The 112,936-nt window shown below is 72.4% G+C and carries 107 protein-coding genes, 2 tRNA genes and 1 pseudogene (2 of these 110 cut by a window edge); 64 read left to right on the top strand and 46 right to left on the bottom strand.

Annotated features, from left to right (window positions below; translation table 11 throughout):
* Both ABIH81_RS08425 and ABIH81_RS08420 read right to left on the bottom strand, forming a co-directional pair.
* Positions 1-1,099, bottom strand: partial view of a transglycosylase domain-containing protein gene (locus ABIH81_RS08425; protein WP_349879779.1) — the beginning only. It extends 1,730 nt beyond the left edge of the window; only the first 1,099 of its 2,829 coding nucleotides appear in the window; it begins with the start codon at positions 1,097-1,099; the stop codon falls past the left edge of the window.
* A gap of 194 nt (positions 1,100-1,293) precedes the next feature.
* On the bottom strand, positions 1,294-1,740 hold the full coding sequence (locus tag ABIH81_RS08420; RefSeq protein WP_013289362.1) for a DUF5318 domain-containing protein: 447 nt from the start codon (positions 1,738-1,740) through the stop codon (positions 1,294-1,296).
* 174 nt (positions 1,741-1,914) lie between these two features.
* Here ABIH81_RS08420 and ABIH81_RS08415 point away from each other — a divergent pair, with 174 nt between their 5' ends.
* A complete protein-coding gene (locus tag ABIH81_RS08415) occupies positions 1,915-2,553 on the top strand; it encodes a PadR family transcriptional regulator (RefSeq protein WP_349879778.1) in 639 nt (212 codons plus the stop codon).
* A 23-nt stretch (positions 2,554-2,576) separates the two neighbouring features.
* The gene (locus tag ABIH81_RS08410) at positions 2,577-3,656 is read left to right on the top strand and encodes an inositol-3-phosphate synthase (RefSeq protein ID WP_128138742.1); all 1,080 of its coding nucleotides are present in this window, start codon (positions 2,577-2,579) and stop codon (positions 3,654-3,656) included.
* A gap of 66 nt (positions 3,657-3,722) precedes the next feature.
* Here ABIH81_RS08410 and ABIH81_RS08405 read toward each other — a convergent pair whose 3' ends face one another.
* Positions 3,723-4,202, bottom strand: a complete 480-nt coding sequence (locus tag ABIH81_RS08405) for a methylated-DNA--[protein]-cysteine S-methyltransferase (protein ID WP_349879777.1) — start codon at positions 4,200-4,202, stop codon at positions 3,723-3,725.
* 53 nt (positions 4,203-4,255) lie between these two features.
* On the opposite strand from ABIH81_RS08405, the gene ABIH81_RS08400 reads away from it, so the two are divergent.
* The 4 genes from ABIH81_RS08400 to ABIH81_RS08385 are packed head-to-tail and all read left to right on the top strand — an operon-like array spanning position 4,256 to position 7,985.
* Positions 4,256-4,780: a SigE family RNA polymerase sigma factor gene (locus tag ABIH81_RS08400; protein WP_349879776.1), complete on the top strand. Its 525-nt coding sequence runs from the start codon at positions 4,256-4,258 to the stop codon at positions 4,778-4,780.
* A complete protein-coding gene (locus ABIH81_RS08395; protein ID WP_349879775.1) occupies positions 4,777-5,877 on the top strand; it encodes a hypothetical protein in 1,101 nt (366 codons plus the stop codon). The genes ABIH81_RS08400 and ABIH81_RS08395 overlap by 4 nt, the downstream gene beginning before the upstream one ends.
* Before the next feature lie 31 nt (positions 5,878-5,908).
* Positions 5,909-6,451, top strand: coding sequence for a hypothetical protein (locus ABIH81_RS08390; RefSeq protein ID WP_349879774.1), 543 nt, complete (start codon positions 5,909-5,911; stop codon positions 6,449-6,451).
* A 25-nt stretch (positions 6,452-6,476) separates the two neighbouring features.
* A complete protein-coding gene (locus ABIH81_RS08385; protein WP_349879773.1) occupies positions 6,477-7,985 on the top strand; it encodes an SPFH domain-containing protein in 1,509 nt (502 codons plus the stop codon).
* 57 nt (positions 7,986-8,042) lie between these two features.
* Here the strand turns inward: ABIH81_RS08385 and ABIH81_RS08380 are convergent, their stop codons facing one another.
* Positions 8,043-10,079, bottom strand: a complete 2,037-nt coding sequence (locus ABIH81_RS08380) for a S8 family serine peptidase (protein ID WP_349879772.1) — start codon at positions 10,077-10,079, stop codon at positions 8,043-8,045.
* A 178-nt stretch (positions 10,080-10,257) separates the two neighbouring features.
* Entirely contained in the window at positions 10,258-11,718 is a 1,461-nt protein-coding gene (locus tag ABIH81_RS08375; RefSeq protein ID WP_349879771.1) for a CCA tRNA nucleotidyltransferase, read from the bottom strand.
* Between the two features lie 132 nt (positions 11,719-11,850).
* Between ABIH81_RS08375 and murJ the strand changes: the two genes are divergently transcribed.
* From murJ to ABIH81_RS08340, 7 genes are all read left to right on the top strand, one after another.
* Positions 11,851-13,599, top strand: a complete 1,749-nt coding sequence (gene murJ, locus ABIH81_RS08370) for a murein biosynthesis integral membrane protein MurJ (protein ID WP_349879770.1) — start codon at positions 11,851-11,853, stop codon at positions 13,597-13,599.
* A gap of 410 nt (positions 13,600-14,009) precedes the next feature.
* Entirely contained in the window at positions 14,010-15,617 is a 1,608-nt protein-coding gene (locus ABIH81_RS08365; protein ID WP_349879769.1) for a protein kinase family protein, read from the top strand.
* Positions 15,618-15,660: 43 nt separating this feature from the next.
* Complete coding sequence (gene sigM / locus ABIH81_RS08360) at positions 15,661-16,365, top strand: RNA polymerase sigma factor SigM (RefSeq protein WP_349879768.1); 705 nt, start codon at positions 15,661-15,663, stop codon at positions 16,363-16,365.
* Positions 16,362-17,300, top strand: coding sequence for a hypothetical protein (locus ABIH81_RS08355; RefSeq protein ID WP_349879767.1), 939 nt, complete (start codon positions 16,362-16,364; stop codon positions 17,298-17,300). The genes sigM and ABIH81_RS08355 overlap by 4 nt, the downstream gene beginning before the upstream one ends.
* Before the next feature lie 177 nt (positions 17,301-17,477).
* Positions 17,478-18,431 carry a thioredoxin-disulfide reductase gene (trxB, locus tag ABIH81_RS08350; protein ID WP_349879766.1) on the top strand — a complete coding sequence of 318 codons (954 nt, stop codon included), beginning with the start codon at positions 17,478-17,480 and terminating at the stop codon, positions 18,429-18,431.
* A gap of 38 nt (positions 18,432-18,469) precedes the next feature.
* The gene (gene trxA, locus ABIH81_RS08345) at positions 18,470-18,793 is read left to right on the top strand and encodes a thioredoxin (protein WP_013289375.1); all 324 of its coding nucleotides are present in this window, start codon (positions 18,470-18,472) and stop codon (positions 18,791-18,793) included.
* A 162-nt stretch (positions 18,794-18,955) separates the two neighbouring features.
* Positions 18,956-20,116: an N-acetylmuramoyl-L-alanine amidase gene (locus ABIH81_RS08340; RefSeq protein WP_349879765.1), complete on the top strand. Its 1,161-nt coding sequence runs from the start codon at positions 18,956-18,958 to the stop codon at positions 20,114-20,116.
* A gap of 8 nt (positions 20,117-20,124) precedes the next feature.
* On the opposite strand, the gene ABIH81_RS08335 is transcribed toward ABIH81_RS08340, so the two are convergent.
* Positions 20,125-20,790, bottom strand: a complete 666-nt coding sequence (locus ABIH81_RS08335) for a hypothetical protein (RefSeq protein ID WP_043327687.1) — start codon at positions 20,788-20,790, stop codon at positions 20,125-20,127.
* A 282-nt stretch (positions 20,791-21,072) separates the two neighbouring features.
* On the opposite strand from ABIH81_RS08335, the gene ABIH81_RS08330 reads away from it, so the two are divergent.
* Both ABIH81_RS08330 and ABIH81_RS08325 read left to right on the top strand, forming a co-directional pair.
* Complete coding sequence (locus ABIH81_RS08330; protein WP_349879764.1) at positions 21,073-22,386, top strand: PLP-dependent aminotransferase family protein; 1,314 nt, start codon at positions 21,073-21,075, stop codon at positions 22,384-22,386.
* Between the two features lie 7 nt (positions 22,387-22,393).
* On the top strand, positions 22,394-23,389 hold the full coding sequence (locus tag ABIH81_RS08325) for a D-alanine--D-alanine ligase (protein ID WP_349879763.1): 996 nt from the start codon (positions 22,394-22,396) through the stop codon (positions 23,387-23,389).
* A gap of 2 nt (positions 23,390-23,391) precedes the next feature.
* Here ABIH81_RS08325 and ABIH81_RS08320 read toward each other — a convergent pair whose 3' ends face one another.
* The 9 genes from ABIH81_RS08320 to rpmH form a co-directional block, all read right to left on the bottom strand.
* Positions 23,392-24,279, bottom strand: coding sequence for a hypothetical protein (locus ABIH81_RS08320; protein ID WP_349879762.1), 888 nt, complete (start codon positions 24,277-24,279; stop codon positions 23,392-23,394).
* Between the two features lie 1,593 nt (positions 24,280-25,872).
* Positions 25,873-26,913, bottom strand: coding sequence for a ParB/RepB/Spo0J family partition protein (locus ABIH81_RS08315; RefSeq protein ID WP_349879761.1), 1,041 nt, complete (start codon positions 26,911-26,913; stop codon positions 25,873-25,875).
* 27 nt (positions 26,914-26,940) lie between these two features.
* Positions 26,941-28,278, bottom strand: coding sequence for an AAA family ATPase (locus ABIH81_RS08310; protein WP_349879760.1), 1,338 nt, complete (start codon positions 28,276-28,278; stop codon positions 26,941-26,943).
* Between the two features lie 246 nt (positions 28,279-28,524).
* Positions 28,525-29,277 (bottom strand): 16S rRNA (guanine(527)-N(7))-methyltransferase RsmG, encoded by a 753-nt coding sequence (rsmG, locus tag ABIH81_RS08305; RefSeq protein ID WP_349881042.1) that lies wholly within the window; start codon positions 29,275-29,277, stop codon positions 28,525-28,527.
* A 341-nt stretch (positions 29,278-29,618) separates the two neighbouring features.
* The gene (locus tag ABIH81_RS08300) at positions 29,619-30,209 is read right to left on the bottom strand and encodes a R3H domain-containing nucleic acid-binding protein (protein ID WP_349879759.1); all 591 of its coding nucleotides are present in this window, start codon (positions 30,207-30,209) and stop codon (positions 29,619-29,621) included.
* A 207-nt stretch (positions 30,210-30,416) separates the two neighbouring features.
* Complete coding sequence (gene yidC / locus ABIH81_RS08295; protein WP_349879758.1) at positions 30,417-31,418, bottom strand: membrane protein insertase YidC; 1,002 nt, start codon at positions 31,416-31,418, stop codon at positions 30,417-30,419.
* Positions 31,419-31,658 carry a membrane protein insertion efficiency factor YidD gene (yidD, locus tag ABIH81_RS08290; protein WP_013477538.1) on the bottom strand — a complete coding sequence of 80 codons (240 nt, stop codon included), beginning with the start codon at positions 31,656-31,658 and terminating at the stop codon, positions 31,419-31,421.
* A 44-nt stretch (positions 31,659-31,702) separates the two neighbouring features.
* Positions 31,703-32,116 (bottom strand): ribonuclease P protein component, encoded by a 414-nt coding sequence (rnpA, locus tag ABIH81_RS08285; RefSeq protein WP_349879757.1) that lies wholly within the window; start codon positions 32,114-32,116, stop codon positions 31,703-31,705.
* Positions 32,117-32,150: 34 nt separating this feature from the next.
* The gene (rpmH, locus tag ABIH81_RS08280; RefSeq protein WP_013289388.1) at positions 32,151-32,288 is read right to left on the bottom strand and encodes a 50S ribosomal protein L34; all 138 of its coding nucleotides are present in this window, start codon (positions 32,286-32,288) and stop codon (positions 32,151-32,153) included.
* A 577-nt stretch (positions 32,289-32,865) separates the two neighbouring features.
* On the opposite strand from rpmH, the gene dnaA reads away from it, so the two are divergent.
* The 5 genes from dnaA to ABIH81_RS08255 all read left to right on the top strand — a co-directional run bounded on the left by dnaA (position 32,866) and on the right by ABIH81_RS08255 (position 40,178).
* Positions 32,866-34,764 carry a chromosomal replication initiator protein DnaA gene (gene dnaA / locus ABIH81_RS08275; protein WP_349879756.1) on the top strand — a complete coding sequence of 633 codons (1,899 nt, stop codon included), beginning with the start codon at positions 32,866-32,868 and terminating at the stop codon, positions 34,762-34,764.
* Positions 34,765-36,386: 1,622 nt separating this feature from the next.
* Positions 36,387-37,520: a DNA polymerase III subunit beta gene (dnaN, locus tag ABIH81_RS08270; RefSeq protein WP_349879755.1), complete on the top strand. Its 1,134-nt coding sequence runs from the start codon at positions 36,387-36,389 to the stop codon at positions 37,518-37,520.
* 40 nt (positions 37,521-37,560) lie between these two features.
* On the top strand, positions 37,561-38,433 hold the full coding sequence (gene gnd, locus ABIH81_RS08265) for a phosphogluconate dehydrogenase (NAD(+)-dependent, decarboxylating) (protein ID WP_349879754.1): 873 nt from the start codon (positions 37,561-37,563) through the stop codon (positions 38,431-38,433).
* 16 nt (positions 38,434-38,449) lie between these two features.
* Complete coding sequence (gene recF / locus ABIH81_RS08260) at positions 38,450-39,583, top strand: DNA replication/repair protein RecF (RefSeq protein WP_349879753.1); 1,134 nt, start codon at positions 38,450-38,452, stop codon at positions 39,581-39,583.
* Entirely contained in the window at positions 39,573-40,178 is a 606-nt protein-coding gene (locus ABIH81_RS08255; protein ID WP_349879752.1) for a DciA family protein, read from the top strand. The genes recF and ABIH81_RS08255 overlap by 11 nt, the downstream gene beginning before the upstream one ends.
* On the opposite strand, the gene ABIH81_RS08250 is transcribed toward ABIH81_RS08255, so the two are convergent.
* The gene (locus ABIH81_RS08250; protein WP_013283216.1) at positions 40,169-40,408 is read right to left on the bottom strand and encodes a hypothetical protein; all 240 of its coding nucleotides are present in this window, start codon (positions 40,406-40,408) and stop codon (positions 40,169-40,171) included. The two genes, ABIH81_RS08255 and ABIH81_RS08250, sit on opposite strands and share 10 nt — an antisense overlap.
* 80 nt (positions 40,409-40,488) lie before the next feature.
* On the opposite strand from ABIH81_RS08250, the gene ABIH81_RS08245 reads away from it, so the two are divergent.
* Positions 40,489-40,977: a MarR family transcriptional regulator gene (locus ABIH81_RS08245; protein ID WP_349879751.1), complete on the top strand. Its 489-nt coding sequence runs from the start codon at positions 40,489-40,491 to the stop codon at positions 40,975-40,977.
* Here ABIH81_RS08245 and ABIH81_RS08240 read toward each other — a convergent pair.
* Positions 40,962-41,516, bottom strand: coding sequence for a hypothetical protein (locus ABIH81_RS08240; RefSeq protein ID WP_120572509.1), 555 nt, complete (start codon positions 41,514-41,516; stop codon positions 40,962-40,964). The genes ABIH81_RS08245 and ABIH81_RS08240 overlap by 16 nt on opposite strands.
* A 546-nt stretch (positions 41,517-42,062) precedes the next feature.
* Here ABIH81_RS08240 and gyrB point away from each other — a divergent pair.
* The 6 genes from gyrB (at position 42,063) to ABIH81_RS08210 (ending at position 49,325) form a co-directional block, all read left to right on the top strand.
* Entirely contained in the window at positions 42,063-44,009 is a 1,947-nt protein-coding gene (gyrB, locus tag ABIH81_RS08235) for a DNA topoisomerase (ATP-hydrolyzing) subunit B (protein ID WP_151013228.1), read from the top strand.
* 236 nt (positions 44,010-44,245) lie between these two features.
* Positions 44,246-47,920 (top strand): intein-containing DNA gyrase subunit A, encoded by a 3,675-nt coding sequence (gyrA, locus tag ABIH81_RS08230; protein ID WP_349881041.1) that lies wholly within the window; start codon positions 44,246-44,248, stop codon positions 47,918-47,920.
* A gap of 3 nt (positions 47,921-47,923) precedes the next feature.
* Positions 47,924-48,850, top strand: a complete 927-nt coding sequence (locus ABIH81_RS08225; protein WP_349879750.1) for a DUF3566 domain-containing protein — start codon at positions 47,924-47,926, stop codon at positions 48,848-48,850.
* A 143-nt stretch (positions 48,851-48,993) separates the two neighbouring features.
* Positions 48,994-49,067 (top strand) — tRNA-Ile (locus ABIH81_RS08220).
* Positions 49,068-49,110: 43 nt separating this feature from the next.
* The gene (locus ABIH81_RS08215; protein ID WP_013283222.1) at positions 49,111-49,239 is read left to right on the top strand and encodes a DLW-39 family protein; all 129 of its coding nucleotides are present in this window, start codon (positions 49,111-49,113) and stop codon (positions 49,237-49,239) included.
* A gap of 10 nt (positions 49,240-49,249) precedes the next feature.
* Positions 49,250-49,325, top strand: a tRNA-Ala gene (locus ABIH81_RS08210).
* Positions 49,326-49,380: 55 nt separating this feature from the next.
* Here ABIH81_RS08210 and ABIH81_RS08205 read toward each other — a convergent pair.
* Both ABIH81_RS08205 and ABIH81_RS08200 read right to left on the bottom strand, forming a co-directional pair.
* Positions 49,381-49,509, bottom strand: a complete 129-nt coding sequence (locus ABIH81_RS08205; RefSeq protein WP_349879749.1) for a hypothetical protein — start codon at positions 49,507-49,509, stop codon at positions 49,381-49,383.
* A gap of 630 nt (positions 49,510-50,139) precedes the next feature.
* A complete protein-coding gene (locus ABIH81_RS08200) occupies positions 50,140-50,355 on the bottom strand; it encodes a hypothetical protein (RefSeq protein ID WP_349879748.1) in 216 nt (71 codons plus the stop codon).
* Positions 50,356-50,846: 491 nt separating this feature from the next.
* Between ABIH81_RS08200 and ABIH81_RS08195 the strand changes: the two genes are divergently transcribed.
* Together ABIH81_RS08195 and ABIH81_RS08190 are read left to right on the top strand one after the other, a co-directional pair.
* Complete coding sequence (locus tag ABIH81_RS08195) at positions 50,847-51,347, top strand: SigE family RNA polymerase sigma factor (protein WP_349879747.1); 501 nt, start codon at positions 50,847-50,849, stop codon at positions 51,345-51,347.
* Entirely contained in the window at positions 51,347-52,393 is a 1,047-nt protein-coding gene (locus ABIH81_RS08190) for a hypothetical protein (RefSeq protein ID WP_349879746.1), read from the top strand. Before ABIH81_RS08195 ends, ABIH81_RS08190 begins: the two co-directional genes overlap by 1 nt.
* Positions 52,394-52,537: 144 nt before the next feature.
* Here the strand turns inward: ABIH81_RS08190 and ABIH81_RS08185 are convergent, their stop codons facing one another.
* The 4 genes and pseudogenes from ABIH81_RS08185 to ABIH81_RS08170 form a co-directional block, all read right to left on the bottom strand.
* Positions 52,538-52,762: a hypothetical protein gene (locus ABIH81_RS08185; protein ID WP_349879745.1), complete on the bottom strand. Its 225-nt coding sequence runs from the start codon at positions 52,760-52,762 to the stop codon at positions 52,538-52,540.
* 237 nt (positions 52,763-52,999) lie between these two features.
* A complete protein-coding gene (locus ABIH81_RS08180) occupies positions 53,000-53,746 on the bottom strand; it encodes an aquaporin (protein WP_349879744.1) in 747 nt (248 codons plus the stop codon).
* 9 nt (positions 53,747-53,755) lie between these two features.
* Complete coding sequence (locus ABIH81_RS08175; protein ID WP_349879743.1) at positions 53,756-54,223, bottom strand: NUDIX hydrolase; 468 nt, start codon at positions 54,221-54,223, stop codon at positions 53,756-53,758.
* Between the two features lie 68 nt (positions 54,224-54,291).
* Positions 54,292-54,462: pseudogene (locus ABIH81_RS08170) on the bottom strand (LPXTG cell wall anchor domain-containing protein); the annotation flags it as partial.
* Positions 54,463-54,485: 23 nt separating this feature from the next.
* Here ABIH81_RS08170 and ABIH81_RS08165 point away from each other — a divergent pair.
* Positions 54,486-55,070, top strand: coding sequence for an ALF repeat-containing protein (locus tag ABIH81_RS08165; RefSeq protein ID WP_349879742.1), 585 nt, complete (start codon positions 54,486-54,488; stop codon positions 55,068-55,070).
* Here the strand turns inward: ABIH81_RS08165 and ABIH81_RS08160 are convergent.
* Positions 55,067-55,606, bottom strand: a complete 540-nt coding sequence (locus ABIH81_RS08160) for an AAA family ATPase (RefSeq protein ID WP_349879741.1) — start codon at positions 55,604-55,606, stop codon at positions 55,067-55,069. The genes ABIH81_RS08165 and ABIH81_RS08160 overlap by 4 nt on opposite strands.
* 53 nt (positions 55,607-55,659) lie before the next feature.
* Here ABIH81_RS08160 and ABIH81_RS08155 point away from each other — a divergent pair, with 53 nt between their 5' ends.
* The 3 genes from ABIH81_RS08155 to ABIH81_RS08145 are packed head-to-tail and all read left to right on the top strand — an operon-like array spanning position 55,660 to position 56,907.
* A complete protein-coding gene (locus ABIH81_RS08155) occupies positions 55,660-55,965 on the top strand; it encodes a metalloregulator ArsR/SmtB family transcription factor (RefSeq protein ID WP_216931354.1) in 306 nt (101 codons plus the stop codon).
* Positions 55,962-56,348 carry a VOC family protein gene (locus ABIH81_RS08150; RefSeq protein WP_349879740.1) on the top strand — a complete coding sequence of 129 codons (387 nt, stop codon included), beginning with the start codon at positions 55,962-55,964 and terminating at the stop codon, positions 56,346-56,348. Before ABIH81_RS08155 ends, ABIH81_RS08150 begins: the two co-directional genes overlap by 4 nt.
* 10 nt (positions 56,349-56,358) lie before the next feature.
* Positions 56,359-56,907: a hypothetical protein gene (locus ABIH81_RS08145; protein ID WP_349879739.1), complete on the top strand. Its 549-nt coding sequence runs from the start codon at positions 56,359-56,361 to the stop codon at positions 56,905-56,907.
* Positions 56,908-56,941: 34 nt separating this feature from the next.
* Here ABIH81_RS08145 and ABIH81_RS08140 read toward each other — a convergent pair whose 3' ends face one another.
* Positions 56,942-57,532: a dienelactone hydrolase family protein gene (locus tag ABIH81_RS08140; RefSeq protein WP_349879738.1), complete on the bottom strand. Its 591-nt coding sequence runs from the start codon at positions 57,530-57,532 to the stop codon at positions 56,942-56,944.
* Between the two features lie 65 nt (positions 57,533-57,597).
* Here ABIH81_RS08140 and ABIH81_RS08135 point away from each other — a divergent pair, with 65 nt between their 5' ends.
* Complete coding sequence (locus ABIH81_RS08135) at positions 57,598-58,188, top strand: helix-turn-helix domain-containing protein (RefSeq protein WP_349879737.1); 591 nt, start codon at positions 57,598-57,600, stop codon at positions 58,186-58,188.
* Positions 58,189-58,278: 90 nt separating this feature from the next.
* The gene (locus tag ABIH81_RS08130) at positions 58,279-59,226 is read left to right on the top strand and encodes an L-threonylcarbamoyladenylate synthase (RefSeq protein ID WP_349881040.1); all 948 of its coding nucleotides are present in this window, start codon (positions 58,279-58,281) and stop codon (positions 59,224-59,226) included.
* Positions 59,227-59,261: 35 nt separating this feature from the next.
* Here ABIH81_RS08130 and ABIH81_RS08125 read toward each other — a convergent pair whose 3' ends face one another.
* The gene (locus ABIH81_RS08125; RefSeq protein WP_349879736.1) at positions 59,262-63,773 is read right to left on the bottom strand and encodes an HAD-IC family P-type ATPase; all 4,512 of its coding nucleotides are present in this window, start codon (positions 63,771-63,773) and stop codon (positions 59,262-59,264) included.
* A gap of 160 nt (positions 63,774-63,933) precedes the next feature.
* Here ABIH81_RS08125 and ABIH81_RS08120 point away from each other — a divergent pair, with 160 nt between their 5' ends.
* The 4 genes from ABIH81_RS08120 (at position 63,934) to ABIH81_RS08105 (ending at position 67,198) form a co-directional block, all read left to right on the top strand.
* Positions 63,934-65,313 (top strand): MFS transporter, encoded by a 1,380-nt coding sequence (locus ABIH81_RS08120; protein WP_349879735.1) that lies wholly within the window; start codon positions 63,934-63,936, stop codon positions 65,311-65,313.
* Between the two features lie 263 nt (positions 65,314-65,576).
* On the top strand, positions 65,577-66,356 hold the full coding sequence (locus ABIH81_RS08115) for an NAD(P)H-binding protein (protein ID WP_349879734.1): 780 nt from the start codon (positions 65,577-65,579) through the stop codon (positions 66,354-66,356).
* A 36-nt stretch (positions 66,357-66,392) separates the two neighbouring features.
* Positions 66,393-66,590 carry a hypothetical protein gene (locus ABIH81_RS08110; protein ID WP_349879733.1) on the top strand — a complete coding sequence of 66 codons (198 nt, stop codon included), beginning with the start codon at positions 66,393-66,395 and terminating at the stop codon, positions 66,588-66,590.
* 59 nt (positions 66,591-66,649) lie between these two features.
* Entirely contained in the window at positions 66,650-67,198 is a 549-nt protein-coding gene (locus ABIH81_RS08105; RefSeq protein WP_349881039.1) for a YbaK/EbsC family protein, read from the top strand.
* Positions 67,199-67,234: 36 nt separating this feature from the next.
* Here ABIH81_RS08105 and ABIH81_RS08100 read toward each other — a convergent pair whose 3' ends face one another.
* The 4 genes from ABIH81_RS08100 to ABIH81_RS08085 form a co-directional block, all read right to left on the bottom strand.
* Positions 67,235-67,867 carry a DsbA family oxidoreductase gene (locus ABIH81_RS08100; RefSeq protein ID WP_349879732.1) on the bottom strand — a complete coding sequence of 211 codons (633 nt, stop codon included), beginning with the start codon at positions 67,865-67,867 and terminating at the stop codon, positions 67,235-67,237.
* A 20-nt stretch (positions 67,868-67,887) separates the two neighbouring features.
* Positions 67,888-68,313, bottom strand: a complete 426-nt coding sequence (locus ABIH81_RS08095) for a SufE family protein (RefSeq protein ID WP_013283255.1) — start codon at positions 68,311-68,313, stop codon at positions 67,888-67,890.
* Positions 68,314-68,391: 78 nt separating this feature from the next.
* Positions 68,392-68,811, bottom strand: coding sequence for a CBS domain-containing protein (locus tag ABIH81_RS08090; protein WP_349879731.1), 420 nt, complete (start codon positions 68,809-68,811; stop codon positions 68,392-68,394).
* Positions 68,812-68,865: 54 nt separating this feature from the next.
* Positions 68,866-70,635, bottom strand: coding sequence for a proline--tRNA ligase (locus ABIH81_RS08085; protein ID WP_349879730.1), 1,770 nt, complete (start codon positions 70,633-70,635; stop codon positions 68,866-68,868).
* Between the two features lie 95 nt (positions 70,636-70,730).
* On the opposite strand from ABIH81_RS08085, the gene ABIH81_RS08080 reads away from it, so the two are divergent.
* Positions 70,731-71,105 (top strand): VOC family protein, encoded by a 375-nt coding sequence (locus tag ABIH81_RS08080; protein ID WP_349879729.1) that lies wholly within the window; start codon positions 70,731-70,733, stop codon positions 71,103-71,105.
* A gap of 24 nt (positions 71,106-71,129) precedes the next feature.
* Here ABIH81_RS08080 and ABIH81_RS08075 read toward each other — a convergent pair whose 3' ends face one another.
* Genes ABIH81_RS08075 through ABIH81_RS08060 form a run of 4 tightly spaced genes read right to left on the bottom strand, consistent with a single transcriptional unit; the run spans position 71,130 to position 73,427 of the window.
* Positions 71,130-71,894 carry an ABC transporter permease gene (locus ABIH81_RS08075; protein ID WP_349879728.1) on the bottom strand — a complete coding sequence of 255 codons (765 nt, stop codon included), beginning with the start codon at positions 71,892-71,894 and terminating at the stop codon, positions 71,130-71,132.
* Positions 71,891-72,703, bottom strand: coding sequence for an ATP-binding cassette domain-containing protein (locus tag ABIH81_RS08070; protein WP_349879727.1), 813 nt, complete (start codon positions 72,701-72,703; stop codon positions 71,891-71,893). Before ABIH81_RS08070 ends, ABIH81_RS08075 begins: the two co-directional genes overlap by 4 nt.
* Complete coding sequence (locus ABIH81_RS08065) at positions 72,700-73,077, bottom strand: DUF1048 domain-containing protein (protein ID WP_349879726.1); 378 nt, start codon at positions 73,075-73,077, stop codon at positions 72,700-72,702. The genes ABIH81_RS08070 and ABIH81_RS08065 overlap by 4 nt, the downstream gene beginning before the upstream one ends.
* 2 nt (positions 73,078-73,079) lie before the next feature.
* A complete protein-coding gene (locus ABIH81_RS08060) occupies positions 73,080-73,427 on the bottom strand; it encodes a PadR family transcriptional regulator (RefSeq protein WP_349879725.1) in 348 nt (115 codons plus the stop codon).
* A 121-nt stretch (positions 73,428-73,548) separates the two neighbouring features.
* Between ABIH81_RS08060 and ABIH81_RS08055 the strand changes: the two genes are divergently transcribed.
* Complete coding sequence (locus tag ABIH81_RS08055) at positions 73,549-74,316, top strand: class I SAM-dependent methyltransferase (protein WP_349879724.1); 768 nt, start codon at positions 73,549-73,551, stop codon at positions 74,314-74,316.
* Here ABIH81_RS08055 and ABIH81_RS08050 read toward each other — a convergent pair.
* On the bottom strand, positions 74,291-74,485 hold the full coding sequence (locus ABIH81_RS08050; protein WP_349879723.1) for a DUF397 domain-containing protein: 195 nt from the start codon (positions 74,483-74,485) through the stop codon (positions 74,291-74,293). The two genes, ABIH81_RS08055 and ABIH81_RS08050, sit on opposite strands and share 26 nt — an antisense overlap.
* The gene (locus ABIH81_RS08045) at positions 74,476-75,279 is read right to left on the bottom strand and encodes a DUF5753 domain-containing protein (protein ID WP_349879722.1); all 804 of its coding nucleotides are present in this window, start codon (positions 75,277-75,279) and stop codon (positions 74,476-74,478) included. Before ABIH81_RS08045 ends, ABIH81_RS08050 begins: the two co-directional genes overlap by 10 nt.
* Positions 75,280-75,374: 95 nt before the next feature.
* Between ABIH81_RS08045 and ABIH81_RS08040 the strand changes: the two genes are divergently transcribed.
* From ABIH81_RS08040 to ABIH81_RS08030, 3 genes are read left to right on the top strand one after another with little or no spacing between them, the layout of a single operon-like run.
* Positions 75,375-75,710 (top strand): hypothetical protein, encoded by a 336-nt coding sequence (locus tag ABIH81_RS08040; RefSeq protein WP_349879721.1) that lies wholly within the window; start codon positions 75,375-75,377, stop codon positions 75,708-75,710.
* On the top strand, positions 75,707-76,258 hold the full coding sequence (locus tag ABIH81_RS08035) for a putative immunity protein (RefSeq protein WP_349879720.1): 552 nt from the start codon (positions 75,707-75,709) through the stop codon (positions 76,256-76,258). The genes ABIH81_RS08040 and ABIH81_RS08035 overlap by 4 nt, the downstream gene beginning before the upstream one ends.
* Positions 76,255-76,770, top strand: coding sequence for a putative immunity protein (locus ABIH81_RS08030; RefSeq protein ID WP_349879719.1), 516 nt, complete (start codon positions 76,255-76,257; stop codon positions 76,768-76,770). Before ABIH81_RS08035 ends, ABIH81_RS08030 begins: the two co-directional genes overlap by 4 nt.
* Positions 76,771-76,785: 15 nt before the next feature.
* On the opposite strand, the gene ABIH81_RS08025 is transcribed toward ABIH81_RS08030, so the two are convergent.
* The gene (locus ABIH81_RS08025; RefSeq protein WP_349879718.1) at positions 76,786-78,198 is read right to left on the bottom strand and encodes a PQQ-binding-like beta-propeller repeat protein; all 1,413 of its coding nucleotides are present in this window, start codon (positions 78,196-78,198) and stop codon (positions 76,786-76,788) included.
* Positions 78,199-78,217: 19 nt separating this feature from the next.
* Positions 78,218-79,702 carry a hypothetical protein gene (locus ABIH81_RS08020; protein ID WP_349879717.1) on the bottom strand — a complete coding sequence of 495 codons (1,485 nt, stop codon included), beginning with the start codon at positions 79,700-79,702 and terminating at the stop codon, positions 78,218-78,220.
* A 254-nt stretch (positions 79,703-79,956) separates the two neighbouring features.
* Between ABIH81_RS08020 and ABIH81_RS08015 the strand changes: the two genes are divergently transcribed.
* The 4 genes from ABIH81_RS08015 (at position 79,957) to ABIH81_RS08000 (ending at position 85,260) form a co-directional block, all read left to right on the top strand.
* Entirely contained in the window at positions 79,957-80,727 is a 771-nt protein-coding gene (locus tag ABIH81_RS08015; RefSeq protein ID WP_349879716.1) for an SGNH/GDSL hydrolase family protein, read from the top strand.
* A gap of 2 nt (positions 80,728-80,729) precedes the next feature.
* Positions 80,730-81,176 (top strand): hypothetical protein, encoded by a 447-nt coding sequence (locus ABIH81_RS08010; protein ID WP_349879715.1) that lies wholly within the window; start codon positions 80,730-80,732, stop codon positions 81,174-81,176.
* Between the two features lie 158 nt (positions 81,177-81,334).
* Complete coding sequence (locus ABIH81_RS08005) at positions 81,335-84,268, top strand: hypothetical protein (RefSeq protein ID WP_349879714.1); 2,934 nt, start codon at positions 81,335-81,337, stop codon at positions 84,266-84,268.
* 89 nt (positions 84,269-84,357) lie between these two features.
* The gene (locus tag ABIH81_RS08000; protein WP_349879713.1) at positions 84,358-85,260 is read left to right on the top strand and encodes a sulfurtransferase; all 903 of its coding nucleotides are present in this window, start codon (positions 84,358-84,360) and stop codon (positions 85,258-85,260) included.
* 72 nt (positions 85,261-85,332) lie between these two features.
* Here ABIH81_RS08000 and ABIH81_RS07995 read toward each other — a convergent pair whose 3' ends face one another.
* Genes ABIH81_RS07995 through ABIH81_RS07985 form a run of 3 tightly spaced genes read right to left on the bottom strand, consistent with a single transcriptional unit; the run spans position 85,333 to position 87,672 of the window.
* Complete coding sequence (locus ABIH81_RS07995) at positions 85,333-86,529, bottom strand: hypothetical protein (RefSeq protein ID WP_349879712.1); 1,197 nt, start codon at positions 86,527-86,529, stop codon at positions 85,333-85,335.
* The gene (locus tag ABIH81_RS07990; protein ID WP_349879711.1) at positions 86,526-87,056 is read right to left on the bottom strand and encodes a SigE family RNA polymerase sigma factor; all 531 of its coding nucleotides are present in this window, start codon (positions 87,054-87,056) and stop codon (positions 86,526-86,528) included. The genes ABIH81_RS07995 and ABIH81_RS07990 overlap by 4 nt, the downstream gene beginning before the upstream one ends.
* A 16-nt stretch (positions 87,057-87,072) precedes the next feature.
* Positions 87,073-87,672, bottom strand: a complete 600-nt coding sequence (locus ABIH81_RS07985) for a TetR family transcriptional regulator (RefSeq protein ID WP_349879710.1) — start codon at positions 87,670-87,672, stop codon at positions 87,073-87,075.
* A 91-nt stretch (positions 87,673-87,763) separates the two neighbouring features.
* On the opposite strand from ABIH81_RS07985, the gene ABIH81_RS07980 reads away from it, so the two are divergent.
* Positions 87,764-88,909: an FAD-dependent monooxygenase gene (locus ABIH81_RS07980; protein WP_349879709.1), complete on the top strand. Its 1,146-nt coding sequence runs from the start codon at positions 87,764-87,766 to the stop codon at positions 88,907-88,909.
* A 28-nt stretch (positions 88,910-88,937) separates the two neighbouring features.
* Here ABIH81_RS07980 and ABIH81_RS07975 read toward each other — a convergent pair whose 3' ends face one another.
* The gene (locus tag ABIH81_RS07975; RefSeq protein ID WP_349879708.1) at positions 88,938-90,233 is read right to left on the bottom strand and encodes an MFS transporter; all 1,296 of its coding nucleotides are present in this window, start codon (positions 90,231-90,233) and stop codon (positions 88,938-88,940) included.
* A gap of 118 nt (positions 90,234-90,351) precedes the next feature.
* On the opposite strand from ABIH81_RS07975, the gene ABIH81_RS07970 reads away from it, so the two are divergent.
* The 8 genes from ABIH81_RS07970 (at position 90,352) to ABIH81_RS07935 (ending at position 103,684) form a co-directional block, all read left to right on the top strand.
* Complete coding sequence (locus ABIH81_RS07970; protein ID WP_349879707.1) at positions 90,352-92,145, top strand: HSP90 family protein; 1,794 nt, start codon at positions 90,352-90,354, stop codon at positions 92,143-92,145.
* Entirely contained in the window at positions 92,138-94,981 is a 2,844-nt protein-coding gene (locus ABIH81_RS07965; RefSeq protein WP_349879706.1) for a hypothetical protein, read from the top strand. Before ABIH81_RS07970 ends, ABIH81_RS07965 begins: the two co-directional genes overlap by 8 nt.
* A 71-nt stretch (positions 94,982-95,052) precedes the next feature.
* A complete protein-coding gene (locus ABIH81_RS07960; protein ID WP_349879705.1) occupies positions 95,053-95,667 on the top strand; it encodes a helix-turn-helix domain-containing protein in 615 nt (204 codons plus the stop codon).
* 77 nt (positions 95,668-95,744) lie between these two features.
* On the top strand, positions 95,745-97,112 hold the full coding sequence (locus ABIH81_RS07955) for a biotin carboxylase N-terminal domain-containing protein (RefSeq protein WP_349881038.1): 1,368 nt from the start codon (positions 95,745-95,747) through the stop codon (positions 97,110-97,112).
* A gap of 41 nt (positions 97,113-97,153) precedes the next feature.
* Positions 97,154-98,074: a hydroxymethylglutaryl-CoA lyase gene (locus tag ABIH81_RS07950; RefSeq protein WP_349879704.1), complete on the top strand. Its 921-nt coding sequence runs from the start codon at positions 97,154-97,156 to the stop codon at positions 98,072-98,074.
* Positions 98,075-98,258: 184 nt separating this feature from the next.
* A complete protein-coding gene (locus tag ABIH81_RS07945) occupies positions 98,259-99,791 on the top strand; it encodes an acyl-CoA carboxylase subunit beta (RefSeq protein WP_349879703.1) in 1,533 nt (510 codons plus the stop codon).
* A 118-nt stretch (positions 99,792-99,909) separates the two neighbouring features.
* Positions 99,910-101,058 (top strand): acyl-CoA dehydrogenase family protein, encoded by a 1,149-nt coding sequence (locus ABIH81_RS07940; RefSeq protein WP_043327634.1) that lies wholly within the window; start codon positions 99,910-99,912, stop codon positions 101,056-101,058.
* 100 nt (positions 101,059-101,158) lie between these two features.
* Positions 101,159-103,684, top strand: a complete 2,526-nt coding sequence (locus ABIH81_RS07935; protein WP_349879702.1) for a helix-turn-helix domain-containing protein — start codon at positions 101,159-101,161, stop codon at positions 103,682-103,684.
* Positions 103,685-103,955: 271 nt separating this feature from the next.
* On the opposite strand, the gene ABIH81_RS07930 is transcribed toward ABIH81_RS07935, so the two are convergent.
* Entirely contained in the window at positions 103,956-104,447 is a 492-nt protein-coding gene (locus ABIH81_RS07930; RefSeq protein ID WP_349879701.1) for a MarR family transcriptional regulator, read from the bottom strand.
* Between the two features lie 101 nt (positions 104,448-104,548).
* Here ABIH81_RS07930 and ABIH81_RS07925 point away from each other — a divergent pair, with 101 nt between their 5' ends.
* On the top strand, positions 104,549-105,130 hold the full coding sequence (locus ABIH81_RS07925; RefSeq protein WP_349879700.1) for a YceI family protein: 582 nt from the start codon (positions 104,549-104,551) through the stop codon (positions 105,128-105,130).
* A gap of 255 nt (positions 105,131-105,385) precedes the next feature.
* Positions 105,386-106,864, top strand: a complete 1,479-nt coding sequence (locus tag ABIH81_RS07920; RefSeq protein ID WP_349879699.1) for a glutamate--cysteine ligase — start codon at positions 105,386-105,388, stop codon at positions 106,862-106,864.
* A 124-nt stretch (positions 106,865-106,988) separates the two neighbouring features.
* Here ABIH81_RS07920 and ABIH81_RS07915 read toward each other — a convergent pair whose 3' ends face one another.
* On the bottom strand, positions 106,989-108,386 hold the full coding sequence (locus tag ABIH81_RS07915; protein ID WP_349879698.1) for a hypothetical protein: 1,398 nt from the start codon (positions 108,384-108,386) through the stop codon (positions 106,989-106,991).
* A 103-nt stretch (positions 108,387-108,489) separates the two neighbouring features.
* Here ABIH81_RS07915 and ABIH81_RS07910 point away from each other — a divergent pair, with 103 nt between their 5' ends.
* Positions 108,490-109,161 carry a PASTA domain-containing protein gene (locus tag ABIH81_RS07910; protein ID WP_349879697.1) on the top strand — a complete coding sequence of 224 codons (672 nt, stop codon included), beginning with the start codon at positions 108,490-108,492 and terminating at the stop codon, positions 109,159-109,161.
* Positions 109,162-109,258: 97 nt separating this feature from the next.
* Entirely contained in the window at positions 109,259-110,185 is a 927-nt protein-coding gene (locus tag ABIH81_RS07905; protein WP_349879696.1) for a PASTA domain-containing protein, read from the top strand.
* Between the two features lies 1 nt (position 110,186).
* On the opposite strand, the gene ABIH81_RS07900 is transcribed toward ABIH81_RS07905, so the two are convergent.
* Entirely contained in the window at positions 110,187-110,639 is a 453-nt protein-coding gene (locus tag ABIH81_RS07900) for a hypothetical protein (RefSeq protein ID WP_349881037.1), read from the bottom strand.
* A gap of 98 nt (positions 110,640-110,737) precedes the next feature.
* A complete protein-coding gene (locus ABIH81_RS07895) occupies positions 110,738-111,025 on the bottom strand; it encodes a hypothetical protein (RefSeq protein WP_018785581.1) in 288 nt (95 codons plus the stop codon).
* A 559-nt stretch (positions 111,026-111,584) separates the two neighbouring features.
* Here ABIH81_RS07895 and ABIH81_RS07890 point away from each other — a divergent pair.
* The 3 genes from ABIH81_RS07890 to ABIH81_RS07880 form a co-directional block, all read left to right on the top strand.
* Positions 111,585-112,466, top strand: a complete 882-nt coding sequence (locus ABIH81_RS07890) for a helix-turn-helix transcriptional regulator (protein WP_349879695.1) — start codon at positions 111,585-111,587, stop codon at positions 112,464-112,466.
* Positions 112,436-112,657 carry a DUF397 domain-containing protein gene (locus tag ABIH81_RS07885; protein ID WP_349879694.1) on the top strand — a complete coding sequence of 74 codons (222 nt, stop codon included), beginning with the start codon at positions 112,436-112,438 and terminating at the stop codon, positions 112,655-112,657. Before ABIH81_RS07890 ends, ABIH81_RS07885 begins: the two co-directional genes overlap by 31 nt.
* Before the next feature lie 149 nt (positions 112,658-112,806).
* A protein-coding gene (locus tag ABIH81_RS07880; RefSeq protein WP_349879693.1) for a hypothetical protein crosses the window boundary here: on the top strand, positions 112,807-112,936 show its 5' end (the start). The gene runs 269 nt beyond the window's last position; 130 of the gene's 399 nt are visible here — the first part of the coding sequence; the start codon lies at positions 112,807-112,809; the stop codon falls past the right edge of the window.

Below are 112,936 nucleotides of genomic sequence, written 5' to 3'. Positions count from 1 at the left end.
TGACGTCCTTGCCGAAGTAGGTCCGCGCCGCCGCCTGGATGCCGTACGCGCCGCGGCCGAAGTAGATGATGTTCAGGTAGTGCTGCATGATCACGCGCTTGTCGTACGTGTCGTTCAGCTTGGAGGCGAGGATCGCCTCCTTCACCTTGCGGCCGTACGTGTCCTGGTTCAGGTTCTCGAACGCGTTGCGCGCGTACTGCTGGGTGATGGTCGAGGCGCCCTGCTTGTCGCCGCCGGTGAGGTTGTTCCACGCGGCGCGGGCGATGCCCTTGTAGTCCACACCGGAGTGCTTGTAGAAGTTCCGGTCCTCGGCCGCGGCGACCGCGTGCTGGACGTGCTCCGGGATCTGGTCGATGGTGACCAGCTGGCGGTTCTGGTCGCCGATCCGGGCGATGGCCTGCTTGCCGCTCGAGTCGTAGATGGTGGTCGACAGCGGCGGGATGGTGTCCTCCGGGAGCACCACCTTGGTGGAGTACCAGGTGAAGCTCACCACGCCGATACCGACGAGCATGGTGAACACGGCGAAGCCGGCGATCAGCATGTTGATCCGGCGGCGCTTCTTCGCGCGGGCCGGGTCCTCACCGCGGCCACGCCGGCCGGGGCCGGCCGGGCCGCCGGGACCACCGGGGCCGCCGCCGGCGGCGCCGGGCACCCGGGCGCGGCCACCGACCGCCGCCGCGCCGACGCTCGCGCGTGCGCCCACGCTCGCGCGCCCGCCGACGCCGGCCGCGCCGACGCTCGCCGAGCCCACCGAGGCGCGCCCGGCCGGAGCCGCCGGGGAGACCGGCACCGACGCCCGGCCGGCGCCGGCGCGTCCGGAGGCTCCGGGCGCCGGCGAGACGGGCACCGAGGCCCGGCCGCCCGCGCCGGCCCGGCCGACCGAGGCCGAGCCTGCCGCCCCGCGCGGCGCCGGAGCGGCGCCGCCGACCGAGGCCCGGCCGCCCGCGCCGTACGGTGTCGCGGAGGCGCGCGCCGAGGCGCCGCCCTCAGCCGCGCCGGACCAACCGTTCCCGCCCCGGCTCCCTCCGGAACCGGGGTCGCCGTTCGGGCCCGGGATCTGGGCCCGCCCACGCGAAGAACTGGGATCGCCGTAGTTCATTCCTCACACCCTGCCGGTCGCGGTGGGGCGCGGGGGCGCCGCCACCGGGTTGCCGTGAGCTGGAACACGGGACGTTACCCGCCGGCGGTGCCGGCGCGTGCCCGTCAAATCCGATCTATTCGGACTAATCACGCGTAAAGGCTGTCGATCCTGCCGCCCGGGGAATGGGCCGGCAGCGATCGGGACAGCCGCGTTCACCGTTGCGCCTCTCGCCTTCGCCGAGGGGTGGAGCCGTTGGCCGCGACCGACTCGTCCGCGTCCTCCGCCTCGCCCGCGAGACCGTCCCGGCCGAGCAGGAACTGCTCGACGAGATGGTTCCAGTCACAGCCGGGGCAGACCTCCACCACGAACACCTGGAACTCACGCAGCGTCATGGCCAGGACGGGCAACTCGGCCCGGGTACGCGCCTGGCCGGCCGACTGCTTGAGTTCGTCCCCGTAAATGTAGTGGACGTGGATCAGGTTCTCGCTACGGCAGATCGGGCAGCGGTGGTCGGTCGGCTCGCCGTGGAAACGAGCAGCGTTCTTCAGGTACGGCGAGGCGTCGCAGACGTCGTACGTGCCGATCCGCCCGGCGAGCAGTTCACGCAGCACAGCCCGCTTCTGGAGCGAGTAGTCGACGACCTGGCGCTGCGTACGCATGCGGGAAAGGGTACGCGCTCCGTCGAACCCAGGCGACCACGGTCACGATGCGTGATGACCGCGTCGCGTAAGCCGGGGTTTGCCCCACCCTCACCCGTCCGCTAACGTGCGATGTATCGGACCGATACATCGCGGTGGTTAGTGCTCCGCGCAGGGGGAAAGAAGGGATGGCCCGTGCTCGAGCTAGCCATCCTCGGCCTCCTGCAGGAGGCGCCGATGCACGGCTACGAGCTGCGCAAGGAGCTGACCGCCAAGCTCGGCGCCATCCGGGCGGCGATCAGCTACGGCTCTCTCTACCCGACCCTGCGCCGGCTGCAGGCGGCGGGATGGATCGCCGAAGCCGCCGAGACACCCGCGACCGCCGAGGAGGTTCCCGCGCTGACCAGCCGACGCGGTCGGGTGGTCTACACCATTACCGCGGAGGGCAAGGAACGCTTCGCCCAGCTCATAGCGCAGGCTGGACCCGAGACGTACGACGACACGGGCTTCGGCGTGCACTTCGCGTTCTTCGCCCGGACCGACCAGGCCACCCGGCTCCGGATCCTGGAAGGTCGTCGCCGCAAGATCGAGGAACGTCGCGAAGGTCTTCGTGACGTGCTCGGCCGGGCAGCCGAGCGCCTCGACGCGTACACCCTGGAACTGCAACGCCACGGGCTCGACGCCTGTGAGCGCGAGGTCCGCTGGCTGGAGGAGCTCATCGCCAACGAGCGCTCCGGCCGGGCCCCGGCCGACCCGCGACCCGGGACGGCTGGTGGCCGAGGAGACAACGAAAGCCCGCCCACGCCTGGAACGTCCAGGACAGAGCGGCCGTGATGAAGAAGAAGGAGGCAGACGCTATGGGCTCCGTCCGCGTCGCCATCGTCGGTGTGGGTAACTGCGCCTCGTCCCTCGTACAGGGCGTGGAGTACTACCGGAACGCCGACCCGAACGACCGCGTCCCGGGTCTCATGCACGTCACCTTCGGCGACTACCACGTCTCGGACGTGAAGTTCGTCGCGGCGTTCGACGTGGACGCCAAGAAGGTGGGCATGGACCTCGCGGAGGCGATCGTCGCCAGCGAGAACAACACGATCAAGCTGTGCGACGTGCCGCCGACCGGCGTCACCGTGCAGCGCGGCCCGACCTTCGACGGTCTCGGCCAGTACTACCGCGAGATCGTCGAGGAGTCGGACGCCACGCCGGTCGACGTGGCGCAGGCGCTGCGCGACGCGCAGGTCGACGTGGTCGTCTCCTACCTCCCGGTGGGCTCCGAGGAGGCCGACAAGTTCTACGCCCAGGCCGCGATCGACGCCGGCTGCGCGTTCGTGAACGCCCTGCCGGTCTTCATCGCCTCCGACCCGGAGTGGGCGAAGAAGTTCACCGACGCCGGTCTGCCGATCGTCGGCGACGACATCAAGAGCCAGGTCGGCGCCACCATCGTGCACCGCGCCCTGGCGAAGCTCTTCGAGGACCGCGGCGTCGAGCTGCTGCGCACGTACCAGCTCAACTTCGGCGGCAACATGGACTTCATGAACATGCTGGAGCGCAACCGCCTGGTCTCGAAGAAGATCTCGAAGACCCAGTCGGTGACCTCCCAGATCCCGCACGAGATGAGCAAGAGCGACGTGCACATCGGCCCGTCCGACCACGTGCCGTGGCTGGACGACCGCAAGTGGGCGTACATCCGCCTGGAGGGCCGCTCCTTCGGTGACACCCCGCTCAACGCGGAGCTGAAGCTCGAGGTGTGGGACTCGCCGAACTCGGCCGGTGTCATCATCGACGCCGTCCGCGCCGCGAAGATCGCGCTGGACCGGAAGATCGGTGGCCCGATCCTCTCCGCCTCCTCGTACTTCATGAAGTCCCCGCCGGAGCAGTACGCCGACCACGACGCGCACGCCGCCGTCGAGGCGTTCATCGCCGGCGAGATCGAGCGCTGACGCAGCGCACGAGCACGAGGAAGAAGGCCGGGTCCGCGCGGACCCGGCCTTCTTCCTTCGCGTACGTCAGGACCAGGCTCGCCGCAGCGCCACCGACGCCTCCAGCTCCAGCAGTGTCACCTTGCGTGGCAGCCCGCCACCGAAGCCGACCAGATTGCCGCCCGCGCCGACGATCCGGTGACAGGGCACGATCACCGGCACCGGATTGCGGTTGCAGGCCACCCCGACCGCCCGGGCGCCGCCGGGGTCACCGACCGCCTTGGCCACCTCGCCGTAGGTCTTCGTCTCCCCGTACGGGATGCGGGTCATCTCCCGCCAGACCGCGCGCTCGAACTCCGAACCCCGGGGCGCCGACACCGGCACTGTGAACTCGGTCAGCTCACCGGCGAAGTACGCCCGCAGCTCCGCCACCGCCAGCCGGGCCACCGCGTCACCGGGTTCGTCGGCCGCCCCGTCCACCCGGCCGAAGTGCGCGCCGCGCACCGCGTCGTCGTCGGTGCCGACGGAGAACTCCCCGATCGGCGAGTCGAGCACGGTCCAGCGCATGCCACCCATTGTCGCGCGGTGGGCAAAGATTTCCCCGCCCCGGGCGTCTGGAGATGCGGAGGTGGACGGTGGCAGAGGTCGACGGGGAGTTCACCGCGTTCGTCAACGAGCGGGGAGCGGCCCTGCTGCGGGTCGCGTACGCGCTGGCCGGTAGTCAGCACGCGGCGGAGGATCTGCTGCAGAACGCGTTGGCCAAGGCGTACGTCCGGTGGCCCCGGATCCACGGCGACGCGGAGCCGTACGTGAAGCGGATCCTCTACCACGACCAGGTCTCCGGCTGGCGGCGACGGGCGCGGCGTGCGGAGGTGCCGGTAGCCGAACTGCCGGAGCGGCCGGCCGCCGGCGACGACAGCGACCTGCGGCTGCTGGTACGGGACGCGCTGCGGGCACTGCCGCCGCGCCAGCGCGCCGTGCTCACCCTGCGCTACCTGGAGAACCTGAGCGTCGAGCAGACGGCTGCGCTGCTGGGCTGCCGCCCCGGCACCGTGGCCAGCCAGAGCACCAAGGCGCTGGCCCGGCTCCGGAAGCTGGTGCCGGGGCTCGACGAGCTGACGAACCGGACGGAGGTGACCCGATGAGCACGTCACTGGACGAGACGCTCCGGACGGCCGTACACGATCTCGCCGACGGCGCCGCGCCCGCGCCGGACCTGGCGTCGCGCGCGCTCGGCCGTGGCCGCCGGCTGCGCCGTCGCCGGCGTGCGGGCGCTGCCGCTGCCGCGCTCGTCGCAGTGGTCGTCGTGACCCTGCCGTTCGTCCTGCTCCGTCCGCGCCCCGCTCCGCCGCCGACCGCACCGCCGGTCACCGTCGCCCCGTCGCCGGTCGTCCGGTCGGCGCCCGGACCCAACTGGGCGGACCGGCCGCTGGTGCTGCCCGGCGACTGGGTGGTCACCGGCACACGGGCGGGGACGGGCACCGCCGGGCCGTCGTACCTGCTCGACCGGGGACGCGGCCGGTACTTCGGCAACGCCCGCTACGACGCCGTTCTGCCCGCACCCGCCGGTTCGCTGGTGGCGGTCTGGGACGACGACCGGCCCCGGCAGGTCGGTCTGGTCGATCTGGCCCGGGGAACCACCAGCTGGTACGAGCCGGGCCGCGCGCTCGGCTCGCCGAACTGGTCGCCGGACGGCCGCAGCCTGCTGTTCACCAGTGAGCGGGTCGGTCATTCCGGTTTCGTCGTGCTGAGCGCCGACGGCACCACGCGCTCCCACGCCGTCGACACCACCCGCTACCCGTGCACCGAGTACTGCTTCTTCCTCTGGACCCGGGACGGGCGGGAGGTGCTGCTCCAGCAGACCGACCCGAGCCGTCCCCGGTCCGAGTCGGTCCGGCACCTCCGGCGGGGCGTGCAGTTCTTCGCCGCGGACAGCGGCCGGCCCACCCGCTTCGAGCCGCTGCCCGGCGACCCGGCCGGGCCGTGGGCCTGGTCACCGGACGGAAAACTGGTGGTGGTGCAGGGGCAGAAGGAACCGCTGCTCGTGGAGGCGGTGACCGGCCGGGTGGTGAACCCGCTGCCGGTGGCCGACGTCGTCTGGGCCGGCGACGACCGCCTGCTCTACCGGCAGCCGTACGGGTCGCGAGACTTCGTGCTCGCCGACACCACCGGCCGCGAACTCGTGCGTCAGCCGTTGCCGAGGGATCTCTCCCTGGCCGAGGTGACGATCGCGCCACGCTGACCCGCCGCTGAACGTTCGCTGAGCGAAGTCGATGTTGCACGGCGTCGATACCGTGCAGCTCATGGCCACCGGGACGCTCATCTTCCTGATCATCGGCGGGGTCGGTGTCGGCGTGCTGACCCTCGCCCTGCTCGGCTCGGGAGTGCTCCACCTCGGTCAGCCGGACGTCGACGGGCCGGTGTCGCTGGAGGCGGCCGCCGGGTTCACCGGGGCGTTCGGTTTCGGTGGCGCGATCGTCAACGAACTGCTCGGGGGTCGTACCCCCGGAATGATCACGGCGGCGGTGGCCGGCGGCGCGCTCGCCGCAGTGCCCACCGGCTGGCTGGCGGCGCGGCTGAGCCGCGCGGCCCGCAACATGCGTACGGACGCCACACCCACCCGCGACCACCTGGCCGGCGCGATCGGCCTGGTGGTGACGCCGATCCCCAGCGGCGGCTACGGCGAGGTACGGGTACGCCTCGCCGGCCAGCCGGTGAAGCTCAACGCCCGCGCCGACGGGCCGATGCCGGTCGGCACCCGCATCTTCGTCGTCGAAGCACTGAGCGAGACCAGCGTGCACGTCGAGACCTACTGACACCACCACACAGACGGGAACGCCCATGCCCCTGCTCGTCGCCATCGGCGGCGCGGTCCTCCTCGCCGTCGTCCTCGTTCTCTTCGTGTTGTCCCGGATCAAGGTGGCCGGGCCGAACCAGGCGTTCATCGTCACCGGCCGCAAGGGCCGCACCACCCAGTCCGCCGACGGAGCCCGCTCCACCGACATGTCCGGGCAGAAGGTCGTGCTCGGCGCCTCGGTGTTCGTCCTGCCGGTGGTGCAGAAGCTCCAGTCGCTCGACCTGTCCAGCCGCCGGATCGACGTCAGCATCCGCGGCGCGGTGAGCAAGCAGGGCATCCGCACCGAGCTGCACGGCGTGGCGATCGTGAAGGTCGGCGGCACCGAGGACGCGATCCGCGCCGCCGCCCAGCGCTTCCTGAACCAGCAGGAGGAGATCGACAACTTCACCCGCGAGGTGCTCGCCGGCGCGCTGCGCTCGATCGTCGGGCGGCTCACCGTCGAGGAGATCATCCGGGACCGGGCGGCGTTCGCCAGCGCGGTCGCGGAGGAGGCCGAGCACTCGATGACCAACCAGGGCCTGGTGCTGGACACGTTCCAGCTCCAGGACATCTCGGCCGAGGGCTCCTACCTCCAGGACCTGGGGCGGCCCGAGGCGGCCCGGGTGCTCAAGGACGCGGCCATCGCCGAGGCGCGGGCCCGGCAGCAGGCCGAGCAGGAGCGGCTGCTCGCCGAGGAGGCCATCGCCGAGGCGAACCGGAACCTGGCGCTCAAGCAGGCCGGCATTCAGGCCGAGATCGACGCGGCGAAGGCGAAGTCGGCCGCGGCCGGTCCGCTCGCTCAGGCCGAGCGGGACCAGGCGATCCTCTCCGAGCAGCAGAAGGTGGCCGAGCGCAACGCCGAGCTGAAGCAGCGCCAGCTCGACACCGAGGTGCGCAAGCCGGCCGACGCGGCCCGGTACAAGGTCGAGCAGGAGGCCGAGGCGGCCCGCAACGCGGCGGTGCTCAACGCCGACGCGCAGCGGCAGGCCACCATCGCCGCCGCGCAGGCCTCAGCCGAGCAGGCCCGCCTCACCGGTGAGGGCGAGCGGGCCCGCCGGGCCGCGCTGGCCGAGGCGAACGCGATCGAGGGCGCCAAGGAGGGCGAGGCCGAGCAGCGCCGTCGTTCCGCGATCGCCGAGGCGGTCGAGCGGGAGGGCCAGGCCGAGGCGGCGGCCATCCTCGCCAAGGGTCAGGCCGAGGCCGACGCGATGGCCCGCAAGGCCGAGGCGTTCGCCGCGTACGGCGAGGCGGCCGTGCTGGACCTGCTGGTCAAGGTGCTGCCCGAGGTGGTCGGCGCGGCCAGCGCCCCGATCGGGGCGATCGACAAGATGACAGTGATCTCCACCGACGGCGCGTCGTCGCTGACCAAGTCCGTGGCCGGCAACGTCGCCCAGGGCCTTCAGCTCGGCAGCGACCTGACCGGCATCGACCTGGCCGGGCTGCTGGCGCGGCTGGGCAGCAGCGCCCAGAACAACGGCAAGACCACGGTGGACGGCACCACGGTCACCCCGTGACGACGACGCCCGCCGGTTCTCCTCGGGGAGCCGGCGGGCGTCGTGCGGTGGTACGGATCAGATCACGGCGATGACGAACTTCTCGCCGGCGCCCAGACCGAGGGTCGGGCTGTCCCAGTCGATGGTCCGGCCGGCGATGAGCTGGCTGGTGCCGGCGCTGCCGGCGGTGACCGCCTTCTCGTTGACGTTCGCGTACAGGTAGACCGAGCCGTCGGCGTTGTAGTCGAGGAACGACATCCCCTCCCACGCGCCGATCGAGGTGCCCCGGGCGATCAGCGGCTTCGCCCCGGCGCTCTCCGCCGTCACGAACTTGCCGTTGATCTGGGCCTTCAGGCCGAAGGTGCCGAAGCCGTCACCGACGTTCACCAGCTCGTACTTCTCCCAGGCGCCGACCGTGGCCGAGCGGGCGATCAGCGGCTTCGCCCCGGCGCTCTCCGCCGTCACGAACTTGCCGCTGGCCACCGACTTGAGGCTCACGAGGGGCGCCGGGGCGTCGAAGTCGAACTTCTCGGCGGTGCCGATCGTGGTCTTGCTCGCGATCAGCGGCGAGGTGGCGCTCGGCGCGGTGACGTACTTGCCGTTGATCGCCGCCCGCAGGCTGATCGTGCCGTCGGTGTTGTCGACGATCTGGAACTTCTCCCACGCGCCGATGGTGGCCGAGCGGGCGATCAGCGGCTTCGCCCCGGCGCTCTCCGCCGTGACGAACTTGTTCGTGACCCGCGCCCGCAGGCCGAACAGGCCTCCGCCGGCGTCGACCACGTCGTACTTCTCCCAGGCGCCGATGGAGGTGCCCCGGGCGATCAGCGGCTTCGTCCCGGCGCTCTCCGCGGTGACGTAGCGGCCGTTGACCCGGGCCTTGAGCCCGTACGAGCCGCGGGCCGTCGCGGCCGCGCCGATGTGCAGCAGCCGGTCGGTGGAGCCCATGATGTCGTGCACCGCCCCACCGATGCCGGTGGTCACGACCGAGTCCCGCACCTGCTGCGGCGACCAGCCCGGGTGCTCCTCCAGCAGCAGGGCGGCGGCGCCGGCCACGTGCGGGGACGCCATCGAGGTGCCGCTCATCGACTCCGAGCCGGCGCTGGTGCCGGCCTTGGCCGAGACGACACCGGTGCCGGGGGCGAACACGTCCAGGCAGCGGCCGTAGTTGGAGAACCAGGCGCGCATGTCCACCCGGTCGGTGGCGCCGACGGTGATGGCGGCGGGCACGCTCGCCGGCGAGGAGACGCAGGCGTCCTGCATGCTGTTGCCGGCGGCGACCGCGTAGGTGATGCCGGAAGCGATCGAGCGGGCGACCGCGTCGTTCACGGCCTGGTCGACGCGGCTGACACCGAGGCTCATGTTCGCCACGGCCGGCCCGGTGGCGTTCGTGGTGACCCAGTCGATGCCGGCGATCACCTGCTCGGTGTCGCCGCTGCCGGAGCAGTCGAGAACCCGGACGGCGACCAGCTCCACGGCCTTCGCGACGCCGTACGTCGTACCGCCGATCGTGCCCGCCACGTGCGTGCCGTGCCCGTCGCAGTCCTGCGCGACGTCGTCCTGCTCGACGGCGTCGTATCCGTTGCGGGCCCGCCCACCGAAGTCCTGGTGGTCGATGTCGATGCCGGTGTCGATCACGTAGGCGGTCACGCCGGCGCCGGTCGCCGGGTACGTGTATTTGCCGTCGGTCCGGGTCTTGAGCTGGTCGATGCGGTCCAGGCCCCACGGCGGGGTGGTCTGGGTGCCGGCGGTGCTCCAGCGCTGGACCTGCTGGACGTACTCGACGCCCGGGTCGGCGGCGAGCCGCGCGGCCTGCCGGGCGTCCATGGTGGCGGAGTAGCCGTTCAGCGCCTTGCCGAAGACCCGGCGTACGGTGCCGCCGTGCTCTCCGGCCAGCGCGGACGCGGCGGACTTCACCTTCGCCGGGGTGGTCTTGCCCTTCTTGAGGACCACGATGTAGCGGCCGGGCACCGCCTCGGCCGTGTCGGCGCCACGGACCGGCGGTCGCTTCGGGTCGGCCAGGGCGGGGCCGCCGACTGTGGCGCAGATGATGGAAGTGGCGCTGGTGAGGGCCAGCCCCACGAGTGCGGAGCGGCGCAGGGCGCCGTGACGTGTCACCGAGATGTCTCCCCGTGTCCAGCGACCGTCCGGGTCGGACGGGCGGATGAAGATCAGAGCAGCCGCATCCGTGGATCCAGCGGCTGGCGATGACCCATCATGCGGGAGACATCGACCGGAAGGGGTCAACCGATCGGTCGACACGCCGACGTATCGTCGTCGAATCCCGACGCCGGCCTCAGCCGGTGATGCCCTCGTCGCGGGCCCATCGCAGCAGCTCCGCCTCGGCCTCGTCGCGGTCCAGCGGCCCGCGCTCCAGACGCAGCTCCTTCAGGTGCTGCCAGGCGCGGCCGACCACCGGTCCCGGCGGTACGCCGAGCAGCTCCATGATCGCGTTGCCGTCCAGGTCGGGCCGGACCCGGGCCAGGTCCTCCGCGGCGGCGATCCGGGCGATCCGCTCCTCCAGCGCGTCGTAGTCGGCCGCGAGCTGGGCCGCCTTGCGCCGGTTGCGGGTGGTGCAGTCGGAGCGGGTCAGCTTGTGCAGGCGGGACAGCAGGTCACCGGCGTCGGTGACGTACCGGCGCACCGCCGAGTCGGTCCACTCGCCTCGGCCGTACCCGTAGAAGCGCAGGTGCAGCCCGACCAGCTTGACCACCTGGGAGGTGATCTCCTTGGAGTAGCGCAGCGCCTTCATCCGGTTCTTGGTCAGCCGGGCGCCGACCACCTCGTGGTGGTGGAAGCTGACCCGGCCGTCCGGGCCGACCGCCTTGGTGGCGGGCTTGCCGACGTCGTGCATGAGCGCGGCCATCCGCAGCACGAAGTCGCAGCCGTCCTCCTCCAGCGACATCGCGTTGCTGACCACTGTGAGCGTGTGTTCGTAGACGTCCTTGTGCTGGGCGTGCTCGTCGATGGTGAGCTTCAGCCCGGTCAGCTCGGGCAGGAAGTGCTCGGCCAGCCCGGTGTCGACCAGCAGGCGCAGCCCGGTGATCGGGTCGGCGCCGCAGAGCAGCTTGGTGAACTCGTCCCGGATCCGCTCGGCGGTGATCCGCTCCAGGTCGCCCGCCATCTCGGTCATGGCCGCGCGGACGTCCGGGTGGACGGCGAAGCGGAGCTGGGCGGCGAACCGGGCCGCGCGCAGCATCCGCAGGGGGTCGTCGCGGAACGACTCCTGCGGCGTCCCGGGGGTACGAATGATCTTGGCGGCCAGGTCGGCCAGCCCGCCGTACGGGTCGGTGAACCGGTGGTCGGGGAGGCTGACCGCCATCGCGTTGACTGTGAAGTCGCGGCGCTTGAGGTCTTCGGTCAGGCTGGTGCCGTACTGCACCACCGGGTTGCGGCTGACCTGGTCGTAGACCTCCGCGCGGAACGTGGTGATCTCCAGGTTGAGGCCGTCGCGCTGGCAGGCGATGGTGCCGAACTCGCGTCCGGTCTCCCAGATCGACTCGGCCCAGCCGCGGATGACCTTGATGGTCTCGTCCGGGTGGGCGTCGGTGCAGAAGTCGAGGTCGTTGCCGAGCCGGCCGAGCAGCGCGTCGCGGACGGATCCGCCCACCAGGTGCAGTTCGTGACCGGCCTGGGCGAAGCGCCGGCCCAGCTCGTCGGCCACCGGCGAGACTCGGAGCAGTTCGGCGACGGCGTTGCGCTGCGCGGCGGTGAGTTCGCGGCGGTCGGCGGCGTGGGAGGCGGAGGCTTCGGACATGGGATCGCCAGCCTATCGGGCCGGAGGTGGATCGACTGCGCCGGGCGCGGGTAACGGGCCCGGGTTGACTAAGGTTCCGGTTGGGCGGGGCCGGACGGGCCCGGTCGCCACGTACCCCTTGGAGGCTGGCAGATGAGCGGCGGGCTCTACCGCAGCGCGAACGCGCACGGCGGCGGCCTGCCGCCGGACGACGGCGCCACCTTCATCTCCGCCGAGCCGCTGAACCAGCCCGGCGTCGAGGCCGTCGCGCCGCCGCAGGAGGTGGTCGCCGAGACCAGCGCCGCGGCGAACAGCGCGGTGATGGCCATCGGCAGCCTGGTGAGCCGGGGTACGGGGTTCGTCCGCAACCTGATGATCGGCGCCGCGCTCGGCACCATGGTCGGCGACGCGTTCACCACCGCCCAGTTCCTGCCCAACCAGGTGTACGAGTTCCTGCTCGGCGGCGTGCTGACGAGCGTCCTGGTTCCGGTGCTGGTCCGCCGCCGCAAGATCGACGCGGACCGGGGCGAGGCGTACGCGCAGCGCCTGCTCACCCTCGCGGTGCTGGCGCTGGCCGCGACCGCGCTGATCGCGGTGCTGCTCGCCCCGGTGCTGACCGCCGTGTACGCGGCCGGTGGCGACGACCCGGCGTACACCACGCTCGTCACCCGGCTGTCGTACCTGATGCTGCCGATGCTGTTCTTCACCGGCATCAGCGCGTTGATCGCCGCGGTGCTGAACACCCGGGGGCACTTCGCCGCCCCGATGTGGGCGCCGATCCTCAACAACCTCGTCTCGATCGGCACGTTCGGCCTGTACATCGTCGTCTTCGGCGCGACCGGCCTCCGGCCGAACGAGGTGGGCTGGGACCGGATCCTGCTGGTCGGCGGCGGCACCCTGCTGGGCGTGGCGGTGCAGGCGATCGGCCTGCTGCCCGCGCTGCGCAAGGTCGGCTTCCGGTGGAAGGCGCGGTTCGACTTCCGCGAGCTGGGGCTGCGTGAGCTGGCCCGGCTCGGCGCCTGGATGTTCTGCTACGTCGCGGTCAACCAGCTCGGCCTCTTCGTGGTGGTCAACCTGCTCAACCGGGCCACCGGCGGGGACGGCGAGAACGCCGGCCTGCTGATCTACAACAACGTCTTCCTGCTGCTGATGATGGCGCACGGCATCATCGCCGTCTCGATCATCACCGCGCTGATGCCCCGGATGAGCGCGGCGGCCGCCGAGAACCGGTTCCACGACGTCACCGCCGACCTGTCCCGGGGCACCCGGATGGTCACCGCGGTGCTCGCACCGATCGCGGTCTGCTACGCCGTGCTGGCCGCCCCGATCTCGGTGGTGGTGTTCCGGTACGGCGCGTTCACCGGCGACAACGCGGTGGCCACCTCGACCGTGCTGCTGGTGGCGGCGCTCGGCCTGGTGCCGTTCGCGGTGAGCCAGCTCTTCACGTTCGCCTTCTACGCGTTGCCGGACACCCGCACCCCGGCTCTGATCAACATTCCGGTGGTGGCGCTGCGCGTCCTGCTCCAGGTGGGCCTGTTCCTGATCTTCTCGAACACGTTCGCGGCGGCCGGGATGATGCTGGGCAACGCGGTGTCGTACCTGGCGGCGGCGATCATCTCGGCGATGCTGCTGCGGCCCCGGGTGGGCCGGATCGGGCTGGGCGGGATCATGCGGACGCTCGGCCGGGTGGTCGTGGCGGCGCTCGGCGCCGCGCTCGTCGGCGTGCTCGTGGTGGCGGTGCTCCCCGGCGACCCGGCGAGCCTGAGCTGGCTCGCCGCGGCGGTCCAGTTGGTGATCGGCGGCGCGGCGATCGGCGCGACCTACCTCGGGCTCGCCATGGTGCTGCGGATCGGCGAGATCACCGAGGTGGTCGGGATGGTCCGGCGGCGCCTCGGGCGTTGACCCCCTCGGTGACCGACGGTGAACGAGGATCACCAGGCTGGGGATACGGCTGTGGATAACTTGGAATTCCGCCGTCCACTGGGCCTCTCGGCCTGTGGACAACCAACCGTACGGACGAGGGAGCGCAGGCCGGGGCGGGGAAAACCTCCCCGTCACCGCGCCGGTACGCCCCTGTGCCGCCTCGTTGCCGCCAACCTTTAGATTGGCGGTGCGTGTCCGGCTTGCCCGCCGGGTGGGCGGGCGACCCGGCCGGGGCCCGTGGCGACTGGCCTTCCGGCCGGTCACAGCGGGAAGATGACATGTCGGAGAACCGGGCATCCCGGGTAAGGTCGCTCTCGACGGGTACGACCGGGATCGACGCGGGTGTCGAGACCGCCGGCCGTTCCACCGAAGGCAGAGCGGGAAGCCACATGCCCAGCAGCACGGGTCCATCGATCGACGCGATCACCGAGGGAGGACGGGTGACCCAGGTCGGCGAGGGTCAGGAAGCGGAGGAGATCTCTCCTGCGGTCGTGACCTTCGGTGCTCCCACGGTCGGTGAGCTGCTCGCGGAGCGGTACGAACTGGTCGAGCACATCAACAACGACAGCGCGGGCCGGCTGGTCTGGCGCGGTGTCGACGTGGTGCTCCGCCGTCCCGTCGCCGTGGTCCTGCGCTACCCGGGTGGCGACTCCGCCACCGAGATGCTTCAGGCGGCGGTCGCCGCGAGCCGCGTCATCCACCCCAACCTGGTCGGTGTCTACGACGCAATCGACGAGGACGACCGGGCCTACGTGGTCCGCGAGTGGGTCGACGGGCAGTCGCTGCGCGAGACGGTCGCCGCCGACGGGCCGCTGGACCCGGCCCGGGCCACCGCTATCGGCAACGCCGTCGCCAGCGCCCTCGCCGCCGTGCACGCCACCGGCATGGTGCACGGCAACCTCCACCCCGGCACCGTCATGATCAGCGACGACGGCCGGGTGGTGCTCGCCGACGCGCGTACCGACGGCGCGGACAGCCAGGAGAACGACCTGCGCGCGGTCGGCGGGGTGCTCTACTTCGCCCTGACCGGGCACTGGCCGCACGGCGAGGCCCCGCTGCACGGCGCCACCGCCGGGCACGGCCGCGCCGCCCTGCCGGATGCCGTCCGGGACGCCGGTGGCGCCATCGCCGCGCCCCGGCAGATGCGCGCCGGTGTGCCGGCCTACCTCGACGACCTCACCATGGACCTGCTCGACCCGGAGATCGCCCCGCCGTCGTCGGACGTGCTGGCCGCCGAGCTGAGCCGGCTCGACATCCCGGCGGACGAGCAGTTCCTGGAGCAGGCAGGCCCGCTGCGCTTCACCGCCGACCCCGGCGAGGAGCCCTCCCCGCTGGCCGCGGCCGGCGGCCGCAAGGTCGCCATCGGCATCGCCGGTCTGCTGGCTGTCGCCCTGGTCGGGCTGCTCATCGGCATCAACGCGCTCGGTGGTGGCGACGGCGACAAGGAGCCGGTCGCCCAGCCGTCGAACAGCGCGCCGGCCACCGGGGGCGCGGACGAGCCCGCCGCGCAGGTCCGCAAGCTCACCATCCAGGACGTACGGATCATCGACCCGGACGGCGACCGCGCCGAGGTGCGCAACGCCGAGAAGGTGATCGACGGCAACGACGACGACGGCTGGGAGACCAACAGCTACCGGACGAACGCCAAGTTCGGCGGCCTCAAGAAGGGCATGGGCGTCTGGATCGACCTGGGTGCCCCGCACACGGTCAAGCAACTGGAGGCGACGCTGTCGGCCACCGGCGCCACCGTCGAGCTGCGCACCGGCGCCCGCGGCGACTTCCCGTCCAGCTCCTCCGGCGACAAGCAGCTGGTGAACGCCTACTCCACGGTGGTCGGGCCGCCGAACGAGGACGGCGGCACGAAGATGATCTTCAACGCGTTCGAGCCGGACCAGAAGTACCAGTACCTGCTGTTCTGGATCACCAAGCTGCCGGAGAAGGAGAACGGCAGCGGCTGGAAGCTCGGCGTCCAGGAGATCGTGGTCCAGGGCTCGTGACCCGGCCGCCGTCCCCGCCGCGCCACCTCCGCCGGATGTGGTGATGGCGGAACGCGACGGCGCGCAGCCCGGCCGCTCCGACCCGGAGCTGCTCCGGGCACACGCGGCAGGCGACCGGGACGCCTTCACCGAGCTGTTCCTGCGGCACCGGGACCGCCTCTGGGCGGTCGCGCTACGCACGATCGGCGACCGCGAGGAGGCCGCCGACGCCCTCCAGGACGCCATGCTGTCGGCGCACCGCGCGGCGGCCCGGTTCCGGGGCGACTCGGCCGTCACCACCTGGCTGCACCGCATCGTGGTGAACGCCTGCCTGGACCGGATCCGGCGGCGGCAGACCCACGCCACCGTCCCGCTGCCCGACGGCGTGCACACCGACGGCGAACCGGGCCGGCACACCGGCGGTCCGGAGCCGGCCGCGCCGGCCCGCGACCACGACACCGCGCTGGTGGTCCGGCAGGCGCTCGCGGCACTGCCCGCCGAACAGCGGGCCGCGCTGGTCCTGGTCGACGTGCAGGGTTACCCGGTGGCCGAGGTCGCCGCCATGCTCGGCGTCGCCGAGGGAACTGTGAAGAGCCGGTGCGCCCGCGGCCGGGCCCGCCTCGCCGTGCTGCTCGGGCACCTGCGTACCGGTGCCGACGCGCCGGCCGGCGACGTGCCGCGGCTCACCTCCGGGAACCGCAGGCGCCCCGAGGGCGTCGGATCCTCGTCGGGAGCGTCCCGTCAGGCCGTCAGCCAGGAGGAGCCGTGACTTCCCGGGAGTTCAGCGAGGTCGACCACGACCTGCTCGCCGACTACCTCGGCGGGGCGCTGGACGGCACCCCCGAGCAGGCGACGGTGGCCGGGCTGGTCGAGCAGGACCCGGCGTGGCGTTCCGCGTACGAGAATCTCGCCGGCGCCGTCGACCTGGTCGGCGCCGACCTGGCCGGCTGGGCCGCGGCCCCCGCGCCGGAGATGCCGCAGGCGGTGGCCGACCGGATCACCGCGGCGCTCGCCGGGGCCGGCCCCGCGCTGCGCGACGGTACGCCGATCGTCCCGGCGCAGTCCGGCGGCGCGAGCCGGCCACCCGGCACGGCCCCCCGTACCGACCGGCACAGCGGCCCCGGTCGTCGTCCCCGGCGCTGGGCCCGCATCGCCGGGCCGGTGGCGCTGGCCGCGGCCTCGGTCGCCGCGGTGGGGCTCGGTGTCGGCCGGCTGGCGGATTCGGGCGACAGCGGTACGGCCGACCAGGCGGCCCGGGAGGTGGCGCCGATGGCCGGCGCGCCGTACCGGACCACCGGCCCGGCCCTGCGCAGCGGCACCGACTGGACACCGGAACGCCTCGCCGGCGGCCGGGCGCCCGCCGGAGCGAAGTCGATGCCGGGGGACATGGCCGGGCCGTCCGGCGCGGCGAACGACGGCGCGGAGACGCCCCTGTACAAGAGTGATCGCCTCGGCGCCCTCGGCGGCCTGGAGCGGCTGACCCGGCCGGAGACGCTCGCCGCGTGCCTCACCGCGATCGGAGCCGAGCACGGCGGCGGACTGCTCACCGTGACCATGGTCGACTACGCCCGGTTCCAGGGCGCACCGGCGCTCGTGGTGACGTTCGCGGACGCGGGCGGGGCCCGCTGGGGCTGGGCGAGCGGGCCGGAGTGCGGGGTACCCGGGTCCGGCGCGGACACGCGGTTCCGGACGCGGGTAGGGTGAAAACGCGGTCACGACGCTCGTCCCGCCACGTGACCTGACCCACCGGACGACCGGATGGGGAATCCCCGCTTCGTACGATGACGTTCTGCAAGTCAGGCGCCGGCGTCCCTAGAGCCGTCGGCACTCGGGATCGACATCGGTGCGGCCGGTGACGAACACACACATCGGGAGACGGCAGTGGACGAGGTCCGCAACCTGATCATCATCGGCTCCGGTCCGGCCGGCTACACGGCGGCGGTCTACGCCGCCCGCGCCAACCTGAAGCCCCTGGTGATCGAGGGCGTGCAGTCGGGTGGCGCGCTGATGACCACCACCGAGGTGGAGAACTTCCCCGGCTTCGCCGACGGCATCCTCGGCCCCGAGCTGATGGACAACATGCGCAAGCAGGCCGAGCGCTTCGGCGCCGAATTCCTCACCGACGACGTGACGCAGGTCGAGCTGAAGGACACCGGCGAGATCGGCTCCGACGCGGTGAGCACCGTGTGGGTGGGCGAGACCGCGTACCGCGCCCGCGCCGTCATCCTCTCCACCGGTTCGGCCTGGCGTCCGCTGGGTGTGCCGGGCGAGCAGGAATACCTCGGCCACGGCGTCTCGTCCTGCGCCACCTGCGACGGCTTCTTCTTCCGCAACCAGCACATCGTGGTGGTCGGCGGCGGCGACTCGGCGATGGAGGAGGCCAGCTTCCTCACCCGTTTCGCCGAGTCGGTGACCATCCTCCACCGCCGCGACTCGTTCCGCGCCAGCAAGATCATGGCGGAGCGGGCGCTCGGGAACGAGAAGATCAAGGTCGAGTGGAACACCGTGGTCGAGGAGATCCTGGGCGACGACGGCAAGGTCAACGGCGTACGGGTGCGCAACGTGCACACCGGCGAGAGCAAGGTGCTCGACGTCACGGGCGTCTTCGTGGCGATCGGTCACGACCCGCGCAGCGAGCTGTTCCGCGGTCAGGTGGAGCTGGACGACGAGGGGTACGTGAAGGTGCAGACCCCCAGCACCCGTACCAGCGTGCCCGGTGTGTTCGCGGCGGGTGACGTCGTCGACCACACCTACCGGCAGGCCATCACGGCGGCCGGCACCGGCTGCGCCGCCGCGCTGGACGCCGAGCGGTTCATCGCCACCATCCAGGGCTGAGAGTTCCACGAGCAAGGTTCGGAGGAGGAGAGTTCATAGTGGGAGCAACCAAGGCGGTCACGGACGCCAGCTTCGTCAGCGACGTGCTGCAGTCCGACAAGCCGGTTCTGGTCGACTTCTGGGCGGAGTGGTGCGGCCCCTGCCGCAAGGTCTCGCCGCTGCTGGAGGAGATCGCCGGTGAGATGAAGGACCAGGTCACCATCGTCAAGCTCAACATCGACGAGAACCCGGAGACGGCGCGCGCCTACCGGGTGATGTCGGTGCCGACGCTGACCATCTTCAAGAACGGCCAGCCGGTGCAGTCGATCGCCGGCGCCAAGCCGAAGGGCGAGCTGGTCAAGCTCATCGAGTCGGCGCTCTGAGCCGTACCGACACCGCCGCAACCCCCGTCACCACGCCCGGTGGCGGGGGTTGCGGCTTTCCTGACCTGCATGAACGCGAACCCGCCGGGTATCGGCCACGGTACGCTCCGTAAGCATCCGTCGGAGTTCCGGTCCGCCAACGTCCGTGCAGAGGGGGTCGTCGTGCGTCCGATCCGACCCGGTGACCAGGGACCGGCGGTGGCCGAGATCCGTACCGTCCTCGCCGGCCTGGAACTTCTTCCCGCCCAGGCCGGAGGCGACGACTACGACGACCAGACCGAACGCGCGGTACGGGCCTTCCAGCAGTCCCGCGGCCTCAGCGTCGACGGGCGGGTCGGCGCCGAGACCTGGCGGGCGCTCGACGCGGCCCGCTGGCGGTTCGGCGCCCGTGCCCTCTTCCACGCCGTACCCGAGCCGCTGACCGGCGAGGACGTCCGGTCGCTCCAGGAACGCCTGCTGGAGATGGGGTACGACGTGGGCCGCGCCGACGCCATCTACGGCATCCGCACCTCCCGCGCCGTGGCGCAGTTCCAGCGGGAGATGGGCCTGAAACCGGACGGCTCGTGCGGGCCGCACACGGTCAACGCGCTGCGCCGCCTCGGCCGCAAGGTGGTCGGCGGGCGCCCGCAGTGGCTGCGCGAGTCCGACGCCATCCGGCAGGCCGGGCCGACGCTCGTCGGGCGGACCGTGGTGATCGACCCGGGGCACGGCGGCACCGACCCGGGTGTGGTGGTGCCGGACGGCACGTTGCGCTGGACCGAGGCGGACCTCGTGCACGACCTCGCCAGCCGGCTGGAGGGGCGGCTCGCCGCGGCCGGCGTACGGGTGCAGCTCACCCGGGGCCCGTCGCCCGGCGACTGCCTGCCGGACGCGGACCGGGCCCAGCTCGCCAACTCCCTCGGCGCCGACGTGTTCATCTCCCTGCACACCGACGGGCACGCCAACCCGGAGGCCGAGGGCGTGGCCACCTACCACTACGGCACCGACAACGGCGTCACGTCGGCGACCGGTGAGCGCCTGGCCGGGCTGGTGCAGCGGGAGATCGTGGCCCGAACCGGGCTGCGCGACTGCCGTACCCACGCCAAGGCGTGGGAACTGCTCCGGCTCACCCGGATGCCCGCGGTACGCGTCGAGGTCGGCTACCTCACCTCACCGGACGACCGGGCGCGGCTCGTCGACCCGCGCTTCCGGGACCGGGTGGTCGAGGCCATCGTGGCCGGCGTGCAGCGAATGTACCTGCCGATCGAGCGGGACGTGCCGACCGGCTCGATCGACGTGAGCGAACTGCGGGCGATCGTCGCCGCCGGCACCGTCGTCGACTGACCCGCGGCTCAGCTCGTCGAGCGGGTGGCGGGCGCCGGGCGGACCGGCCGCAGCAGCGTCTCCGGGCTCATCGAGCCGAGCAGCTTCTCCAGCGCGTACTCGACGTCCGACTTCCAGCTCAGCGCCGTACGCAACTCCAGCCGCAGGCGGGGGTAGCGCGGGTGCGGCCGGACCGTCTTGAAGCCCACCGAGAGGAAGAAGTCGGCGGGCGCCACGCACGCGCGGGCCGGGTCGTCCGCGTCGTCGCCGAACTTCGCGTCGCCGAACGCCTCGATCGCCTTGATGCCGCGCTTGGTCAGGTCGCGGGCCACGCCCTGCACCAGCATCCGGCCCAGGCCGCCGTCGGCGAAGGCGGGCACCACGTGCGCCGTCATCAGCAGCGCCGCGTCCGCCGAGACCGGCGAGGTGGGAAACGCCATCGAGCGCGGGACGTACGCCGGCGGGGCGTACATCACGAAACCGGCCGGCATCCCGTCGACGTAGACGAGCTTGCCGCAGGAGCCCCACTCCAGCAGCGTCTGGGAGACCCACGCCTCCTTCTCCAGGCCCGGGTCACCGGCCGCGCAGGCCCGCTCTGCGGAAACCGGATCCAGCTCCCAGTAGACGCAACGCCGGCAGGATCGAGGCAGGTCCTCCAGCGTGTCCAAGGTCAGGCTGACCAGACGTCGCGACATGAGCGCACCCCACCAATAGGCTCGGAGCGCCGGTGTGTCCCGCGCCCTCCTGCTCCCGACGAGCGATCGTACGCCCCCGTCCGGAGGTACGGGAGGGAACGCGCGAACCCCCGCCCGGACGGCCGACGGGCGGGTCCGGGATGTGGACGTGTCCACACGGCCGGTGCCGCGACCGTCACCGGGGACTACGATCGACAAACCGGCCCCGCCGCCAATGGATGTCGGCATCGCGGGTACCACACCGGGCGGCAGCCCCGCCGACACCCGATCGAGGTGATGTCCATGACCGGCACGACGCTCGACGACTACACCGACCGGTACGCCCGGCGCGTCCGCGGGATGACCGCCTCGGAGATCCGGGCGCTCTTCGCGGTGGCCAGCCGGCCGGAGGTCGTCTCGCTCGCCGGTGGGGCCCCCTACATCGCGGCGCTGCCGCTGGACGCGGTCGGCGAGATGCTCGGCCGGCTCGGCTCCGAGCACGGTGCCACCACCCTCCAGTACGGCATCGGCCAGGGCACCCCGGAGCTGCGCGAGCGGATCTGCGAGGTGATGTCCCTGTCCGGGATCGACGCCTCCTGCGGCGCCTCCCCGGAGGACGTGGTGGTCACAGTCGGCGGCCAGCAGGCCCTCGACCTGGTGGCCCGCCTCTTCCTGGACCCGGGTGACGTGGTGCTCGCCGAGGGCCCGACGTACGTCGGCGCGCTCGGGGTGTTCCAGGCCGCCCAGGCCCAGGTCGCCCACGTGCCGATGGACGACGAGGGGCTCATCCCGGAGGCGCTGGAGGTGGCCATCGCCGACCTGGCCCGCGCCGGCCGGCGGGTGAAGTTCCTCTACACCATCCCCACCTACCAGAACCCCACCGGTGTGACGCTGAGCGAGGAACGACGCGAGCGGGTGCTCGACATCTGCGAGCGCGCCGGTCTGCTCGTGGTGGAGGACGACCCGTACGGTCAGCTCGGGTTCGAAGGCGAGGCGCCCGCGCCGCTGCGGGCCCGGCGGCGCGACGGGGTCTTCTACCTGAGCACGTTCTCCAAGACGTTCGCGCCGGGCCTGCGGGTGGGCTGGATCCTGGCCCCGCACGCGGTCCGCGACAAGCTGGTCATCGCCAGCGAGGCGCAGATCCTCTGCCCGAGCGCCTACGCGCAGTCGGCCGTCTCGACGTACCTCGGCACCATGCCCTGGCGGCAGCAGCTCAAGGTCTACCGCGAGGTCTACCGCGAGCGCCGGGACGCGCTGCTCGACGCGATGGCCGACCTGATGCCCGAGGGCACCACCTGGACCACGCCGGGCGGCGGCCTGTTCGTCTGGGCGACACTGCCCGACGGGCTCGACTCCAAGGCGATGATGCCGCGCGCCGTGGCCGCCCGCGTCGCGTACGTGCCGGGGACCGGCTTCTACGCCGACGGCACCGGCGCCGGGAACATGCGGCTCAACTTCTCCTTCCCGCCGCCGGAGCGGATCCGTGAGGGCGTCCGCCGGCTGGCCGGGGTGATGGAGCAGGAGATCGCCATGCGCAAGGTCTTCGGCGCGGTCGGCGGCGCCGGACCCCGCCGTCGCCAGGGCGGCTCGGACGCGCCCGGTCCCGACTTGGCATGATGCCCGCATGTCCGACAGCCCCGCCGCACCGCCTCCCGTGACCGGATCCGCCGCCGACGAGCCGCACGTACTCGTGCTCGCGGGCGGCCTGTCCTACGAGCGGGACGTCTCACTGCGGTCGGGCCGCCGGGTGCTCGACGCGCTGCGCGCCGTCGGTGTCGACGCGGAACTGCGCGACGCCGACGTGGCGCTGCTGCCCGCCCTGACCGCCGACCCGCCGGACGCCGTGGTGATCGCCCTGCACGGCGCCACCGGCGAGGACGGCTCGCTGCGTGGCGTACTCGACCTCTGGGACGTGCCCTACGTCGGCTGCGACGCCCGGTCGTCCCGCCTCGCCTGGGACAAGCCGTCGGCAAAGGCGGTGCTGCGCGAGGCGGGCATCCCGACGCCCGACTGGGTGGCGCTGCCGCACGACCGATTCTCCGAGCTGGGCGCGGTGGCCGTCCTGGACCGGATCGTCGAACGCCTCGGGCTGCCGCTGATGGTCAAGCCCGCGCAGGGCGGTTCCGGCCTGGGCGCCGCCGTGGTCCGGGAGGCGGCGTCGCTGCCGGCCGCGATGGTGGGTTGTTTCGCGTACGACCAGACCGCGCTCGTGGAGCGCTACGTCCCCGGGATGGACGTGGCGGTCTCCGTGCTCGACCTCGGAAAGGGGCCGCAGGCCCTGCCCCCGGTCGAGATCGTGCCGCGCAACGGCGTCTACGACTACGCGGCCCGCTACACCGCCGGGCGTACCACCTGGCACGCGCCCGCCCGGCTGGACGCCGCGACGACCGCCCGGGTGACCGAGGTGGCGCTCGCCGCGCACACCGCGCTCGGCCTGCGCGACGTGTCCCGGGTCGACCTGATCGTCGACGCCGGAGGCGACCCGCACGTGCTGGAGGTCAACGTCTCGCCGGGCATGACCGAGACGTCTCTCCTGCCGCTGGCGATCCAGGCGGCCGGGCTCGACTTCGGCCGGGTTCTCGGCACGCTCGTGACCCGGGCCGCCGCCCGCCGCCGCTGACCTCAGCTCTGCGGGGTACGCGCCGCGCCCGGCCGGTCTTTCGGGGTGTTCTCCGGCTCGGCCTCGTCCGCTTCTTCGCTGCTCGCGGCGCTGCTCGGCGAGCTGTCCGGTGCGTTGTCCGGTGCGTTGTCCGGCGCCGGGCCGGCCTGCGGTGCCGGGCCGGGCTCCGACGGGCCCGCCGAGGCGTCTGAGAGGTCCGCTGCCGCGTCGGACTCCGGGATCTCATCCGCAGCCTCGATCACCGACACGGACTCCTCCTCGGGCTCCTCAGCGGCGCTCGCGGGGGAGGTCGGCGAGAGACTCGATGGCGCCTGCCACTGGATGCGCGGCGGCTCGGCCAACGGACGGCCACCGAACTCGGCGAGCCACGCGGCCACCATGGCGAGGTTCTCCCGCCACCGGTCCTCGGAGATCGGGGGCAGGATCGAGTCCCACAGCGACAGGAACGTGCCCCGCAGTTGCAGCCGCCCGTACGGCCGGGCCAGGAACCACAGGTGCAGATGCGCCGAGCCGTCACCCCACCGGTTCACGTGAACCCGGGCCACCCCGTCGAGCGAGCGGACGGCCCGCTCCAGGCGGACGGTCATCACGCCCAGCTCGGCGGCGAGCAGGTTCGGCAGGTCGCCCAGATCCAGGTGAGAACGGGACTCCAGGATCAGGACCATCGGCAGGCCGGTGGGCCGGTCCATGGCGCGGACGCGCCACCGCTCACCGACCCAGATGTACGCCTCGTCGGGCGCGTTGCAGGCGGTGCACTCCCGGTCCGCCTCGCCGCGGCGGGGAGGTTCGAACGGTACGGGCTCGTCGAGCTGCTTGACGCGAAGATCGCCCTCGAAGGGGAAGGACGGCCACTGGGTGAAGTCGGGAACTGAGGGAGGGGTGTCCGGCACGACGCTGACCCTAACCGAGTTGGCGACGCCTGTCCCTACCTGTTCCACTGGCCGCCACACAGGTTGTCCACCACGTTGTCCACAGGCTGCCGAGATCACCAGCACAGCGCGTCATGCACTGCTCAGCAAGGGTTTCCTCGCTTCGTTTCACGTGAAACGGAGCGAGCCTGTGGACAACCCCTGTGGATAACCCGGAGCGTGTCCGGGTCCGTTCTTCCAACGATCCGGCGACCGATTCGCACCGGGAACCGGCGGCTTCGCCTCGTGCGTGTTTCACGTGAAACGACCGGGCGCACTGGCTCACTGCTCGGTGCGGGTCGGCTCGCTCGCTGTTCCGAGCCGCCGCTTTCGGTGACCGCTTCTTCGGTTGGCGGCAGACGGACGAGTCATCGGGAGGGTGCTGGCCGGGATGGGCCGAGAGGCGGGAACTACCGCTCAGCCCTCGTCCCGGCGAGCGCCGCGCACTATCGCTTGCACCCGGCGCAGCGGCGGTGCGCTGCGCGATCCGTTTCACGTGAAACGGATCGCCATTCCGCCGGACTCGCATGCGCAACGAGGCTGTGGGTCGGGTGCGGTTCCGATCAAGGACGAACCATTCGCGGGAGTCGGGAGTCTGGGCTTGCCGTGCACGGGTCGATGGCTCGGGGTCGTCGTGCCCGGCCCGCTGGCTCGGGGCTTCATGCACGGCCGCTGGATCGGGCTCATCGTGCCGGGCCCGATGCTTGAGGCTCGCCAGCAACGCCTGTTCCTCTGGCTTACCAGGACCGCGCCGTGGTCGGTCGAACGTGGCGCCGGGATCGGGCGCTCCGCGGTCCCTGATTCATTCTGGGCAGGACTGCGGTCCCCCGTTTATCCGCTAGGACTAAGCAGGGCGGGGCTCGGCAGACCGCCCGGGGTGCAGCCGGCCCGGCGAACCGGTGCACGTCCAACCGCCGACTGCGTCCTGGCCGCCGCGGGGCTGCTGCCGGCAGCACCCGCGCGGGCGCGGGTGCTGCCGGCCCGGCGATTCGGGCCAAGCGCCGGCGCTCGTTCCAGAGGAATCGCGGCTTCATCCGGGCCTGCGCCGTCAAGCCTCGGGCTCAGCAACCGTGGCCCGAGCCGGCGGTTCTCGAGAGTGAGCGCGGCGCGCTGAGCGAGAATCGGGGTCGACGCCTCGGTGGTTCTTCCGCTCCAGAATCGGTTCGCGGTGGATCGGCGCAACGCCCGCGGGCTGATGCGGCCAAGCGGTGGATCGGCCAGAACGAGCCGGTCATCAAGAGACGGATTCCTGCACCGTCCAGACCGGTCGGCTCCCATCGCTCCGGGCCCGTCGGACTTGGCTCGCCTGACATCCAGTGCCGCTCGGATGCTCGGCCGAAACGGCCTGTCATCAAGCCAGGTCTGCGCGGAACCCACGGCGAGCGCAACACGCTTCGGTCGTCTCTCCCCGTTTCACGTGAAACCACGGGTGACGTTCGGTGGCCGACCAACCGGCGCGATCAGGAAGAGAGCCGCCCGCTCCGGTCGCGGCACCGGAAGCAGCCCTCGAACGTAGGTCCGGCCGCACCCCCTCGTCGGGCGGTGCGGCCGGATCGACAACCGGGAGGAGCCGGGCTACGCCTGAGGCTGCCCGTCCTCGCCGACACCGATGATCCCGACGATCCGCTCCAGGTCGTCGACAGTGGCGAACTCGATCGTGATCTTGCCCTTGCTGCGGCCGATGTCGACCTTCACCCGCGTGTCGAACCGGTCGGAGAGCCGGTCCGCGAGATCGGTGAGGGCCGGGGCATGCGGCTTCGGCCGGCGCTTGGCAGCAGCCGCCTTCGCCGGCTCCTCGGCGAGCGCCAGGTGCACCAGTTCCTCGGCGCCGCGTACGGTGATGCCCTCGCGGACGATCCGCTCCGCGAGCGCCTCCTGCGCCTCGGCGTTGTCCAGGCTGAGCAGAGCCCGGGCGTGGCCGGCGGACAGGACGCCGGCGGCAACCCGGCGCTGCACGGCGGGCGGCAGGTTCATCAGCCGGATGGTGTTGGAGATCTGCGGGCGGCTGCGGCCGATCCGCCGGGCCAGCTCCTCGTGCGTCGCGCCGAACTCCTCCAGCAGTTGCTGGTACGCCGCCGCCTCTTCGAGCGGGTTGAGGTTGGCGCGGTGGATGTTCTCCAGGAGCGCGTCCCGGAGCATCGCGTCGTCCTTCGTGTCCCGGACGATGGCGGGGATGGTCTCCCGGCCGACCGCCTGGGCGGCACGCCAGCGCCGCTCGCCCATCACGAGTTCGAACTTCTCGGGGTCGAGCTGGCGGACCACGATCGGCTGGAGGAAGCCGACCTCCTGGATCGAGGTCTTCAGCTCCTCCAGGGCCTCCTCGTCGAAGACGTGCCGGGGCTGCTTCGGGTTCGGCACGATCGCGTCGACCGGGATCTCCGCGAAGTGGGCCCCGGGCACCGGGCTCAGCTGAGGCTCGGGCTCGACGGCCGGAGACGGGGTGCTTCCGACGCCGCCCGTGATGGCAGCGGTCGCGCCTGCGGCCGGAGCCGACGGCGACGTGGCAGCGGTCGACGACTCCGGCTCGGCGGCGGCCGGTTCGGCGCCCGGTACCGGTCCGGTGGGGATGAGGGCGCCGAGCCCTCGGCCCAGTCCGCCGCGGGGACGGTTCTTCATGCGACGCCTCCCAGCGACATCTCCGCACTACGCATTCCGGCTCACCGGCTCCTTGACGCCTCGCTCCGCGATCTCCTGGGCGGCCTCGAAGTAACTCGTGGCTCCCCGCGAACCGGGATCGTAGGTCATCACCGACTGGCCGTAGCTCGGTGCCTCGGAGACACGCACGTTGCGGGGGATGACGGCCTGGAGCACCTTGTCGCCGAAGTGGTTCCGGACGTCCTGCTCCACCGCGTCGGCCAGCCGGGTACGCCTGTCGTACATGGTGAGCAGGATGGTGGAGACCTCGAGCTTCGGGTTGAGGTGCTGGCGGACCAGGTTGATGTTGTTGATCAACTGGTTGAGGCCCTCCAGCGCGTAGTACTCGCACTGGATCGGGATCAGCACCTCCTGCGCGGCCACGAGCGCGTTGACTGTGAGCAGGCCGAGCGACGGCGGGCAGTCTATGAAGACGTAGTCGAAGTGTCCCGGGTACGCGGCGATGGCCCGTGCCAGGCGCGACTCCCGGGCCACCACCGAGACCAGCTCGATCTCGGCGCCGGCCAGGTCGATCGTGGCCGGTACGCACCACAGGTTGGGGATGCCCTCGACGGCCTGGGCCACCTCCTCCAGCGGCACGCTGTCGATCAGGCAGTCGTACACGTCGGGCACACCCGTGTGGTGCGGCACGTTCAGACCGGTGGAGGCGTTGCCCTGGGGGTCAAGGTCGACCACGAGCACCCGGTTGCCGTGCAGCGCGAGCGCCACGGCGAGGTTCACGGTGGTGGTCGTCTTACCCACGCCGCCCTTCTGGTTGGCGACGCACATCACCCGGGTCCGGTCGGGACGGGGCATGGTGACCTCGCCACTGGGATTCAGGATCTGCACGGCGCGCATCGCCTCCATAGCCAACGGTGGATCATCCTCTTCGCGCGTCGGGGTTTCACGTGAAACGTACGTGCTGGCGTCTACCTCGTCCCCGTACCCGTCTGCCTGTGGCGTGTCGGACGGCGCCACGGCGACCTCGGGGACGGCCTGGAACGGCACGGCCGAGACGGGCGGCTGGGGTTCGTAGCGGGTGGGCACCGCGGCGTTCGCCCGCACGGCGGGCGGGCGCGGGGTCGGTGCGTTCACCGGACCGTCGGCCGGGTCGAGCGGGTCGCGGGCCGGCGGTACGTTCGCCGGCACCGACGAGACAGGACGCACGGGCCCGCCGGCCGACGGCTCCCGTCGCTTGGACGGCTGAGCCGGGTACGGGGAGGACGGTTCGCCGGACTCGTTCACCGTCCACTCCTGGTAGTTGGTTTCACGTGAAACGGGGTCGGCGGAGGGCTGGCCTCCTGGTCCGGTCAACCGTGGATCGTCGTACCTGCCGTCGTCATGCACCTGTCATCCCTACCCGCTCCGGATGGTCGGTCCGCACCCGTCGAATCGCGTCCGCGCCTCGCACGGCGCCGTCGGCTCGGCGGGAACCGTCGGGTTCGGGTGCCGCCCGGCACCGCCGTTCCACACTATCGACGCGCGGTCAGCCTACGGCCGACGGGCGCGGTGGGTCCATGTCGGGTTGCGATCGATCGCGTCACGCCCACCGGTTCCAACGACCGGACGGGGCGTGCGGAATGGCGTACCGGCTCAGCGGTCGCCGCGACGGCGACCGCCACGCGACCGCTTCGGCTTCTTCGGACGACGCGGGTTGACCACGCGCTCCCGGACCACCTCGACCACCGTCGCCGGGGGTTCGATCACCCCTTCGCCGCAGCGATGCAGTTCCGGCGTCCCACCGCCGAGGCGGATCACGGCCTCGGTGTGCTCGGTGATCTCGTCGGCCGCCGATGCGCCCTTGAGCGCGACGAGCCGGCCGCCGGGAGCCACGAGCGGCAGGCACCAGGAGGCGAGCCGGTCCAGCGGCGCCACCGCGCGGGCCGTCACGATGTCGGCGCTCAGCGGTTCCCGGTCACGCGAGCCGGCCGCCGCCTCCTCGGCCCGCCCACGGAACACACGGACGTCCCGGGTCAGGCCGAGACGCTGTACCGCCTCGATCAGGAAGGCGGTCCGTCGAGCCAGCGGCTCCACGAGCGTCACGGTGAGGTCGGGGCGCGCGATCGCCAGCACCAGACCGGGCAGCCCGGCGCCGGAGCCGACGTCGATCACGCGGGCCCCCTCCGGGATCCGTTCCGCCACCACAGCGCAGTTGAGGAGGTGCCGCTCCCAGAGTCGCGGCGTCTCGCGAGGACCGATCAGGCCGCGGAGCACGCCGTCGGTGGCGAGCAGTTCGGCGTACGCGGCGGCCAGGTCGAGCCGGTCACCGAACAACGCGCGGGCGGCCTCCGCCAGTTCGGGCGGCAGCGTCGCCGACGCCGGATCGGGGGCGGCGTCACTGTCCACGAGGGACGGTGCATCCTCCGACGGCTCCGCGAAGACCGGGCCGGCCACCGCGGCCGGGTCGGCCGGCGTCACGTCCGCCGCCGGCTCACCGGAGAAGGCGGGTGTCACGTCCACCGCCGGATCGGCGGGCTCGATCCCGGTCACCACCGCCGGCTCGGCGGAGAAGGCCGGCTCGCCGGGGTCGGTCACGGCCCTTCCCGGGTACGCCGGGTCGGCCGGCCCGTCCTCGTCGGAGAAGACCGGGTCGACTGTGTTGTCGGGGCGCACAGCCGACGGCCCGGGCGGCGTACCGCCCGGGCCGGTCGCGGCTCCTGCCGTCGTCTCGTCGGAGATCACGGACCTCAGTCCGCCACCGGCCGGACGACGATGCGGCGGTTGGGCTCGACGCCCTCGGACTCGCTCTCCACCCCGCTCATCGCGTTCACCACGTCGTGCACGCACTTGCGCTCGAACGCGGACATCGGCTCCAGGCGCACCGGCTCGCCGTGCTCCTTGACCTTCTCGACCGCGTTCTTCGCCACGGCGGCCAGCTCCTTGCGACGGGCGGCCCGGTAGCCGCCGACGTCGAGCAGCAGGCGGCTCGGGGTGCCGGTCTGGCGGAACACGGCCAGCCGGGCCAGTTCCTGGAGCGCCTCCAGGGTCGCGCCGCGCTGGCCGACCAGGTTCTGCAGGCGGCCGCCGACCACCTCGACGACCGGGCGGCCGCCGGACACCAGCTCGTCGATGTCGCCGTCGTAGTCGAGGATGTCCAGCAGACCCTCGACGTAGTCGGCGGCGATCTCGCTCTGCCGGAACAGGTCGCTCTCGGCCGGGGCCTTCTTCTCCCGGGCCTCGCCCGCGGCGTCCTCGGTCTCGGTGGCGGCGGTAACGGGGGTCTCCTCGTCCAGGGACTGGTCGGCGCTGGGGATGCTGGTCTCGGTCACGGGTCTCATCTCCGTACTCGCTCGGCCGGACCGTCGGGGGTCCGCTGGTCTCCCGGGGCCGGCGGGAGGTTCGCCGGGTGCCCTCGGGCACGTCTGTACGGGCCAGTTTCGCCCGTGTCCGCGCTCCGCGCGGCTATTCCGGCCCGGCGCCGACTCCTCGGATGGCAGCACGCGGCCGGAACGGGCCACCGCCATGCCGGCGGTGGCCCGGTGGGCTCAGCCCTGTCGCTTGGCGGGCCGGTTGCCGCCCTTCTTCGGGTTGACCGGCTTGGCGCCCGGCTTCGGGCCGGCCACCTTCGGCGCCGCGGCCGGAGCCTTCGCCGGCGGCTGGGCCGCCTTGCGGCCGAACAGGCCACCGGCCTTCGCCGGCTGCACCGGGCTCTTGCCGGAGGTGCTCTTGCCGGAGGTGGCGGTCTTCGCGGTCGGCGGCGGCGGGAACTTCCGCAGCACCCACTGCTGCTGGCCGAGCGTGAAGAGGTTGTTGGTGACCCAGTAGATGATCACACCGATCGGGAAGATCGCACCCGAGACCAGCAGCGACAGCGGGATGCCGTAGAGCATCAGCCGCTGCACCATGCGCTGCTGCGGGTCCTCGGCCCACCCGGTCTTGAGGATCATCTGACGGCTGGTCAGGTAGGTGGTGGCGATCATGATGACCACCAGGATGCCGGCGACCACCTTGACCGTGCCGGTGCTCGCGCCGAGCCGGCTCAGTTCTTCGGCGGTGGAGCCGAACTTGCCGGAGATCGGCGCGGTGAACAGCTTCGCGTTGGAGGCGCTGTTGAACTGGTCGACGGTCCAGCCGTACAGGGTCTTGCCCTGGTTGTCGGGGTTGAGCCGCCGGAGCGTGTGGAACAGGCCCAGGAAGACCGGGATCTGGAGGAACATCGGAAGGCAGCCCATGAGCGGGTTGGCCTTTTCCTTCCGATAGAGCTCCATCATCTCCTTCTGGAGCGTCTCCCGGTCACCCTTGTGCTTCTCCTGGAGCTCCTTCACCTTGGGCTGGAGCGCCTGCATGGCACGCTGCGACTTGATCTGCTTGACGAAGACCGGGAACAGGATCACCCGGACCGTCACCACCAGGAAGATGATGGCGAGGATCCAGGCCCAGTTCGTACCGATCACGGCCCCGACCGGAACTCCGATGGCGTCCCAGGCCGAGTGCCAGGCCAGCAGGATCCACGAGATCGCGTAGTAGATCCAGTCGAGACTAAACACTCAGGCTCCAGTCACGTCGGAACGGCGGCGGTCGCCCGGCTCCGGAACCGGGTCATGTCCACCAGGGTGGAAGGGATGGCAGCGCGACAGCCGACGGACCGTCAGCCAGGCTCCCCGCAGCGCACCGTGCCGGGACACCGCCTCCACGGCGTAGGCACTGCACGACGGGTAGAACCGGCAGCGGGCCGGCAGCGCCGGACTTATCCACCGACGGTACGCGATGATGGGCGCCAGCAGCATGCGGGCACCGGTTGTGGGCGGCGGAGTCGCCGTCGTCGGGCCGGTCACCGCGACCGCCGTCCCCGGGGGGTCCGTGCGGCGGCGAGGGCGGCGTCCAGGTCGGCGCCGAGCCGGTCGTACGTCGCGTCGGCTGCCGCGGGCAGCGCGCGTACCACGAGGGTGGTGCCGGCGGGCAGCTCGGCCAGCCGCTCGCGGACCAGGTGCCGGAGCCGACGGCGGACCTTGTTGCGGACCACCGCGCCGCCGACGGCCTTGGACACGACGAAGCCGGCGCGGCTCGGTGCGGAGGTCTCCGCACCGTTGCTTCGCGCCGGCTCCGGCGAGAGTGTCGCGGTGGTGCCGATCGGCTCGGGGATGGTCAGGTGGACCACGACGGCGCCACGGCCGACGCGTCGGCCACCGCGAACCGCTGCGGCGAAGTCGTTACTGCGCCGCAGTCGTTGCGCGGCGGCCAGCACGACTGCCCACGTCCCCGGACCGGACCTGTCGGCGTCAGGCCGACAGGCGGGCGCGGCCCTTGGAGCGACGGGTCGAGATGATGGCGCGGCCGGCACGGGTGCGCATGCGCAGCCGGAAGCCGTGGGTCTTCGCGCGCCGGCGGTTGTTCGGCTGGTAGGTGCGCTTGCTCACGTCAGGCTCTCCGTTGTCGTACGCCCCGCGCGGCGGATCGCCCGGGGTCGTGTGCTGGTCCAGATCACCTGTCGGTGACCTCCGATCGGCGCTGCCGTGACACGCGCCCCGGCGATGCGGGGTGACAGCCACGGGCAGCAAGCATCAATCATCCTAGCAGAGGGCGAGAGAGCAGCCGCTCCAGCCTACGCAGGGGCGCAATGACCGTCAAACATCACACTCGGGCGTCCGACCTGCGGTCGAGCGCGACCGAAAGGGGCGGTTTTCACTGATGTTGCCAAGGTCGTCAGGGTGTCGCCGGTTGATGCTGTGGGGTCCGCGCTGTTAGCGTGCGCGATTGCGGTCGGCTTCGGGGGTCCGGGGTTTGTCGCCGATCGGCAAGACCGGACACGCTGTTGAATCGTTCGGCACGGTGAACCCGCTTCAGTGCCTCCGTGGATCGAGGGGGGCAGGTCCGACCCGCGTCCGGTGGGCGGCCACAATCGGTCGGTACACAGGCTGTGGATAACTTGTGGATGACGACCGGTCAGCCGTCCGGGCGGGCGTGAGAAGGAGCAGGCGAGGGGGTGGCACGACGGTGACCGGAGCGACCGACCTTGCCGCGGTGTGGACGGCGACCACCGACGAACTCGCCGACGAGATCATCTCCGCACAGCAACGGGCGTACCTCCGGCTCACCCGGCTGCGGGCGATCGTCGAGGACACCGCGCTGCTCTCGGTGCCGGACGCCTTCACCCGGGACGTGATCGAGTCCCGGCTCCGCCCGGCCATCACCGAGGCGTTGAGCCGCCGGCTCGGCCGGCCGATCCAGGTGGCGGTCACCGTACGGGTCGCCGAGGATCCGGGCGCCCGCCCGGCCGGCACGGTCTACCGCAGCAGCCCCGAGCCGCTGCGCGAGCACGACGGCGCCGCCCCGCTACCCGGCTTCGACCAGCCCGGCCCGCCCGCGTCCGCCCCGGCCTTCCCGTCGCCGCGCCCGGAACCCGGGTACGCCGACTCCCGCCCCGATTCCGGTTACGCCGACTCCCGCCGCGAGCCCGGGTACGCCGATTCCCGCTCCGAGCCCGGGTACGCCGAACCGCGCCCGGAGCAGCCGCTCGACGAGCCGGCGCCGCGCCAGCGGACCGCCGACGGCGGCCGCCCGCACCTGATCCCGGCCGGCCGCGACGCACAGGACACGCTCTTCAGCGCCGCGTTCGCCGAGCCGGTGCGCACCGCGCCCGAACGCCGCGCCTTCGACGAGCGCACCCGGGTCGAGCCTCCAGTGCCCGACGCCGGCGGATACGAGCCCCGCTACCGGGAGAACCCGGCCGCCGACCCCGCGCCGATGCGCGGCCTGCCCCGCGACGGCGCCACCGACAACGGCCCCGGCCGCGGTGGCGCCGACCACCATCGCCCCGGCGGCGGCCAGGCCGACCGCAGGCTCCCCGGCGGTACGGAGAGCGGCGGCAACCGGCTCAACCCGAAGTACATGTTCGAGACGTTCGTCATCGGCTCGTCCAACCGGTTCGCGCACGCCGCGAGCGTGGCCGTGGCCGAGTCGCCGGCGAAGGCGTACAACCCGCTGTTCATCTACGGCAGCTCCGGGCTGGGCAAGACCCACCTGCTGCACGCCATCGGGCACTACGCCACGACGCTCGGCAACGCGCGCTCGGTCCGGTACGTCTCGACCGAGGAATTCACCAACGACTTCATCAACTCGCTGCGTGACGACAAGACGAGCGCGTTCCAGCGCCGCTACCGGGACGTGGACATCCTCCTGATCGACGACATCCAGTTCCTGGAGAACCGGGAGCGGACGCAGGAGGAGTTCTTCCACACCTTCAACACGCTGCACAACGCCAACAAGCAGATCGTGATCACGTCCGACCGCTCGCCGAAGCAGCTGGCGACGCTGGAGGACCGGCTGCGTACGCGCTTCGAGTGGGGCCTGCTCGCCGACATCCAGCCGCCGGACCTGGAGACGCGGATCGCGATCCTGCAGAAGAAGGCGGCGCAGGAGCGGCTGTACGCCCCGCCGGACGTCCTGGAGTTCATCGCGTCCCGGGTGTCGAACTCGATCCGCGAACTGGAGGGGGCGCTGATCCGCGTCACCGCCTTCGCGAGCCTCACCCGATCCTCGGTCGAGCTGTCGCTGGCCGAGGAGGTGCTGCGGGACTTCATCCCGGACGGCGCCGGCCCGGAGATCACCGCGGACCAGATCATGGTGTCCACGGCCGACTACTTCGGCGTGAGCCTGGAGGACCTGCGCGGCCACTCCCGCTCCCGGGTGCTGGTGAACGCGCGTCAGGTGGCCATGTACCTGTGCCGCGAGCTGACCGACCTGTCGCTGCCCCGAATCGGGCAGGCGTTCGGCGGCCGGGACCACACCACTGTGATGCACGCGGACCGCAAGATCCGCCAGCAGATGGCGGAGCGGCGCTCGCTCTACAACCAGATCGCCGAGCTGACCAACCGCATCAAGCAGAACACCTGACCGCCCCCTGTTGCGCCCCGCCTGTTGCGCCCCACCGCTCCCGCGGTGATCAAGGAGTTTGTGTCGGGGAGAGACGTCATTCCTGACCCGAACTCCTTGGTCAACAAGGCGGGGTGGGCGCGCGGACGTCGCCGAGCGGGTAAGTGGCGGGTGTCCCGCTGGACCGCCAACTCCATGATCGACCCTGTCGCCGTGTGTGCTCGCTCGCTTCGTCCGCCTCCGGCGCAGGAGCCGGCCGAGCCGAGCGCCACCGCACTCTGCCCTTCGGCCGTCGTCTGCGCGCGGACTCCGCCGCAGATCTTGGAAGCTTTGCGCCCCCATGGGGGCCGTTTCCTACCAAGATCTCTCGGGAGCTGAGCGCCGAGCCTCAGGGTGGTGGTCGAATCGCCGTTACGGCGGGCACCCCGGAGGGCCGGCAGCCGGAAGCCGCGAGCCACGCCCCGCCGGGCCGGAGCCCGGAAGCGGGAGCCGGGGAGCCGGCAGGCAGGAACCGGCAGGCAGGAACCGGGAGGCAGGAGCCGGCAGGCAGGAGGCAGGGGCCAGCGGGCGGGAGCCGGGAGCCCGCGCCTCGTGTTGACCGCCCATGGCCTCGTACGGCGGACCGGGCCCCTGGCCCCGTCGAGGCGATCCAGCACACCCTCGGCGACCACCCCCGTCAAAGTCCCGCCCTCGCCCGCCCACCTTCCCGTCGATCATGAGGTTGACGGTGACAAACCGGACGCCAAACGCCGCCAACTTCATAATCGACACGAGCGACCGGGGAGCAGGGGCGAGGGCGGGAGCGGGGGCGGGGGCGGGAGCGGGGGCGGGAGCGGGGGCGCGGGAGGCTCGTGTCCCAGCGGCCGACGTGACGAAGGCGACCACCGGGGGACCACCGGCGGCGAAGGCGGGCGGAGTAGACGGGTGGCAAGTAGCCGACAGAGGGAACGGGTTGACCCTCGACCCGGTGGAGGGCCCAGGATCTGTCGTGTGCTCGTCCACAGCTCGTACCCGTTGTCCACAGCCCCTGTGTCACAGGCGGTGGACAACCACGCTTCGCACTCGGCCGGTTACCCACAGACTGTGGACAACTCCTGGGGACGACGCTGTGGATGCCTGGGGACGACGGTCACGTTGTCCACAGGCGGCGGTCCGCCTGTGGGCGGGCTGTTGAAGGTTCTGGGGATGACGGCTGTGGACCCGGCCGGCGCTGTCCACAGCGCTGGGGAGAAAACCGGTGGATTACCGGTGGACAACCGGTGGACAGCCGTGGAAAACCCGGCGGCCGGCGAGGGCTGTGGACCGGGACACGAGTTTTACCCCTGGTTCTCCACAGCCAAACCACCGGTGGATAACGTGTCTGACCTGCGCGGACGCCGGTTCTCCACAGTTTGCACAGGTGCGATGAAGACGATGAGTTATCTCTTCTAAACAACAAAAACCAATCATCACCGTTGGACTTCCTGTGGATCGGGCCGGAGCACTGCCGTCGGCAGTCGCCCGGGGCATCTGGATCCACGGGGTCGGGCGCACAGCCGATGTCCCAGCGCCTTAAGGTGCGATGGGTACCCGCACGGTCGGGCGGGACGGGTGGCAGCGGTCGGCATGAGAGAGTTGTCGCTGACGTCGACGCGGAGGCATTGATGAAGTTCCGAGTGGAGCGCGACGCGCTCGCCGAGGCGGTCGCGTGGACCGCCAAGAGCCTGCCCAACCGACCCTCCGTACCGGTGCTGGCCGGAGTGATGCTCCGGGTCACCGACGGCAACCTCCAGGTCTCCGGCTTCGACTACGAGGTCTCCAGCCAGGTGACAGTCGAGGTGCAGGGTGACGCGGACGGCGCCGCCCTGGTCTCCGGCCGTCTGCTCGCCGAGATCACCAAGGCCCTGCCGGCGAAGCCGGTGGACATCGCCGCCGTCGGCGCCCACCTCGAACTGGTCTGCGGCAGTGCCCGGTTCACGCTGCCCACCATGCCGGTGGAGGACTACCCGACGCTGCCGGAGATGCCGGAGAGCGCCGGCACCGTCGACGCCGCCGCCTTCGCCTCGGCCGTGGCCCAGGTGGCAGTGGCCGCCGGCCGGGACGAGACGCTGCCGATGATGACCGGCGTCCGGATCGAGCTGAGCGGCAACACGATGGCCATGCTGGCGACCGACCGCTACCGCCTCGCGCTGCGCGAGATGGAGTGGAACCCGGACGACCCGGAGATCAGCCTCAACGCGCTGGTGCCGGCCCGTACGCTGCACGACACCGCGAAGGCACTCGGCCCGCTCGGCGGCCACGTCACCATGGCGCTGTCCTCCGGCGGCGCCGGTGAAGGCATGATCGGTTTCTCCGGCGGCACCCGCCGGACCACCAGCCGGCTGCTCGACGGCGCCAACTACCCGCCGGTGCGCTCGCTGTTCCCGGCCGACCACAACGCCGAGGCCCGCGTCGCCGTCGCCGCGCTCATCGAGGTGGTCAAGCGCGTCGCGCTGGTCGCCGAGCGCACCACCCCGGTCCTGCTCAGCTTCAGCGCCGACGGTCTCGTGGTCGAGGCGGGCGGCACCGAGGAGGCCCGGGCCAGCGAGGCGATGGAGGCAACCTTCAGCGGCGAGCCGCTGACCATCGGGTTCAACCCGCAGTACCTCATCGACGGTCTGGCCAATCTGGGCGCGCAGCACGCCCTGCTCCGGTTCGTCGACGCGTTCAAGCCCGCGGTCATCTCCCCGGCCGGCGAGGATGGCGAGGTCATCCCGGGGTACCGGTACCTCATCATGCCGATCCGCGTGTCCCGCTGATCGCAGGCAGCACGACCCTGACGTACGGAGGTAGGAGCAGATGCAGCTCGGCCTGGTAGGACTCGGCCGCATGGGCGGCAACATGCGGGAGCGGTTGCGGGCCGCCGGGCACGAGGTGGTCGGCTACGACCACAACCCGGAGATCAGCGACGCCGCGAGCCTGGCCGAGCTGGCCGAGAAGCTCCAGTCGCCCCGCGCGGTCTGGGTCATGGTTCCGGCCGGCGTCACCGACGCCACCATCGACGAGCTCGCCGGTGTGCTCGGCGAGGGCGACATCATCATCGACGGCGGCAACTCCCGGTTCAGCGACGACGCCCCGCGCGCCGAGCGGCTGAACGAGCAGGGCATCGGCTACATGGACGTCGGCGTCTCCGGCGGCGTCTGGGGCCGGCAGAACGGGTACGCGCTGATGGTCGGCGGCGCGCAGGAGCACGTCGAGCGCCTGATGCCGATCTTCGAGGCGCTCAAGCCCGAGGGTGAGTTCGGCTTCGTGCACGCCGGACCGGTCGGCGCCGGCCACTACGCCAAGATGGTGCACAACGGCATCGAGTACGGCCTGATGCACGCCTACGCCGAGGGCTACGAGCTGCTGGCCGCCTCCGAGCTGGTGACGAACGTCCCCGGCGTGTTCAAGTCGTGGCGCGAGGGCACAGTGGTCCGGTCCTGGCTGCTCGACCTGCTGGACCGGGCACTCGACGAGGATCCGGAGCTGGCCGAGCTGAGCGGCTACACCGAGGACACCGGCGAGGGCCGCTGGACCGTGGACGAGGCGGTCCGGCTCGCCGTACCGCTCAACGTCATCGCGGCGTCGCTCTTCGCCCGGTTCGCCTCCCGGCAGGACGACTCGCCCGCGATGAAGGCCGTCGCCGCGCTGCGCCAGCAGTTCGGCGGCCACGCCGTCCACAAGCGCTGACCGGTATCCACAGGCTGTGTACGTCCGCCGGCTCGAACTGGTCGACTTCCGCTCCTACGAGCGCGTCGGCGTCGACCTGGAGCCGGGTCCGAACGTGCTCGTCGGCGCCAACGGCGTCGGCAAGACCAACCTGGTCGAGGCGCTCGGCTACGTGGCGACCCTGGACTCGCACCGGGTCGCCACCGATGCCCCGCTGGTCCGGATGGGAGCCGCCTCGGCGGTGATCCGCTGCGCGGTGGTGCACGAGGGCCGGGAACTGCTGGTCGAGCTGGAGATCGTGCCGGGCAAGGCCAACCGGGCCCGGCTCGGCCGGTCCCCGGCCCGGCGCGCCCGGGACGTTCTCGGCGCGCTGCGCCTGGTGCTGTTCGCTCCGGAGGATCTGGAACTGGTCCGCGGTGACCCGGCCGAGCGCCGCCGCTACCTGGACGACCTGCTGGTCACCCGCCAGCCCCGTTACGCCGGGGTACGCGCCGACTACGAGCGCGTGGTCAAGCAACGCAACGCGCTGCTGCGTACCTCGTACCTCGCTCGCAAGACCGGCGGCACACGCGGCGGCGACCTGTCGACGCTGGCCGTGTGGGACGCGCATCTGGCGCAGCACGGCGCGGACCTGCTCGCCGGCCGCCTGGAGCTGGTCGCCGCGCTCACCCCGCACGTGGCGAAGGCGTACGACGCGGTGGCCGCCGGCCGCGGGGCGGCGGGCATCGCGTACCGGCCCTCGGTCGAGTTGCCCGAACCCGGCGCCGACCGCGCGGCGCTGGCGGAGGCGCTCGCCGCCGCGCTGACCGCGAACCGTGCCGCCGAGATCGAGCGCGGCACCACGCTCGTCGGCCCGCACCGGGACGACCTGGCGCTGACGCTCGGCCCGCTGCCCGCCAAGGGGTACGCGAGCCACGGCGAGTCCTGGTCGTACGCGTTGGCGCTGCGGCTGGCCGGGTACGACCTGCTGCGCGCCGACGGGATCGAGCCGGTGCTGGTGCTCGACGACGTCTTCGCCGAGTTGGACACCGGGCGGCGGGAACGGCTGGCCGAGCTGGTCGGCGGCGCCGGTCAGCTCCTGGTCACCTGCGCCGTGGACGAGGACGTGCCGGCGACGCTGCGCGGCACCCGGTACGCGGTGGGTGAGGGGACGGTGCGACGTGCCGGATGACGAGGTGCGGCTCCCGCCCGCGCGGCTGGGGCCGGGACGCGACGCGCGTACCCCCGGAAAGCCGGCGGACGGCGAGCCGGCCGCGAACCCGCCGGAGGGCACGACCGGGCCGGAACTGGCCCGGGCGGTGCTCGACGCGGCGAAGGCCCGGCGGCAGGCGGCGGCCCCCCGGCGGCGCGGCGCGGTCCGCGGCGACGGCGAGAAGCGGCTGCGCGGCTACTCCGGCCCGGGGCCGGACCCGCGCGACCCGCAGCCGCTCGGCGCGGTGCTGGACAAGCTGATGAAGGCGCGCGGCTGGCAGCAGCCGGCGGCCGAGGCGACGGTGTTCGGCGCGTGGGAGAAGGTGGTCGGCGCGGAGGTCGCGCAGCACAGCCGCCCGGTCAAGCTGGAGGACGGTGAGCTGACCGTGGAGGCACGCTCGACGGCCTGGGCGACCCAGTTGCGCCTGCTGGCGGGCTCGCTGTTGCAGCAGATCGCCCGGGAGGTCGGCCACAACGTGGTGCGCAAGCTGCACATCCACGGGCCGGCGGCGCCGTCGTGGTCGCGCGGTCCCCGACGGGTACGCGGGCGCGGCCCCCGCGACACCTACGGCTGACCGACACCGCCGGAACGCCGCGCCTCCCGCCGGGCGCGCTTGAGTTCGCGCTGCTCGCGGCTCCACTGCTTGCGGCGCTCCAGGTCTTCCTTCCACGCGTCGCGGGCCAGCTTCGAGCCGCCCTGTACCGCGCCCTGCACCTGGGACGGGCCGGCGAGGTTGCGGAACACCCAGCCCAGCAGACGGCCACCCTTGCCGGAGGCGTCGCCCACCTGCTCGTCGTCGCTCATCCCGTCGCCTCTCTGTTTGTGTGCAAACCATTGGTACACCAATCATTGCTACTATCGCAATGACGACGAGGAGGATGCGGGTGACCGACGGCATCGAGGAGGACCCCCTGGCGCTGGAGCAGCAGGTCTGCTTCGCGCTCTCAGTCGCCGCCCGGAGCGTCGTCGCTGTCTACCGGCCGCTGCTGGAGCCGATGGGGCTCACCCACCCGCAATACCTGGTGATGCTGGCGCTCTGGCAGCACGCGCCGCTGTCCGGGCGGGATCTGAGCCGGCTGCTCCAGCTCGACCCGGGCACGCTGTCGCCGCTGCTCAAGCGCTTGGAGGCGGCCGGCTACATCCGGCGGGAACGCGACGCCGCCGACGAGCGCAGCCTGGCCGTCTCGCTCACCCCCGAGGGGCAGGCGCTGCGAGCGCAGGCCGAGCGGATCCCGCCGGCCATCGTGCAGCGCCTCGGCCTGCCTCTGGCCGACCTGCGGCACCTGCACTCGGCGCTGACCGAGGTGATCGCGGCCGCCAACCGGGCCACGTCTTCTTCCGGCGCTGCGGCGCCCGGTCAGGCGTCGGCGTAGACCGCGAAGCCCCGCTCCGCGCAGCGCCGGTAGAAGGCCGCCAGCACGCTCAGCTCGGCGCAGGTGAAGTTCCACTGCGGCGGGTCGCCGTTCTCGTCCCGCAGCCGGTCCAGCCGGCTGTCCAGCCAGCGGAGCTGCTGCTCGGCCAGCCGCCCGTCACCGAGCAGCGCGCGCAGCACCTCGCTCACCGACTCGAACGTGACCGGCTCGCCGTACGGCCGGTGCCGCGCGACGAACTTCTCCACGCCCTCGGCGATCCAGGAGCAGCCGTCCGGGTCGATCACCGGGTCCTCGTCCTCGACCGCGTTCTCCGTGGCGTAGAGCACATTTTCCAGCCCGAGGATCAGGTCGACCAACTCGGTGTACGCGGTCGCGCGTACCGTGCCGGTCTTCGCGATCAGCTCGGCGAGCGCCGCGGTCGGCGCGGAGATCCGGGGCATGTCCACGATCTCGCCGAAGTCCACGAACTCAGCCGGCGCGACCGGGTCGTAGAAGCGGCCGGTCCGCGGCCAGTGCACCGCGACGTTGTCCAGCCCCATCTGGCGTCACCTCTCACCAAGCGTTTTCGGACCGTCTCCAACGATCGTCCCGGTTCCGGGCGCAAAAGATCAAGACCGCAACGGCGGCGCCGCAAAAGCTACGGCACGCCGGGCCCGGCCGCGACCCCCGGTCGGGACAGCCGCCGATCACCGGTCGGATGACCGTCACGGCTCACGGTGGCCGGTGGCGCGGCGCCGCCCCAATGGCGTGTAGGGGGAGTCGTGGGCGACGCGGTTCGTCCGGCTACGGCATTCTCAGCCGCCTCGGAGAGGGTGCCGAGTGGCGGTTTGGTCGGCTCCGCACAGTAAGATTGGGGGCGAGACGAAAGACCCGAGACGGAGCGACGGACTGGGGCCCGGTGGGCCCTCGATCATAGTCCCGCATCGGGTCCGAGCCGATCGCGATCCGCGGGCAACCGCGGCGCCCGGCGCACATGATCCGACCTGGCGATCCCAGGGGCGGTCCATGCGCGCCGACGTCGCGTCCTGTCCGCCGAACCCGCGCCCCCGCGCCCACGCGCGGCCGGTGCGAGAAAGTGGCCGAGGGTGGCAGCGGAGGACAACAAGAAGTACGGTGCCGAGTCCATCACCGTTCTCGAGGGCCTGGAAGCGGTCCGGAAGCGGCCCGGTATGTACATCGGGTCCACCGGCGAGCGCGGTCTGCACCACCTGGTGTGGGAGGTCGTCGACAACGCGGTGGACGAGGCGCTGGCCGGGCACTGCGACACCATCGACGTGGTGCTGCTGGCCGACGGCGGTGTCCGGGTGACCGACAACGGCCGTGGCTTCCCGGTCGACCTGCACCCGAAGCTGAAGAAGCCGGGTGTCGAGGTCGCCCTGACCGTGCTGCACGCGGGCGGCAAGTTCGACGGCAAGGCGTACGCCGTCTCCGGCGGCCTGCACGGCGTCGGCGTCTCCGTGGTGAACGCGCTGTCCACCCGGATGGCCGTGGAGATCCACAAGGACGGCTTCGTCTGGCGCCAGCAGTACAACCACTCCAAGCCGACGCCGCTGGAGAAGGGCGAGGAGACCGACCGTACCGGTTCGGCCGTCTCCTTCTGGCCCGACCCGGACGTCTTCGAGACCGTCGACTTCGACTTCCACACCATCTACCGGCGCCTCCAGGAGATGGCCTTCCTCACCCGGGGTCTCACCATCCACCTGCTCGACGAGCGGGTCCCGGAGGACGAGGACGGCAAGACCCGCGAGGTCACCTTCCACTACGAGGGCGGCATCGCCGACTTTGTCCGGCACCTCAACGCCTCCAAGAGCCCGATCCACAAGACGGTGGTCGAGTTCGGGGCCGAGGAGACGGGCATGTCGGTCGAGATCGCCATGCAGTGGAACGAGTCGTACGGCGAGTCGGTCTACACCTTCGCCAACAACATCAACACCCACGAGGGCGGCACCCACGAGGAGGGCTTCCGGGCCGCGCTGACGAGCGTCGTCAACCGCTACGGCGCCGAGAAGAAGCTGCTCAAGGGCGACGAGCGCCTCTCGGGTGAGGACATCCGCGAGGGCCTGGCCGCGATCATCTCGGTCAAGCTCACCGACCCGCAGTTCGAGGGTCAAACCAAGACCAAGCTGGGCAACACCCCGGTGAAGGGCTTCGTGCAGCGGGTCTGCAACGAGTCGCTCGTCGACTGGTTCGACCGCAACCCGGCCGAGGCGAAGATCATCATCCAGAAGGCGTCCCAGGCGGCGCGCGCCCGGATCGCCGCGCAGCAGGCGCGCAAGCTCGCCCGGCGCAAGTCGCTGCTGGAGTCCGGCTCGATGCCCGGCAAGCTGGCCGACTGCCAGTCCACCGATCCGCGCGAGTCCGAGGTCTTCATCGTCGAGGGCGACTCGGCCGGCGGCTCGGCCAAGCAGGGCCGCGACCCGCGCGTCCAGGCGATCCTGCCGATCCGCGGCAAGATCCTCAACGTCGAGAAGGCCCGGATCGACCGGGTGCTGAAGAACAACGAGGTGCAGGCGCTGATCACCGCGCTCGGCACCGGCATCCACGACGACTTCGACATCGAGAAGCTGCGCTACCACAAGATCGTGCTGATGGCCGACGCCGACGTGGACGGCCAGCACATCCAGACGCTGCTGCTCACCCTGCTGTTCCGCTTCATGCGGCCGCTGGTCGAGCTGGGCCACGTCTACCTGGCTGCCCCGCCGCTCTACAAGATCAAGTGGAACAAGAAGGGCGACGACGCCCAGTACGCGTACTCGGACCGCGAGCGCGACGGGCTGATCGCCCTGCGCCAGCAGAAGAAGCCCAACGCCCGCCCGGACGACATCCAGCGGTTCAAGGGTCTCGGCGAGATGAACTACCCCGAGCTGTGGGAGACCACGATGAACCCGGCCACGCGTACGCTGCGCCAGGTCACGCTCGACGACGCCGCCACCGCGGACGAGCTGTTCAGCGTCCTGATGGGCGAGGACGTCGAGGCTCGCCGGTCGTTCATCCAGCGCAACGCCAAGGACGTGCGGTTCCTGGACATCTGACGGACGCGCCCGGGCCGGCCGGACATCCACCGGCCGACCCGGCAGTCCACAGAGTTATCCACAGTCTGAACGCTTTCCACAGCCGTTATCCACAGCGAGACCACGACTGAAGAGTCTGATAAGGGTTAACAGTGACCGATACTCCCGAGTCCACCCCGAACGAGCCGGAGACCCCGGAGGCACTGGCGGCGGTCGTCCAGCACGACCGGATCGAGCCGGTCGGCCTCGAGGTCGAGATGCAGCGCTCGTACCTCGACTACGCGATGAGCGTCATCGTCGGGCGGGCCCTGCCGGACGTCCGGGACGGGCTCAAGCCGGTCCACCGCAAGATCCTCTACGCCATGTTCGACTCCGGCTACCGGCCGGACCGCGGGTACGTGAAGTGCTCCCGCGTCGTCGGTGACGTGATGGGCCAGTTCCACCCGCACGGCGACTCGGCCATCTACGACGCGCTGGTCCGGATGGCGCAGCCGTGGTCGCTGCGCTACCCGCTGGTCGACGGCAACGGCAACTTCGGCTCGCCCGGAAACGACCCGGCCGCCGCCATGCGTTACTGCCTCGTCGGCGACGCCCGGATTCGTACCGCTGAGGGGTCCGTGAGGATCGCCGACGTCGTGCCGGACGCCGCACCGAGCAGCGAGACCGATGTCGACCTCAAGGTCCGTGACCGCAACGGCGACCTGGTCCGCGCCTCCAAGTTCTTCCACTCCGGCGAGCACCCCACGCTGCGGCTGCGCACCCGCGAGGGGTACGAGCTGACCGGCACCCACAACCACCCGGTGCTCTGCCTGGTGAACGTGGCCGGCGTGCCGACCCTGCTGTGGAAGCTGCTCGCCGAGATCGCCCCGGGTGACCGGGTGGTCCTCCAACGCACCGTGCCGGACGAGATCGGCTACCCGATGCTGGAGCACGTCGAGGCCGCCGTGCTCGCGGGCGCGTTCGTGTCCGAGGGGTGGGTGTCCGAGCAGCGGGCCGGCTTCAACAACGTGGACCGGGAGTTCTTCGTCCGCGTCCTCACCGCCTATGACCTCGCGGTCGGCGGCCCCCGGTACGTCGCCGAGCGGGTCATCGCCTCCGGCAGCACGCTGCACGAGCTCGACGTACAGAACCTCTCCGCACTCCGGGCGAGCGTGCTCGGCGAGATGGTGGGCGCGCGGAGCGCCGACAAGTTCGTGCCGGAGTTCGTCTGGCGCGGACCGGCCGCGGTCAAGCGGGCCTTCCTACAGGCGCTGTTCGAAGGCGACGGATCTTCGTCGCTGCTGCCCCGCCACACGATCCAGGTCTCCTATTCGACCCGCAGCGAGCGGCTGGCCCGCGAGGTGCAGCAGCTGCTGCTGGAGTTCGGCGTGGTCAGCCGGCAGTGCCGGTACGACAACGGCGAGATCAAGGTCGTCGTCACCAACCGTCGGGACGCCCGGATCTTCGCCGCTCACGTCGGCTTCCTCGGCCGCAAGCAGGCCAAGCTGGAATCCGAGCTGGCCCAGGTGCCGGCGAGCAGCACCGCGCTCTCCGGCGATCACGTGCCGTTCGTCGGCGACTTCGTCCGCGAGCACGGCGCGAGCCGCTGGACCGAGCGCGACTGGCTGCGCCGGCACAACGTGGACCGGATCGAGCGCTGGGAGCGGGACCGCGACGAGATCGCCGCCCGGATCACCGAGCCGGGCATCCTCGACGTGGTCGAACCGCTCGTCGACGGACGCTTCTACTACGCCGAGGTGACCGACGTCACCGACGCGGGAGTGCAGCCCGTCTACAGCATCCGGGTGGACACCGAGGACCACTCGTTCGTCTCCGACGGTTTCGTCAGCCACAACACAGAGTGCAAGCTCGACCCGCTGGCGATGGAGATGCTGCGGGACATCGACGAGGACACCGTCGACCTGCAGGACAACTACGACGGCCGGGCCAAGGAGCCCACCATCCTGCCGTCGCGGATCCCGAACCTGCTGATCAACGGCTCCGAGGGCATCGCGGTCGGCATGGCCACCAAGATCCCGCCGCACAACCTGCGCGAGATCGGCGCGGCCGTGCAGTGGTGCCTGGAGCACCCGGAGGACGACGAGGCGACCACGCTGGAAGCCCTGCTGGAGATCGTCAAGGGCCCGGACTTCCCGACCCACGGCCTGATCGTCGGCCAGGCCGGCATCCAGGACGCGTACCGCACCGGACGCGGCTCGATCCGGATGCGCGCGGTGGTCGAGGTGGAGGAGGACAAGCGGGGCCGGCCGGCGCTTGTGGTCAGCGAGCTGCCCTACCAGGTCAACCCGGACAACCTCGCCGAGCGCATCGCCGAGCTGATCAAGGAGGGCAAGCTCGCCGGCATCGCCGACATCCGGGACGAGTCCTCCGGGCGTACCGGCATGCGGATCGTGCTCGTGCTCAAGCGCGACGCGGTCGCCAAGGTGGTGCTGAACAACCTCTACAAGCACACCCAGCTCCAGGAGACGTTCGGCGCCAACATGCTGGCGCTGGTCGACGGCGTGCCGCGCACGCTCAACCTGGCCCAGTTCCTCCGCTACTACGTCGAGCACCAGATCGAGGTGATCCGGCGGCGGACCGCGTTCCGGCTGCGCAAGGCCGAGGAGCGGGCGCACATCCTGCGCGGTCTGTCCAAGGCGCTGGACGCGCTGGACGAGGTGATCGCCCTGATCCGGCGCTCGCCCACGGTGGAGGACGCCCGGCAGGGCCTGATCCGGCTGCTGGACATCGACGAGGTCCAGGCGACCGCGATCCTGGACATGCAGCTGCGCCGGCTGGCCGCCCTGGAGCGGCAGCGCATCCTGGACGACCTGGCGAAGCTCGAACTGGAGATCGCCGACCTCAAGGACATCCTGGCCAAGCCGGAGCGGCAGCGGCGGATCGTCTCGGAGGAGCTGGGCGAGATCGTCGCGAAGTGGGGCGACGACCGGCGTACGAAGATCGTCCCGTTCGACGGCGAGGTCTCGATGGAAGACCTCATCGCCCGCGAGGACGTGGTGGTGACGATCACCCGCACCGGGTACGCGAAGCGGACCAAGGTCGACCTCTACCGGTCGCAGCGGCGCGGCGGGAAGGGCGTCAGCGGGGCGACACTCCGCCAGGACGACATCGTCAGCCACTTCTTCGTATGCTCTACCCACGACTGGATCCTGTTCTTCACGAACAAGGGTCGGGTCTACCGGGCGAAGGCTTACGAGCTTCCCGAGGCCAGTAGGGTGGCCAAGGGCCAGCACGTGGCCAACCTGCTCGCGTTCCAGCCCGACGAGCAGATCGCGCAGATCATTGAAATCCCGAACTACCAGGTGGCGCCCTACCTGGTACTGGCCACGAAGAACGGCCTGGTGAAGAAGACGCGGCTCGAGGAGTTCGACTCCAACCGTTCCGGCGGCATCATCGCGATCAACCTGCGCGATGAGGACGAGCTGGTCGGTGCGGTCCTGGCCGCTCCGGAGGACGACCTGTTGCTGGTGTCGAAGAACGCCCAGGCGATCCGGTTCAACGCCACCGACGAGGCGCTGCGTCCGATGGGCCGGGCCACTTCCGGGGTGATCGGCATGCGCTTCAGCGGCGAGGACGAGTTGCTCGCCGTCGAGGTGGTGCGAGAGGGTCTGGACGTTCTGGTCGCGACGAACGGGGGTTACGCGAAACGTACCCCGATCGAGGAATACCCGGTCCAGGGCCGGGGAGGTAAGGGCGTGCTGACCGCGAAGATCACCGAGCGACGCGGTGGCCTGGTCGGCGCGGTCGTGATCGATCCGGAGGACGAGCTGTTCGCCATCACGAGCAACGGCGGCGTCATTCGGACTCCGGTGAAGCCTGTACGCCGTACGCGTGACCGGAACACAATGGGGGTCAAGCTGATGGACCTCCCGGACGGCGTGACTATCGTGGCGATTGCTCGCAATGCCGACGAGCCTGACGAACAGGACTAGTTGATGACGGAGACACAGGCGAAGTCGGGGAACAAGGGGACCTCGGCCACTCCGGTCGACGAGGAGGCCGCGCAGGGCGGCACACCAGCGACCGGCCGCGCGGCTGTGGGCCGGGCCACGGTTCCCGCCGACGCGCCTGCCCCGAAGTTCACCCGGGCTCCCGGCATGGCCCCGCCTCCGGACAAGCCGGCCGAGGACTCCGGTTCCCGGGACTCGGCCGAGACCAAGGTCGACGCGCCGACGTCGGCCGACGGGCTGGCCGCCCCGGCCGCCAAGCCCACGAACGCCACGAGCACCCAGCCGATCAAGGCGCCGTCGGCCGCCGGCCGGGCCTCCACCGGTACGACCGGCACGCAGCCGCGGATCGGCGCCGGCCTGGGAACCGCCCCGAAGGCGTCGCCCGACGGCTCGCGCCCGGGCGGTGCCGCGAACGCCCAGTCCCGGCCCGCCAACGGCGGCGGCCTGCCGCCGGGCATCAGCGGCGCGGCGGCAGTCGGCGCCGCGCGCGTGGGTGAGGCGGTACGTGCCGCGCGTACCTCGGTCAGCTCGGCCGCGTCGCGCGGACCGCGACGGGCCCGGCTGAACCTGAAGCGGATCGACCCGTGGTCGGTGATGAAGTTCGCCTTCGCGGTGTCCGTGGTGCTCTTCATCGTGGTCGTCGTGGCGACGTCGGTGCTCTACCTGGCGCTGGACGCCATGGGTGTGTTCAAGAGCGTCAACGACAGCCTGACCGACCTGGTGAACGCCGGCGGCGGCCAGGGTGGCGGCGGCTTCCGGATCACCGCCAAGGGCGTGATCCTGACGTCGGCACTGATCGGCCTGGTGAACGTCGTGCTGTTCACCGCGCTGGCCACGCTCAGCGCGTTCGTCTACAACGTCTGCGCCGACCTGGTCGGCGGGATCGAGCTGACGCTCGCCGAGCGCGACTGATCAACCCGGCGCCGGGGCACCGCGTAATGCGGTCGCCCCGGCGTCGTGCGTCCGGGTAGGTTCGAAGTGGCGCGGGTGCTTTCACCACAGACCCCGATTTGGGCGCGGTGGAGGCGATGGGTTAACCTAGCTCGTCGCTACGCGGGGCTATAGCTCAGTCGGTTAGAGCGCAGAGCTGATAACTCTGAGGTCGCTGGTTCGATTCCAGCTAGCCCCACCGCACATCGTCCGACGACAGTCGAGCGCGAGGGGTCAAGCACATGTTCAAGAAGCTCCTGATCCTGGCCGGCATCGTCGGTGTGGCCGCCGTCGTGGCCAAGAAGGTCAAGGCCTCGAACGACGAGCGCGCCCTGTGGCACGAGGCGACCACGGCGCCCGACTTGCGCTGAACGCCCTCACGGGGCCCTAGCTCAACTGGCAGAGCACTGCCTTTGCAAGGCAGGGGTTAGGGGTTCGAGTCCCCTGGGCTCCACCAGCACTTTCCCCGGTTGATCTCGGTCCCGAGTACAGCCATTCGTACAGCCAAGCGGTCACGCCATGCCCTCCTCGCCGAGGACCCGGTCGATGGCCGAGGCAGCCTGACGAGCCCGCGCCAGCAGGACGTGCCCATAGGTGTCAGCCGTCATCCGGATCGTGGAGTGCCCGAGCAGCTCCATCACCGTGCGCAGCTCCTCGCCCTGGTCAAGCGCGCTCCGCGCGGCGCGGGCCGGGGCGCGGCAAACGGCTCCTGCGGCGCCGCCGCCCCGGCCGCCTCCGGCGCCGAGGCGGAAAATCAACCGGCCCGAACCCCACGCCCCGCCCCGCGCGTCACACCTGGGTCAGTGAGGTGACCCGGTGACGAGTCCCGAAGGCGACCAGGGCCAGGCGGACACGCTTCCACCTGGTTCCGGCGCTCCCGAAGCAGCACGAGATCGGGCAGCCCAACCGCGGGGAGGCGAAGTTGCCGAACAGTTCCGCACGCTCGCTCAGGCCCAGGGCGGAGGAGGGGTCGAGGTGGTGTGGGGGGTGGTGGGGCGAGGGAGTAGGCAGGTTAGAGCTGTGCCTCCGGCGGGGGCCAGACGACTCCGGGATGGAGTTGCCGAACGGTTCCGGTCGGAGAATGGTTGAGGTGGGATGCCATCCCGCCAGCCACCGACCCAGGCAAGCCGAGCAGACCAGGGCCAGGGTGACAAGGTCGTACGTCCGGTAGGGCGCTCCACCTTGTCACCCTGGCCCTGGCCCCCTCCACGGTGTGTGGGTCGGCGGCAGACGGGATGGCAGATATGAGGTTGTCGGAGCGTGAGGTGCGCCTACAGGCCGGTGCCGCCGTTGGGCATCTTGTTCCTCTCCGACATGCCGGAGGCGAAGCGCTCTGCGTCGTGCCGATGCTGGTCGCTGGCAGCTCGGCGGGAAGCAGTCGAATCCACATCTGAAGAGAGCTGATTGCGCTGCCGCCGACTTAAGAAGGCGACGATCCCGCCCACCAGCACCAAAAGCACCACGAGAGAAACCACCACCGTCGTCATACCATCGACGCTACGTCACGCGCGCCACTTCTTGCCATCACCGATGGCTGTACAGCCATCCGTACAGCCAAGCCGGCCGACACCTGCCCGGTCGGAGGCCGACCAAAGGCGACATGACGAGCAGGTCAACGGCGGTCACCGACACTGGCCGACACCGGTCTTGATCTTTGCAAGGCAGGGGTTAGGGGTTCGAGTCCCCTGGGCTCCACCAGCACCAACACTGGCTGATCTTGATGCGAGTACAGCCAACTCTTCCTGAACACGCTGCCCGGCCCTCCCTTGGGGCCGGGCGGTTGCGTCTTGGGCGCTAGGGGCGGGAGGTCATCGTGGCCGCGCGCCAGCAGTGGCGTGACCATCGCGCCGAGATCGTCTCAGGCTCGGACCATCCGTAGCGGTGGGAGCTACGCGGCGTCCGAACCTCCTGAGGTTTTCCCTTCATGAGGTGCTCCCTGGATGTCTACGGGTTGGCCGACTTGCGACGTTAATAGGGCGTGACGTTCGAGGAGTACGCGTTCGCCCGCACTTCGGCGCTGGTGCGGCTCGCCCGGTTGCTGACCGGTGACGAGCATCGGGCCGAGGACCTGGTTCAGGATGTCCTCGCCAGGGCGTATGCCCGCTGGGCGCGCATCTCCCGGACGGATCGACCCGATGCTTATGTCCGCCGGATGCTCGTCAACGCCCATCACTCGTGGTGGCGCCGGCGTAGCAGCCAAGAGATCTCGGTCGCCGTTGTCGACGATCGGCCGGACGCCACGGACGAGGCCGCCGGTGTCACCGAACGTGACGCACTGTGGCGGCTGGTCTGCGCTCTGCCAATGCGTCAACGCACTGTGATCGTCCTTCGCTACTACGAGGATCTTGACGACGCGATGATCGCCGAGATCCTGGACTGTTCGACCGGCACAGTTCGTACCCACGCGAAGCGGGCCCTGACAGCACTCCGTAAGCGGCAGGAAGTATCCGCCTCCGCCCGGACAGGAGGAGAGTTCTGATGTTCAGCGACCTCGATCAGCAGCTCGCCACGACGCTGAAGCACCACGCGGGCGGCAACATCGACCCCGCGCCGATCGTGGAACACGCCCGGCGTCGCGGCCACCGCCTTCGACTGCGTCGCCGCTGGCTGATCACCGGGGGTACGGCAGCAGCGTGCGCCTTCCTAGCCACGGCGGTCACGGTGGTTCCCGCCGGTAGGGCCCCCGATGGCGCGACCATGCCGGCCACGGCACTCGTGCTGCCGGACGCACCGGGCGAGCCCGGCGCCATCGCACGGCCTGAGGTCGTGGGGACCGATCCCGGCGTGGTGCACTTCACGACCGACAGCCTGGTCGGCGATGCCTGGTCCGCGACCTGGAGCGCCGGGCGCGGGGTCGAGAGCGTTGAGTTCCGGGGCACAGCCGGGCAGGCCCGGTTCGTGTTGGCGCGCAGCGCCGCGACGCTGGACGGGCTGCAGCAGACGTTGTCGTCGGCGGGGCGACCGCAGCCGCCGACCGATGTGCGGGTCGGAGGCCGCCCGGGGGTCGCTTGGTTCGATCCGTCCGGCGACAAGAAACTGTGGTTCGTTCGCTGGCAACCCGTTGATGGGCTCTGGGCTCAGCTCGACATCTACGCGACCGGCCACGACGAGGCGACAGACGCGGCGAGTCGCGTCCGGTTCGACGGCGCCCACCGCTGCGTGGTGCCGTTCCGCCTGCAGTCGCTGCCGCCAGGTGGGCGGCTGCTCGAATGCTCGGTCACGCTTGACCGGTCGGAGCGTGGCTCCTTCGATCAGGCCTCACTGGTGATAGGTGACGAATCCGGTCGTTGGCTGACGGTTCGGGCACAACCCGTGCCGGGCCGCGACCCCATGGCCGCCGACCTCGTCGCCGGGCCCTACCGGGCACGCAGGCAGGGCAGCGACGTGCTGGAGATGTTCGTCAAGCCATGCGTCGTCGAGGCGTTCCTCAAGGGTTGGGGGAACGGCTACACCGAGTCGGAAGGCCTGACGGTTCTGAGCGGGTACCAGCCGGCCCTCGACCTCGACCGCCCCGACACCTGGTGACACCACCGCGGCGCCGACGTCAACATCACACACCGTTACTCAATACGGGAGAGATCAGCATAGCTGCAGGCCGATGGGAAACTCGCTCGCCGCTGGCTGCAGCGACAGCGTCGTGGCGCCACTACGTGGCCGGGTCATCAGCTCTTAGCTGGGATTGTTCTGTAGCTGCTCGTGGAGCTGGCCGGCGTCCAGGTGAAGCCCGCGCCGGTGGTATGCGGCCATGGCGAGGGTGGCCAGGAGGTACCGGTCCTGGCCACCCTCGGTGTCCAGATCGGCGGTTAGGTCGGCACGGGAGTTCCACCCCCGTACGAACTGCCCTTCGAAGGTGTCGAGGAACCACCACGTCCCGTCGGCAGACTCAAGGAACACGTCGCCGACAGTGAGGTGAACCGCGGAGCCTTGCCGGCGAGATCCAGCCGGTCCCATGACTCCAGTGCCCGAGCGTATTGCTGTCCGTACGAGCCGCCGAGGTCTGCTTGACGCGGCGGACTGGGCGGCGGTTCGCTCCCGAGAAGGGCGGGTCGACGGCAGGCAGGATGGCTGCGGAGATCACCGGATCTCTGCCAACTGGGCAGGGGCGAGTCCGCAACCCGCCGTGGCTGGTGGTCAGGTCGGTTCGGGCCCGCTCCGGGGCCGGCGCGACGGCTTGCTCGCCGGCTCCTCCGGTTCACCGCGGTAGCGCGGGTTGTGCTTGATGATCAGGGGCGCGACCAGGGCGGCGAGCGCCCCACCGAGCAGCGGGAAGACGATGAACAGCCAGAGTTGCCGCAGCGCCGCGCCGCCCTCGAACAGGGCCGGACCGAACGACCGGGCCGGGTTCACCGAGGCGCCGGTCAGCGTCACGCCCACCAGGTGCGCCGCGGCGAGCGCCAGGCCGATCGCTAGCCCGGCGAACCCCGCGTGCTCCGCGCGACTCGTCACCACCAGCACCACCAGGACGAACAGGAACGTCAGTATCGTCTCCAGCACCGCCGCGCCGCCCCCGTTGATGTGCTTGCCGTATCCGTTGCTTCCCAGCACGCCGGTCTGGTCCGCCACGTCACCCCAACGCACCAGGCCCCAGATCACGGCGCCGGCGACGGTTGCGCCGGCGAACTGGGTGATCCAGTACGCGACCGCACCGACGGGGGAGATCTTGCCGGACAGGAGCACGCCCAGCGTCACCGCCGGGTTGACGTGACTGCCGGAGAGCGGGCCGATCGTGTAGACCAGCGCCAGCATCACGAAGCCGAAAGCGAGGGCCACCACGACGACCCCACCGTCGATGCGTGCGGCGACCGCACTGCCCACCCCGAAGAAGACCAGCAGTAGCGTGCCGAGAAACTCGGCGGCGTACCGTCGCACGTCGTCCATGAGGTCAGACTAGGGCGACCAGCGGCTCGAGAAGCGCGAAAGCGGCAGCCGCCGCCTCTCCGATAGCAACCCGACGAGGCCGGCCGGATAGAGCGGGCTACCGGCGTCGAAGCTGTTCAGCGATCGCCACATCACCTTCGTGCCCGCGTCGTCGCGTATCTCGCCGACGGCGTCCCGCTCGTAGACGGACTGGTCGGAGAGCCGGCAGTCGAAGATGAAGACGATCTCGTGTCCGTCGCGGCCGAAGGCGTGGAAGAGGTTCTCCAGAACGCCCAGGAGGCGCACGTCGAGAAGCTCGACGCCGAGTTCCTCGCGCAGCTCGCGCCGTACGGCCGCCTCGGCCGTCTCGCCGAAGTCGATCCCCCCGCCCAAGGGGCGGTAGAACGTCTCGTCCTTCGTGGAGTCGTGGTACTCGAACACGAGGACGTCGTCGCCGCGCCGCGGTACGGCGACGGCGACCGCTCGGATCGACGACATCCACGAAGGTTATCGAAAGACGAGCGCGCCCAGCCCGACGAGAGGTCGAGCTGGGCGCGCCGATCGAGCTACGCCACGAAGCGGGAGCGCCGACGGCGTCCGATCACGAAGGCCGCGCCGCCGACGAGCAGGAGTGCCCCGCCGATGCCGGCGACGGTCACGCTGTCGGCACCGGTCACGGGCAGCCCACCGCCTTCGCCGCCCTCGCCGCCGGGGGCACCGCCGCTGGCGGAGGGTGATTTCTCACGGGGAGGAAAACCGCATGCGGAAGATCGCGGCCGGCGCCTTGATGGCGCTGGCCTTTCTGATTCCGGCGGCGCCCGCGGCGGCTCAGGCGGCGACGCCCGGGCTGAACGAGGCATGCCAGACGGTCGAACGCAAGGTGTACACGGACATCCGGGAACTCGTCACCATCGACCTGGACACAGCCGACGTCGGCCAGGTGCGGCTGCTGGCCTACCGGATCCTGGATGCGGCGAAGGCCGACTCGCTGACCGTCCTGCCCGGCGCGATCGAGGAGCGACTGAACGGCACCTCGGACGATCTCCGCGCGTTCCTCAAGGACGACGTGCAGGACATCTGGTCGAGGGATCTGCGCGTCGAAGTGGCCCAGTCGTTGGCCGGCGCCGGCACCAACGTGCGGGCAGCCGCGCAGAAGTTGCTCGACAACCCGTCGACCGATGCCTACCTGGCCTACCTGAACAACGGCCTGTACGCCGCACGGGAACTCGACTGCGCGTCGCAGCCCACGCCGACGCCGACGTCCCGGCCCACGTCGACGCCGAGCGCCACGCCCAGCGCCACGACGACCGTCACCCCGCCCCCTGCCCAAACATGGAGATGTTAACGGTCGACGGCCCGTTTGATCGCCGCCACCCGCGTCGGCAGCGGGCCGGCGGGCACGTCGACGAGATCGAATCCCGCCTCCCGGTACGTCAGCTCGTGGACCCGCTCGAAGACGAGTGATTCCTCGAAACTGATCCGGCGCGCGGGGGTCGCCTCGACGAAGCCCTGATTCCGTACGAAGAAGACGATCCGCTCGTACCGCCGATCCGTTGTCATGCGCTCGACCTCGTCCAGCAGGGCGGGTGGCGGTGTCATGCCCAGGTGACGGCACAACGCGAGGGTGCAGACGGGCGAGCGGTCGTGGAAGACCACGAGGTCGGCATGGACGTCGGCTCGGCGCCGGCGCCTCTGCTGGAGGTCCAGCACCCGGTCGGCGAAGTCCGGCTCACACCACGGCTCCGGTCGGCCGAGCGCCTGGTCGAGCGCGATCACGTCGGTCGCGGCCTCCTCCACGACGGGATAGCCGTCGATCTCCAGGTGGCGCAGGAGCGCAGTCTTACCGGAGCCGGGAGCGCCGGTGAGGATGTATCCGGGCATGACGTCCTCCGATGCCTGGAAAGACGGCTTGATAGGCAAGCCGTGACTTGCATATGCTTGATGACGTGGGCGATCTGTACCAGGCGCTGGCCGATCCCACCCGCCGCCTGATCCTCGACGAGCTGACCGAGCGCGACGGTCAGACCCTGTTCGAGATCTGCGGCCGGCTGGCCACCAAGCACCAGGTCGGCTCGTCCCGGCAGGCGATCTCCCAGCATCTCGACGTCCTGGAGGCCGCCGGCCTGATCGTCACGCGGCGGCAGGGTCGCTACAAGTTCCACCACCTCGACACCCGGCCGCTGCGGTCCATCACTGAGCGATGGCTCAGGTCCGCCGAACCGACCCAGGAGAATCCGTGAAAATCAACCTCACCAACGTGTACGTCGACGACCAGGCCAAGGCCCTGCGCTTCTACACCGAGGTGCTGGGCTTCGTGAAGAAGACCGACGTGCCGACCGGGGAGTACCGCTGGCTCACGGTGGTCTCGCCCGACGCCCCGGACGGCGTGGAGTTGCTGCTGGAGCCCGACGCCCACCCGGCCGCCAAGGCGTTCAAGGAGGCGCTCGCGGCCGACGGCATTCCGCTGACGCAGTTCGCGGTGGACGACGTGGCCGCCGAGCACGACCGGCTGCGCGGCCTCGGCGTGCTGTTCACCCAGGAACCCGTCGACATGGGTCCGGTGACCACTGCGGTGTTCGACGACACCTGCGGCAACCTGATTCAGATCGCACAGTACCGGTAGCGGGTCGGCGGTGGCCGGACCGTGGCGGAGCCCGGCACTGGCGGCCGTGGTGGCGCGCCTGGAGGACGAGATCCGGGACGCCTGGGCGCGGCTGCGCGCGGAGCTGGACGTGGCGCCGGGCTCGCCGGAGGAGAGCGAGCTGGCCTGGCTCGTCATCGACGACCCCGGGGCGTACGACTGGCGGACCGTGGACGGGGCGGTGGACCGGCTGACCTGTCCCGACTGCGGGGCACGGCTGAGCGCCGGACCGGTGACGTGCACGACGTGCGAGTTCCGCCACCGGATGCGGTTCGGCGCCCGGGAGCGGGACCGCCCGCACGTGCCGCCCGGCAACGAGCACGCGCTGCGTGTCGCCACGGCGGTGAGCCGCAGCCGGCACCGCTACTCGCCTCGGGCGCGGGTCGGCTACGAACTGGTCCTGCCGGATCTGCTGGCCGGTGCCCTGCCCACGACTCCCCAGGCCCAGGCCGCCAAGGCACTCATCAACACGTTGACCGACGACGAGTGCGACCGGGTCGCGAGCCTCGCCGAGGTCGCGGAGTTGGCGAGAGGGCGTTGACTCTGCTCCGCGCCGGCGCGGCGACGGGTAGGCGTCAGCCGAGCCGGTCGAGCAGCTCGCGGCTGCGGCTCACCACCAGCGCTGTCGCCTCCTTGTCGTACGAGGGCAGCGAGCTGTCGGTGAACAGGTGCCGGTCGCCGGGGTAGACGTACAGCTCGCCGCGCTCGGGTCCGACGATCGACACGAGCTCGCGGGCGGCGTCCACGTCCCCTTCCAGCCCGAAGAACGGGTCGCGCTCCATGCCGTGCACCTGCACCGCCACCCCGTCGGGCCAGGGGCCGATCGCCCACTCGCCGGTCACCGGCAGGCAGGCCTCGTAGAGCAGGGCGGCCCGGGCGCCCGGCCGGGTCTGGGCGAGTCGCTGGGCGGTGGCGGCGCCCCAGGAGACGCCCGCGTAGACGAGGTCGGCGGGCAGGTCGGCGACGATCGCGTCGGCGCGCCGGTCGAGGACGTCGCCGCCGATCCGCTTGATCAGCGCGGCGCCGTCCTCGATGGTGACCGGCCGTTCGCCGTCGAAGAGGTCGGGAGCGTGCACGGTGTGCCCACCGGAACGCAGGGAGTCGGCGAGCGCGCGGACGCCGTCCGTGAGCCCTTGAATGTGGTGGAAGAGCACGATCTCGGCCATCACTACACTCCTGAGTTGTCAGACCAGAGTTATCGAACGAACCAGAATCTTAGAACGGTCGAGAAATGTCGGTCAATCAGCGGATCCCGGACTACGACCTCGACGACCTGCTCGTGGTCACCGCTCCGGAGCAGTTGCGCGCGCTCGCTGACCCGCTGCGGAGCACGCTGCTCGAACTGCTCCTGGAGCGCGCCGCCACCGTCAACGAGATGGCCCGCGCCGTCGACCGGCCGAAGAGCAGCGTGGCGTACCACGTGAACCAGCTGGTCGACGCCGGTCTGCTGCGCGTGGTACGGACCCGCCGGGTACGCGCCATCGAGGAGCGGTTCTACGGGCGGGTGGCCCGCACCTACTACGTCGGTGCGCTCAGCCGGGCGGAGGACAAGCAGGTGGTGTCCCGGATCAACGGGCTCGCCGAGGCAGCCGCCGAAGCGGCCGCCGCGCACGCCGCCGACGAGCTGCGGTGCACGCTCGTGCACGCGCGCATCCCGATCGAGGACGTCCGCGAGTTCTGGACGGAGGTGCAGGCGCTGGCCCGGCGGTTCGCGCAGATCCCCCGAGCCGGGGACCAGGTGTACGGCTTCGCCGCCGGCCTCTATCCGACTGATGCGCCGACGCTCCCCGACACGGATTCCGGTTCCGGCTCCGCCGACTGACTCGGGGCAGCGCCACCCGACGGGGTCTTGCCGGGGCGACGAACCGGGCAGGCTAGCGTCGGAAGCGTGAGCACCGGATCCCCGCGCGTCCTGCCGGCCGAGAGCGGCATCGACGAGGCAGCCGCCGTCCTGCGCGCCGGCGGGCTGGTCGCCTTCCCCACCGAGACCGTCTACGGGCTGGGCGCCAACGCGCTCGACGCCCGGGCCGCGGCGCGGATCTTCGAGGCGAAGGCGCGGCCGGGCTTCGACCCGCTGATCAGCCACCTGGCCGACGCCGCCGACCTGGCCGCGCTGGTGGGCGAGGTGCCCGCGGCGGTGGCCGCGCTGGCGAAGCGGTTCTGGCCCGGCCCGCTCACCCTGATCGTGGACCGGCCGGAGGTCATCCCGCCGATCGTCACCTCCGGCCTGGACACCATGGCGGTACGCGTACCGGACGAGCCGTCCGCGCGGGCACTGATCGCCGCGGCCGGCGTACCGGTGGCCGCGCCGAGCGCGAACCGGTTCGGCCAGCTCAGCCCGACCCGGGCCGAGCACGTGGTGGCCGGGCTGGGCGGCGCGGTGGACGTGGTGCTCGACGGTGGGCCCACCCGGTGCGGCATCGAGTCGACGATCGTGGACGCCCGGGGGGAACGGCCGGTGGTGCTGCGGCTGGGCGCGCTGCCGGTCGAGGCGCTCGTCGAGGCGGTCGGCCCGGTCGAGGTGCGCCAGGGCAGCTCCGGACAGCCGGTCGCGCCCGGGACGCTGGCCGCGCACTACGCCCCGCGTACCCCGTTGCGGTTGGGCGCGGCGGCCGAGCCCGGCGGCGGGCGACGGGGGTTCCTGGCCTTCCGGGAGCCACCGGCGGACGGCGACTGGGCGGCGGTGGAGGTGCTGTCGCCCGACGGCGACGTGACGGCGGCGGCGGCGCGCCTGTTCGACGCGCTGCACCGGCTCGACGCGGCCGGGGTGATCGAGATCGTCGCCGAGCCGGTGCCGGAGACCGGCGTGGGCCGCGCGATCAACGACCGGCTGCGCCGGGCCGCCGCCACCTGGCACTGAACGGCAAGCCGCCGGTCAGGGCGTCAGCCGTGACCTCAGGCGTCATGCCCTTCGCCGTACCCCTGATCGGGACGCCGATGCGAACCGGGCTGCGGCAGGCGGTCCACCAGCTTGCTCAGCGTGCCGTTGGCGAACGTCGCGCCGAGCGCCGAGCCGGTGGCGATGGTCCAGCCCACCGGGCCGAGCGGGGTGCAGCCGAAGAACTGGCTGACACCCGGTGTCTGCACCACCGCCACGAGCACACCCACCGACGCGGCGGCGGCGGCGAGCACGCTGGGGCTGGTGCCGCCGGCCAGTACGGTCTGCCCGAGCTGCGTGCCGACCAGCGAGGCGAGCGCGACGGTGCCGGCGCGCCGCTGGGTGCCGGTCCACCTGGCGATCGTCCAGCCGGCGGTCGCGCCCAGCGTGGTCGACGCCGCGCGCAACCCGATCTCCCGGGTCATGGTGACGCCGAGCGAGGAGTCCGGCCCCTCCCGCAGCAGGTGTTCGGCGCTGTCGTCGGCGGGCGGGCGGACCGCGATGGCGAGCGCGGGCGCCAGGTCGGTGAGCAGGTTGACCAGCAGCAGTTGCCGGCCGTTCAGGGCGGACCGGCCGGTCGCGGCGGCGGTCAGCACGCTGAACGCGATCTCGCCGAGGTTGCCGCCGACCAGGATGCTCAGCGCGTGCCGTACCGACGACCACATGGCCCGTCCCTCGACGAGCGTGGCGATGATCGTCTCCAGCCGGTCGTCGGTGACCACCAGGTCGGCGGCGGCGCGGGCGGCGGGAGTGCCCCGCTGGCCGAGCGCGATACCGACGTCGGCGAGCCGGATCGCCGGAGCGTCGTTGGCGCCGTCACCGGTCATCGCGACCGTGCGGTCCTGGCGCTGCAACGCCTGGATGATCCGTACCTTGTGGGCGGGCGTGCAGCGTGCCACCACGTCGGTGGCCATCAGGCGCTCGGCGAGCGCGGCGTCGTCCAGCCGGTCCAGGTCGCTGGCCGTGACCACGCGCTGCCCGCCGTCGTCCGGGCTGATCGTGGCGGCGATCGCCTCGGCCGTGGCCGGGTGGTCGCCGGTGATCATGACGGTGTGCACGCCCGCCGCCCGGATCCGGGCCACCGCCGGCCGGGCGCTCTCCCGCACCCCGTCGGCGAGCGTCAGGAAACCCACGAAGACCAGTCCGTCGACCTGCTCGTCGCTGACCTGCTCGGTGGCGACCGGGCACTCGGCCACGGCGAGGATGCGGTGCCCGGCGCCGGCCCGCCCGGCCAGCATGGCCTGCACCTCCTCGCGTCCGGCCGCATCAAGCGGCCGGTCACCGTCGGCGGTGCGCCGGGACGCGCAGCGCGGCAGCACCGACTCGGGTGCGCCCTTCACGCTCAGCAGCAGCCCGTCGGCGGTGCGGCCGACGGTGGCGCTGTAGCCGCGGGACGGCTCGAACGGCAGCCCCGCGGTGGCGGTCCAGTCCGCCGCCCCGGTCCGCTCGGCCACCCCGGCGGCGTCCGCGCCGTGGCGTACCGCCCGGTCGGTCTGCTGCGGCAACTCGTCCGGGTCGGCCGCGGCCGGGGTGGCCCGCACCGCCGCCGCCAGCGTCGACCGGAGCGGCTCGTCGAGATCGTCCAGCGCGGCGAGCCGGCCGTCGCCCGTACCCACCCCGGCCAGCAGCAGCTTCCCCTCGGTGAGCGTGCCGGTCTTGTCGAAACAGAGCACGTCGACCCGGCCCAGCGCCTCGATGGTCCGGGGGTTGCGGACCAGGGCGCCGTGCTCGGCCAGCCGCCGCGCCGCCGCCAGCTGCGCGGCGCTGACCAGGAACGGCAACCCCTCGGGCACCGACGCCACAGCCAGGTTCGCAGCGGTCGCCGCCGTTTCGGCAAGGGGTACGCCCCGAAGCAGCCCCGCGCCGGCCACCGCGATCGCCGAGGCGGCGGCCAGCGGTACGGCGCTGCTGGTCAGCTTGCCGAGCCGCGCCTCCACGCCACTGGCGGGCGGGGCCTGCCGGGCCATGGCGAGGCTCCGCCCGGCCTCCGTCTCCGCGCCGGTCGCCACCACCACTGCGGTGCCGTGCCCGGCGGCGACAGTGGTGCCCTCGAACAGCATCGAGTGCCGTTCGGCGATGGCCGCCGCGACCACCGGTTCCGGGCTCTTCGCCACCGGTAGCGACTCGCCGGTCAGCGACGACTCGTCCGCCTCCAGCCCGTCGCTCGTCAGCACCCGGCAGTCGGCCGGTACGGCGTCCCCGGAGCTGACGGTGATCACGTCGCCGCGTACCAGCTCCTCGGCGGGCACCACCCGCTCCTCGCCGTCGCGCAGCACCCGGGCGGTGACCGCCGAGCGGGACAGCAGTTCGGCCAGGGACCGTTCGGTGTTGCGCTGGTGCACCGCGCCGACCAGCGCGGATCCGCCCACCACACCACCGACCAGGGCCGCGTCGACGAGTGAGCCGAACGCGGCGGAGAGCACCGCCCCGGCGGCCAGCACCGGGGTGAGCGGGTTGGACAGCTCCTCGACGAACGAGCGGAGCAGCCCCGCCGGCCCGTGCTCGTCCCCGACCTCGACACGCCGCCGGCGGGCCGCCTCGTCCTCGGTCAGCCCGGACGGGCCGGTGTCGAGCTGGTCCAGGACGGTCTGCGCCGGCATGAGATGCCAGGCGGTGAGCGCGGGCATCGGGGCGCCGGTACGGTCCGGCAGCCGGTGCGCCCGGAACACGCCGTGCGCGAACGCGAGCGCCGCCGCGCCGTTCACCGCCGCCAGGGTCGGGCGGGGCAGTCGTCGCCGGTCGGCGGTGAACGCGCCGAGCGCGCCGAGCCCGCTGCCGGCCATGGCGATCCGGATGTTCTGCTCGGTCATCCGGCGGGCCACCCCGGCGGCGTCGATGAGCAGGGCCGGCACCCGCAGGTCGTCGCCGACGAGCAGGTGCGCGCCCCACGGCGGCAGGTCGTCCGGGCCGTACACGCCGAGACCGCAGTCGGACGCGGCGAGCGCCGACCGCTCACCGGAGACCACCATCACCACCGCGCCCTCGCGTTGCAGGTCGTGCACCGCGTCGGCGAGCCGGGAACCACCGGGTACGAGCAGGTCCGCGAAGTCGTACCGGCCGTCGTCCGCGCCGCCGACCACGAGCCGCAGTCCCGCCTGGCGGGCGGCCGACGCCAGCGCGTCCACGCCGGGCGCGGGCTCCGGCTCGACCCGCAGTACGGCGGCGAGCCGGCCGTTCTCGGTCAGCCCGAGCAGCCGTCCACCGTCGGCGCGCAGCCGGGCGCTGTCCGGGGTGTCCCCGGGATCGTCGGCACCGAGGCGGTCCAGCGGGCCGATCCGCCAGCCGTCGTCGGCGCGTACCGCATCCGGCTCGTCCGGGTCGAACAACGCGAACGCCCGGGCGGCGACCTCCCCGGTGTCGGCGTCGGCCAGCGGCGCGAGATCGGCCAGGACGCCCCGGTGCGAGCCGAGCACCGCCGCGTCAAGCACCACCGTGTCGATCCGGTCCAGTTCCCGCAGCACGCTGCGGTCCATCGCGATCACGCCGCGCCGGGCGAGCATCCGGCCGAGCTGGGCGCCGTAACCCTCGCGGCCGGAGCCGGGCGCCTTGGGCAGCGAGGACAGCGCCAGCGCGGCGGCCCGCTTCGGCCCCAGCACCGGGAGCGCCGCCGCCCCGGCGACTGCGCCGGCCGGAAGCACCCGCTTGGCGTATCGCTCGGCCTGCCCGTCCGGCACCGGGCACGGCCGCTCGCCGTCCGGCACCCGGGCGACCGCGTGCTCCGGGTCGCCGGTCAGGCGCGGCTCGGCCCGCCGCCACGCGGCCAGCTGTGCACCCGCCTCACCCCACTGCACGACCCGATGCGCGCCGTCGAGCACGATCCCGGCCCAGCCTCCGGTCAGACCCTGCACCACCGCTTCGGCCAGCGGGAACAGCAACACGGCGCGAGGGTCGGCGCGGATGCCGCGCCCGGCCAGCGCGTGCAGCTTCGGGTGCAGGTCGACCGCGCCCAGCAGCCCGGCCACCTCGGCGGGAATCGGGGTCAGCGGCAGTACCCGGGTGGCAGCGGAGATGCCCAGTCCGAGCACGTCGGACAGCAGCGCGCCGAACGTCCGGGCGGTACGTGGGCCGTCCTCGGGCGGCTGCGGCGGTTCGATCTCCGGGTCCGGCTCGTACGGGCAGGTCCGCTCGACGCGCGCCACCGTGGCGATCAGGTCGCGCAGCTTCGGCGCCGGATCCCCGGTCGCCACCACCACGCGGCCGGACGGCGCGTTGACCCGCGCCCAGGTGACGCCCGGCATCGACTCCAGCGCCGCCTCGACCTGGCGGGCCAGCCGGTCGCCGCCGTCCTGGCAGACGCCGTGCACCTCGATGTGGTGGCGGCCGCCCTGCGACCAGACCCGGCGGCTGGTCAGCCCGGTGAGCCGGGCCAGCCGGGTCGCCGCAGTGCCGACGCTCCCCGCCACCTCGGTGATGCGGGCCGGCACGGCGTCCGTGGGCAGGGCCGACCCGACGGTACGCGCGACGCGCGCGGCGGCCTCCGGCACGACCGTCGGCGACAGCAGGAGGCCGGCGAACCGTCCCAGCGCCATTTCGCCTCCCGGTCTCGTCCCGGCGGCCCGACTTCCCGGCGCGGCGTCCGTTATGCCACCCCGACGGCAGAAGTTTCCGGCGTCGGCACACCGTTCCCGCGCCGACGAGACGCGCGCCACAGTTGACCTCAACCGGGGGTGAGGTCCGAGGCTGAACGCCATGACCAGCACCACCACCGCCGTACCGGCTGACCCACCCGCCGACCTGTGGTCGCCGCGCCTGCGGGCGATGACGGTGGGCAGCGTCGCCCTGGTGTCCCTGCTCGCGTTCGAGGCGCTGGCGGTCGGCACCGCCATGCCGACTGTGGCGCGCAGCCTCGACGGGCTCGGCCTGTACGCGCTGGCCTTCGGCGGCCCGTTCGCCTCCGGCGTGGTGGCGATGGTCGCCTCCGGCATCTGGTGCGACGCGCGGGGGCCGCGCCCGGCCATGTGGCACGGGGTCGTCTGGTTCGTCGCCGGGCTGGTGGTGGCCGGCGCCGCGACGACCATGGGGGTGCTCGTCGTCGGGCGGGTGGTGCAGGGCTTCGGCTCCGGACTGGTCTCGGTGGCGCTCTACGTGGTCGTCGGTCAGGCGTACCCGGAGCAGTTGCGACGGCGGATCTTCGCCGCGTTCGCCGCGGCGTGGGTGGTGCCGTCGCTCGTCGGCCCGGCGCTGGCCGGACTGATCGTGGAACACCTGGGCTGGCGGTGGGTGTTCCTCGCGGTGCCGGCGGTGGCGATCCCGGCGGCGCTGCTGGTCCAGCCGGGGCTGCGGGCGCTGACCGGCACCGTGGCGACCCGGCCGCCGGCGGGCGCCCTGGCCCGGATCGGCTGGGCCTGCGGGGCGGGGGCGAGCGCCGCACTGCTGCACTACGGGGGGCAGCAGCGCGGCGCGCTCGCCGCCGGCCTGATCGCCGTGGCGCTGGCCGGGTTGCTCGCCTGCGTACCGCACCTGCTGCCGGCCGGTTTCCTGCGCGCGGCACGGGGACTGCCGACCGTGATCGGGCTGCGCGCGCTGGCGTCGGCGGCGTTCGTCGCGGCCGAGGTGGTGATCCCGCTGATGCTGTCCCGGGAGCGCGGTTTCTCGCCCACCGGAGCCGGCCTGGTGCTGACCGTCGGGGCGCTGTCCTGGTCGGTGGGTTCGTGGATCCAGGGCCGGATCGGCTCACCCCGCTCGGCGGCGACCCTGCCCCGGGCCGGGCTGGCCTGCATCACGATCGGTACGGCAGGCGTGGCGTCGGCGCTGGTGCCCGGACTGCCGGTGCTGCCGGCCGTTCTCTGCTGGGCGGTGGCCGGGCTGGGCATGGGTCTGCTCTATCCGTCGCTGTCGGTGCTCACCCTGGAGCAGTCCGCCCCGGCCGAGCAGGGCCGCAACAGTTCCGCGCTGCAGCTGGGCGACTCACTCGCCGCCGCCACGGTGCTGGCGCTCACCGGCGCGGTCCTGGCCGCCGGTTCGTCTCCCGGCCCGGCCGGCTACGCGACCACGCTGGCCGTGGCGGCCGCCTGCGGCCTGCTCGGCCTGGCGCTGGCCGGGCGGGTCGCCCCCCGCCTGACCGCCTGACCGCCCCACCCCCGGCCGCCTGACCGCCCCACCCGCCCCACCCTTCCCCCCGCCCGCCCCTCCCGGTTGATCAAGGAGTTTGTGTCAGATTCCGGGCCGCTATCCGACCACAAACTCCTTGGTCAACAACGGGAGGGCGAGGGGAGCGTAGAGGTCGGGCGGCTGTCACGATCCGGGTCGGCGTTCCGTCCCACCGTGGAGCCGCGGCCTACCGCCTGCGGCAGGGTGGCCGAAACGGCTGTGTGTGAGCGGGAGGAGTGGCGATGCGGGTGCTGGTGACCGGGGCGACCGGGCGGCTCGGGCGGGTGGCGGTGCCGCGGCTGCGGGACGAGGGCTTCACGCTGCGTGCGACGAGCCGCCGGCCGCGTACCGGGGACGGGGTCGAGTGGGTGGCCGCCGACCTGGCCACCGGCGCCGGGCTGGCGGAGGCGGTCGCCGGGGTGGATGCGGTGCTGCACCTGGCGTCGTCGCCGAACCGGCGTACCCACGACATCGACGTGCTCGGCACCCGCCGGCTCGCCGTGGCCGCCGGTAACGCCGGGGTGCGTCACCTGGTCTTCGTGTCGATCGTCGGCGTCGACCGGGTGCCGCTGGGCTACTACCGGCACAAGCTCGCGGCCGAGCAGGTGGTGGCCGCCGGGCCGGTGCCGTGGAGCGTGTTGCGGGCGACCCAGTTCCCGGAGTTCCTGGCCGGGCTGCTCAGCGGCGCGAGCCGCCTCGGCCCGGTGATCGGGGACCGGGCGGTGCTCGCCCAGCCGGTCGACCCCGGTGAGGTGGCCGACCGGCTCGCGGTCCTGCTGCTGGCCGGGCCGTCGAACCGGGTGGAGGACTTCGGCGGACCGGAGGTGCTGCGCTTCGACGAGGCGGCCCGGGCCTGGCTCGCGGCGCGTCGGGTACGCCGTCCGCTGCTGCCGGTCCGGATTCCGGGCCGGCTCGGGCGGGAGTTGCGCGCGGGTGGTCTCACCACGACCGCCGCGCCGACCGGCACCCGGACCTGGGCCGACTACCTCGCGGACACGTACGGGGGAACCGGCGGAAGATGAGAACCGGTCGGGTCCGCACCGGCCTACGGTGACTGCATGCTGGTCTTCGTCGCCACAGTGCTCCTCTATGTCTTCGGTTTCGTCTTCCTCTACGGCGTGATCCGGGTCGGCGTCCGGCACGGCATCGAGGACGCCGAGGCGAACCGTCCCGAGGTGCTGCGCCGCCGGCAGCTCACCACCACCGAGAGCCGGGACTTCGCCCAGGAGAACGCCTTCCTCACCAATCCCAACTGAAGGGCTCAGGCGGGGCCCGGCGGGTCGATCCGCCGGGCGGGTGCGAGGATCGCGGCATGATGGGGACGCTGAAGACGGAGTCGGCCCGTACCCGGCTCGACCTGCTCGCCCCGCCGGTCGCCGCCGCGGTGCAGGTGTGGCCGGACGAGGCCCCGGTGGACGTGGACGACGTACTGGTCGCCCCGATCGACGCCGACCTGGCCGACACCGCTGCCTTCTGCGAGGCGTACGAGGTGGGGCTGGAGGAGTCGGCCAACTGCGTGGTGGTGGCCGGTAAGCGCGGCGGCGAGACCCGGTACGCGGCCTGTGTCGTGCTCGCCACCACCCGCGCCGACGTCAACGGCGTGGTCCGCAAGCTGCTCGACGTGCGCAAGGCGAGCTTCGCGCCGATGGCCGAGGCGGTCGAGTTGAGCGGCATGGAGTACGGCGGGATCACGCCGATCGGCCTGCCGGCGGACTGGCCGATCCTCGTCGACTCCCGGGTTATCGCCACGCCGCACGTGATCATCGGATCGGGCGTACGGCACAGCAAGATCGCCCTGCCCGGGCCGGCGCTCGGCGCGCTGCCCGGGGCGAGGGTGGTGGAGGATCTGGCCAGGCCGGCCTAGGTTCTCATCCGCATCGATCTTGTTCCACGTGAAACATCAGGCCGCCGCTTCGCGCTGCGCCACCTCGCGCAGCGCGGCGAGCAGCGTCTCCGGCTCCTGGGCGCCGGTGACCGCGTACTTCCCGGCCAGCACGAACGTGGGCACGCTGGAGACGCCGAGCTGGTGGGCGGTGCTCAGGTCGGCGGCGACCTCCCGGCGGCCCAGGTTCGACTCCAGGTACTGCCGCGCCTCGGTCTCGTCCAGGCCGGCCTCGCCGGCCAGCGTGACGAGCGCGTCGATCGAACCGACGTCGACGCCGTCGTGGAAGTGCGCCCGGTAGAGCCGCTCGACCATCTCGGCGGAGCGGCCGTGCTCGGTGGCGAACCGCACCAGGCGGTGCGCGTCGAAGGTGTTCGCGGCCACTGCCCGGTCGAACCGCAGGTCGAGGCCCGCACCCGCGGCGACGCCCGTCACGTGCGCGGCCATGCCCTCGGCCTTGTCCCGCCCGCCGAACTTGTCGCCGAGCGCCTCCAGCAGCGGCCTCGGCTCGGTGACCGGCGTCGGGTCGAGCTGGAACGGCCGGAACCGGACCGTCACCTCGCCGTCGTACGACTCCAGGGCCTGTTCCAGCCGGCGCTTGCCGATCCAGCACCAGGGGCAGACCACGTCGGCGTAGATCTCGATGTCCATGACCAGCGACAACCCGCAGCTCAGGAGATCTGTTCCCGGACCTGGCGCTTGAGCCGGGCCAGGATGGCGGTGCCGCCGCGTACGCGCAGCGGGCTGATCGCCTGCGCCAGGCCCATCCGCTGGTAGAGGTCGTCCGGTACGGCCAGCACCTCCTCGGCGCTCGCCCCGGCCAGCCCTTCGGCGAGGATGCCGGCGAACGCCCGGGTGGTGGGCGCCTCCGGCGGGCAGTCGAAGACGGTGCTCACGGTCTTGTCCGCGTTCACCTCGGCGCGCAGGAAGAACGCGGTCTGGCACTCGGGAACCTGCTCCAACTCCTCCCGGTTCACGCCCTCGGGCAGGGGCGGGATCACGTCGGCGAACTCCAGCAGCATCTCCAGGACGACGTCGCGGGGCGCGGCGGCGAACTCGTCGACGATCTCGGCCAGCTTGGTCGGCATCTCGGGCATGGGTCGAGGCTATCCGCCGCCGCGCGTCGCCACCCGGCGGTGCCGAGCGAGGCCCCGCCGCGCGTGCGGTGCCCGCGCTCACACGTTCGGTGCGGCCTCGCTGATGTCGCTGAGCGCCGACTGGGGGTCGAGCCGCATGGCGAGGTCTCCGAGGGAGACGATGCCGACGAGCTTGCGGTCGCTGTCGCACACGAGCACCCGGCGGATGTTGCGCTCGCGCATCAGCGCCGCCGCCTCGTTCGCCGTGCAGTGCTGCTCGATCATCACCACCTCGCGGGTGATGATCGAGCCGATCGTGGTGGTGCCGGGGTCGGCGCGCTCGGCCACCGCCCGGACCACGATGTCGCGGTCGGTCAGCATGCCGGCGAGCGTGGCGCCGTCGGTCACCACCACGTCGCCGATGTCCGACTCCTTCATCACCCGGGCCGCCTCGTCCAACGGGGTATCCGCCGAGAGGTAGACCACCTGCCTGGTCATCACGTCACTGACGCGGAACATGAGAGCCTCCGAAAGCTTCGGTAGATCCGTCTGCGGTACCCGGTGGCGCGCTCGCTACACCCCGTCGCGGCGCGTCGCGCCCACCTCGTCGCGCAGGCGCTCCACGATGGCCTCCACCGGCAGTTCGGTGCGCTCGCCGGTGGCCCGGTCGCGCAGTTCCACGTACCCCTCGGCCAGGCGGCGGCCGACCACGACGGCGCGCGGGATGCCGATCAGCTCGGCGTCGGTGAACTTCACCCCGGCCGACACGTGCGTGCGGTCGTCGACCAGCACCCGCAGGCCGGCGGCGGCGAGGCGCCCGCCGAGGTCGAGCGCCGCGTCGAGCTGCGGCCCCTTCCCGGCGGCGACCAGGTGTACGTCGCACGGCGCGACAGCGGCCGGCCAGACCAGCCCCCGGTCGTCGTGGTGCTGTTCGGCCACGGCGGCGACCGCCCGGGACACGCCGATGCCGTAGCAGCCCATGGTGGGCCGGACCGGCTTGCCCTCGGGGCCGAGCACGTCGACCGCGAACGCGTCGGTGTACCGGCGTCCGAGCTGGAAGATGTGCCCGACCTCGATGCCCCGCCGGATGGTCAGCTCGCCGTCGGCGCAGGCCGGGCAGGGGTCACCGGGCCGCACCTCGGCCGCCTCGATCGTGCCGTCCGGTACGAAGTCGCGCCCGCACACCACGTCGGTGGCGTGCCGGCCCGGCTCGTTCGCCCCGGTCAGCCAGGCGGTACCGGGCACCACGCGGGGGTCGACCAGGTAGCGGATGCCGTGCTTGGCCAGGATCTGCGGCCCGATGTAGCCGCGGACCAGCTCCGGGTGCGCGTCCCAGTCCTCGAAGACCGCCACCGTGGCCGGGGCCAGCACCGCCTCGACCCGCTTGAGGTCCACCTCGCGGTCGCCGGGCAGGCCGATCACCAGCGGTTCGGCGTGCTCGGCGCCGGGCCGGCGGACGGTGAGGACCACGTTCTTCAACGTGCCGGCGGCCGTCCAGCCGGTGCGCCCGCCCAGCTTCCGGGTCTCGGCCAGCTCGACCAGGGCGGCGATGGTCGGCGTCTCCGGGGTGTCGTGCACCTCGGCGGGCGGATGCACGTCGGGGTCACCGGCGGCCGGGGCGCGGGTCGCCACCGCCTCGGTGTTCGCCGCGTAGTCGCAGGCGGTGCAGCCGACGAACGTGTCCTCACCGACGGGCGTGGCGGCCAGGAACTCCTCCGACGCGGACCCACCCATCGCGCCGGACATCGCGTGGACGGTGGTGAAGTCCAGCCCGAGCCGGGTGAAGACGCGCTCGTAGGCGCCCCGGTGCCGGTCGTACGCCGCCTGGAGCCCGGCCTCGTCCAGGTCGAACGAGTAGGCGTCCTTCATCAGGAACTCGCGCCCGCGCAGCAGACCGGCCCGGGGCCGCGCCTCGTCGCGGAACTTGGTCTGGATCTGGAACAGCGTGACCGGGAAGTCCCGGTACGAGGTGAACAGGTCCTTCACCAGCAGCGCCGCCAGCTCCTCGTGGGTCGGCGCGAGCAGGTGCTCGGCGCCCTTGCGGTCGGCGAGCGTGAAGATGTCGTCCCCGTACTCGGTCCACCGCCCGCTGGTCCGGTACGGCTCGGCCGGGAGCAGCGCCGGGAAGTGCACCTCCTGGTCGCCGATCGCGGTCATCTCGTCCCGCACGATCGCGGTGATCCGGTCCAGCACGAGCTTGCCCAGCGGCAGCCAGGTGTAGCCGCCCGGCGCGGCCCGGCGGACGTAACCGGCGCGCAGCAGCAGCCGGTGGCTCGGCACCTCCGCGTCGGCCGGGTCCTCGCGCAGGGTCCGGAGCAGCAGGGTCGACATGCGCAGCAGCATTGCCGCAGCGTACGGCGAGCGCGTGCGGCCGGGCGATCCCTTTCCGCGCGCTCGTGCCGGGTGAGGCTGTCGCAGGTGCGGGGTAGAAGGGTGGCATGGCTGAGCGACCGCTGTTGAAACTGACCAGCATCGTGCTCGACGCGCCGTCCGCACAGGACCTGGCCGCGTTCTACGAGCGGTTGCTCGGCTGGTCCCGCCGCGAGGACGAGTCGGACTGGGTGGTGCTGGCTCCGCCGGAAGGCGGCACCTGGCTGGCGTTCCAGGACGAGCCGGCCTACGTGCGCCCGGTGTGGCCCGCCGGGCCCGGCGACCCGCCGATGATGACCCACCTGGACGTCAAGGTCGACGACCTGGAGGCCGCCTCGGCGTACGCGGTGTCGGTGGGCGCGACGGTGGCCGACTTCCAGCCGCAGGACGACGTCCGGGTGCACCTCGACCCGGCCGGCCACCCGTTCTGTCTCTATCTCTGACGGGTGACCGGCTCTCGCGATCGGCTAGCTGGCCTTCGTGCGGTAGATCGCTGTCGCGGCGGCGTAGGCGGCCAGGAGCAGGCCGGCGCACCAGGCGAGCGCGATCCAGACGTCGTTGCCGACGGGTTGCTGAGCGAACAGCGCGCGGAGAGTGTTCACGATCGACGTCACCGGCTGGTTGTCGGCGAACCAGGCGACCGGGCCGGGCATCGAGTCGGTGGGGACGAACGCCGAGCTGATGAAGGGCAGGAAGATCAGCGGGTAGCTGAAGGCGCTCGCGCCGTCGACGGTCTTGGCGGACAGACCTGCGATCACGGTGACCCAGGTGAGGGCGAGGGTGAACAGGATCAGGATGCCGGCGACGGCGAGCCAGCCGGCCACCGATGCGCCCGTCCGGAATCCCATGATCAGTGCGACGCCTGTGACGATCACGAGCGAGGCCAGGTTGGCGACGAGTGAGGTCAGGACATGCGCCCAGAGCACGGCGGGCCGTGGGATCGGCATCGACTGGAAGCGCTCGAAGATGCCGCCCTGCATGTCGAGGAACAGGCGGTACGCCGTGTAGGCGATGCCGGACGCGATCGTGATGAGGAGGATGCCCGGCAGCATGTAGTTGATGTACGACTCGCCGGATCCGGTGTTGATGGCTCCACCCAGCACGTACACGAAGAGCAGCATCAGCGCGACGGGGGTGACCGCCGTGGTGATGATGGTGTCCGGGCTGCGGAGGATGTGACGCAGGGATCGGCCGGTGAGGGTTCCGGTGTCGCTCAGGGCGTGGGTGGTCATCGGGATTCCTCTCCTGCGGACACGGCTGCCTTGCCGGCGGTCCTGCCGGTGTGGCCCACGAGGGCGAGGAAGACGTCCTCAAGGGTCGGCTGCTTCTCGACGTACTCGACCTTGGCTGTCGGGAGGAGCTGCTTCAGCTCGGCGAGAGTGCCGTTCTGGATGATCGTTCCCTCGTGCAGGATCGCGATCCGGTCGGCGAGTTGCTCGGCCTCGTCGAGGTACTGGGTGGTGAGCAGGATGGTGGTGCCGTCCTCGGCGAGCTGCCGCACCGTCTGCCAGACCTCGATGCGGGCCTGCGGGTCGAGGCCGGTGGTCGGCTCGTCGAGGAACACGACCGGCGGGTTGCCGACGAGGCTCATCGCGATGTCCAGCCGCCGGCGCATGCCGCCGGAGTACGTCCCCGCCCGGCGGTTCCCGGCGTCGGTGAGCGAGAAACGGGCCAGCATGTCGTCGGCGATCGCACCCGGATTCTTCAGGTGGCGGAGCTTCGCGACCAGGACCAGGTTCTCCCGGCCGGTGAGCACTTCGTCGACGGCGGCGAACTGACCGGTCAGGCTGATCGACTTGCGTACCTCGGCGGGAGCCGAAGCGACGTCGAAGCCGTGGACGGTCGCGGTGCCGGTGTCCGCCTTCAGCAGCGTCGACAGGATCCGCACGAGCGTGGTCTTTCCGGCGCCGTTCGAGCCGAGCAGGGCGAAGATGCTCCCGGCCGTCACCTCGAAGTCGACGCCCCGCAGCACGTGCAGGTCCTTGTAGGACTTGGTGATGCCCCGGACCCGGATGGCGGGTTCGCGCGTCGTGGCGGTCATGCGAGTTTCTCCCCGCTGTTGCCGGCGGCGTCGTCGATCGCCTTCCGGAGGCGCTCGCGCTCCTTGTCCATCCACTGCCTGCCGGAGTACGCAGACACGAACGTCTCGGCGAACTCGACGGGGTCGTCGCCGACGATCGCGCGGACGGGCGTGCCGTCGGCGACCGCGCGCTCCCAGAGGTCGACGGAGTCGCCGAGCATCGCGACGAGCGTGTTCCCGTCGACGATCCCGCCCTGGTACATGAAGTACCGCTGGAGGGCCTTGGCCGCGCTGCGATGGGGTTCCGGCAGGGCCTCCATGCGGGCCGTGTGCCGCTTGTACTGCTTCTTCTGGTCGAGCGATCCGACGAGCGTCTCGATCCACTTCGCGGCCATGCTCATGCTCCTTCGGGGTGCTGGTCGTCGTTGTCACGAAGGTGGTCGATGCGCTCCGCGAGGACGCTCCACGTCCGCCAGAACTCGGCGAGTTGCTCCCGCCCCTTCGCGTTGATCGAATACACCTTCCGCGGGGGCCCCTTCTCGGAGGGAACCTTCTCCACGTCCACGAAACCGCGTTGCTCGACGCGGACGAGCAGCGCGTAGATGGTGCCTTCCGCGATGTCCGAGAATCCGCGGTCGCGCAGCCAGGCGGTGATCTCGTAGCCGTACGCGGATCGGCGGGCCAGGATGGCCAGGACGATGCCTTCGAGAGTGCCCTTCAGCATCTCGGTCATCTGGTTGCCCATGTCCTCGTCTCCTCGCTATTCAGCGTCGCTGAGTACCAGTAGAAAGTAACACTAGGTACTGGTAGCTAGCAACGCTGAATACCGGCGGATCTCGGAGAACCACTTCCGCTACGTTCGGCGGATGACCACCACTCCGTCGGCTCGCGCCGTGAGCCAGTACGCGACGACCACCGGCAACCTGAGCGCCCGCATCGCGCTGCACTCGTACGGCACGAACCCGCAGGACTGGTTCGCCTGGCTGGGCGAGCGGCTGCCGCTGACCGGGGACGTGCTGGAGGTGGGCGCCGGCACCGGCGAGCTGTGGCGCCGGGTCGGCCGTCGTGGCCGGCTCACCCTCACCGACTTCTCGCCCGCCATGTGCGCGTGGCTGCGCGAGGTCCCCGGCGCCCGGGTGCTGCGCTGCGACGCCACGTACCTGCCGTTCCGTGCCGGCGTCGCCGACGCGGTGATCGCCAACAGCATGCTCTACCACCTGGACGACCCGGACGCCGCGCTGCGCGAGTTCGCCCGGGTGCTGCGCCCCGGCGGGCGGCTCGCGGTCGCCGTGAACGGCCGCGACCATCTCGCCGAGCTGGACGCGCTCGGCCCGGTGATCGGGCGTCCGGACCTGGCCGTCCGGTTCCACGACCGGAACGACGTCACCGCCGAGGCGACACCCGCCCGGGTCACCGCCCACTTCGACGACGTGACAGTCGAGCGCTACCCGGACGAACTGGTGGTGCCCGCCGCGGAGCCGGTCCTGGCGTACATCGCCAGCATGATCGGGCCGCTCACCGCCGCGCAGGAGGAGGCCGCCCGCGCCGCGATCCAGGCCCGTATCGACGCCGAAGGCGCCTTCCGGGTACGCAAGCACACAGTGCTGATCAGCGCGGCGCGCGGCTCCCGCTGAGCCGGACGAAGGTGCGCCAGGCGTCGGGCGTGAAGGTGAGCACCGGCCCGGCCGGATCCTTGCTGTCCCGCACCCCGACCATCCCGGCCAGATTGTCCGCCACCTCGACACAGTCGCCCTGGGTGCCGCTGCGGGTGGACTTCCGCCAGATCGCTCCGGTCAGCTCCACGAGGTCATCACGTCCTTCATCAGCTCGACCGACTGCTGGCGCGGCAGTGCCTCGCTGCGGACACTCTCCCATCTGGACAGCAGGATGGCCACGTCCTCGTCCTTGTCGACGACGACGCCGCCGAGTTGGTTCTCCAGGTGACCGACCCAGCCGCCGTCTGTTCCCCGGGCCAGCGCGAACGGTCCGACCAGGCCGACGTGCATGGTGACCGAGGCCGGCACGATGTGGATGGCGACGTGCGGGCGCTCGGCGCACTCGACGAGGTGCGCGATCTGCTCGGCCATGAGTCCGCGGTAGCCCTCGTCGGCGCGGCGCAGGACGGACTCCTCGATGACGGCGATGTACTTCGGGCGACCCGGGTCGGACAGGATGGACTGTCGGTCCAACCGCACTCCGAGCCGCCGTTCCACCTCGTCATCGGTGATCAGGTCATCCGTGCGGATCATCGCGCGGGCGTAGTTCTCGGTCTGGAGCAGTCCGGGCACCAGGGTCGGTTGGTAGGTGCGCAACTGCTGCGCCTGGCGTTCGGCTTCGAGCCAGGGGCGGAACCAGCTCGGCTGGCCGTCGCGCTCTGCCAGCTTGAGCAGCGACATCAACAGCCCGCCGGTGCCGAGCACCTCGTCGGCCCGGGTGAGGAAGAACCGGTCCAGCGGCCGGTGGCCCAGCTCGACCGCCGACACCTGGGAGCCGGAGAAGTGCACGAGCCTCCCGAACTCCTCCTGGCTCAGCTCGGCCCGCAGTCGCAGCCGCCGCAGTTGCGCGCGGATCAGCTCGGCGGTCGGCTCGTTCTCCACACGCCCTCCTCAGACTGCCGCCGGTCTCCCGGCCTCTCCCCGGACCGGCCGCGACGACTTCCGAGCGTAGTGGTGTCCTCAGCAGACTGTCACGCATGAACCTTCCCGTACCGCGGCTCGGGCCGTACCCCGATCGGCCCCGCCCCTACCCGCCGGCCCACCCGGCCCACCTGCCGATCCGGCCGCTCTGGCTCTGCCGCGCCTGCGGCGGACCGTGGCCCTGCGCGCAGGCCCGCCTGCTGCTCAAGGTCGAGTACGCGGACCATCCCGTCGACCTGGCCGTCTACCTGTCCGGGCTCTACCACGAGGCCACCCACGACCTGTTCCGCCTCAACCCGCACGACGGGCCGACCCCGCGCGAGCTGTTCGAGCGGTTCGTCGGCTGGGGCCCGTACCGGCGGAGCATCACCGATACGATGCCCGCGACATGACAGCGCCCGGGGACTTCGACCTGACGACGGACGAGCTGCGTGAGGTGGCGCGGTACGCGGTCCGGCACGCGGAGGACGTCCTCCCGGTCTACGAGCGGGCGGTTCCCGGTGACCCGCGCCCCCGCGCGGCTGTCGACGCGGCCTGGACGTTCGTGCGCGGGGCCGCCCGGACGAAACTCCAGCGGGTCACGTCCCTCGACGCGCACCGGGCCGCCCGGTCCGCGCCCACCGAGGCCGCGCGCCTGGCCGCCCGGGCCGCCGGTGACGCCGCGGCGGCCGCGTACCTGCACCCGATCGCGAAGGCCACCCAGGTCGGCCACATCCTGCGGGCCGCCGCCAACGCCGCGCGCGTCGCCGAATTGGAGGCGGGCGGCGACGAGACCGCCGGCGCGGCGCTGCTGGAACGATCCCGGCGGCTCGCCACGCCCGTGCTCGTCGATGTGCTCCGCCGCTACCCGCCGGTGACCGGCGGCGGCAGCCGGGTCGCCCGGCTGATGAGCACCCTCGACCACGACCTGCGCCGCGCCGGACCGGAGGCCGCGCCGTGATCCTGCCGAAGATCCGCGATCCCCGGTTCACCACGATCCGCCGGGGCGGCACGCTCACCGACGAGCACCACCACCTGCTGGCGCTCTGGGCCGCCACCTGCGCCGAGCACGTCCTCGGGCTGTTCGAGGCGGTCCGGCCGGAGGATCCGCGTCCGCGCGAGGCGATCGAGCACGCGCGGGCCTGGGTGCGGGGCGAGGTCAGGATGATGCAGGCGCGCGCGGCCGGCGGGCACGCCATGGGCGCGGCCCGGAACCTGCGCGGGGCGGCCCGCAACGCCGCGTACGCCGCCGGTCAGGCCGCCGTCGTGGCCCACGTGGCCGCCCACGAACTCGGCGCCGCCGCGTACGCGATCAAGGCGGTACGCGCGGCGGCGCCCGCCGGTCTCGGCGAGGCGGCCGGGCGCGACGAGTGCCGGTGGCAGCGCGACCAGCTCCCGGCGGAGATCCGCGAGCTGGTCCTGGACGACCAGCGGCTGCGCAACGACATCTGCTGGTCGGTCTTCGACTGCTGACGTCCGGCTCGGCGGTCAGCGCAGCACGGTGATCGCCGCGTCCGCGGTGACGTGCTTCCACGGCACCAGCACCACAGTGCCGTCACGCTCCAGCACCTTCGCGTCGCTGCCCTCGGTGCCCGCCGACAGCGGCGCCTCGGCCAGCACGCTCACCGTGCCGCTGGCCGGGTCGATCCGGACCAGCCTCGGGGCGAGATCCCGCCGGTCGCCCACCTCCCACGCCAGCACGCCCTGCTCGTCGAGGCGGACGAGTTCCACCTCGCTGTCGGTGTGCCCGGCCGACACCCAGCGCCGCTTGCCGGTGGCCAGGTCGATCGCCACCACCTGGTTGGCCTGGCGCATCTTGCTGCCGACGTTCGTCGCCTCGGTCGGCAGGTAGAGCGTGTCCGCGTCGGCCAGGTACGGCCGGATCTCCGGCCCGCTGACCGTGTTGGAGCGGTTGACCGGCAGGTCGCTGAACCGCGTACCGTCGACGGGGTTGCCGAACGTGGCCCGCGCCTTGCCGGCGGCGTCGCGCGCGACGAACGTCTCGCCGACCAGGCCGGGCAGGCTGACCAGCGGATCGACGCTCAGCACCCCGGCGCTCTGCTGCGCGGCCGGCAGTTGCTGCTGCCAGCGCGGCTTGCCGGTGGCCGGATCCAGGCCGAGCAGCGCGCCCCGGTCGCCGTCGCAGAGCGTGGTGACCACGGCCAGGTCCCCGGCGGCCTGCGCGTCGGTCAGGCGGCAGTCGCGGCCGGGCAGCAGCCGGTCGGCGTCGGTCTGCCACAGCCGCTTGCCGTCGGCCAGCGAGTAGCCGAGGAGGCGCTGGTCGGAGCGGACGATCACCTGCCCGGCGGCCACCGACAGGTCCGGGGCGACGGTCTCGGACCGGCCCGTCCGGCGTTCGACGGGGAACGTCACCCGCCACGTCTGCGTGCCGCCGGCCGCGTCGAACCCGACGAGCGTGTCGCAGGAGTCGGCGGAACCGAGCGCCACCACACCCCGCCCCTCGGCCAGCGTCTGCGCGGCCGCGCACAGCGACGTCGCCTGCGGTGCGGGCACACCCCACGCCTGGGCGCCGTCGTCGAGCCGGTAGGCGATGATCCCGTCCGGCTGGGCCCGAACTACCGCGTCGCCGATCAGCCAGGCGCCGAACATGTCCTGCCCGTCGTACGTCTTCAGCCCGTTGCTCTGCCGTTCCGGGAAGTCGAGCACCCACGCGGTACGCAGCTTCCTCCCGTCGTCGTCACCGCCGCCGACCAGCCGGGACACGCCGTAGGCGGTGCCGGCCGCGACCGCGAGCACGGCCACCAGGCCACCGGCGACGAGCAACGCCACGCGTCCGCGCCGCTTCGGCGCCGCCGGTGGCGCACCGGCCGGACCCGGCCAGCCCGCCGGTGGGTACGCGGGCGGCTGCTGCTGGTGCTGCTGGTGCTGCTGGTACGTCATCAGTCGTCTCCGTTCCCGGTCAACGCGCCTGCGCGCGGACGTAGGCGGCCCAGCCGGCCTCGAACTCGTCGAGCGACACGCCCAGCACGTCCCGGGCGGCCCGATCGGCCGGGGTGCCGCCGTAGACCGCCTCGACGAAGCGGAACAGCTTCGCCTCGCCGTGCTTCTCGGCCAGGTGGTTCATCGCGGCGTGCCCGAGCCAGTAGTGGAAGCCCAGCCGGTCCGGGTTGTCCCACTCGCCGTTGCCGGGCAGCCTGCCGTTCCACCCGTCGCGGACCAGTCGCTTCGCCGGCGCGGTGCGGTCGCTGGCGCTCAGCGGGCGGCCGTGGAACGCGACGTACTCGGCGAAGCCCTCGACCACCCACTCGTCGAGCTTGCTGAACGCGTCCGAGGCGGCCAAGTCGGTGCGGGGCGTCATCAGCGAGTGCGCCACCTCGTGGCGGAACACCATGCCGGCGTCGTTGGCGCCGCCGGTACGGGTGAAGTACGGCTCCTCGGTGTCCACCACGATGCGGGTGCCGCCGATCGTGTCCTTGCCGTCCCTGCGCTCGGCCGCGACCAGGCCCAGTGAGAAGCCCGCCTCGGTGGCCTTCTCGGTGCCGATCCGGTAGAGCGTGGTCAGCTCGTCCTTCCCCTTCGCCAGGGCGAAGACGAAGCCGTTCGGCACCGGACCGGGCAGGCCACCGGCCCGCCACACGGCCAGATCGTGCACGACAGCGGCCTCGGCGGTCCGGGCGTACCGTTTCGCCACCTCGGCCCGGGCGGCGTCGGCGATGACCAGGGCGTGCGGGGTCCGCTCGACGTGGATCTCCCGCCACTTGTCCCACGGGCCCGGGTAGTAGACGGTCTTCGAGCCGCCGTTCCCGCCCGCCGGGGCGCCGGTGACAGCGGTGACCCGGATCGGCGCGTCCTTGCCGGTGCGGACGACCGTCCAGCGGTACCACTCGGTGACCGGGGCCAGGTCGAAGCCGTCGAACTGGTGCACGAAGGAGACGTCGAGCTGGAACGTGACGCCCTTCCCGAACGCGTCGCTGGTGCGGCCCTGCTGCTCGATCGTCTCGTAGCGCGCCACCGACAGCGGCAGCTTCGCCAGGTTGCGGAAGAGCTGGGTCTGCCCGGCGATCAGCTCCTTGCGGGCCGGGTCGAACGCGGCCAGGTAGCCGTCCAGATCCTTCGCCGCCAGCGCCTTGCTGTGCCGGTCGAGCAGGGCGGTCAGCTCGGCGTCGGTGACGGTGACGCCGTTCGCGCCGGCCGCGGCCTTCGGCGCCGGGCCGTCCTCGGCGTCGCCGCGCAGGCCCAGCCCGACGCCGACCGCCGTGCCGGCGCAGACCGCCAGCGCGAGCGCGCCCGCCGCGAGTCCGATCCAGAGCCGTCGGCGGGACTTCGGCGCCGCAGGCGGCGGCCCCGACGGTCCCGGCTGAGCGGGCGGCGGCGCTGCGCCGTACCGGGGGTCGGCGTTGCCGGGCGGTGGCCAGCCCGCCGCCGGTGGGTGCCCCTGCGTCATGTGGTTCCTCGCTCGTGCCGTGTGCGGGACCGGCCGGACGGTTTCGCCCGGCCGGATGACGGCAGACATCATCCCCGGTCCGGACGACGGATTCTGCCCCGCCGGACGTGTCGGACGGATTTGTCCCCTCGGATGGCGCTCGTGAACAGGACGTCGAGACATCCGCCACGTCCGGCGTCCAGGGCCAGCGGGACCGGTCCGCGCGGTGACAGACTGTGCGACGCACTTCTGCCGGGACGTCTGAGGGAGGCGCCGTGCGCTGGCGCAGCTACGTGGCGGTGGGCGACAGCTTCACCGAGGGCATGGACGACGCGTATCCGGACGGCAGCTACCGGGGCTGGGCCGATCTGGTCGCCACCCGCCTCGCCGTCGAGGCCGGTCCCGACTTCAGGTACGCCAACCTGGCCATCCGGGGCCGGCTGTTCCCCAAGGTCGTGGCCGAGCAGGTGCCCGCCGCGCTGGCCATGAAGCCCGACCTGATCAGCTTCGCGGCCGGCGGCAACGACGTGCTGCGCCGCAGCTTCGACCCCGATGCGTTCGTCCCCCGCTTCGACTCGGTCGTGCAGCGGCTGCGGTCCGGCGGCAGCGACGTGGTGCTGTTCCGGTTCGCCGACGTGATGTCCCGGCTGCCCGGCCAGCGGCTGATGGTTCCGCGTGTGCAGCTGCTCAACCGGGTGGTCGGCGAGGTCGCCGAGCGGCACGGCGCGATCCTGGTCGACCTGTACGCCGACGACACCTACCTCAACCCGCTGCTCTGGAGCACCGACCGGCTGCACCTGTCGGCTGCCGGGCACCGCCGGGTCGCCGCGCAGGTGCTCACCGCGCTCGGCGTCGGCTGCGACGAGGAGTGGCTGCTGGTGCCGCCGCACCCGGCGCCCAGCCCGTGGCTCGCCGCGCGCGCCGCCGACCTGCGCTGGGCCGGCAAGCACCTGGCGCCGTGGATCAAGCGCCGGCTGACCGGGCGGTCCTCCGGTGACTTCATCACCGCGAAACGGCCGGTGCTCGGGCCGGTCGACGCCGACTGAGCGTGCGTACGGTCCACGCCGCCGACCTGCTGCGGCTGACATTCGACGACCCACCTCGCGCCGGGCTCGCGGTCGTGGTCGCCGGCGACCGGATCGAGGCGATCGTGGCGGCGGCCGAGCTGTCCGGCGCGTACCCCGGGGTGCGGGTGCGGCGGTGGGCCGGCACGCTCGGGCCGGCGCTCGTGCACGACGGCCCGCTGCCCCCGGCGCCCACGCCCCGCGAGCGGGTGCACGCGCTGTTCCGGCTCGGCGCCGCCGCCGTGCTCGACGAGCACGTCACCGATCCGGCGTTGCGATCCGCCGCGGCCCGCAACGACGTGGTGGTGCTGCCCGTCGCCCGGCCGCCCGCGCTGGTGACCGGCGGGCGGGCCGACCTCGCCGTGTTCGGCCCGGACGGCTCCTGCCTCGCCACAGTGGTCGCCGGCCGGCTGGTGCACCGCCGCGCCTGACCCCGCCGGACGGGTCGACCTTCACCGCCGATCGTCCGATGTGCTCCGTCAGTCGCTAATCGGGATCGCCCGATGTCCGCCCGGCTGGATAGCATCCGCTGCCCCCGTCGATCGAGCACGGGGGGACACAGGGGAAAGGTGGATGAGGTTTGACCCTCATGCCTGACAGAAATCCACGTCGGATCGGCCGGCGAGGTCTGCTTGCCGCCGCGCTGTCGATCGTGGTCGCGGCCGGAACGGCGGTCGCCACCGCGGCGCCGGCGGCCGCGTACGACATCCGCTACGAGACGAACACCTCCTGGGCCTGGACCGACTCGCATTCGCCCGGCAAGATCAACATTGATCGGCCTGGCGACGTTCCGGTCGGCACCTGGACGGACGGGAAGGGTCGGCTGCACACGTCGCGCGCCTACTTCACGTTCGACATCTCCCGCTACCGGGGAGCAGACATCGAGTCGGCCAAGCTCGACGTCAAGGAGACGGCCGGCGCGGATTGCACCAAGCGCCCGAAGATCGAGCTGTGGCGCACCGCCGCCTACACCACCCGGTCGAGCTGGCGGAAGCCGCCGGCCGACCTGGGCCTGGTCGACAGCCGCCAGCTCACCGACCAGACCATCTGCCCGGCGCCCCGGGTGGAGTTCGACGCGATCGAAGGGCTGCGCCAGGCGCTCGCCGAGGGCCGGTCGACGCTGACCCTCTCGCTGCGGCTGCCCGCCGACGCCGAGCGGGATCCGGCACTGGCACGCAAGTTCGCCACCAAGGTCGGCATCTCGATCGACTACAACTTCCGCCCCGGCGTGCCGACGGACCTCCAGAGCGAGACCGGCACGGCGTGCACCACCGCCGAGCCGTACCAGGTGAGCCGCAACCCCACGCTGTCCGGCGTGGTGCACGACCGGGACCGCAACGACGGCGGCGGCACGGACCACCTCGACGTCACGTTCGCGGCCTGGCCGGTGGACGAGCCGGAGGCACGCATCGAGCGCTTGGACTCCGCCCGTGACGGCCAGCGCGCCCTCGGCCGCTACGAGCAGATGTGGCCGTCGCCGTTCGAGCACGACCGGACGTACGCCTGGCAGATGCGGGCGAAGGACAGCCGCGCCACCGGCGAGTGGAGCCCGACCTGCTACTTCCGCCTCGACGTCCGTGGCCCGGCCACGGCGCCCACGGTGACGTCCACCGACTTCCCGGACGACCGCGAGTGGCACCCGGCGCTGCCCGGCGAGTTCACCTTCACCGCAAACGGCGCCGCTGACGTGGTGCGGTACGGCTACTCGCTGGACTCCGGCGGGCAGAAGACGGTCGATGCGGACCGGACGGGCGGGACGGCCACCGTCACGCTCACCCCGGACAGCGGCCCGAGAACCCTGCGGGTGTGGAGCCTGGACGCGGTCGGCAACCGCTCGGAGACCACCGAGTACACATTCCTCGCCCAGGACGTCTCGCCGATCATCGAGGGACGCCTGAACGAGATCGGGGTGCCGGCCACGTTCCAGCTGCGGCCGCAGATGGACGGTGTGGTGCGCTACCGCTACGCCCTCGACGGCGACCCGGAGCGGACGGTCGAGGCCGCCGCGGACGGCTCCGCCGCGATCACCGTCACCGCGACCCGAGGCGGCTTCCGCACCCTCACCGTCACCAGCGTCACGGCCGGCGGCGTGGAGGTCACCGGGATTCGGGAGTTCCAGCTGCTGACCGAGCCGACGATCTCGGCCACTGTCTATCAGGAGTACGGACTCGGTGGCGGTCAGGGCGTCCCGGGCGTCTTCACCTTCACCCCGCGGGTGCCCGACACGGTCAGCTACCGCTACCACTTCAACGGCGAGTCGGGCACGGTGGCCGCGAACGCCGACGGCACTGCGTCGGTGACCTGGACGCCGACCGAGGCGGGCGCGGTCAACCTGGCCGTGTGGAGTATGAGCCGGGACGGCACCGAGTCCGAGCCGGCGAGCTGGTTCTTCCGGGTGCGCGACCTGCGTCCCGCGGTCTCCGCCGACCCGTACCGGGCCGACTGGCCGATGGGTGGTCCGGGCCAGCCGGGCGAGTTCCGGTTCACCTCGGAGGTCACCGAGACGGTGGCCTTCCTCTACCGGTTCGACGACGGTGCCGAGCAGCGCGTCGAGACCGGCCCCCGGGCGACGGTGAGCTGGACGCCCACCGAGGGCGGGAGCCACACGCTCACGGTCGTCGGGGTCACCGCGGACGGCACCCGCTCGCCCGAGAACGTCTGGACGTTCCTGGTGAACGACGCACCGCTGGTCCAGTCGGCCGAATACCCGGAGGACCGCAGCAGCGGCCTGCCCGGCGTCGCCGGGACGTTCACGTTCACGCCGCAGCGGTCGAACGTCGTCCGGTACCACTACTCGTTCCAGGGCGCGGAGACGACGACTGTCGACGCGGCCGCCGACGGCACTGCCGCCGTCACCTGGACGCCGGAGAATCCGGGCTGGCACCAGCTGACGGTGATCGCGGAGACCGCTGACGGCACCCGTACCGAGCAGCGCGAATACCGGTTCACCGTCCGTGATCCCAAGCCGCGGGTCATCTCGTACCTGTACAACGAGTGGGGTTCGAGCGGCGGCATCGGCGTGCCCGGCGGCTTCCGCTTCGACTCCGACCTGCCGGACACCGTGGCGTTCGTCTACCGGCTCAACGGCGGGCCGGAGCAGACCGTCGACGTGAACGACGGCACCGCCGCCGAGCTGACCGTCGCCCCGGACCGGGCCTTCCGGAACACGCTCACCGTCCGGGCCCGCTCGTCGTCCGGCGAGCTGTCCCCGGAGACGAGCTACTCGTTCCTGGTCAGCAGCATGCCGGGGGTCAGCTCGACGACCTACCCGATCGGCGGGTCGGGCGGTGGTCCGGGCGTGCCGGGTGTCTTCACGTTCACCCCCGGGATGCCGGACGTCGACAGGTACGTCTACCAGTTCGACTACGCGCCGGAGGTCACCGTGCCGGCGGGGGCGGACGGCTCCGCCTCGGTCACCCTCACGCCGGCCGAGGCCGGCTGGCACACCCTGACCGTGTACGCGATCGACAAGGCCGGCAACCAGTCGGACCCCACGTACCAGTGGTTCGTCGTCGAGGGCTGAGCACCTGATCGCACCGGCCCCACCACCTTTCCGAGGTGGTGGGGCCGGTGTCACATCCGGGGCCGAGGATCCGGCGTACCTTGGGGATCATGCCTGTGCCGAACGATCCGCATCCCCACCTCCAGTCGTACGCCGACCCGCAGCGCCTGGTCACCACCGAGTGGCTGGCCGAGCACCTGGGCGACGAAGGGCTCGTGGTGGTCGAGTCCGACGAGGACGTGCTCCTCTACGACACCGGCCACATCCCCGGCGCCGTCAAGGTCGACTGGCACACCGAACTCAACGACCAGGTCACCCGCGACTACCTGGACGCCGCGAGCTTCGCCGAGATGTGCGCGGCCAAGGGCATCGGGCGGGACGACACGGTCGTCTTCTACGGCGACAACTTCAACTGGTGGGCCGCGTACGCCCTCTGGGTCTTCACCCTCTACGGTCACGCCGACGTGCGGCTGCTCGACGGCGGCCGGCAGAAGTGGATCGCCGAGGGGCGGGAGCTGACCCGGGACAAGGTGAGCCGGCCCCGCGCCTCGTACCCGGTGCCGGAGCGCAACGACGCGCCGATCCGCGCGTTCCGGGAGCAGGTCATGGCGCACGTGGCGGCCGGCCGGCCGCTGGTGGACGTGCGTTCGCCCGGCGAGTACACCGGCGAGATGCTGCACATGCCGGACTACCCGCAGGAGGGCGCGCTGCGCGGCGGGCACATCCCGGGCGCGGTGAGCAAGCCGTGGAAGTCCGCCGCGAACGACGACGGCACGTTCAAGTCCGCCGACGAGCTGCGTGCCATCTACGCCGACCAGCTCGGGCTGAGCCCGTCCGACGACGTGGTGGCCTACTGCCGGATCGGCGAGCGGTCCAGCCACACCTGGTTCGTGCTGCACCACCTGCTCGGGTTCCCGCAGGTGCGCAACTACGACGGCTCGTGGACCGAGTGGGGCAACCTGGTCCGGGCCCCCGTCGTGCAGGGCGACCAGCCCGGCGGCCTGACCCGCTGAGCGTCCCGGCCGGGACCGTCGTCGCCGCGGCGGGACCGGCCGGTTCCGCTCGTCCCCGCCGGGACCGGCCGGTCAGCGGGCGGCGATCGACAGCAGGCCGGGGACGTTGCTCGCCACCCAGTCGACCTCGCCGGTCTCCGGCCGCCACCGGGCCAGCCCGGCGTCGTAGCGGAGCAGCACCGCACCGTCGGCGGTCCAGCCGTACACCTCGCAGCACCCCTTGGCCCGGCCCTCGCGTCCCAGGTCGAGCAGGCGGGTCACCGCCCCGGTACGGGCGTCGAGCACCGCCACGCCCTCGGCGCCCATCATCGTGCCGTCGGCGCCCGTGGTGGTGGTCCACCCGGCCTGGCCGATCCGGTCGCCGCGCTGCCAGCCTCGCCCGTAGACCTCGTTCACCTGGTAACCGGGGGGAAGCTCTCCGGTGGTCACCGGCCGCCGTTCCGGTGCGCCACCGGAGGCGGGGAACCGGCGTACGGCCAGGCCGCCGTCCCCGGACCAGCCGCCGACCGTGAACAGGTCGCCGGCAGCCCGGGCCGGCTCGGGCACGACGAGCGTCCAGGGGTCGACCGGGAGCTTCCGTGCCGATCCGGTGCGCCGGTCCAGCTCGTACGCGGTGTCGTCGTCCCCGACGATCAGCCGGTCCCCGGCCCAGACCACGTGTTCCAGGTAGCCGGTGAGCGGGTGGCGGCGGACCGCGCCGTCGGTCAGGCCGACCACGACGACCTCGCCGGTCTGGGCGAACGCGGCGGTCCGGCCGTCCGGCGACAGGCTGCCCGGCTTGAGGGGAGCCGCCTCGTTGCCCCCGGCGTCGCGGGTGGGGGCGAGCGTCACCACGTCGAGTTCCCGGACCATGCCGTCGTCACCCAGCACCCGGACCGGGCCGGCCTCGCCGGTCTCCGGGTCGACCGGCTGGTACAGCGCCAGCGCCCGGCTCACCGGGCGGTCGGAGAGTCGGTACGCGACCCGGTCGCCGAGCCGGCCCAGCGGGTCACCCGCCTGTCCGAGCCGGTCCGGGGGCCGCTGCACCACCGGCGCGGTCGGCACCGAGGTCACACTCGGTCGGGCCGGTGTGGCCGGGGGCGGGCCGGAGCGGTGCAGCAGCGCCGTCGTACCGCCGCCGAGCAGGACCACGGCGACGGCCGCGGCCCCGGCGGCCCGGCGGGCGCGGCGGACCCGCCCGGCCCGCTCCCATCCTGCCTCGGCCGGCCGGGCCGGCCGGATCTCCTCGGCGGCCCGGGTCAGCAGCCGGGTCAGCTCGGGTTCGTTCACGGGTTCGCCTCCATCCCGGTCACCAGGTCGTCTCCGGACGTGCCGGGGGCGGGTACGACGTCGCGCAGCCGGCGCAGCGCGTCGTGGCACTGGCTCTTGACGGTGCCGACCGTGACGCCGAGCGCCTCGGCGGTGGCGCTCTCGGTCAGGTCCTCGAAGTAGCGCAGCACCACGACGGCCCGCTGGCGTGGCGGCAGCCGGTCCAGCGCCGCGCGCACGGTGAGCCGCAGCGCGGTGTCGGCGTCAGCGCCCGGCCGGTCCGGGGGATACGCGCTGAGCCACTCCCGTCGCCGGCGCCGCCACCAGGAGACGGCGTCGCGGTAGAGGATGGCGCGCACGTATGCGGCCGGGTCGCCGTCGCGCACCGACGACCAGCGCAGCGCCAGCTTGAGCAGCGCGTCCTGGAGCAGGTCCTCGGCCTGGTGGCGGTTCCCGCAGATCAGGTACGCGGCGCGCAGCAGCCGGTGCTGGTGCGACTCGACGAAGGCGAGGTAGTCCGCCCGCCCGTCGTCCGCGTCACGCCTCATCCGGCTCCTCCCTCCGTCACCCGCCAGACGCGCGGGACGGGGGTAAAGGTTGGGTCAGGTAGCGCTGAATCGTCGGCCCGACCCAGGCGGCCAGCTCCTCGGGGTCGAGGTCCACCACGGGTGGCAGCCGGACGACGTACCGGGTGAGCGCGAGACCGAGGATCTGGCTCGCCACCAGACCGGCCCGGCGGGCGGCGGTCGCCGGGTCGGCGACGGAACGGGCCACCGCGGCGGCGAGCTGGTCGGCGAAGACGCCGCGCATCCGTTCGGCCGCGCCGGGGTTGGTGGCGGCCGCCCGGAGCAGGGCGACGAGTGTCCCGTCCGCCTCCCAGCGGCGCACGAAGTGCCGGATCAGCGTGTCACCGAGCCGCTCCGGCGGCACCTCGGTCAGGTCGGGCAGGTGCAGGTCGAACTCGGCCGCCGCCGCGAAGAGCCCCTCCTTGCTGCCGAAGTAGCGCATCACCATCGAGGGGTCGATGCGGGCGTCGGCGGCGATGGCCCGGATGGTGGCCCGGTCGTAGCCGTCGATGGCGAAGCGTTCCCGGGCGGCGCGCAGGATGGCCGCCCGGGTGGCGTCCGAGCGGCGGGCGCGGGTGGCGGGTTCGGTCACGTCCACGACTGTAGGCCAACACGTGTTGACATCGGCTCTACAGTGGAAGTCAACAAGCGTTGGCAAACAGTTGTTGACCGACCCCGGAGGTGGAGCGATGCTGCCCGAACGCACTGACGTCCTCGTGGTGGGAGCCGGACCGGCCGGCCTGGCCGTGGCGGTGACGCTGGCCGGGCACGGCGTCACCGCGACTGTCGTCGACCGGCTCGCCGAGCCGCCGGTCACCTCGCGCGCCGCGGTCGTGCACGCCGGCACGCTCGAAGTGCTGGACCGGATCGGGATCGCCGCGCCGCTGGCCGCCCGAGGGCTGCGCTCGGCCCGGTTCAGCGTCCGCGACCGGGACCGGGTGCTGCTCACCGTCCCCTTCGACCGGTTGCCGTCGCGCTACCCGTACGCGCTGCTGATCTCGCAGGCCGAGACCGAGGCGGTGCTCACCGACCGGCTCGCCGCGCTCGGCGGGCGCGTGCTGCGGCCGTACGAGATGACCGGGCTGGACCTCGACGGCGCCGGCGCCGTCGCGCGCTTCGACGGCGGCCGCGCGGTCCGGGCGCGCTGGGTCGTCGGTGCGGACGGGATGCACAGCCGGGTCCGCGAACTCGCCGGCATCGGCTTCGGCGGCCCGGCCGGCCCCGGTGAGTCGTTCGTGCTCGCCGACGTCCACGTGGACAGCACGCTCCCGCGCGACCAGGTGAGCCTCTTCCTGTCCCGGCAGGGCCCGCTGGTCTGGGCGCCGCTGCCCGACGGCACGGTCCGGCTGGTCGCCACGGTGGACGACGCGCCGCGCGACCCGCAGGCGCACCACTTCCAGGCGCTGCTCGACGAGCGCGGTCCGGCGCACCGGCCGGACCGGGTCACCGGCATGGCGTGGTCGTCCCGGTTCCGGATCCACCACCGGATCGCGAGCACGTACCGCTCCGGGCCGGTGCTGCTCGCCGGGGACGCGGCGCACGTGCACAGCCCGGCCGGTGGGCAGGGGATGAACCTCGGCCTGCGGGACGCGGTCGCGCTCGGTGACGCGCTCGCCGCCGGCCCGCAGGCCCTCGACGGGTACGCCGCCGACCGCCGTCCCCTCGCCGAGGAGGTGCTCGGTTTCGCCGCCGGGCTGACCCGGCTCGCCGCCGCCCCGCCGGCCGTGCGACCGCTGCGGAATCTGCTGCTCCGGGCGGTCTCCACGCACCCGCCGGTCCGCCAGCGCATCGCCACTCGCCTGGCCGGCTTCGAGCCCGCCCGGCCCGGCAGCTGACCCGCGCGGCTGCTCGGCCCGGCAGTGGTCAGTGCGGTGGTGTGGCGGGCGGGCCGGTGCGCGTCCGGAAGGTCGCCCAGGCGGCGGCTGTGACCAGGGCGAAGACCGCGGCGGCGGCCCAGGGGACAGGCGTCAGGCCGAACGCCTGGCCGGCGAGGCCGGCCAGCGCCGCGCCGACCGGTGCGGCGGCCAGCCCGGCCACCCGCTGTGCCGCGCCGACCCGGCCGAGTAGATCCGGGGGTACGTGCCGTTGCCCGTAGGCGGCCCGGAGACTGTTCCAGATCGTGGTGCCGGCGGTGAACCCGGCCAGCGCGAGGCCGCCGGTCAGCGGGTGCCGGGCCAGCGCGAACCCGGCCAGCGCCAGCGTCTGCCCGAGCAGCACGACGCGCAGCGTGGGCAGCGTGCCGAAGCGGGCGGCCAGCCGTCCGGCGAGCAGCGCGCCGCCCAGCCCGCCCGCGATCGCGCCGGCCGCGAACAGCCCGTACGCCGCCTCCGGCACCCGCAGCACGGCCAGCGCGTAGAGCACGAGCACCGAGGCAAGCCCCCCGATAGCCAGATTCGACCCCGCAGTCCCCACCGTGAGCGCCCACAGAACCCGATCCCCCCGCACGAACCGAACCCCCTCCCAAACCCCGCCCCGGTCCCCGTTGATCTTGCGGTTGTGGCCCCTTGGCTGTCCCTTTTGTGCGGCCTTGTCGGGGCGGAAGGTGCAAGATCGGCGGGGAGTCGGGGCGGGGGCGGTGGCGAGGGCGGGGGTGGGGATGGCGAGGATCAGGGCGGCGGCCAGGGCGAAGGTCAGGGCGTCGGCGGTGAAAGGGAGTGCTGGGGAGAGGGCGAAGAGGACACCCGCCAAGGGGGCGCCGACGAAACCGCCCGCGACCGCGGTTCCGGCCTGGAGGCGGGCGTTGGCGTGGGCCAGTCCTTCGGGCGGCACCACAGTGGGCAGCAGCGCGTACGCGGACGCGTCGAAGAGCGTGCCCAGCAGGGCGAGCAGCGACGCGGCGACGACCAGCGTGGCGATCCCGGCGTGCCCGGTCGCCACGGACCAGGCCAGCGCCGCCACCACCACGGCCCGCGCCCCGTCCGCCACCGCCATCGTCCGCCGCCGGTCCCACCGGTCCGCGTACACGCCGCTGAGCAGGCCGAACAACAACGGCGGAAGGAGCCCGGCCACTGTCACCGCGGCGACCGCGCGAGGGTCGCGGGTGAGCGTGGCGGCCAGCAGGGCCAGAGCCGGCGTACGCAGGGAGTCCCCCACCTGCGAGCAGACGGCGGCGGACCAGAGCAGCCGGTAGTCGCGGCCCAGGACGGCGGTGGTCGTCATGCCGGGAAACGGTGTGCCCTGCACCCGGTCGAGGGTCAAGCCGCCGGGGTGGAACGGGACGGACACTGTCGGCGCTGACCGGTACGGTGAGCGCCGAAAATCCGAACCGGGAGCGCGATTGGACCGCACCTTCCAGGTGGACCTCCGTGGCGTGGTCGACCTGCTCAGTCATCACCTCTACGGCAGCCCGCGGGTGTACGTGCGCGAGCTGCTCCAGAACGCCGTCGACGCGATCACCGCACGGCGGTCCGCCGAGCCGAAAGCTCCGGCGCGGGTCCGCATCGAGCCGCCGGAGCTGACCGGCGACGGGACGCTGCGCGTGCACGACACCGGCATCGGCCTCACCGAGGCGCAGGTGCACGAGCTGCTCGCCACCATCGGCCGCAGCTCCAAGCGTGACGAGCTGGGCTTCTCCCGGCACGAGTTCCTCGGCCAGTTCGGCATCGGCCTGCTCTCCTGCTTCCTGGTGGCGGACGAGATCCGGGTGGTCACCCGGCACGCCGACGAGCCCACAGTGCTCTGGACGGGCTGGTCCGACGGGCGGTACGCGGTGCGGCTCGCCGAGCCGGAACAGGCCCGGGACGAGCCCGGCACCACAGTCACGCTGGTGCCCCGGCGCGACGCCGACCAGTGGCTCGGCGTACCCACGGTCACCGAGCTGGCCCGCCTCTACGGCGGCCTGCTGCCGGTCGACGTCCGGGTCGGTGACACGCCGACCACCAGCGGCCCGCCGCCGTGGCCGACCACGCCCGGAGCGCCGGTCGACCGGGCCGCGCTCCAGCGGTACGCGCAGGAACTGCTCGGGTTCGTCCCGTTCGACGTGGTGCCGCTGTCGGTGCCGGAGGCCGGCCTGACCGGCGTGGCCTTCATCCTGCCCGCCGCGGTGAACCCGGCCGCCCGCGCCGGGCACCGGGTCTACCTCAAGCGGATGCTGCTCAGCGAGCACGCCGACGGGCTGCTGCCCGAGTGGGCCTTCTTCGCCCACTGCGTGGTCGACGCCAGTGAGCTGCGCCCCACCGCCAGCCGCGAGGCGCTCTACGAGGACGCGCTGCTCACCTCCGTCCGGGAGGCGCTCGGCGACCAGATCCGGGGCTGGCTGGTCCGGCTCGCCAAGCACGACCCGCGCCGGCTCGGCGAGTTCCTCCAGGTGCACCACCTCGGGGTCAAGGCGCTCGCCATGCACGACGACGAGATGCTGCGGCTGGTCGACCAGTGGTGGCCGATGGACACCAACGTCGGCACGCTCACGCTCGCCGAGTTCCGGCAGCGGCACGGCGTGCTCCGGTACGCCGCCAGCCTGGACGAGTTCCGCCAGCTCGCCGCCGTGGCCGCCGCGCAGGATCTGGCAGTGGTCAACGGCGGCTACACGTACGACACCGAGCTGATCGAGCGGCTGCCCACAGTGGACCGGTCGGTGCTGATCGAGCGGCTGGAGCCGAGCGACCTCACCACCCGGTTCGAGATCCTCGACCCGGCGACCGAACTGGCGCTGCGGCCGTTCCTCACCGCGGCGCAGCGGGCCCTGGAACGGCTCGGCTGCGAGGTCGTGATCCGGGCGTACGACCCAGTCACGCTGCCGGCGCTCTACCTGGTGTCCCGGTCGGCCGCGTTCCACGACCAGCTCGCCGCCAGCCGGGACAAGGCCGACGAGCTGTGGGGCGGCGTGCTCGACGCGCTCGCCGCCTCCGCCCCGCCGGACCGCCCGCAACTGGTGCTCAACCACCGCAACCCGCTGGTCCGCCGGGTCACCACGCTCGCCGATCCGGAGCTGGTCGGGCTGGCCGTCGAGGCGCTCTACGGGCAGGCCCTGCTGCTCGGGCACCACCCGATCCGGGCGGCTGACGCCGCACTGCTGAACAGTTCCTTCCTCGGCCTGCTCGGCCGGGCCGTACCGGGAGAGATCCGTGACTGACGACGACCTCTGGCGGATGCACCACGAGATCGAATCCATGCCGTACGGCCCGGGGCAGATCGCCGCGCTGGAACAGTTGCTGCGCCGCGCCGACGCGGGCGACGACCGGCACCTCGCCTTCGCCGCCCGGATCACCGGCACCACCGCGTACGTCTACGGCGGCGAACCGGCGAAGTCTTTCGTCACGTTCTCCTGGTGCCTGGCCGAGTACGACAAGGATCCGCAGCCCTACCACCAGCGCTACACGCACCAGCTGCTCTGGTTCTTCAAGTACATGGTCAACGCCATGGTGAAGTTCCCGGAGCTGCCGCTGGACCGGACGTACGCGGTGCTCGACGACATGGAACGGCGCTACCGCGACTCCGGGCACTCGCTGCAGGCGGTCCACAAGCACCGCTACCTGGTGGCCGCGCACCTGGGCGACGACGAGGCGGCGGAGCAGTGGTACCGCAAGTGGATGACCACGCCCCGCGACGCACTGTCCGACTGCGCCGGATGCGACCCGACCACGCAGGTCGCGCACCTGGTGCGGCACGGCCGGCACGAGGAGGCGGTGGCGCTGGCCGAGCCGGTGCTCGCCGGCCGGCTGACCTGTAACGAGCAGCCGCAGGGGATCCTCACCGCGCTGCTCACGCCCTACCGGGAGACCGGCCGGACCGACGCGGCGCGGGACGCGCACCGGGAGGCGTACCGGCGGGTGCGCGGCAACCTGGCCGACCTGTGGGACATCGCCGACCACATCGAGTTCTGCACCGTGACCGGCAACGAGGCCCGCGCGCTGGAGCTGGTCGAGCGGCACCTGGACTGGCTGGACCGCGCGCCCACCCCGGCTGCCGCGATGCACTTCGCGGCCGCCGTCTCGGCGGCGATGCGTCAGGTCCCGGCCGAGCTGACGGTGCACCGCCGCGCCTCCGGCGAGCGGCCGGCCGCGGACGTGCCGGCGGGTGTGCTCGCCGACGAGCTGGCCGGTACGGCCACCGCGCTGGCCGAGCGCTTCGACGCGCGCAACGGCACCACGCACCAGTCCGGGTTGATCGCCCGCAAGCTGGCGGCCGGGCCGGTCGGTGAGCACCTGCCGCTCTCCGCGAGCCTGCGCCGCCCGGCGGTGCCCGCGTCGCGTACCGGCTCGGACGCTCCGGTGGCCTTCGCGCAGCCGGTCACCGTGCCGGCCGACGCCGGTGCCGACGAGCTGCTCGCGCTGGCCGAGGAGTGCTGGCGCACCAACCGCCGGGACGGTCTGGTCGCCGCGTTGCGCGCGTACGACGAGCGGTTCGGCGACGCCGATCTGCCCGCGACCACGCGGGCGTGGCGGCTGGAACTGCGGGCCGGTGAGCTGTCGCAGGACGACGACGGCGTACCGGTGGCGATCGAGGTCAACCGGGAGGCGCTGGCCGCGTGGCGGGAGGTGCCGGACCCGCTGCGCGCCCAGGTGGTGGCCGGGCGGCTCGGTGTGCTGCTCAGCATGGTCGACGAGAGCGCGGACGAGGGCCTGGCCCTGGCCCGGGAGTCGGCCGACTACCTGACCGGGCACGGCGGGCCGCGTGACCGGGCCGCCGGCTGGGACCGCCTCGCCCTGGCCCACGTGCACCGCGAGCGGTGGGCGGAGGCGCTCGACGCGCTCGACCGGGCCGAGGCGGAGGCGGACGCCGATCCGTGGCTGGCCGGGCGGGTCGCGCTGCACCGCACACACGTGCTGGAGCAGTTGGAGCGGGCCGAGGAGTTCCGGGACGCGGCGGCGCGGTCCCGCCGGCTGGCGGGCGAGCTGGGCGACGCCGAGATGCTCACCGGTGCCTGCCTGGCGTACGCCCGCGCCACCGACGACCCGGCCGAGGCGGTGGCCGCCTGCGAGGAGGCGCTGTCCGTCGCACCGGCCGGCGCGCACCTGCCGCTGCGGGTGACCCGGGGCCGGGCGCTGATGGCCGCCGACCGGGCCGGCGAGGCGGTGGAGGATCTGGCCGAGGCGGTCACCCTCTGCGTCGAGCAGGGGCTGGAGGGCGACGCGCTGCTGCGCTGGGAGCTGGCCGAGGCGTACCGGGTGGCCGGGCGGCTGGCCGAGGCCGCCGAGGTGGCCGAGGAGGCGGTGCTCGGGCTCGACCGGGCCGGCGCGCAGGCCGAGGCGGACCGGTGCCGGCACATGCTGTCGGGCATCTACGCGGGTCTCGGCGAGACGGATCTGGCGCTGACGGTGCTCGACACGCTGGCCGAGAACCTGGACGGGCCGGACAATCTCCCCCACCGGGCTCAGGTGCTGGAGGAGTCCGGTGGCCTGCTCTACGACGCCGACCGGGACGCCCTGGCCGCGCAGCGGTTCGCGGCGGCGGCGACCGCCTGGCGGCTCGCCGGCTACCAGGTGGACGAGTTGCGGGCCCGGCGGCGGGAACTGCTCGCCCTGCACTGGTCCGGTGACCTGCCGGCCGCGGTGGCCGCGATCGAGCGGGTGGACGAGGCGGCGGCCGCGCTTCCGGCCGGCGCCGACGAGCCGCCCGTGGTCACGTACGAGCGGGCGATGGCCGCCGACGCGGTGGCCCGGGTGCTGATCGCCGAGGACCGGCTCACCGCCGCGCTGGACCGGTTGGACGGCGTGCCGGAGCGCCTGCGGTCGATCGAGGCGTTCGGCGAGGCGGCGCAGGTCGAGGTGCTGACCGGCGAGCTGCTGCTGCGCGACGGGCGGCCGGAGCAGGCCGAAGGGTTGCTGCGCCCGGTCCTCGGCGGGTTGCCCACCGGTTCCCGTCCGGCCACGCAGGCCGCCTGGCTGCTGGCCCGCGCGCTCGACGAGCAGGGGCGGGAGGCCGAGGCGGCGAAGGTCCGCGCCGACCACGGCATCGAGGAGGACTGACGCGACGGGCTGGGGCAACCGTTGGGTAACCGCGGCTGCCCCAGCTCGAACACGAGGTCTAGGCTGGTCCGGTGGCGGTGGAACAGCAGGCACGGGGTGCGGCGGGTGCGGCCCGGCGCCGGTCCCGGCGGGACGAGATCCTGGAGATCGCGGTCGGCCTCTTCGCGGCGCGCGGCTACCACGGTGTGTCGATGGACGACATCGGGGCGGCGGCCGGGGTCACCGGGCCGGCGCTCTACCACCACTTCGCCGGCAAGGAGGCGATGCTCGTCGCCGCCCTGATCCCGGTGAGCGAGGGGTTGCTCGCGGGCGGGCGGGAACGCGCCGCCGGTCACCCGGGCGACCCGCGTTCGGCGCTGGAGTCGCTGATCGACTTCCACGTCGACTTCGCGCTGGCCAACCCGGCGGTGATCGCGTTGCACCTGCACGAGCTGGACCGCCTCCCGGACGAGCCGCGCCGCCGGATCCGCCGGCTCCAGCGGATGTACGTCGAGGAATGGGTCACCGTGCTGACCGCGCTGCACCCCGGCCTGCCCGACGGCGAGGCCCGGGTGCTCGCCCATGCGGCGTTCGGCCTGATGAACTCGACCCCGTTCCTCGGCGGCGAGGTGGACCGCCGGCGCCGGGCCGAACTGCTGCGCGGCGCGACCCTCGCGGCCCTGCTCGCGCCCACCGACCCGACCTGACACGCCGCGCTCACCTTAACGCGTGTTAAGAAGAGACCCCGGCTTTGCGTCGAGAAGGGGTCACGTCCGTGCAGAAGATGATCGAATCGTTGTTGGTCGCGAATCGGGGGGAGATCGCGCGGCGGATCATCCGTACCGGCAAGCGGCTCGGGATCCGGACGATCGCGGTGCACTCGGAGGCCGACGGCGGGCTGCCGTTCGTGACCGAGGCCGACGAGGCGGTCTGCGTCGGCCCGGCGAACCCGGCGCAGAGCTACCGGAACGTGGAGGCGATCCTCGACGCCGCCCGTAGCACCGGCGCGCAGGCGATCCACCCCGGCTACGGCTTCCTGTCCGAGAACGCGGACTTCGCCCGTACCGTCGAAGGGGCCGGCCTGATCTGGGTCGGACCCGGCGCCGACGCGATCACCGCGATGGGCGACAAGATCAACGCTCGGAACCTGATGGCGGCGGCCGGGGTGCCGGTCGCGCCCGGCACCACCGAGCCGGCGACCGACCTGGACGCGGCGGTCGTGGCCGCCGCGGAGATCGGCTACCCGGTGATGGTCAAGGCCGCCGCGGGCGGCGGCGGCATGGGCATGGGCGTGGCAGTCGACGAGGCGGCGCTGCGCACCGAGTACGACAAGGTCCGCGCGTTCGCCGAGCGGATGTTCGGCGACGGGTCGGTGCTGATCGAGCGGTACTTCCCCCGGGTACGCCACGTCGAGGTGCAGATCCTCGGTCTGGCCGACGGCCGGGTGGTGGCGCTCGGCGAGCGGGAGTGCTCGGTGCAGCGGCGCAACCAGAAGCTGGTCGAGGAGTCGCCGTCGCCGGCGGTCTCGCCCGAGCTGCGCGAGCGGTTCCTGGCTGCGGCGGTACGGGCCGGCGAGGCGGTGAACTACCGCAACGCAGGGACCGTCGAGTGCCTGCTGGTCCCGCGTCAGCGGGATCTCAAGGATGGCAGCCCCCTCTCCGAAGAATTCTTCTTCCTGGAGATGAACACGCGGCTCCAGGTCGAGCACCCGGTCACCGAGTACGTCTACGGCGTCGACCTGGTCGAGGAGCAGTTGCGGGTGGCGGCCGGCCTGGCGCCGACATTCGACCCGGACGCGCTCACTCCGCGCGGGCACGCCATCGAGCTGCGGATCAACGCCGAGGACCCGAAGCGCTTCCTGCCCGGCCCGGGCGCGATCACCACCTGGAACGAGCCGTCCGGCACCGGCGTACGCGTCGACTCCGGCTACGTCGCCGGCAACACCGTCACGCCGTTCTACGACAGCCTGATGGCCAAGCTGATCCTCACCGGGGACACCCGCGAGGAGGCGGTCCAGCGGGCGCGGGCGGCGGTCGCCCAGTTCGAGATCGCCGGCCCGAAGTGCAACCTGCCGTTCTTCGCCGAGCTGCTGGAGAATCCGGAGTTCCTCTCCGGCGACTACGACACCGGCATCGTCTCCCGGATGCGCTGACGCCACCCGGTGTCATGCTCGACTCTTGTGAGGTGAACCTGATGGCGCAACTTCCGGAATCCGTGAGCATCCGTGAGGTCGGTCCCCGCGACGGCCTCCAGAACGAGGAGCCCATCCCCACCGACGCCAAGGTGCGGCTGCTCGACGCGCTGTCCCGCACCGGCGTACGCCGCATCGAAGCCGTCTCCTTCGTCCACCCGAAGGCGATCCCGCAGATGGCCGACGCCGACGAGGTGTGGCAGCGGGCGGAGAAGGTCGACGGCGTCCGCTACTCGGCCCTGGTGCCGAACACCAGGGGCGCGCAGCGGGCGCTGGCCGCCGGATTCACCGAGATCGAGGTGGTGGTCTCGGCCAGCGACACGCACAACCGCCGCAACGTCAACCGCTCCACCGACGAGTCGCTCGACGACATCGCCGAGCTGATCGACCTGCTGCACGGCGCGGGCGCCACCGCCGAGGTGATCGTCGCGACCAGTTTCGGCTGCCCCTACGAGGGCGACGTGGACCCCTACCGGGTCGCCGCGATCGTCGACCGCGTCGCCCGCGACGGCGCGGACCGCGTCGCCTTCGGCGACACCACGGGCATGGGTACGCCCCGGCGCGTCCGCGAACTGGTGACGGCGGTACGGGACCGCAACGCCCACCTGCCGGTGCTGCTGCACTTCCACAACACCCGGGGCACCGCGCTGGCGAACATGCTCACGGCGATGGAACTGGGGATCACCGAGTTCGACGCCAGCGTCGGCGGCCTCGGTGGCTGCCCGTACGCGCCGGGTGCCAGCGGCAACCTGGCCACCGAGGAGGCGGTGCACATGCTGCACGACATGGGCATCGACACCGGCATCGACCTGGACGCCCTGGTCGAGGCCGCCGAGCTGGCCGAAGACCTGGTGGGCAGGGAACTCCCGTCCGGAGTCCTCCGAGCCGGCCCCCGAACCCGCCTGACCCCCCTCCCCGCCTGACCCGCCCTGCTTCCCGTTGATCAAGGAGTTTGTGTCCTCGTCCGCCCGCGCGGAGGACACAAACTCCTTGATCACGAGCGGGGTGGGGTGTGGTGGGGTGCCGGGGGTGGGGCGGGTGGGGTAGCCTAACGATCGTTCAGGTCGGTGGGCGCCCTGTGCGGGGGCCGTGGCAACGGGAGTCGGCGTGACGCTCGACGGTGAGGCTCTGGAGCAGCTACGCAAGCGCGCCCGCGCCGGCGGAGCGGACAAGTACCACGCGGCCAACGCCGCGAAGGGGAAGCTGTTCGCCCGCGAGCGCGTGGCGTACCTGGTCGACGAGGGCTCCTTCGTCGAGGACGGGCTCTACGCCAACGCCATGGCCGACGGGCTGCCCGCTGACGGCGTGGTCACCGGCACCGCGACGATCGACGGCCGCCAGGTGTGCCTGATGGCCAACGACTCCACGGTCAAGGCCGGCAGCTGGGGCGCGCGTACCGTCGAGAAGATCATCCGGATCATCGAGCGGGCGTACGCGACCGGCGTCCCGATGGTCTACCTGGTCGACTCGGCCGGCGCCCGGATCACCGACCAGGTCGACCTGTTCCCGGGCCGGCGCGGCGCCGGCAAGATCTTCTGGAACCAGGTCCGCGCCTCCGGCTCGATTCCGCAGGTCTGCGCGCTGTTCGGGCCGAGCGCGGCGGGTGGGGCGTACATCCCGGCGTTCTGCGACGTGGTCGCCATGGTGGACGGCAACGCCAGCATGTACCTCGGCTCCGACCGCATGGTCGAGATGGTCACCGGCGAGAAGACCACGCTGGAGGCGATGGGCGGGGCGAAGGTGCACTGCGCCGAGTCCGGCGTGGGGCACTTCCTCTGCAAGACCGAGAACGACGCGCTCGACGTGGTGCGGACGTACCTGTCCTACCTGCCGTCGAACTGGAAGCAGGAGCCGCCGGCCGCCGAAGCGGTGGGCGCGCCGGAGAAGGCCGACCTGGCCGCGCTGGTCCCGGCCAGCGAGCGGCAGGCGTTCGACATGCGCCGGTACGTCAAGGGGCTGCTCGACTCCGGCAGCTTCTTCGAGATCCAGGCGCTGTGGGCCAAGGAGCTGACCATCGGGTTCGGCCGGCTGAACGGCGAGGTCGTCGGCGTGGTCGGCAACAACTCGATGTTCAAGGGCGGCGTGCTCTTCGTCGACTCGGCCGACAAGGCGACCCGGTTCGTGCAGCTCTGCGACGCGTTCAACGTGCCGCTGCTGTTCCTCAGCGACGTACCCGGGTTCATGGTCGGCAGCGCGGTGGAGAAGCAGGGCATCATCCGGCACGGCGCGAAGATGATCACGGCGATCTCCGAGGCGACCGTACCCAAGATCTGTGTGGTGGTCCGCAAGGCGTACGGCGCGGGTCTGTACGCGATGGCCGGTCCCGGCTTCGAGCCGGACGCCACGATCGCGCTGCCCACCGCGAAGATCGCGGTGATGGGCGCGGAGGCCGCTGTCAACGCGGTCTACGCCAACAAGATCGCCGCGATCGGGGACGAGGCCGAGCGCGCCGCGTTCGTGGCCGCGAAGCGCGAGGAGTACGAGCGCGACATCGACGTCGTCCGCCTCGCCAGCGAGCTGGTGGTGGACGCGATCGTCGAGCCGCACGAGCTGCGCGCCGAGCTGGTCCGCCGGTTCGCCGCCGCGCGCGGCAAGGAGCGGCACTTCTCCCGGCGCCGGCACGGCGTCACCCCCGTCTGACCCGGTAAGGAAGGGCCCCCTCTTAACGCCTGGTGCATGTAAAGGGGCCCCTTCTAACGCTTCAGCCGCTCCCGGCGTCACGAGCGCCCGGCGGCCCGCCCTTTCCAGGAGGATCGACATGGACTTCCGGCTCGACGAGGAACAGCAGGCGCTGCGGGAGAGCGTGCGGGAGTTCGCCCGCGAGGTGGTCGCACCCACCATCGCCGAGCACTACGAGCAGCACACCTTCCCGTACGAGATCGTCCGTCAGATGGGCAAGATGGGCCTGTTCGGGCTGCCCTTCGCGGAGGAGCACGGCGGCATGGGCGGCGACTACTTCGCGCTCTGCCTGGCGCTGGAGGAGCTGGCCCGGGTCGACTCCAGCGTGGCGATCACGCTGGAGGCGGCGGTGTCGCTCGGCGCGATGCCGATCTACCGCTTCGGCACCGAGGAGCAGAAGGCGCAGTGGCTGCCGAAGCTGCTCAGCGGTGAGGCGCTGGCCGGGTTCGGGCTCACCGAGCCGGGCACCGGGTCGGACGCGGGCGGCACCCGGACGCGGGCGGTCCTGGACGGCGACGAGTGGGTGATCAACGGCTCGAAGGCGTTCATCACCAACTCCGGCACCGACATCACCGCGCTGGTCACCGTCACCGCCGTCACCGGCACGCGGCCGGACGGCGGCAAGGAGCTGTCCACGATCATCGTGCCGTCGGGTACGCCCGGCTTCACCGTCGCGCCCGGCTACTCGAAGGTCGGCTGGACCGCGTCGGACACGCACGAGCTGACGTTCGACGACTGCCGGGTGCCGGCGGCCAACCTGCTCGGCGAGCGCGGCCGGGGCTTCGCGCAGTTCCTGCGCATCCTGGACGAGGGCCGGATCGCCATCGCGGCGCTCGCCGTCGGCCTGGCCCAGGGCTGCGTGGACGAGTCGATCAAGTACGCGAAGGAGCGTCAGGCGTTCGGCCAGCCGATCGGCAACTACCAGGCCATCCAGTTCAAGATCGCGGACATGGAGATGAAGGCGCACACGGCCCGGCTGGCCTACTACGACGCGGCCGCCCGGATGCTCGCCGGTGAGCCGTTCAAGCGCCAGGCGGCCATCGCCAAGCTGCACGCCTCCACCGTGGCTGTGGACAACGCCCGCGAGGCGACGCAGATCCACGGCGGGTACGGCTTCATGAACGAGTACCCGGTGGCCCGCTTCTGGCGTGACTCCAAGATCCTGGAGATCGGCGAGGGCACCAGCGAGGTCCAGCGCATGATCATCGCGCGCGACCTCGGCATGTGAGGACACCCGAAACCACGTCCTGTCGGATATCGGCAGTGGACGGTCGGGTGGTTGACGATGGGCTGTGGAGCGTCGGAGTCCATCCGTAATCTTCGTGCCCATGACTCCGGATCATGACCGTGCGCGGGGCCCGGGCGGTCGTACCGGTCTGTCCGGCCTGCTACGCGGGCACCGGCTCGCCGTCGGCCTGACCCAGGCCGAGCTGGCGGGCCGGGCCGGCGTGGGCGTACGGACGGTCCGCGATCTGGAACGGGGGCGGGCCACCCGGCCGCAGCGCACCACAGTCGACCTGCTGGCCGACGCGCTCGGCCTGAGCGGTGACGAGCGGCGGGAGTTCATCGACACCGCCCGGCCCGCGGCATCCCGCGTTCCCGCCGCCGATGATCCGCCCGTGGCGCTGCCCCAGCCCGTACCGCTGCTCGGCCGCGAACGGGACGTGGCGGAGGTGTCCGGCCTGCTCGACGCGTACCCGGTGGTGAGCCTGGTGGGGCTTGCCGGGGTGGGCAAGACGGCGCTGGCCGTCACCGTCGCGCACGCGGTGGCGGCCCGCCACCCGGCGGGCGTGGCCGGGGTGCTCGTGGGCGAGGGCTCGGACACCGCCGACGTGCTCGCCGCGTCGGCGTCGATGTTCGGCGTGAACCGGCTGGCCGACCTGTCCTGCCGGATCGGCGACCGGCGGGCGCTGCTGCTCGTCGACGCCGTCGACCGGGCGCCGGACGCGGTGGCCGAGGCGCTGCGCGTCCTGACCTCCGCCGTGCCGACGTTGCGGGTGCTGGTGACCGGCCGCCGCCCGGCGGGCCTGCCCGGCGAGCTGGTCCGGCCGGTCGCTCCGCTCGATGTGCCGCCGGCCGGCGTCGAGCCCGCCGACCGGGCCGACCTGGACCGCTGGCCGGCGGCGGCGCTGTTCGCCGCCCGCTTCGCCCACGCCCGCCGGGAACCGCCCACCCCGGCCGAGCTGCCGGCGCTCGCCGCGCTCGTACGCCGGCTCGGCGGACTGCCGCTCGCCATCGAGCTGATGGCGGCGCGGGGACGCATCCTCGACGTCACCGAGCTGCTCGACCGCTACGGCGACCGCGTCCTGGACCTGACCGGCGTACGCCCCGGCTGGGAGCCCGCTGACCCGTCCGCCGGCACGGTGACGCTGCGCGACGCGGTGGCGACCAGCTATCACCTGCTCGCCACCGCCGACCGGGCGGCGCTGCGGCGGCTGTCCGCGTTCCGTAACCGCTGGTCGGTCGAGCTGGCCGAGGAACTGCTCGCCGACGGCGGCCGGCGGTGGGACGCCGCGCCGATGCTGGACCGGCTGCGCGAGCTGGGCCTGCTCAGCGTCCGGGGCACCGGCCCGTTCCGGTTCCGTCTGCTGGACGCGGTCCGTGACTTCGCCGCGGAGCAGGCCGACGCCGAGGGCGAGACCGCCCGGATCCGGATGCGGCACGCCGCGGTGATCGCCGGTCTGGTTAACCGCACCGCGCCGGGGCTGGTGGGCGCACAGATGTCCGGCGCGGTGCACGTGCTCGACGAGGCGACGAGCGACATCACCGCCGCGCTGGCGTACGCCGCCGAGCACGCGCCGGAGACCGCGCTCCTGCTCGCCGCCTCACTGCCCCGATGGTGGCGGCTGCGCGGGCGGGACGTCTCCGGCCGCCGCCGGCTGCGGCGGCTGCTCGCCGATCCGCGTACCGCGGGTGCCCGGCCCACGCTGCGTGCCTGGGCCATGCTGGGCGCGGCCCGGCTGGCCGCCGAGCACGGCGCGGGCGCGGAGGAACTGCCGGCGGCCCGGGCTGCCCTGGCCGTCTTCGCCGAGGCGGGCGACGTGACCGGCGAGCTGTCCGCCCGGTCGGTGCTCTGCGCGCTGCTGCTCGGGCTCGGCGCGCACGACGAGGCCCGCGAGCACGCCGAGGCCGCGCTGGCGGTGGCCACCCGGCACCACCGGGTACGCGAGATGGCCGTCGCCCAGGCGCACCTGACCTGGCACGACGTACGCGAAGGGCGGCTGGCCGGCGCCCGGCGGCGGCTGGCCACAGTCGACCGGCTGGCGGCGCAGTGCGGTGACCAGCGCCTGCGTGTGCTGGCGCGGGCCGATCAGGCCGAGTTGACCCGCCTGGAGGGCCGGTACGCGGAGGCGGTCGAGCAGGGACGCCGGGTGGCAGCCGCGCTCGCGGAGCTGGGCGATCCCGGGCGGCGGCGCCGGACGGTCGGTGCGGTCGGGCTGGCGCTCGCCCACGCCGGGCGCACCGACGAGGCGCTGACCACGGTCGCCGAGCTGTGGCCGTCGGGCGCGGTGCCGGGCCGGCGCCGTCCACCGGCCGTGGAGATGCTCGACCCGCCCGGCGCGGGTGGGAACGCCCGCGCCGAGGACGCGCTGCGCGGGTTGATCGAGGGGCACGTGGCGCTGCACCGGGGAGACCGGGAGCTGGCGGCGGAGTGGTTCGCCGCGGCTGCCGAAGCGGCCGAGGGGGTCGCCGACCGGCGGGATCTGGTCGAGGCGCTCGTGGGGCTGGCGGTCAGCACCGCGGACCCGCGTGTGCTGGACCGGCTGGACGCGGCGCGACAGGTCACCGGCGTCAGCCTGCTGCCGCAGGAGGAGGAGTTGCTGTTCTCCCTGGCGGCCCGCCGCAGGCGATGAGCGCTCTCTTCGTCACCGCGGCCCGTGGGTCGCGGTGGCCGGGCACTGGGAGGCGGAGGGCGCGGGGGTGGCGCGAGCGAAGTAGCCCCCTGGTGCTGCCCCTCGCTCCACGCTCGCGCCAGCACCCCCCGGTGCCCCCCGCTGCCGGGAAGACTACCGAGGTCGGACGACCGATTCGTGAATGTGTGGACCGCTTTGTCCGGCCGTTCGGGCGGTTCTGCCGGTCGTTCTGCCGGTGACCGGCGGGTAGTGCCCGACCGCTCGCTGACCGTCAGGCGGCGTCCTCGGCCGGCTCGGTACTGCCGGCGGTGGCGCCCGGATGGACCGCGTCGCGTACCCGGCGCAGCCCGTCGAGCAGCCCGTGGAGCTGCGCCGGGGCGAGCTGGCTGGTGAACCACTGCTCGATGATCCGCAGATGGCCGGGAAGGACGTCGTCCAGCCGGCTCAGGCCGGCGGTGGTCACCACCGCGAAGGAACTACGCCGGTCGGACGGGCAGGCACGCCGGCAGATCAGCCCGTCCCGCTCCATCCGGTCCACCACGCGGGTCACACCGCTGGTGGAGAGCGAGGTCTGTGCGGCCAGATCGGTCATCCGCAGCTGGTTGTTGGGTGAGCGGGCGAGCCGGGTCAGCACCTCGAACTCGACCGGGGAGAGGCCGTGCTCCTCGAACTGGGCGGCGAACCGGGCGGCGAGCCCGGCGTGCGCCTCGACGAGCAGGCCGACGGCAGTGATCCGGGGGTCGTCGAACACGTTCTGGTCCACGCCACCATCCTAGCAACACTTGACACGGGGAATATTGCTTCAACTATAGTTGCTCAGTCAGTCGTTGGGCTCCTAAACATTCTTCTCCGGAGGAGAGCATCATGACCAGCAGCACCGAGGCGACTACCCGCGACTGGGAAGGTCTCACCATCCCCACCCCCGGCACGTACGTGCTGGACACCGCGCACAAGCGCGTCGGCTTCGTCGCGCGGCACATGATGGTCAGCAAGGTACGCGGTGAGTTCGCGGACGCCACCGCGACCATCACCGTCACCGACGACCCGATGCAGTCCTCGGTCACCGCCAGCATCCAGGCGGCCAGCATCAACACCGCCCAGGCGGACCGTGACGCGCACCTGCGCAGCCCGGAGTTCCTCGACGCGGAGCAGTTCCCGACGCTGGAGTTCCGCAGCACCGAGGTGAAGTCCCGCGAGGGCAACGAGTTCGTGCTCGCCGGCGAGCTGACCATCAAGGGCGTGACCCGTCAGGTCGAGCTCGAGGTGGAGTTCGAGGGCGTGGGCCGCAGCCCGTTCGGGCAGGACATCTTCGGCTTCTCCGCCTCCACCGAGATCGACCGGGAGGACTTCGGTCTGACCTGGAACGTGGCGCTGGAGACCGGTGGTGTCCTGGTCGGCCGCAAGGTCAAGATCGAGATCGAGGGTGAGGCCATCCGCCAGGGCTGAGCCCCGGCATCGGCCCGCGGGGCCCGCACCGTCCGCCGACGGTGCGGGCCCCTCTCGCGTACGCCCCGGCGGTGCGAATCGTCACGTGAAGTTCTCCGCCCGGACGCGCTGGTGACGGCGGCGGCGGGGTACAGGTGCAGACCTGTCGCCCGTCCAGCCGGGTGACGGGGTGGGCGCACTTACGCCAACCACGTGAATGGTTCACAATGCGTTGCGGAACGGTACGGTTCCGTCGCACCGGCGCCGGGAGGACACATGGGCAGAGACGTCGAGCAGGGCGCCTTCTCCCGCGAGGATCGGGTCCGCTACCGGCAGAAGGTCCGGCGGTGCCTGGACGTCTTCGCGCTGATGCTCGACGACTTCGGCTTCGACGCCGACCGGCCGATGACCGGGCTGGAGATCGAGCTGAACCTGATCGACGCCGCCGCCGAACCCGCAATGCGCAACGACCAGATCCTGGCCGACATCGCCGACCCGCTGTTCCAGACCGAACTGGGGCAGTTCAACCTCGAACTGAACGCCTCGCCCCGGCTGATCGAGGGCAGCGGCTTCGCCGACTACGAGCAGGACCTGCGCAGCAGCCTCAGCCGCGCCGACGAGCGGGCCGCAAAGTCCGACGCGACGATCATGATGGTCGGCATCCTGCCCACGCTCACCGAACGCCACCTGGTCGCCGACAACCTCTCCACGAACGAGCGGTACCGCGTCCTCAACGACCAGATCGTCGGCGCCCGGGGCGAGGACATCGAGCTGGACATCAACGGCGTCGAGCGGCTGCGTACGCACACCGACTCGATCGCGCCGGAGGCCGCATGCACCAGCCTCCAGTTCCACCTCCAGGTCGCGCCGGACAGCTTCGCCGACTACTGGAACGCCTCCCAGGCGATCGCCGGCGTGCAGGTCGCCGTCGGCGCCAACTCGCCGTTCCTCTACGGCCGGCAACTCTGGGCGGAGACCCGGATCGCGCTGTTCCAGCAGGCCACCGACACCCGCCCGGACGAGCTGAAGGCCCAGGGCGTACGACCCCGCGTGTGGTTCGGCGAGCGCTGGATCACCTCGATCTTCGACCTGTTCGAGGAGAACGTCCGCTACTTCCCGCCGCTGCTGCCCATCTGCGAGGAGGAGGACCCGGTCGAGGTGCTGCACGCCGGTGGCGTGCCCCAGCTCGGTGAGCTGCGGCTGCACAACGGCACCGTCTACCGCTGGAACCGGCCGGTCTACGACATCATGAACGACCGCCCGCACCTGCGGGTGGAGAACCGGGTGCTGCCCGCCGGCCCGACAGTGGTGGACATGCTCGCCAACGCGGCGTTCTACTTCGGGCTGGCCCGCGGCCTCGCCGAGGCGGACCGTCCCATCTGGAGCCAGTTGACGTTCAGCTCGGCGGAGGAGAACTTCCACGCCGCCGCCCGGCGCGGCATCGAAGCGGTCCTGCACTGGCCCCGCCTCGGCGACGTGCCGGTCACCAAGCTCGTCCTCGACACGCTGCTGCCGGTGGCCGCGCAGGGGCTGGACCGGTTCGGCGTCGCCCCGGCCGAGCGGGACCGCCTGCTCGGCGTGATCGAGGGCCGCTGCCGTACCGGCCGCAACGGTGCGGTCTGGCAGACCGAGACGGTGTGGACGGCCGAGCGAACCCGGGGCCTGGACCGGGAGGCCGCACTGCACCACATGGTCCAGCGGTACGCCGAGCTGCAGCGCGGCAACGAGCCCGTCCACACCTGGCCCGTCGACTGACCCCCCCGCCCGCCCCCGGCTCGTCGATCTTGCACTTGTGGCCCTGACAAACCTCCCATTCGGGAGATTCGCGGGGCCACAAGTGCAAGATCGGCGCGGCCGGGTGGGTGGGTGTGGGTGTGGCTCAGCGGCCTCGGCGGCGGGTGGTGTCGGTGGTCGGCGGGTCGGTTCGGGCTGACGAGCCGGTCTGGGAAGGCTTGCCCGGGGACGGGGAGTCGTCGTGCGGGGACGGCTCGTCGGTGGTCGACGCCTTGTCACGTGGCCCTGCGGGGTCGGCCTGCTCGGATGCCTCGGGTTGCCGCTGTGGTGGCACGGCCCGGCCGCGGCGGCCGGTGGTGGACCGGGTGGCACGACTCCGCTCCGTCTCCGTCCGGCCGGACGCCGTGCCGGGTCCGTCCTCCACCCCGATGTTCCGGCTCGGCCCGACCAACGTGTCCGGCGCCTTGTCCGGCCCCGTCGCCTGGTCAGCGAGGCCCGATGCCGCCCGCCCCGACGGCGACCCGCCCGACCGGCCCGCAGCCGACGTGCCCGACTTCGAGGTGCCCGACGGCGACGGCGAGTCCGGCTCGGTCGGGTCGGCCTCGCCGCTGATCGGGTCCGGCTCGCCGGTGCGCTGGCGGGGCACTGTCACCCGCTCGGCGCTACGGCGCTCGGCGCGCTGGGCCAGCGCGGCCATCACCATCGAGCCGCCGACGCCGGCGATCACCGCGTACGGGGCGATCAGATGGGCCGACAACTGTTCCGCGGCGATCCCGGCGAGGCGCGGCACGGCCAGCAGGTACGCCAGCGCGACGAGTAGCGGTCCGGCCGCCCCGGAGGCCGCCGCGCCGACCCGGATCTCCGGCGCGCGGGCGGCTCGACGGGCCGCCATCAGACCGATCACCAGGGCGGAGAGCACCGACAGCAGCGCACCGGGCCAGTAGAAGTAGTCGCGGATCCAGAACGCGCCGCGGTCCGCGCTGATCTGCCAGATGCCGAGCTGGGCGGTGGTCAGGCCACGGCCGGCGACCACCCCGTCGACCACCGACACCACGGCGAGCAGCCAGAGCCAGCCGCTGGTGGCGATCAGGTTGGTGGCGGCGGCCCGGGTGTGCAGCGCCCAGACGGCGAGCAGCACGCCGAGCAGCAGCCCCGCACCCGCGTACGCGGCGGCGGCGACCTGCGGGGCGGAGACGTCCGGCACCCGGGCCGCCCGCGCCGGAACCGCCACCAGCAGCACGGTGACGATCGCGCCGGCACCCGCGGCGAGCGCCAGGCCGAGCCGGGGCGGCGTGCCCCGCGGCTCGGCCTGGCGCTCGCCGCGCAGGCGCTGGGCGCAGACCGCACCGACGATGACCGATGTCGCCGCGATCCAGGTCGCCCAGGCGAGGCTCGCCACCCAGGCCGCCTCGGCCCGTACCGCGCCGGCCGGCGCCCAGTTGATGATGCCCAGCCCGTACCCGAAACCGAGCTGCGCGGCGCCCGCGCCCGCCGCGACGCCGAGCGCGGCGGCTGTCGATCCTCCCCAGCCCCGTCTGACCATGCCGGGGAGCGTAACGTCCCGAGGTCGGCGCGGCGAGTCGTGACGACGGGCCGTGACCGTTCCGCAGCAACGGATACGGTCGTCGATGATCGGGGTGGGGAGCATGACGGACGAGCGGGAACCGGTAGGCGACGGCAGCGGACCGGGGCGGGGCAGGATGCTCCTCGGCGGTGGCGTGGCCGTGATCCTGCTGGTGGTGATCGGCGGCAGCGTCGGGTGGATCCTTGCCGGTGAGCCGGACCGTCCGGCCACACCCGGCGACACCGCACCGGTCGGCGCCGCGTCCACATCGGCCTCCGCGACCACAGCGCCGCCGACCACCGCCGCCCGGCCGACCGGTACGCGCACCAGCGCCCCGGCCGGCCTCACGGTGCCCGAGGTGGTGGGCGCCGACTTCGAGCAGGCCCGCCGAAACCTGCGCGAGCGCCGGCTCGGCTGGCGACTGGTGTTCGGTACGGGCACCGGACGCACCGTGGAGCGCACGTCACCGGCTCCCGGCACCCCGGTGAAGCGCGGCACCACCGTCACCGTGTGGGTCGCCGGGCCGGCGCCGGCCGTCACCGTGCCCGACATGAGCACGTTGTCCTGCTCCGACGCGGCCGACGATCTGGTGGAGGCGGGGCTCTATCCCCGGTACGCCACCGGACGCCAGGGTCCGGTCACGGCACAGGAGCCGGTGGCCGGCGGTACCGCCCGGTGGAACGACCAGGTGACGCTCACCTGCGGCGACAAGGCGTCCACGCCGCCGACTGTCTCCCCGCCGCCGACTCCCTGACGGGCGCGGCGCGCTGATCCCAGCCGGCATGGCCGAGGCCCGCTACGGTGGACGATCGAGGGCCGTGTGCCCCGTCCCGGTGGGGAGAGGACGTGCCATGAGCGACGACCGTCAGGAACCACCCGCCGGTGATGCGGACGCGACCCGGGCGCTGCCCCCCGAGCCGGAGGCGGACGCCACGCGGGCGATGCCGCGAGGCGCAGCCGGTGAGGATGCCGACGCGACCCGCGCCATGCCCCGGGGCGCAGCCGGTGAGGATGCCGACGCCACTCGCGCGATGCCCCGGGGCGCAGCCGGGGAAGACGTGGAGGCGACCCGCGCCATGCCACGGAACGCCGGCGACGCCACCCGCCCGTTGCCCGGCGGACCGGCAGGACAGGGCGGGGCGGGAGGACAGGGTGGCCCGCGCCGTCCGCTCGACGCGACCGCCCCGCAGGAACCGGTGGGTGCCTGGTCCGGCCGGGCCGGGGTGCCGCCACCGCGGCCGGCGGGCTATCCCGAGCCCGGCGGCGAGTGGTACGGCGACGAGCAGGCCGGGCGCCGCTGGTGGATGCCGATCCTGCTCGGCATCCTGGCGCTGCTCCTGCTCGGGTTGATCGGGGCGGGGGTGTGGCTGGCACTGCGTGCCGCCGACCGGAACTCCGATCCGGGCCCGCCGGTGCCGAGCATCTCGGCACAGACGAGCGCCGCCCCGACGACCGCCGCACCGACCAGTGCCGCGCCGAGTAGTTCACCGCCGAGTACGCCGCCGGCCACTACCGCACCGGTCGAGGTGCCGATGCCGCCGCTGGTGGGGCTGCCGGAGGCGGCCGCCCGGGCGGCGCTCGACCGGCTGGACCTGGACTACCGGGTGCAGCGGCGGGCGTCGGACCGCCCGGCCGGCACGGTGATCTCCACCGATCCCGAGGCCGGTTACCCGGTGGGCGAGGACGACCGGGTCACCATCGTGGTGGCCGTACCCGCGCCGCCGACGAGCGGCCCGGCCACCCCCGGATCGGCCCCGGCGACGACCGCCACGCCCTGATTCACCACTGGCGTCTGCGGGTGCCGACCAGGCCCAGCCCGGCCAGCGAGATGGCCAGCCCGAGCAGCCCAGAGTAGAAGAGCGACCGGCTGAGGTCGTCGGTCGTGTCGGTCGGCCGCTCGGCGAGCGCACCCTCGCCGCCCCCGGCACCCGCAGCCGTGTCGTCCTCGTCCTGCGACGGGTCGGCGGCGGCCCAGCCGCCCACGTCGTCCGGCTCATCGGAGTCGGCGGCATCGGAGTCGGCCGCGTCGGACCCCGACCGGCCTTCCTCGCCGGCCACGGTGATCTCCGGGGCCGGTACGGGCTCGGCGAGCTGCTGGGTGGCGGAGAAGGCGGGATGACGTACCGCGAGCGCGAGCACGGTCGCGGTGACGAGGAAGAGGAAGAGCCCGAGGGCATAGCCGATACGGGACCGGTGGTGCCGCCGCGCGGCGGGCAAGTTGACCATGACCATCCCAGGTTCAGGGTCCATGGCGCGCGGGGTGGAACGTGCCGGGGTGGGCGTACCGATTCTATGGCGACGTCACGCCCTCCCGACCGGGAATCGTGAGGTCAGCCGACCCGGACCGGGGTCCGGACCACCGGGCGGCGGGCCGTCCGCACGGTGTGCTGACGCGGAGCCGGCGCGGCCTGGAGCTGCCGCAACCCCTCCTGGAGTACGAAGATCGACCTCCGGTTGACCGCGTCCCCCGCCGCGTTCAACTCGTAGCCGTCGAGCCAGAGCCAACCGTCGTAGGTCGGCCAGTCGAGCACCCGGATCACCCGGAACATGATCGGTCGGAGGAACTGGACACTCGCCGCGCGTGTCACGTGCAGTACGTCACCGGAGCGGGGAAGCACATGGGCTCCTGGGAAGGTCGGCCGGCGGAACCGGCGAGGCTGAACGGGGGTCGGTGCGGTCCGGTGACGGGGGGTCTGTCTCGTGGACCGGCGGTCGGTGGGTCGGTGCTGGTCGGGCCGTACCCGCGGTGGCGGACCGCCACCCGACCATCACCCGGCTGCTCCCGGTTACCGCTCCCGTCGCCGCAGCCAAGCTGGCGTGCAGCGACGGGGTCTTCATTCCGGGGCAGGTCGCACGGCGCGGGACGGCTCCCCTCCGGCCGTCCCACGGACCGTGGTGTCACCACTCCCGGAGATCAAGCAAAGACGGTGAGTAACCCGTGCCATATGGACAGACTGCATCAGGGACGTGCGACATGCAAGTTGCACGTCGAGTTTTGCTGATAGGTGAGTCGGACACGCAAACACCGAAACTTGAAGCGTCAGGTACCGGAGCGGCACACTGGACGCCGGTTTCGCCCGTCGCGGCCGGTCGACGACCGGCACCACCCCCTGCCGCGAACGAACACCCGCCGCTCGCCGGTCGCGCCCGCGGTGGGAGCCGAACCGAGGAGGCTCCGTGAGCGAACGGCGCAGCCCCACCATCCGGCGACGCCGGCTGGGGGCGGAACTCCGCCGGCAGCGGGAGGCGGCGGGCATCACCATCGAAGTCGTCGCCGAGCAACTGGAGTGCTCGGCGTCCAAGATCTCCCGGATCGAGACCGGCCACACCACGGCGACCCCGCGCGACGTACGCGACATGCTCCGTATCTACGGGGTGGTCGGCGCGGAGAGCGACGAGCTGGTGCAGATCGCCCGGGAGGCCCGGCAGAAGGGCTGGTGGCATCCGTACAGCACGGTGCTCGTCGGCGCGTACGTCGGCCTGGAGGCCGCGGCCAGCTCCATCCGCGCGTACGAGCAGCAGGTGGTGCCGGGCCTGCTGGAGACCGAGGAGTACGCCGGCGCGATGATCCGGGCGGCCCGGCCGGACTTCACCGACGAACAGGTCGACCAACGGGTGCGTGTCCGTCTGGGCCGTCAGTCGTTGTTGACGCAGGACGATCCGGTCGATCTGTGGGTGGTGCTCGATGAGGCGGTGCTGAGCCGGCCGGTTGGCGGCGACGCGGTGATGCGTGGCCAGCTCAAGCGGTTGGTGGAGGTGGCCGAACTGCCGAACGTGACAGTGCAGGTCCTGCCCTTCGAGGTGGGAGCGCACGCCGGCATGGACGGGACCTTCACGATCCTCAGCTTCCCCGAGCCGAGTGATCCCGATGTCGTGTACGCGGAGAACGCCACGGGTGGGCTCTTCCTGGAGAAGAGTGACGAACTGCAGAAGTACAGCTTCATCTTCGATCACATTCGAGCAGCGGCCATGCGCCCGGAGGAGTCCATCGCACACATCGCGAAACTGGCAGAGGAGCCACTGTGGAAATGGCGACCAAGGAGTTCCCCGTGGACCTGACGCAGGCGACGTGGTTCAAGAGCTCGAAGAGCGGGCCGAACTGCGACAACTGCGTCGAGGTCGCGTACGTGACCGGGGCGGTCGGAGTGCGGGACTCGAAGGACAAGACCGGCCCGGCTCTGGTCTTCGCTCCGGGCGACTGGCACGCCTTCGTCGCCCGCGCCCGGGGCGGCGTGTTCGGCCGGAGCTGACCGGCACCGAGATGTGGTCCCGCCCGGCAGCGCCGCCGGGCGGGACCATTCGCGTCCGCGTGTCCGCGCTGCGGCGGGCACCCGTCGCCAGTTCCGATCCGCCTCGTTGAACCGCACGGATCGGCAACCGAACAAGGCAGGCGAGACGGATGACGACGATCGGTTCAGAGAACCTCACCAGCGGCCCGGGCAAGCCCGAGCGGTTCGGTGGCAAGTACCGGGGTGCCCGCCGGGACACCGTCCTCACCGAGGTGGTCTCCGGTGACGGCGAGGACGGTC

Source organism: Micromonospora sp. HUAS YX12, from assembly GCF_040215685.1.
In the GTDB taxonomy this organism is placed as follows: Bacteria; Actinomycetota; Actinomycetes; order Mycobacteriales; family Micromonosporaceae; genus Micromonospora; species Micromonospora tulbaghiae.
Note: the sequence above shows the minus strand (reverse complement) of the source record. Positions and strands in the feature narration are given on the sequence as shown.

Bases quoted from the DNA above. Each gene is read 5' to 3' on its own strand.
- ABIH81_RS08080 (WP_349879729.1), top strand. From the start codon at position 70,731: ATGGCTGAGCGACCGCTGTTGAAACTGACCAGCATCGTGCTCGACGCG.
- ABIH81_RS07885 (WP_349879694.1), top strand. From the start codon at position 112,436: ATGGCGACCAAGGAGTTCCCCGTGGACCTGACGCAGGCGACGTGGTTC.
- ABIH81_RS08095 (WP_013283255.1), bottom strand. From the start codon at position 68,313: ATGCCCGAGATGCCGACCAAGCTGGCCGAGATCGTCGACGAGTTCGCC.
- ABIH81_RS08155 (WP_216931354.1), top strand. From the start codon at position 55,660: ATGCTTGATGACGTGGGCGATCTGTACCAGGCGCTGGCCGATCCCACC.
- ABIH81_RS08060 (WP_349879725.1), bottom strand. From the start codon at position 73,427: ATGGGCAACCAGATGACCGAGATGCTGAAGGGCACTCTCGAAGGCATC.
- ABIH81_RS08420 (WP_013289362.1), bottom strand. From the start codon at position 1,740: ATGCGTACGCAGCGCCAGGTCGTCGACTACTCGCTCCAGAAGCGGGCT.
- ABIH81_RS08240 (WP_120572509.1), bottom strand. From the start codon at position 41,516: ATGGGGCTGGACAACGTCGCGGTGCACTGGCCGCGGACCGGCCGCTTC.
- murJ (WP_349879770.1), top strand. From the start codon at position 11,851: ATGAGCGGCGGGCTCTACCGCAGCGCGAACGCGCACGGCGGCGGCCTG.
- ABIH81_RS08315 (WP_349879761.1), bottom strand. From the start codon at position 26,913: ATGAAGAACCGTCCCCGCGGCGGACTGGGCCGAGGGCTCGGCGCCCTC.
- ABIH81_RS08200 (WP_349879748.1), bottom strand. From the start codon at position 50,355: ATGACGACGGTGGTGGTTTCTCTCGTGGTGCTTTTGGTGCTGGTGGGC.
- ABIH81_RS08410 (WP_128138742.1), top strand. From the start codon at position 2,577: ATGGGCTCCGTCCGCGTCGCCATCGTCGGTGTGGGTAACTGCGCCTCG.
- ABIH81_RS08405 (WP_349879777.1), bottom strand. From the start codon at position 4,202: ATGCGCTGGACCGTGCTCGACTCGCCGATCGGGGAGTTCTCCGTCGGC.
- ABIH81_RS08120 (WP_349879735.1), top strand. From the start codon at position 63,934: ATGACCAGCACCACCACCGCCGTACCGGCTGACCCACCCGCCGACCTG.
- ABIH81_RS08395 (WP_349879775.1), top strand. From the start codon at position 4,777: ATGAGCACGTCACTGGACGAGACGCTCCGGACGGCCGTACACGATCTC.
- ABIH81_RS08175 (WP_349879743.1), bottom strand. From the start codon at position 54,223: ATGTCGTCGATCCGAGCGGTCGCCGTCGCCGTACCGCGGCGCGGCGAC.
- ABIH81_RS08000 (WP_349879713.1), top strand. From the start codon at position 84,358: ATGCCTGTGCCGAACGATCCGCATCCCCACCTCCAGTCGTACGCCGAC.
- ABIH81_RS08110 (WP_349879733.1), top strand. From the start codon at position 66,393: ATGCTGGTCTTCGTCGCCACAGTGCTCCTCTATGTCTTCGGTTTCGTC.
- ABIH81_RS08335 (WP_043327687.1), bottom strand. From the start codon at position 20,790: ATGTCGCGACGTCTGGTCAGCCTGACCTTGGACACGCTGGAGGACCTG.
- ABIH81_RS08160 (WP_349879741.1), bottom strand. From the start codon at position 55,606: ATGCCCGGATACATCCTCACCGGCGCTCCCGGCTCCGGTAAGACTGCG.
- ABIH81_RS08135 (WP_349879737.1), top strand. From the start codon at position 57,598: ATGTCGGTCAATCAGCGGATCCCGGACTACGACCTCGACGACCTGCTC.
- gnd (WP_349879754.1), top strand. From the start codon at position 37,561: ATGCAGCTCGGCCTGGTAGGACTCGGCCGCATGGGCGGCAACATGCGG.
- ABIH81_RS08385 (WP_349879773.1), top strand. From the start codon at position 6,477: ATGCCCCTGCTCGTCGCCATCGGCGGCGCGGTCCTCCTCGCCGTCGTC.
- ABIH81_RS07950 (WP_349879704.1), top strand. From the start codon at position 97,154: ATGGCGCAACTTCCGGAATCCGTGAGCATCCGTGAGGTCGGTCCCCGC.
- ABIH81_RS08390 (WP_349879774.1), top strand. From the start codon at position 5,909: ATGTTGCACGGCGTCGATACCGTGCAGCTCATGGCCACCGGGACGCTC.
- ABIH81_RS08215 (WP_013283222.1), top strand. From the start codon at position 49,111: ATGTTCAAGAAGCTCCTGATCCTGGCCGGCATCGTCGGTGTGGCCGCC.
- ABIH81_RS08225 (WP_349879750.1), top strand. From the start codon at position 47,924: ATGACGGAGACACAGGCGAAGTCGGGGAACAAGGGGACCTCGGCCACT.
- ABIH81_RS07980 (WP_349879709.1), top strand. From the start codon at position 87,764: ATGCTGCCCGAACGCACTGACGTCCTCGTGGTGGGAGCCGGACCGGCC.
- ABIH81_RS08400 (WP_349879776.1), top strand. From the start codon at position 4,256: ATGCGGAGGTGGACGGTGGCAGAGGTCGACGGGGAGTTCACCGCGTTC.
- ABIH81_RS08025 (WP_349879718.1), bottom strand. From the start codon at position 78,198: ATGACGTACCAGCAGCACCAGCAGCACCAGCAGCAGCCGCCCGCGTAC.
- ABIH81_RS07925 (WP_349879700.1), top strand. From the start codon at position 104,549: ATGACCAGCAGCACCGAGGCGACTACCCGCGACTGGGAAGGTCTCACC.
- ABIH81_RS07910 (WP_349879697.1), top strand. From the start codon at position 108,490: ATGACGGACGAGCGGGAACCGGTAGGCGACGGCAGCGGACCGGGGCGG.
- ABIH81_RS08125 (WP_349879736.1), bottom strand. From the start codon at position 63,773: ATGGCGCTGGGACGGTTCGCCGGCCTCCTGCTGTCGCCGACGGTCGTG.
- ABIH81_RS08330 (WP_349879764.1), top strand. From the start codon at position 21,073: ATGACCGGCACGACGCTCGACGACTACACCGACCGGTACGCCCGGCGC.
- ABIH81_RS08040 (WP_349879721.1), top strand. From the start codon at position 75,375: ATGAACCTTCCCGTACCGCGGCTCGGGCCGTACCCCGATCGGCCCCGC.
- ABIH81_RS08105 (WP_349881039.1), top strand. From the start codon at position 66,650: ATGGGGACGCTGAAGACGGAGTCGGCCCGTACCCGGCTCGACCTGCTC.
- ABIH81_RS08070 (WP_349879727.1), bottom strand. From the start codon at position 72,703: ATGACCGCCACGACGCGCGAACCCGCCATCCGGGTCCGGGGCATCACC.
- ABIH81_RS08250 (WP_013283216.1), bottom strand. From the start codon at position 40,408: ATGAGCGACGACGAGCAGGTGGGCGACGCCTCCGGCAAGGGTGGCCGT.
- ABIH81_RS07935 (WP_349879702.1), top strand. From the start codon at position 101,159: ATGACTCCGGATCATGACCGTGCGCGGGGCCCGGGCGGTCGTACCGGT.
- ABIH81_RS08115 (WP_349879734.1), top strand. From the start codon at position 65,577: ATGCGGGTGCTGGTGACCGGGGCGACCGGGCGGCTCGGGCGGGTGGCG.
- ABIH81_RS08375 (WP_349879771.1), bottom strand. From the start codon at position 11,718: ATGTCCGAAGCCTCCGCCTCCCACGCCGCCGACCGCCGCGAACTCACC.
- ABIH81_RS08365 (WP_349879769.1), top strand. From the start codon at position 14,010: ATGCCCAGCAGCACGGGTCCATCGATCGACGCGATCACCGAGGGAGGA.
- ABIH81_RS07920 (WP_349879699.1), top strand. From the start codon at position 105,386: ATGGGCAGAGACGTCGAGCAGGGCGCCTTCTCCCGCGAGGATCGGGTC.
- ABIH81_RS08090 (WP_349879731.1), bottom strand. From the start codon at position 68,811: ATGTTCCGCGTCAGTGACGTGATGACCAGGCAGGTGGTCTACCTCTCG.
- ABIH81_RS08055 (WP_349879724.1), top strand. From the start codon at position 73,549: ATGACCACCACTCCGTCGGCTCGCGCCGTGAGCCAGTACGCGACGACC.
- ABIH81_RS08140 (WP_349879738.1), bottom strand. From the start codon at position 57,532: ATGGCCGAGATCGTGCTCTTCCACCACATTCAAGGGCTCACGGACGGC.
- gyrA (WP_349881041.1), top strand. From the start codon at position 44,246: ATGCAGCGCTCGTACCTCGACTACGCGATGAGCGTCATCGTCGGGCGG.
- yidD (WP_013477538.1), bottom strand. From the start codon at position 31,658: ATGCTGCTGGCGCCCATCATCGCGTACCGTCGGTGGATAAGTCCGGCG.
- ABIH81_RS07900 (WP_349881037.1), bottom strand. From the start codon at position 110,639: ATGGTCATGGTCAACTTGCCCGCCGCGCGGCGGCACCACCGGTCCCGT.
- ABIH81_RS08020 (WP_349879717.1), bottom strand. From the start codon at position 79,702: ATGACGCAGGGGCACCCACCGGCGGCGGGCTGGCCACCGCCCGGCAAC.
- ABIH81_RS07990 (WP_349879711.1), bottom strand. From the start codon at position 87,056: ATGAGGCGTGACGCGGACGACGGGCGGGCGGACTACCTCGCCTTCGTC.
- ABIH81_RS08035 (WP_349879720.1), top strand. From the start codon at position 75,707: ATGACAGCGCCCGGGGACTTCGACCTGACGACGGACGAGCTGCGTGAG.
- ABIH81_RS08180 (WP_349879744.1), bottom strand. From the start codon at position 53,746: ATGGACGACGTGCGACGGTACGCCGCCGAGTTTCTCGGCACGCTACTG.
- ABIH81_RS08325 (WP_349879763.1), top strand. From the start codon at position 22,394: ATGTCCGACAGCCCCGCCGCACCGCCTCCCGTGACCGGATCCGCCGCC.
- ABIH81_RS08300 (WP_349879759.1), bottom strand. From the start codon at position 30,209: ATGAGACCCGTGACCGAGACCAGCATCCCCAGCGCCGACCAGTCCCTG.
- ABIH81_RS08165 (WP_349879742.1), top strand. From the start codon at position 54,486: ATGCGGAAGATCGCGGCCGGCGCCTTGATGGCGCTGGCCTTTCTGATT.
- ABIH81_RS07955 (WP_349881038.1), top strand. From the start codon at position 95,745: ATGATCGAATCGTTGTTGGTCGCGAATCGGGGGGAGATCGCGCGGCGG.
- ABIH81_RS08100 (WP_349879732.1), bottom strand. From the start codon at position 67,867: ATGGACATCGAGATCTACGCCGACGTGGTCTGCCCCTGGTGCTGGATC.
- ABIH81_RS08075 (WP_349879728.1), bottom strand. From the start codon at position 71,894: ATGACCACCCACGCCCTGAGCGACACCGGAACCCTCACCGGCCGATCC.
- ABIH81_RS07905 (WP_349879696.1), top strand. From the start codon at position 109,259: ATGAGCGACGACCGTCAGGAACCACCCGCCGGTGATGCGGACGCGACC.
- ABIH81_RS08190 (WP_349879746.1), top strand. From the start codon at position 51,347: ATGTTCAGCGACCTCGATCAGCAGCTCGCCACGACGCTGAAGCACCAC.
- dnaN (WP_349879755.1), top strand. From the start codon at position 36,387: ATGAAGTTCCGAGTGGAGCGCGACGCGCTCGCCGAGGCGGTCGCGTGG.
- ABIH81_RS08085 (WP_349879730.1), bottom strand. From the start codon at position 70,635: ATGCTGCTGCGCATGTCGACCCTGCTGCTCCGGACCCTGCGCGAGGAC.
- ABIH81_RS08005 (WP_349879714.1), top strand. From the start codon at position 81,335: ATGCCTGACAGAAATCCACGTCGGATCGGCCGGCGAGGTCTGCTTGCC.
- ABIH81_RS08065 (WP_349879726.1), bottom strand. From the start codon at position 73,077: ATGGCCGCGAAGTGGATCGAGACGCTCGTCGGATCGCTCGACCAGAAG.
- sigM (WP_349879768.1), top strand. From the start codon at position 15,661: ATGGCGGAACGCGACGGCGCGCAGCCCGGCCGCTCCGACCCGGAGCTG.
- ABIH81_RS07915 (WP_349879698.1), bottom strand. From the start codon at position 108,386: ATGGTCAGACGGGGCTGGGGAGGATCGACAGCCGCCGCGCTCGGCGTC.
- ABIH81_RS07975 (WP_349879708.1), bottom strand. From the start codon at position 90,233: ATGACGACCACCGCCGTCCTGGGCCGCGACTACCGGCTGCTCTGGTCC.
- ABIH81_RS07940 (WP_043327634.1), top strand. From the start codon at position 99,910: ATGGACTTCCGGCTCGACGAGGAACAGCAGGCGCTGCGGGAGAGCGTG.